68 protein-coding genes, 1 tRNA gene and 6 pseudogenes are annotated in these 85,246 nt (G+C 48.2%); 46 read left to right on the top strand and 29 right to left on the bottom strand.

The features are described from left to right. The 6 genes and pseudogenes from ACTHTJ_RS08570 to ACTHTJ_RS08545 form a co-directional block, all read left to right on the top strand. Positions 1-107: pseudogene (locus tag ACTHTJ_RS08570) on the top strand (IS5 family transposase); the annotation flags it as partial. 286 nt (positions 108-393) lie between these two features. After that, positions 394-2,490: a TonB-dependent receptor plug domain-containing protein gene (locus ACTHTJ_RS08565; RefSeq protein WP_070585617.1), complete on the top strand. Its 2,097-nt coding sequence runs from the start codon at positions 394-396 to the stop codon at positions 2,488-2,490. Between the two features lie 464 nt (positions 2,491-2,954). Beyond that, on the top strand, positions 2,955-3,149 hold the full coding sequence (locus ACTHTJ_RS08560; protein ID WP_003685761.1) for a YgaP family membrane protein: 195 nt from the start codon (positions 2,955-2,957) through the stop codon (positions 3,147-3,149). A 12-nt stretch (positions 3,150-3,161) separates the two neighbouring features. Then, positions 3,162-3,682: pseudogene (locus tag ACTHTJ_RS08555) on the top strand (rhodanese family protein). Between the two features lie 79 nt (positions 3,683-3,761). Further along, on the top strand, positions 3,762-4,064 hold the full coding sequence (locus tag ACTHTJ_RS08550; protein WP_070585615.1) for an ArsR/SmtB family transcription factor: 303 nt from the start codon (positions 3,762-3,764) through the stop codon (positions 4,062-4,064). 200 nt (positions 4,065-4,264) lie between these two features. Further along, positions 4,265-4,897 (top strand): hypothetical protein, encoded by a 633-nt coding sequence (locus tag ACTHTJ_RS08545; protein WP_070585613.1) that lies wholly within the window; start codon positions 4,265-4,267, stop codon positions 4,895-4,897. A gap of 273 nt (positions 4,898-5,170) precedes the next feature. On the opposite strand, the gene mfd is transcribed toward ACTHTJ_RS08545, so the two are convergent. Together mfd and ACTHTJ_RS08535 are read right to left on the bottom strand one after the other, a co-directional pair. Then, positions 5,171-8,575: a transcription-repair coupling factor gene (mfd, locus tag ACTHTJ_RS08540; protein WP_440360920.1), complete on the bottom strand. Its 3,405-nt coding sequence runs from the start codon at positions 8,573-8,575 to the stop codon at positions 5,171-5,173. Positions 8,576-8,705: 130 nt separating this feature from the next. Then, positions 8,706-9,398, bottom strand: coding sequence for a VIT1/CCC1 transporter family protein (locus tag ACTHTJ_RS08535; protein WP_070585609.1), 693 nt, complete (start codon positions 9,396-9,398; stop codon positions 8,706-8,708). A gap of 298 nt (positions 9,399-9,696) precedes the next feature. Between ACTHTJ_RS08535 and ACTHTJ_RS08530 the strand changes: the two genes are divergently transcribed. From ACTHTJ_RS08530 to ACTHTJ_RS08515, 4 genes are all read left to right on the top strand, one after another. Continuing rightward, entirely contained in the window at positions 9,697-9,843 is a 147-nt protein-coding gene (locus ACTHTJ_RS08530) for a hypothetical protein (protein ID WP_049336812.1), read from the top strand. Positions 9,844-10,034: 191 nt separating this feature from the next. Beyond that, a complete protein-coding gene (locus ACTHTJ_RS08525; protein WP_003746297.1) occupies positions 10,035-10,235 on the top strand; it encodes a hypothetical protein in 201 nt (66 codons plus the stop codon). Between the two features lie 90 nt (positions 10,236-10,325). After that, on the top strand, positions 10,326-11,723 hold the full coding sequence (aspA, locus tag ACTHTJ_RS08520) for an aspartate ammonia-lyase (RefSeq protein WP_070585608.1): 1,398 nt from the start codon (positions 10,326-10,328) through the stop codon (positions 11,721-11,723). A gap of 257 nt (positions 11,724-11,980) precedes the next feature. Beyond that, positions 11,981-12,643 (top strand): NAD(P)H-dependent oxidoreductase, encoded by a 663-nt coding sequence (locus ACTHTJ_RS08515; protein ID WP_070585606.1) that lies wholly within the window; start codon positions 11,981-11,983, stop codon positions 12,641-12,643. Positions 12,644-12,825: 182 nt separating this feature from the next. Here ACTHTJ_RS08515 and ACTHTJ_RS08510 read toward each other — a convergent pair whose 3' ends face one another. After that, positions 12,826-15,027 carry a FepA family TonB-dependent siderophore receptor gene (locus ACTHTJ_RS08510; protein WP_070585604.1) on the bottom strand — a complete coding sequence of 734 codons (2,202 nt, stop codon included), beginning with the start codon at positions 15,025-15,027 and terminating at the stop codon, positions 12,826-12,828. A 224-nt stretch (positions 15,028-15,251) separates the two neighbouring features. Beyond that, a complete protein-coding gene (locus ACTHTJ_RS08505) occupies positions 15,252-15,470 on the bottom strand; it encodes a YdcH family protein (RefSeq protein ID WP_003685475.1) in 219 nt (72 codons plus the stop codon). Between the two features lie 221 nt (positions 15,471-15,691). Between ACTHTJ_RS08505 and ACTHTJ_RS08500 the strand changes: the two genes are divergently transcribed. Together ACTHTJ_RS08500 and glyA are read left to right on the top strand one after the other, a co-directional pair. Further along, positions 15,692-16,066, top strand: a complete 375-nt coding sequence (locus ACTHTJ_RS08500; protein ID WP_070585602.1) for a hypothetical protein — start codon at positions 15,692-15,694, stop codon at positions 16,064-16,066. 133 nt (positions 16,067-16,199) lie between these two features. After that, positions 16,200-17,450, top strand: a complete 1,251-nt coding sequence (gene glyA, locus ACTHTJ_RS08495; RefSeq protein WP_070585599.1) for a serine hydroxymethyltransferase — start codon at positions 16,200-16,202, stop codon at positions 17,448-17,450. Between the two features lie 72 nt (positions 17,451-17,522). Here the strand turns inward: glyA and ACTHTJ_RS08490 are convergent, their stop codons facing one another. Further along, positions 17,523-18,833, bottom strand: a complete 1,311-nt coding sequence (locus ACTHTJ_RS08490; protein ID WP_070585597.1) for a sulfate adenylyltransferase subunit 1 — start codon at positions 18,831-18,833, stop codon at positions 17,523-17,525. A gap of 129 nt (positions 18,834-18,962) precedes the next feature. Continuing rightward, positions 18,963-19,877 carry an aromatic amino acid DMT transporter YddG gene (gene yddG / locus ACTHTJ_RS08485; protein ID WP_070585596.1) on the bottom strand — a complete coding sequence of 305 codons (915 nt, stop codon included), beginning with the start codon at positions 19,875-19,877 and terminating at the stop codon, positions 18,963-18,965. A gap of 182 nt (positions 19,878-20,059) precedes the next feature. Between yddG and ACTHTJ_RS08480 the strand changes: the two genes are divergently transcribed. The 6 genes from ACTHTJ_RS08480 to ACTHTJ_RS08455 all read left to right on the top strand — a co-directional run bounded on the left by ACTHTJ_RS08480 (position 20,060) and on the right by ACTHTJ_RS08455 (position 25,330). Then, on the top strand, positions 20,060-20,485 hold the full coding sequence (locus ACTHTJ_RS08480; RefSeq protein ID WP_070585594.1) for a MarR family winged helix-turn-helix transcriptional regulator: 426 nt from the start codon (positions 20,060-20,062) through the stop codon (positions 20,483-20,485). Positions 20,486-20,496: 11 nt separating this feature from the next. Further along, on the top strand, positions 20,497-21,366 hold the full coding sequence (locus tag ACTHTJ_RS08475; protein ID WP_070585592.1) for an ABC transporter six-transmembrane domain-containing protein: 870 nt from the start codon (positions 20,497-20,499) through the stop codon (positions 21,364-21,366). Positions 21,367-21,393: 27 nt separating this feature from the next. Beyond that, a complete protein-coding gene (locus tag ACTHTJ_RS08470; RefSeq protein WP_440360919.1) occupies positions 21,394-21,657 on the top strand; it encodes a DMT family transporter in 264 nt (87 codons plus the stop codon). Positions 21,658-21,907: 250 nt separating this feature from the next. Then, the gene (locus tag ACTHTJ_RS08465; protein ID WP_440360918.1) at positions 21,908-23,698 is read left to right on the top strand and encodes an assimilatory sulfite reductase (NADPH) flavoprotein subunit; all 1,791 of its coding nucleotides are present in this window, start codon (positions 21,908-21,910) and stop codon (positions 23,696-23,698) included. A gap of 448 nt (positions 23,699-24,146) precedes the next feature. Beyond that, a complete protein-coding gene (locus ACTHTJ_RS08460) occupies positions 24,147-24,653 on the top strand; it encodes a hypothetical protein (RefSeq protein ID WP_070585586.1) in 507 nt (168 codons plus the stop codon). Positions 24,654-24,742: 89 nt separating this feature from the next. After that, positions 24,743-25,330: a hypothetical protein gene (locus tag ACTHTJ_RS08455; RefSeq protein WP_070585585.1), complete on the top strand. Its 588-nt coding sequence runs from the start codon at positions 24,743-24,745 to the stop codon at positions 25,328-25,330. A 128-nt stretch (positions 25,331-25,458) separates the two neighbouring features. On the opposite strand, the gene cysI is transcribed toward ACTHTJ_RS08455, so the two are convergent. The 4 genes from cysI to ACTHTJ_RS08435 all read right to left on the bottom strand — a co-directional run bounded on the left by cysI (position 25,459) and on the right by ACTHTJ_RS08435 (position 29,261). Continuing rightward, positions 25,459-27,216: an assimilatory sulfite reductase (NADPH) hemoprotein subunit gene (gene cysI / locus ACTHTJ_RS08450; RefSeq protein ID WP_440360917.1), complete on the bottom strand. Its 1,758-nt coding sequence runs from the start codon at positions 27,214-27,216 to the stop codon at positions 25,459-25,461. Between the two features lie 171 nt (positions 27,217-27,387). Beyond that, the gene (locus ACTHTJ_RS08445) at positions 27,388-27,921 is read right to left on the bottom strand and encodes an inorganic diphosphatase (RefSeq protein WP_003678634.1); all 534 of its coding nucleotides are present in this window, start codon (positions 27,919-27,921) and stop codon (positions 27,388-27,390) included. Between the two features lie 84 nt (positions 27,922-28,005). Next, on the bottom strand, positions 28,006-28,470 hold the full coding sequence (gene nudB, locus ACTHTJ_RS08440) for a dihydroneopterin triphosphate diphosphatase (RefSeq protein WP_070461666.1): 465 nt from the start codon (positions 28,468-28,470) through the stop codon (positions 28,006-28,008). Positions 28,471-28,607: 137 nt separating this feature from the next. Next, positions 28,608-29,261, bottom strand: a complete 654-nt coding sequence (locus ACTHTJ_RS08435) for a metallophosphoesterase (RefSeq protein WP_070461665.1) — start codon at positions 29,259-29,261, stop codon at positions 28,608-28,610. 89 nt (positions 29,262-29,350) lie between these two features. Here ACTHTJ_RS08435 and ACTHTJ_RS08430 point away from each other — a divergent pair, with 89 nt between their 5' ends. Continuing rightward, a complete protein-coding gene (locus tag ACTHTJ_RS08430; RefSeq protein ID WP_070585581.1) occupies positions 29,351-29,794 on the top strand; it encodes an RpiB/LacA/LacB family sugar-phosphate isomerase in 444 nt (147 codons plus the stop codon). A gap of 32 nt (positions 29,795-29,826) precedes the next feature. On the opposite strand, the pseudogene ACTHTJ_RS08425 reads toward ACTHTJ_RS08430, so the two are convergent. Both ACTHTJ_RS08425 and ACTHTJ_RS08420 read right to left on the bottom strand, forming a co-directional pair. Next, a pseudogene (locus ACTHTJ_RS08425) lies at positions 29,827-31,305 on the bottom strand (RNA ligase). An 87-nt stretch (positions 31,306-31,392) separates the two neighbouring features. Beyond that, positions 31,393-32,967 (bottom strand): vWA domain-containing protein, encoded by a 1,575-nt coding sequence (locus tag ACTHTJ_RS08420; RefSeq protein ID WP_070585577.1) that lies wholly within the window; start codon positions 32,965-32,967, stop codon positions 31,393-31,395. Positions 32,968-33,998: 1,031 nt separating this feature from the next. Between ACTHTJ_RS08420 and ACTHTJ_RS08415 the strand changes: the two genes are divergently transcribed. From ACTHTJ_RS08415 to rtcR, 3 genes are all read left to right on the top strand, one after another. Next, the gene (locus ACTHTJ_RS08415; RefSeq protein ID WP_070585574.1) at positions 33,999-34,754 is read left to right on the top strand and encodes a tRNA(His) guanylyltransferase Thg1 family protein; all 756 of its coding nucleotides are present in this window, start codon (positions 33,999-34,001) and stop codon (positions 34,752-34,754) included. A gap of 22 nt (positions 34,755-34,776) precedes the next feature. Continuing rightward, positions 34,777-40,104: a RecQ family ATP-dependent DNA helicase gene (locus ACTHTJ_RS08410; RefSeq protein ID WP_070585572.1), complete on the top strand. Its 5,328-nt coding sequence runs from the start codon at positions 34,777-34,779 to the stop codon at positions 40,102-40,104. Between the two features lie 88 nt (positions 40,105-40,192). Continuing rightward, positions 40,193-41,815 (top strand): RNA repair transcriptional activator RtcR, encoded by a 1,623-nt coding sequence (rtcR, locus tag ACTHTJ_RS08405; protein WP_440360916.1) that lies wholly within the window; start codon positions 40,193-40,195, stop codon positions 41,813-41,815. A 188-nt stretch (positions 41,816-42,003) separates the two neighbouring features. On the opposite strand, the gene fghA is transcribed toward rtcR, so the two are convergent. The 3 genes and pseudogenes from fghA to ACTHTJ_RS08390 all read right to left on the bottom strand — a co-directional run. After that, the gene (gene fghA / locus ACTHTJ_RS08400; protein WP_070585570.1) at positions 42,004-42,831 is read right to left on the bottom strand and encodes an S-formylglutathione hydrolase; all 828 of its coding nucleotides are present in this window, start codon (positions 42,829-42,831) and stop codon (positions 42,004-42,006) included. Positions 42,832-42,839: 8 nt separating this feature from the next. Further along, positions 42,840-43,976, bottom strand: coding sequence for an S-(hydroxymethyl)glutathione dehydrogenase/class III alcohol dehydrogenase (locus ACTHTJ_RS08395; protein WP_070585568.1), 1,137 nt, complete (start codon positions 43,974-43,976; stop codon positions 42,840-42,842). Between the two features lie 93 nt (positions 43,977-44,069). After that, positions 44,070-44,330: pseudogene (locus ACTHTJ_RS08390) on the bottom strand (HD domain-containing protein); the annotation flags it as partial. Between the two features lie 404 nt (positions 44,331-44,734). On the opposite strand from ACTHTJ_RS08390, the gene ACTHTJ_RS08385 reads away from it, so the two are divergent. Next, on the top strand, positions 44,735-44,947 hold the full coding sequence (locus ACTHTJ_RS08385) for a hypothetical protein (protein ID WP_168162040.1): 213 nt from the start codon (positions 44,735-44,737) through the stop codon (positions 44,945-44,947). Between the two features lie 255 nt (positions 44,948-45,202). On the opposite strand, the gene cas2 is transcribed toward ACTHTJ_RS08385, so the two are convergent. The 10 genes from cas2 to pip form a co-directional block, all read right to left on the bottom strand. Then, complete coding sequence (gene cas2 / locus ACTHTJ_RS08380; RefSeq protein ID WP_070585563.1) at positions 45,203-45,496, bottom strand: CRISPR-associated endonuclease Cas2; 294 nt, start codon at positions 45,494-45,496, stop codon at positions 45,203-45,205. 74 nt (positions 45,497-45,570) lie between these two features. Further along, entirely contained in the window at positions 45,571-46,584 is a 1,014-nt protein-coding gene (gene cas1c, locus ACTHTJ_RS08375) for a type I-C CRISPR-associated endonuclease Cas1c (protein ID WP_070585561.1), read from the bottom strand. A gap of 162 nt (positions 46,585-46,746) precedes the next feature. After that, on the bottom strand, positions 46,747-47,952 hold the full coding sequence (locus ACTHTJ_RS08370; RefSeq protein ID WP_070585559.1) for a hypothetical protein: 1,206 nt from the start codon (positions 47,950-47,952) through the stop codon (positions 46,747-46,749). A 67-nt stretch (positions 47,953-48,019) separates the two neighbouring features. Beyond that, on the bottom strand, positions 48,020-48,670 hold the full coding sequence (gene cas4, locus ACTHTJ_RS08365) for a CRISPR-associated protein Cas4 (protein WP_070585556.1): 651 nt from the start codon (positions 48,668-48,670) through the stop codon (positions 48,020-48,022). A 14-nt stretch (positions 48,671-48,684) separates the two neighbouring features. After that, positions 48,685-49,551 carry a type I-C CRISPR-associated protein Cas7/Csd2 gene (cas7c, locus tag ACTHTJ_RS08360; protein ID WP_440360915.1) on the bottom strand — a complete coding sequence of 289 codons (867 nt, stop codon included), beginning with the start codon at positions 49,549-49,551 and terminating at the stop codon, positions 48,685-48,687. 11 nt (positions 49,552-49,562) lie between these two features. Further along, complete coding sequence (gene cas8c, locus ACTHTJ_RS08355; protein WP_070585552.1) at positions 49,563-51,341, bottom strand: type I-C CRISPR-associated protein Cas8c/Csd1; 1,779 nt, start codon at positions 51,339-51,341, stop codon at positions 49,563-49,565. Further along, a complete protein-coding gene (cas5c, locus tag ACTHTJ_RS08350; protein WP_070585550.1) occupies positions 51,338-52,012 on the bottom strand; it encodes a type I-C CRISPR-associated protein Cas5c in 675 nt (224 codons plus the stop codon). Before cas5c ends, cas8c begins: the two co-directional genes overlap by 4 nt. Positions 52,013-52,098: 86 nt before the next feature. Beyond that, positions 52,099-55,659, bottom strand: coding sequence for an SIR2 family NAD-dependent protein deacylase (locus tag ACTHTJ_RS08345; RefSeq protein ID WP_070585548.1), 3,561 nt, complete (start codon positions 55,657-55,659; stop codon positions 52,099-52,101). A gap of 48 nt (positions 55,660-55,707) precedes the next feature. Continuing rightward, entirely contained in the window at positions 55,708-57,996 is a 2,289-nt protein-coding gene (gene cas3 / locus ACTHTJ_RS08340; RefSeq protein ID WP_440360914.1) for a CRISPR-associated helicase Cas3', read from the bottom strand. 122 nt (positions 57,997-58,118) lie between these two features. Beyond that, positions 58,119-59,048: a prolyl aminopeptidase gene (pip, locus tag ACTHTJ_RS08335; RefSeq protein WP_049323425.1), complete on the bottom strand. Its 930-nt coding sequence runs from the start codon at positions 59,046-59,048 to the stop codon at positions 58,119-58,121. A 124-nt stretch (positions 59,049-59,172) separates the two neighbouring features. On the opposite strand from pip, the gene yciA reads away from it, so the two are divergent. Together yciA and ACTHTJ_RS08325 are read left to right on the top strand one after the other, a co-directional pair. Continuing rightward, positions 59,173-59,607 (top strand): acyl-CoA thioester hydrolase YciA, encoded by a 435-nt coding sequence (gene yciA, locus ACTHTJ_RS08330; protein ID WP_070585543.1) that lies wholly within the window; start codon positions 59,173-59,175, stop codon positions 59,605-59,607. A gap of 246 nt (positions 59,608-59,853) precedes the next feature. Continuing rightward, entirely contained in the window at positions 59,854-60,645 is a 792-nt protein-coding gene (locus ACTHTJ_RS08325) for a formate/nitrite transporter family protein (protein WP_070585541.1), read from the top strand. 153 nt (positions 60,646-60,798) lie between these two features. On the opposite strand, the gene ACTHTJ_RS08320 is transcribed toward ACTHTJ_RS08325, so the two are convergent. Then, a tRNA-Pro gene (locus ACTHTJ_RS08320) sits at positions 60,799-60,875 on the bottom strand. 153 nt (positions 60,876-61,028) lie between these two features. After that, positions 61,029-62,552, bottom strand: coding sequence for a fumarate hydratase (locus tag ACTHTJ_RS08315; RefSeq protein ID WP_070585540.1), 1,524 nt, complete (start codon positions 62,550-62,552; stop codon positions 61,029-61,031). 851 nt (positions 62,553-63,403) lie between these two features. On the opposite strand from ACTHTJ_RS08315, the gene ACTHTJ_RS08310 reads away from it, so the two are divergent. The 5 genes from ACTHTJ_RS08310 (at position 63,404) to trkA (ending at position 70,091) form a co-directional block, all read left to right on the top strand. Continuing rightward, a complete protein-coding gene (locus tag ACTHTJ_RS08310; protein WP_070460283.1) occupies positions 63,404-64,042 on the top strand; it encodes a 2Fe-2S iron-sulfur cluster-binding protein in 639 nt (212 codons plus the stop codon). Continuing rightward, positions 64,042-65,670, top strand: a complete 1,629-nt coding sequence (locus tag ACTHTJ_RS08305) for an FAD-binding protein (protein WP_070585538.1) — start codon at positions 64,042-64,044, stop codon at positions 65,668-65,670. The genes ACTHTJ_RS08310 and ACTHTJ_RS08305 overlap by 1 nt, the downstream gene beginning before the upstream one ends. After that, positions 65,667-66,920, top strand: coding sequence for a complex I 51 kDa subunit family protein (locus tag ACTHTJ_RS08300; protein ID WP_070585536.1), 1,254 nt, complete (start codon positions 65,667-65,669; stop codon positions 66,918-66,920). The genes ACTHTJ_RS08305 and ACTHTJ_RS08300 overlap by 4 nt, the downstream gene beginning before the upstream one ends. Before the next feature lie 212 nt (positions 66,921-67,132). Beyond that, positions 67,133-68,584: a DASS family sodium-coupled anion symporter gene (locus tag ACTHTJ_RS08295; protein ID WP_070585535.1), complete on the top strand. Its 1,452-nt coding sequence runs from the start codon at positions 67,133-67,135 to the stop codon at positions 68,582-68,584. A 94-nt stretch (positions 68,585-68,678) separates the two neighbouring features. Continuing rightward, on the top strand, positions 68,679-70,091 hold the full coding sequence (gene trkA / locus ACTHTJ_RS08290; RefSeq protein WP_070460290.1) for a Trk system potassium transporter TrkA: 1,413 nt from the start codon (positions 68,679-68,681) through the stop codon (positions 70,089-70,091). 77 nt (positions 70,092-70,168) lie between these two features. Here the strand turns inward: trkA and lgt are convergent, their stop codons facing one another. Next, positions 70,169-71,029 carry a prolipoprotein diacylglyceryl transferase gene (gene lgt, locus ACTHTJ_RS08285; RefSeq protein ID WP_003746206.1) on the bottom strand — a complete coding sequence of 287 codons (861 nt, stop codon included), beginning with the start codon at positions 71,027-71,029 and terminating at the stop codon, positions 70,169-70,171. Positions 71,030-71,103: 74 nt separating this feature from the next. Then, positions 71,104-72,234, bottom strand: a complete 1,131-nt coding sequence (locus ACTHTJ_RS08280; RefSeq protein WP_070585533.1) for a M14 family metallopeptidase — start codon at positions 72,232-72,234, stop codon at positions 71,104-71,106. 174 nt (positions 72,235-72,408) lie between these two features. Between ACTHTJ_RS08280 and argB the strand changes: the two genes are divergently transcribed. From argB to ACTHTJ_RS08200, 16 genes and pseudogenes are all read left to right on the top strand, one after another. Next, complete coding sequence (gene argB / locus ACTHTJ_RS08275; RefSeq protein ID WP_070585531.1) at positions 72,409-73,296, top strand: acetylglutamate kinase; 888 nt, start codon at positions 72,409-72,411, stop codon at positions 73,294-73,296. A gap of 261 nt (positions 73,297-73,557) precedes the next feature. Next, positions 73,558-74,844, top strand: a complete 1,287-nt coding sequence (eno, locus tag ACTHTJ_RS08270) for a phosphopyruvate hydratase (protein ID WP_070585529.1) — start codon at positions 73,558-73,560, stop codon at positions 74,842-74,844. 23 nt (positions 74,845-74,867) lie between these two features. Next, the gene (ftsB, locus tag ACTHTJ_RS08265; RefSeq protein WP_003679613.1) at positions 74,868-75,143 is read left to right on the top strand and encodes a cell division protein FtsB; all 276 of its coding nucleotides are present in this window, start codon (positions 74,868-74,870) and stop codon (positions 75,141-75,143) included. 101 nt (positions 75,144-75,244) lie between these two features. Then, complete coding sequence (locus ACTHTJ_RS08260; RefSeq protein ID WP_070585527.1) at positions 75,245-75,736, top strand: DUF1841 family protein; 492 nt, start codon at positions 75,245-75,247, stop codon at positions 75,734-75,736. A gap of 112 nt (positions 75,737-75,848) precedes the next feature. After that, complete coding sequence (locus ACTHTJ_RS08255; RefSeq protein WP_070585520.1) at positions 75,849-76,556, top strand: SIMPL domain-containing protein; 708 nt, start codon at positions 75,849-75,851, stop codon at positions 76,554-76,556. 9 nt (positions 76,557-76,565) lie between these two features. Continuing rightward, the gene (locus ACTHTJ_RS08250; RefSeq protein ID WP_141745181.1) at positions 76,566-77,105 is read left to right on the top strand and encodes a hypothetical protein; all 540 of its coding nucleotides are present in this window, start codon (positions 76,566-76,568) and stop codon (positions 77,103-77,105) included. 78 nt (positions 77,106-77,183) lie between these two features. After that, positions 77,184-77,438, top strand: a complete 255-nt coding sequence (locus tag ACTHTJ_RS08245; RefSeq protein WP_070585516.1) for a hypothetical protein — start codon at positions 77,184-77,186, stop codon at positions 77,436-77,438. Then, complete coding sequence (locus tag ACTHTJ_RS08240; protein WP_002231633.1) at positions 77,435-77,860, top strand: hypothetical protein; 426 nt, start codon at positions 77,435-77,437, stop codon at positions 77,858-77,860. Before ACTHTJ_RS08245 ends, ACTHTJ_RS08240 begins: the two co-directional genes overlap by 4 nt. 46 nt (positions 77,861-77,906) lie before the next feature. Then, positions 77,907-78,362, top strand: a pseudogene (locus ACTHTJ_RS08235) (IS1595 family transposase); the annotation flags it as partial. An 80-nt stretch (positions 78,363-78,442) separates the two neighbouring features. After that, on the top strand, positions 78,443-80,854 hold the full coding sequence (locus ACTHTJ_RS08230) for a hypothetical protein (protein ID WP_440361038.1): 2,412 nt from the start codon (positions 78,443-78,445) through the stop codon (positions 80,852-80,854). Further along, on the top strand, positions 80,854-81,348 hold the full coding sequence (locus tag ACTHTJ_RS08225; protein ID WP_019271746.1) for a contact-dependent growth inhibition system immunity protein: 495 nt from the start codon (positions 80,854-80,856) through the stop codon (positions 81,346-81,348). Before ACTHTJ_RS08230 ends, ACTHTJ_RS08225 begins: the two co-directional genes overlap by 1 nt. 91 nt (positions 81,349-81,439) lie before the next feature. Next, a complete protein-coding gene (locus ACTHTJ_RS08220; RefSeq protein ID WP_440360946.1) occupies positions 81,440-82,180 on the top strand; it encodes a hemagglutinin repeat-containing protein in 741 nt (246 codons plus the stop codon). Between the two features lie 173 nt (positions 82,181-82,353). Next, a complete protein-coding gene (locus ACTHTJ_RS08215) occupies positions 82,354-83,025 on the top strand; it encodes a hypothetical protein (protein WP_070583536.1) in 672 nt (223 codons plus the stop codon). 805 nt (positions 83,026-83,830) lie between these two features. Then, positions 83,831-84,082 (top strand): annotated as a pseudogene (locus ACTHTJ_RS08210) (hypothetical protein); the annotation flags it as partial. 501 nt (positions 84,083-84,583) lie between these two features. Next, positions 84,584-84,802, top strand: coding sequence for a hypothetical protein (locus ACTHTJ_RS08205; protein WP_070583538.1), 219 nt, complete (start codon positions 84,584-84,586; stop codon positions 84,800-84,802). 137 nt (positions 84,803-84,939) lie between these two features. Beyond that, entirely contained in the window at positions 84,940-85,080 is a 141-nt protein-coding gene (locus tag ACTHTJ_RS08200; RefSeq protein WP_159069511.1) for an ESPR domain-containing protein, read from the top strand. Positions 85,081-85,246 lie beyond the last annotated feature (166 nt).

Genomic DNA, 85,246 nt, shown 5'->3' with positions numbered 1-85,246 from the left:
CAGCCTATTTTGGACTGATTAAAGTGAGTGCACAAAGCCATCTGAAGGCGATGTGTTTGAACCTATTGAAAGCCGCTAACAGGCTAAGTGCGCCTGCTGCCGCCTAAAAGGCGGCCGGATGCCTGATAATCAGGTATCCAAGAGGGATTAAGAGAGTATTTGAGTGGAATCAGGAGTGATTTGGGATGGAAACAGCCGAAAATCTTTGTTTAGGTTTCGGCTGTCGGGGGAAAAGGAATTTTGCAAAGGTCTCAAACTAATTGATTTTTATAAAAATCCTATTAATTTGAGACTGGAATAAAACAGAATATATTTATTAATATCCATTAAGAATTTGATAATCATTATTATAACAATTAGAATAAGCAGTCAATTTTTTACTTAGGAAAAATCATGAATAAGGTCTACTCTCCTGTATTCCGCCTTAGTATCATTACACTCGCATTATCAACAAGCTTCGCTCATGCCGAAAATTTGCAACCCGCAGAAACTGCCGAGCTGAATGAAATTAAGGTCACCGGTACTGCCGTACCGACTCGTGTAACCCGCAACCAGCTCGACCGCGAAACTTCGACCGATTTGAAACAAGTCATGAAAGATCAAATCGGTATGGATGTCGGCGGCGGCAACGGCGTAGCGCAGTTTTACAGCATCCGCGGCGTTGGTGAAGACAAAATTAACCTAGAAGTCGACAACACCAGCCAATCCACAAAAATCTTCCACCACCAAAGCCGCTTCCAGCTTGATCCTGCTTTGGTGAAAAGCATCAACGTCGAAAAAGGCACAGGCGCGGCAAGCGCGGGTTTGGGTGCGGTCGGCGGTACCATCCGCGTAACAACGGTTGACGCAAAAGACCTCCTGACCGACGGCAAACCTTTCGGTTTCAAACTGGGCGCAGGCTTGAGCAGCAATAAAGGCTCAACCGGCAGCGCAGCGGTTTACGGCTATCAAAACGGCTTCGATGCCCTGTTTGCAGGCAACTTCCTCAACAACCGCGACTACAAAGACGGCAACGGCAATGTCAACCTCGGCAGTCGTCTGAAACAGCACAGCTACCTCGCCAAACTCGGCTACGATTTCAACGACGACCACGGCATCCGCCTGACCTACCGTCAGGAATACCAAAAAGGCAACCGCACCGACAAAGCCGAGTTCCAAAACGTTGACAGCTACATCGGCGTGGACGGCACTTATCAAAAAGAACAAACCTACAATCTGGAATACCGCGGCCGCAACGTCGGCTTCATCGACAAAATCGATGCCAACGTCTTCCAAATCAATACCGACGACACCAAACCGCCCAAAGGCGCCCCTTCTCCAAAAGCCCAAGCTTCCGGCACTGCGCAAGGTGGCGTTCCTATCGGCAAACTTGAGTTAAGCAAAATCAAAGCGACCGGCGCGAATCTGAACCTCGCCAGCTCCTTCGGCGACGGACACATGGTGAAATACGGCGTCAACTACCGCCACGAAACCTCCGAGCCTTCCGACAAAGGCGCATGGCTGAAGATTCTCGGCCTATATGACCGCGACAAAGAGAAAAAAGCCGAATACGGCGTGTACGCGGAAGGCATTTGGAACCTGCACCCCGTTACCCTGACCACCGGCCTGCGTTACGACCATTTCAAATACAACGCCGCCAGCAAACAAAGCGCGTCGCACGGTCAGCTCAACCCCAGCATCAGCGCGATTTGGGACATCAACGACAACTTCTCCCTCTTGGCAAACCTCAATCAGGCAAGCCGCGCGCCCCGCCTGAACGAAGCCCTACTGGCTAACGAACGCGCAGGCGCTGCCGCCGATTTGGACAGCAACCTCAAAGCTGAAACTGCCCGCCGTGCTGAAATTGGCTTCAAATGGCGCAACGACAACTTCAACGTCAGCGGCAGCGTGTTCCACCAACGCATCAAAGACCTCATCGTCTATCGTTGGGCAAAAATCAACAACAACACCGCCTCCATCACCGAACGCGGCAAGATTTACAACGGCGGCACGCTCAAAACCTACGGCTATGAACTTGACGCATCCTATCGCTGGGGCGGCCTGACCGCGCGCGCCGGCGTGTCCTACGTCAAACCCCGTCTGAACGGCGACATGTACTACGGCGAAAGCCCGATTCAAGCGGAAGACCACGAAAGCTCGTTCACCTTTTGGAACACCGGCCGCCAATGGCTGACCGGACTGTCTTACCAGTTTGAAAATCCCAAACTCGAAATCGGCTGGCGCGGCCGCTACGCCCAAAGCGTGAAATACACCGACGTCGCCCGAGGACAAGGTACGATACACGGCAAGAAAGCCGGTTACGGCGTACACGACATCTACGCCAACTGGCAGCCGCTGAAAAAAGACAACCTGAACGTCAACTTCGCCGTCAACAACATCGGCAACAAGCAATACCGTTCGCACAGCCAACGCTTCCCCGACGGCAACGGACGCGTGCCCTTCTACGAACGCGGCCGCGAGTTTGCCTTGGGTGTGAACTATCGTTTCTGATGATACGAACGACCTTATAAAGAAACCAAAGGCCGTCTGAAATTCAATTTTCAGACGGCCTTTTATAATTCGTAGACAATTTGATTTTAAATTGTTTCCTCTCCCTTGCTAGTTACACAACGGATTATCCAGTCTTCAAATCGTCTCCATTGGGCTTCTTTTCCGAATCGGTCATGATTTGATTCCTTCTGAAAACTGACTACTCATTCTTCCAATATAAATAAAATATTATATAGATCATCTCCAGTGCCGTCTGAAAATATCAGGCTGTATTTTTACATTTAACCATGCCGTTGGAGATTGATTCTATTTGTGCGTTTAAAAAATACAATGCAAATATTCATTACACTTTTACTGTAAACCATTTGACAAAGTCATCTTTAAAGCTATAATATTTCTCATATATGATTTTTGTTATATATGTTTATTTATAGACAATCCATTCTTAAACAAGGAGCAATAAAATGAAACGAAACTTGGGTACTTTAGATCGCGTAATCCGTATTGTTATCGGCGTAGCGCTGATTGCTGCAGCCGCTACCGGACAAATTGGCTGGTGGGGTTGGCTGGGCATCATCCCCCTGGGTACAGCACTGATTGGCAACTGCGCACTGTACAGTTTATTGGGTATCAACACCTGCCGCATCAACAAAAAATAACGAAGGCAAAACATGAGTACGGTCGGACAACTCCCGCGAATCACGCCTTCCGAAGCAATGGCAAAAATCCGTGAGGGCGCGTTGGCAGTGGACATCCGAAGCCAAGCCGAATATCGGGGCGAGCATATTGGCGGTGCATTATCCCTTCCGCCTGAACAACAGCGAGACAGACTGCCCGATAATTCAGCCTCGTGCCTGATTTTTTATTGTCTGAGCGGCAAACGTACAACTCAGGCAGAAACTATATTGTCAGCGCTTGGCCAAGGTCGAGAATGCTATATTCTAGAAGGCGGCTTACAGGCATGGAAGGCTGCAGGGCTTCCTATTGTTGCCGACCGTGCCACACCGGATATCATGCGGCAGGTGCAAACCATAGCGGCAGTTTGATTCTGTTGGGCGTGCTGGCAGGTTGGCTGGTATCGCCTTGGTTTTATCTGATAGACGTGATGGTCGGCGCAGGCCTATTAACGGCCGGACTAACCGGATTCTGCGGCATGGCTCGCCTGCTGGCCAAAATGCCATGGAACCATTAAACAAAGGCCGTCTGAAAGTTGCTGCTGAGGCCATTATGACTGATAATTCGACCTCCTCATTTGCCGACAAGCGTGAAAAATGACCATTGCCGATAATCAACCGCCCTACGAAGAAGCCACCGCTTTTCTCAAACTTCTGGCCAATCCCAACCGTCTCGCCGTATTGTGCAAACTACATGAAAGGCCGCACAATGTAACCGAGTTGGCTGAATCATCCGGACTGCCGCAAGCGGCAATGTCCAGCCAATTAGCCCTATTACGTGAAGCCGGTTTGGTATCGTTTGAAGTGAACCATCGGGAAAGGCAATATTATATTGCCGACCCCCGAGTTAACGAGATGATACAGCTGCTATATTTTTTTTTCTGTGCAGGAAAAGATTGAAATATGGTTGTACTGCCTTAGAAAGGCTATTCGGAAAATTAACCTAAAAGGTCGTCTGAAAATTTTTCAGACGACCTTTTTATACTGCTTCTGTATTTACATTTAAAGCACGCGTACGTGCGTACCGCGCACACCCTACCTGCAGCTTTCATGCGGACTAATGCTTGCTGGTGATAAAGTTATTAAGGAATTTGTCAAATATGGAAAAGATTGAGAAATTTAAATCTGAATTATTGGATAACATCTTTGAGTACATTCAGTGTATATCCATTTTTGTCCATAAGAAAAAGATATATTATTTGATTGATTATAAGTCTAATTTCATATTAAACATAAAATTAGACTTAGATTTGGATTTTAAAAACGGTAATATTACGTTAGAACAATATCAGGATGAAATGAATAGTTATTATTACCGAAACGGCATCTGGCAGTTAACTAAGGACAATTTTGAAAACTATCTTCAATCAGATTCGGTCGTCGTACTGGAAAAAGACGAATTGAAGGCGCTGATGTTACAGGGCTTTAATTTAGATGAGGCAGCAAGATTATATTCCGTTGTCGAGAACAAGTTGTCGTATGATGATCCTATTTCGGATTCTGGCCAACAAAGTGATTTCTTAAAAATCAATCAGATTTCTTCAAGATTACCGTTGTTCTATATTAATTTTGATACAGAAGTTTACCTTCATATGGATTGGGACAGATGTCATGAAGATTATGTCTATGATGGCTGGTTTTCTAAGGCAATGGACTTTGGGTATTTGATACCGGACGAATTTTGTTATTGGAAAATTGAAGGACGGGATTATTGGAAATTTCAGCAATTATAAAAATAAACAAACGATACAAGTCGTAGTCTGCCCAAAACTTGAAGGTGGGGCTGAGGTGCGTACGAAGTTAGAAGGTTAGACAAGTGATATTTCGCATCATTTGATAAAAGGTCATCTGAAAGCCTGAAAATCGTTTCAGCAGGCGTAGGTCGGATTCTCGAATCCGACAGCTTCATGGGGGAGATTTTGTCGGATACAAGTATCCGACCTACAAATTTTGGATAATAAAAGGTCGTCTGAAAATTTTTCAGACGACCTTTTATTCATCAATCTCTACTTTGCTACCACTCTTTCTTTCAAAGTCTTCAACACACTTTTCACTGTCTTAATCCTCATCTCTACATCCTCCATCTGAGCCGTAAACTTCAACTTGTCTGCCCCTGCCAGCCGGTATTTTTTATCCATCTGAATCAGCAGGATAATTTCTGTCGGGTCGATTTGGTGGTGTTTACCGAAGGTAACGGTGACGGCTTCGCTTGTCGCGTCGATGGCGTCTATACCCAATTCTTTTGCGGCGAGCCGTAAGTGGTGGCTTTCAATGAGGGTTTTGACGGGTTGTTCGGGCAGGCTGAAGCGGTCGACCAGTTCTTCATGTATGGCGTTGATTTGCTGTACGGTTTCGCAGACTGCGAGGCGTTTGTAGAGGACGAGGCGCTCGTGAATGTCGGGGCAGTAGTCTTCAGGCAATAATGCCGGGCTGTGCAGTTTGATTTCTGTGGTAATGCCCAGCGGTGCGTCGAGGTCGGGCTGGCGGCCTTTTTTGAGGTCGCGCACGGCTTGTTTGAGCATTTCGGTGTAGAGCGTGAAGCCGACCTGTATCATTTCGCCAGACTGCCCTTCGCCAAGGATTTCGCCTGCGCCGCGGATTTCCAAATCCTGCATGGCGAGGGTGAAACCTGCGCCGAGTTCGTCTGCCGCCGCGATGGCATCAAGGCGTTTTTCTGCGTCTTTGGTGATGTATTCGGGCGTGAGCAGGTAGGCGTAGGCTTGGTGGTGGCTGCGGCCGACGCGCCCACGAAGCTGGTGCAGTTGCGCCAGCCCGAATTTGTCGGCGCGGTTGATGATGATGGTGTTGGCGTTGGGGATGTCGATGCCGGTTTCGATGATGGTGGAACAGAGCAACACGTTAAATCGTTGCTGCAAAAAGTCGCGCATGACTTGTTCCAGCTCGCGCTCGCGCAGTTGTCCGTGCGCCACGCCGATGCGGGCTTCGGGCAGCAGGGTTTCCAGCCGCTCACGCATATTCTCAATCGTATCTACTTCATTGTGCAGGAAAAACACTTGTCCGCCGCGTTTGAGTTCGCGCAACACGGCTTCGCGCACGCTGCCTTCGCTGAAGGGTTTGACAAAGGTTTTGACGGCGAGGCGGCGGCTGGGCGCGGTAGTAATCAGCGAGAAGTCGCGCAGACCTTCGAGCGCCATGCTGAGGGTGCGTGGAATCGGTGTGGCGGTCATGGTAAGTATGTCTACGTTGGCGCGCAGACGTTTGAGCTGCTCTTTTTGGCGCACGCCGAAACGATGTTCTTCATCGATAATCACTAAACCTAAGTTTTTAAATTTGATGTCGTCTTGAACCAATTTGTGCGTGCCGATAACAATATCGACCGTACCGTCCGCCATGCCTTCCAGCGCGGCTTTGGTGGCTTTGCTGTTGTTGAAACGTGAAAGGCTGGCGACTTTCACGGGGAAATCGGCGAAGCGGTCGGCGAAGTTTTGCGCGTGCTGCTCGACCAAAAGCGTGGTTGGGGCGAGTACGGCGACCTGTTTGCCGCCCATCACCGCCACAAACGCGGCGCGCAGGGCGACTTCGGTTTTGCCAAAACCGACATCGCCGCACACTAGGCGGTCCATCGGCTTCGCCTGCGTCAAATCCTTAATCACAGCGGCGATGGCAGCGGCTTGGTCTTCGGTTTCTTCATAGCCAAAGCCGTCGGCAAATGCCTGATAATCCAACTCGTTGATTTCAAACTTGTGTCCCGATTGGGCGGCGCGTTGGGCGTAGAGATTGAGCAACTCGGCGGCGGTGTCGCGCGCTTTTTCGGCGGCTTTGCGTTTTGCCTTATTCCATGCGCCGCTGCCGAGCTTGTGCAGGGCGACGTTTTCATGCGCCTGACCAGAGTAGCGGCTGATTAAATGCAGTTGCGAAACAGGCACATAAAGCTGCGCTTCGCCCGCGTATTCGAGCAACATCATTTCGTTGGTTTCGTCGCCCAAGTCCATTGTGACCAAGCCCATATATCGGCCGATACCGTGTTCTTCGTGTACAACAGGATCGCCGATATTGATTTCGGCAAGGTCGCGTAACAGGCCGTCTGAAACGGCGGCGTGTTTCTTACGATGATGTTTGCTCGAGCGGGCGACATATTGATAAAGATCGGATTCGGTAATGACCGCGATGTTTTGATCTTCTAATTTAAACCCGTAAGCCAACGGCGCCACTGTAATCATCAGCGGCTCATGCGCCGACAAAAAGCCCTGCCAGTCGGACACGCTTTTGGCTTTCAAACCGTTTTGCTGCAAGAAACCGAGCATGGTTTCGCGCCGTCCCAAACTTTCGGCGCAAAGCAAAATTCGTCCGTCAAAGGCCGTCTGAAAATCTTTCAATGCCTGCAACGGTTCATCTGCTTGACGGTTGACGGCCACGTTTGGCAACGTATGTTCATCACCAAAAATATCCGGCAATACCTGACCATAGTTTTTCAGACGGCCTGCGAATACATCGGCAGAGAGATACAAATGCTGTGGAAGCAAAGGCGGATAAGTTTCGTCGCCCTGCGCCATGGCATAACGCGATTTGACGTCGCTCCAAAAACGGTTTGCCTCGGCATGAACGTCGCCCAAAGAGACAAACAGCGCATCTTCGCCGATGTAATCAAACAGCGTTTCCAACTCGTTTTCAAAAAACAGCGGCAGGTAATATTCCACGCCCGCACCGAAATGGCCGTCACTGACGGCTTTGTACACAGCGGCATCGTTCGGATTGCCATCGACTTCCTCGCGGAAGCGGCTGCGGAAGATTTTTTGCGCCTCGCTGTCGGTGGGGAACTCGTGCGCCGGCAGCAGGCGGATTTCGGAAACGGGAGAAATGGTGCGTTGCGTTTCGGTATCGAAGGTTTTGATGCTGTCGATTTCATCGTCGAACAAATCGATGCGGTACGGCATTTCGCTGCCCATCGGGAACAAATCGACTATACCGCCGCGCACGGCAAACTCGCCTGCCGCAACAACGTGGGAAACATGGTTATAACCTGCATCCACCAAATCACTTTTCAGACGGCCTATATCCAAAGTCTGCCCTGTTTTCAGCCAAAACGTGCGCCCAGCCAGAAACGGCACAGGCGGCAGCTTCTGCATCGCCGTGGCAACCGGTACGAACAACACGTCCGCCGCGCCGCTCTTAATCTGCCACAACGCCGACAAGCGCTCCGACACCAAATCCTGATGCGGCGAAAAACGCTCGTAAGGCAGCGTTTCCCAGTCCGGCAGGAACACCGCCGTATCGTGCGGACGGAAAAACAGCCAGGCCGTCTGAAGGCGTAGCGCCTGTTCCGCATCTTGGGTCAAGACAACCTTGAGCTGCTTATGCGGCAGATAACGCGCCAAAGCCAAGGGCAGCGAGCCTTGAGACAGATTGAGCCAACGGGATTTTTCACGGGGTTTAGGAATCGGATAGGTCATGACAAAACAGTTTGTAATAAGTAAATACAAGCACCATAGGCCGTCTGAAAAATTTTCAGACGGCCTTTAGAGATCAAATCAATTTTCAATTTTACTGGATACAGGTTTAAAAGAATATAAGGCCTTACATTCAGACGGCCACGCCGGCCAGTTTTCCAATAAATCCGGTTATCACCAATGCCGCAACGCCCCATAGGCACACACGCAAAACGGCGGGAACGACAGGCGCTCCGCCGAGTTTGGCAGAGACATAGCCCAGTCCGGCCAGTCCGCACAAAGTGGAAACTGCCAAGGCCGGAACAATGGCGGTAGAAGCTGTCAACGCGACCAGTAAAGGCAAAATCGCGCCGGCACAAAATGAAGCGGCAGAAGCCAGCGCGGCCTGCATGGGTTGGGCGGCAGAGGTTTCGGTAATGCCGATTTCGTCGCGCGCGTGGGCGGCGAGTGCATCGTGCTCCATCAAGGCTTTGGCCACCTCTGCGGCGAGCGGGTCGGACAAACCGCGGCGGCGGTAAATTTCAGTCAGCTCTTCAAGTTCGGCATCAGGATTATTTGCCAACTCAAAACACTCTTTGTGCAAATCGGCTTTTTCCGTATCCGATTGGCTGGACACGGAAACATACTCCCCTGCCGCCATTGACACCGCGCCCCCGATAAGCGCTGAAACGCCCGTCAACAGCAGGGTTTGGAAATCAGGCGCGGCAGCGGCTACGCCCGTCAACAGCGAGGCAGTGGAAATCAGGCCGTCATTGGCACCCAATACGCTTGCCCGAAGCCAGTTGTTGCGGTCGCTGAAATGGCGTTCGCTATGGTATGAATACATATATGCTCCGATAAATTCGCTGTTTCCAGATGATGATAACATTGTATTGTTTTTTGAAATTAATGTCAGTTTATCCCTTCAAATCAAGCATTCTTAAATCTTTCTACTGCCATTTCAACCTATAAAAACCAACACTCCTCTTTGGATTTTTTCAGACGGCCTGAACGCTTTTACAAGCAAATTTATTGTTCCAAGTCATGGCATTATCACAAGGCAGTTTTGTACTGCTTGGTTTATCCGTTTAAAGATGCTATCTTTATGAATCTTTCCACTCCTCAATCCATTGAAAGGATGTATCATGGCCGAAGAAAACAAAATCAAAGTAAACGATTTGCCTGAAGATAAAAAAGAGCAAACCGAAGAAACCGAGCTGCCCGTTATCAACAACGAAGAAAAACGCGGCGGTCATGGCGAAGGCGGTTGCTGCGGCGCATGCGGCGGCTAAATCTTCCCGATAAAGCCCCGAGGCCGTCTGAAAAGTCTTACTTTTCAGACGGCCTTTTCCTTTCTAAACACTTACAGGTAAATCAATGAAAGAATGCGGGAGAAGAATTTAAACCCAACCGCGTTTGTGCTACATTCACATCTTTACAAACCACAACAATCTGCACCCGCAGACACACAAGGAAGAAAAAAATGTTTTGGTATATCGTTGGTTTTTTCGCCTTCATCGTTTCCCTGCTTTCCCTTTGGGTCAATGCCAGCGCATTCGGCATGGAAGAGGATGGCACGCCGCAATCCGAATATGAAAAAATGTTGGGCTTGGGTGCGAAATTGAAAGATAAAGAGACAGCCGCAAAAGAGCGTGAAGCGGCACGTTTTCACCCTGACGATTAAGCCTTACCCGACTGGACAATCTTGCCGAACTGGGCTAATGTTCCAAACGCATAATGCACACCAACACAACTATACGAGAAGGTAAGAGAAATGACTGTACGAATCGAACACGATTTATTGGGCGACCGCGAGATCCCTGCTGAAGTTTATTGGGGTATCCACACGCTGCGTGCCATTGAAAACTTTAAAATTTCCACACAAAAAATTTCCGACGTACCGCAATTTGTCCGCAGCATGGTCATGGTTAAAAAAGCCACTGCGCAAGCCAACGGCGCATTGGGTGCCATCAAGCCGGAAATCGCGGCCGCCATCGAAAAAGCCTGCGATGAAGTATTGGTCAAAGGCCGCTGCCTCGACCAATTCCCGTCTGACGTTTATCAAGGCGGCGCCGGTACTTCGGTCAACATGAATACCAACGAAGTCATTGCCAACCTCGCATTGGAAGTCTTGGGTCACGAAAAAGGCCACTACGACATCGTCAATCCGATGGACCATGTCAACGCCAGCCAATCCACCAACGACGCCTACCCTACCGGCTTCCGCCTTGCCGTGTATTACAGCATCGGTGAATTGCTCGACAAACTGGCCGTCCTGAAAAACGCCTTCGCCGCCAAAGCCGAAGAGTTTAAAGATGTTTTGAAAATGGGCCGCACCCAGCTTCAAGATGCCGTGCCGATGACTGCCGGACAAGAGTTTCAATCTTTCCAAGTGTTGTTGGAAGAAGAAATCCTCAACCTCGACCGTACCCGCTCCCTGCTGCTTGAAGTCAACCTCGGCGCCACCGCCATCGGTACCGGCGTGAATACGCCTAAAGGCTATGCGGCTTTGGTCGTTGAGAAACTCTCCGAAGTCAGCGGCCTGCCTTGCAAACTGACTGAAAACCTGATCGAAGCGACCTCCGACTGCGGCGCATATGTGATGGTACACGGCGCATTGAAACGCACAGCCGTCAAACTGTCCAAAATCTGTAACGACTTGCGCCTGCTCTCTTCCGGTCCGCGCGCCGGTTTGAAAGAAATCAACCTGCCTGAATTGCAGGCCGGTTCTTCCATCATGCCCGCCAAAGTCAATCCCGTGATTCCCGAAGTCGTCAACCAAGTCTGCTTCAAAGTCATCGGCAACGACACCACCATCACTTTCGCAGCCGAAGCAGGTCAGTTGCAGCTGAACGTTATGGAGCCGGTAATCGCCCAATGTATGTTTGAAACCATTTCCCTCTTGGGCAATGCCGCGGTCAACCTGTCAGACAAATGCGTCAAAGGCATTACGGTCAACCGCGAAATCTGCGAACACTACGTCTTCAACTCCATTGGTTTGGTCACTTATCTGAACCCATACATCGGCCACCGCAATGGCGACTTGGTCGGCAAAATCTGCGCCCAAACCGGCAAAGGCGTGCGCGAAGTCGTATTGGAGCGCGGTTTATTGAGCGAAGAAGAACTCAACCGCATCCTCTCCCCTGAAAACCTGATGAATCCTCATCTGTAATTAGGATTTGAAATCAAAGGCCGTCTGAAACTTTAAACGTTTAAAGTTTCAGACGGCCTTTTCATATTGATATTGATATTTATCGAATTTTTTGGCGAAATTCAGAATTAAAAGATAGCCTGACCGTCAGGTTTGATTTAACATGGTGTTGCCCCAGCCTGTTTCCTCCTTAAGGTTATGCCGGTAATGATGCCTCAAAAGGAACCGAATATTGGCAAAACTGTCAAAATAACATCTTCATTTATTAGGAAAACCAGATGAATCAAATTACACGCGAACAAATGCTGCAAGTATTCGAAAATCGCTGCTCCACCCGTTATTACGATCCCAACAAAAAAATCAGCCAAGAAGATTTTGCAGCAATTTTAGAATTTGCCCGCCTCTCGCCCAGCTCTGTCGGATCCGAGCCATGGAAATTCTTGGTGATTCAAAACAAAGCCCTGCGTGAGAAAATCAAGCCTTTCAGCTGGGGTATGCAATCGCAACTGGACGACTGCAGCCATCTGGTGATTATCCTTGCCAAGAAAAATGCGCGTTACGATACCCCGTTCTTCCACAGTGTTGCCGAACGCAGGGGCCTGCAAGGAGAGCAACTGGAAAAAGCGTTGGCAAGATACAAAAGCTTCCAAGAAACCGACATTAAAATTGCCAACGACCAACGCGCACTCTTCGACTGGAGCGGCAAGCAGACCTATATTGCTTTGGCGAATATGCTTACAGGCGCAGCCGCCATCGGCATCGATTCCTGTCCAATCGAAGGCTTCAACTACGATAAAATGAACGAAGTATTGGCAGCAGAAGGCCTGTTTGATGCCAACGAATGGGGCGTATCCGTAGCGGCAACATTCGGCTATCGCGCCAAAGAAATCACTAAAAAATCACGCAAACCGATTGAAGAAATGGTGACTTGGGTCGAATAAATCTTTTAGATTCATAGGGCGGCGAGTGTCGCCCTTTTTACTTTCCTAAAAAAAGTGAAGCAAATTCCGTAACAACAAATACTTCTAAATTTAAAATCAAAAAGGCCGTCTGAAACCATGTGTCAGAAATCTTAGATTTCATTTCACACCGTTTCAGACGGCCTGATTTAATACGCTTCTACTTAAAACGATACTTTCAAACTGCCGTAGAAGGCACGACCATGCTCGTTGTAAGTTTGTGCGCCGGCAGTTGTGCGATACAGTTTTTTGTCAAACAGATTGCTGATACCGCCACGGACGGCCACGCGTTTGTTCCAGTTGTAGCCTGCATTGATGCCCCAAATGCCGTAAGAACCGACTTGGGTTTGGCTGTGTTCGGAAGACAACGCTGCCACGCCTGCACGAGGATTGCCGTTTTGTTCCAAACGGTTGACTGCCACGCTGCGCGGCTTGGTGCGGCCGTAGTGGGTAAAGGTCAGATTGGCATCGAAGCGTTCGTTCGGCGTCCAAGACAGTGTGCTGTTGATGGTGTGTTTCGGCACCAAAGACAATGGATTGCCTTGATAATCTTCGGATTTGTGCATGTAAGTGAAATTGTTGCTCCACTTGAGTGTGTCATGCAACGGAATCACCAAGTTGCCTTCGATACCCGAAATCGTCGCTTTCGGCGTATTTTCCCATTGCAGGAGCCAGTTGCCGATATTGCTGGTGGCAATAAGCTGGTCGCCGATCACGATTTTATTGCGGTACGCATTATGGAAATAAGTCGCGGAAGCCTGCCAGCCGTTTTTGTTGAACTCAAGACCAATCTCTTTATTGATGCTGGTTTCAGGTTTCAAATTGCTGTTGCCCATGTAGTAGCAGCGGACACTGTTCGGCGCATTAAGCGGACAACCCTGACCGCGTGTGTACAGGATAAAGTCAGGATTGGTTTGATACAAATTTGGCGCTTTGTACGCACGGGCAACACCGCCTTTGACCAACCAATTTTCGCCGATTTGATGCGAGAAGTTCAAAGCCGGACTCCAGTTGCTACCGCTGTCGCTGTTGTGGTCAAAACGGATAGCCGGAATCAGATGGGTTTTGTCGGTCAATGAAATATTGTCTTCAACGTATGCCGCCCAGTTGCGTTGAGATGCCTTACCACCGCGCGTTGCGGAGATGCCGTTAAACGCATCGGTTTTGCCTTGGTCTTTAAATCCCTGAGTATTGGAGGCAGGATCGTCCAATTTGCTGTCAGTAAATTCTGCACCAACCGTCAACACGTTATCGACACCAAGTTTGAACGGAATATTCGCTTCGCTGCTGAAGCGCAGGTTTTTCAGACGGCTTTGAACAAAATCCAAGCCTGTATAGCTGCCTTCCGGACCACCGGCCAAACCTTCAGGCAAGTGGCTGTTGATTGTGCGCTCATAACTGATCACGTTTTTAGTATCGCCCCATTCCCATGCGCCGTCATGCGTTAAAGAATAAGCGGAACGGTATAAGCGGGCAGTTTCGGCTTTGCTGTCGGCCAAAGAATTAACCAAAGCAGAACGCGGATTGCTGTTTTGCGTATCGCCGTTGTAGATATTGCCCTGACGGCTGTAACTGCTGTCCAAAATCAGCGTTTGCGCTGGGCTGATTTTCCATTGCAGACGGCCTGCAATGTCTTTATTGCGTACGCCTTCGACACCGGCCGCACTGTCATTACCGTGTCCGGCATTAATATCGGCAGCATCGGGTTCGGTTTTATTGAGATTGCCATAAATGCGGAAGCCCAAAGTATCTTGGATAATCGGGCCGCTCAAATTAAAGCCGATACGGCGGGTTGCGCCCTCTTTGCTGTCTTGCGGCTGATTGGCATACAGATTGACTTGGCCTTTAAATTCTTTAGACACTTTTTTGGTAACAATATTGACCACGCCACCCATCGCGCCAGAGCCGTAACGGGTCGCCGCCGGACCGCGCAAAACAGTAATCGATTCGATTTCTTCAACCGGCACCCAGTTACTGTCGCCACGCGTATTGCGTTCACCACGCATACTTATACGCTCGGATTGGCGCGAATTAACCGGCTTGCCGTCAATCAAAATCAAAGTGTTTTCAGGGCCCATACCACGCAAGTCGATTTGGCGTTTGTTGCCACGCTGACCTGTGGCCGTATTACCGGTCAGGTTGACACCCGGCATGGTGCGGACAAATTCGGAAATATCATTGGCTGCAGGGCGTTTGTCGATGTCGTCTTTAGAAATACGAGATACGCCGAGCGACTGTTGCAGTTGTTTCTCGGCAGTAACGTAAACGGTATCGACTTCAGCCTGCTCAACTGCTTTCTCTTCAGCTGCGTGTGAGAATGCACTAATCAACGCCAAAGGCAAAATGGCGAGTGTGAATGTTTTCATTACATTGTTTCTCTTGGTTTTGTTTGTTTAAAATTAAAATCATTTTGGATTTTAAATAAACTTAACAGAGTTTTCAATGCAATTAAGAGTGATTTACAATTAAAAGTTAAATTGTGCTAATAAAAATAACAAATACCAAACAACTAAAAAGGCCGTCTGAACCGGCATGAAACGAAATCCAAGATTTCTATCATACCGTTCAGACGGCCTTATTCAATTTTTAATTATTTGCCTGCTGCTTTTTGCAGAAGAGCATACAATTCGTCTTTGAGTTTGAGTTTGGCTTTTTTCAGCTCTTCAATCTCTTCGGCACCGCTGGTAACAGGGTTGTTAACCAAACCGGTGATTTTATCGTCCAGCTCATTGTGCTCGTCAAACAAACGGGCAAAGTGTGCATCTTCTTGTTTCAGTTTAGAAATCAAATCGCGATATTCTGGAAACATTTTGTTTTCCTCTCTTGTTAATTAAATAAAAAAGTACTGCGGTCAAAAACTAGGACGAATCAATCTTTAGCTTCATTATAACAAACACGGGCGTTTTATCCAGTCTTTTTTAAGTCGAAACTGTTTTACATCAAAATTAATAATATCAACATAAGTTAGCGCCAAAATAGAAAGAAACGGCTTTATAGACGGCTTACCGACTTGGGCATACAATCGGGCTTATGCGTTTACACAATGGCCGAACCACCCTATTCCGTCATATCAACGGCATGGACGGACAATTTATCCTGCTTGAAAACCATCCTTCATGGATGCCGGTCAATGATGCCGATTTCAACCATGCTGCCCCCTTGCCCGACGGTTTGGCCGTGCACGAAGAATCATTTTATCCATTTGAAAAAATAGATACCGCCGAATCGGCAGACAATATCAAAATCTTCAGCGAAGAAGCTCTACGGCTGGAGAAAGAACGATTAAATGCAGTAGCCTTAGTAGAACTGGCAAAAAATCTTAAGGCTGCCCAAGCAGAAGCCGACTTAGCCGCGCTTCTGGAAAAAATGGATTTTCATTTAAAACAAGATGATATTTTCAAATAAACCCTTTAATCTCAGGCCGTCTGAAACCAAACACCCGACACAATTGTTGACAATGCAAGAAAAATAGTTCATCTTGAACCAATTCGCAGCACTCCATCCTATATTTTCAGCCCATCACAAAGGAATCGAGAACATGTTTTCAAAAAGCGTTACCCTCGCACAATATGACCCCGATTTGGCAGCAGCCATCGCCCAAGAAGACAAGCGCCAGCAAGACCACGTCGAGCTGATCGCCTCTGAAAACTACGTCAGCTGTGCCGTTATGGAAGCCCAAGGTTCGCAATTGACCAACAAATACGCTGAAGGCTATCCTGGCAAACGCTACTACGGCGGCTGTGAATATGTTGATATTGTCGAACAATTGGCGATTGACCGCGTAAAAGAACTGTTTGGCGCCGCTTATGCCAACGTTCAACCGCACTCCGGCTCTCAAGCCAACCAAGCCGTGTACGCTTCTGTTTTGAAACCGGGCGACACCATTTTGGGCATGTCTCTGGCACACGGCGGCCACTTGACCCACGGTGCCAGCGTCAATATTTCGGGCAAACTCTACAACGCCATTACTTATGGTTTGGATGAAAACGAAGTTCTCGATTATGCCGAAGTAGAACGCTTGGCTCTCGAACACAAACCTAAAATGATTGTGGCCGGTGCATCTGCCTACGCGCTGCAAATCGACTGGGCAAAATTCCGCGAAATCGCCGATAAAGTCGGCGCATACCTTTTTGTCGACATGGCGCACTATGCCGGTCTGATTGCCGGCGGCGAATATCCTAACCCGGTGCCATTCTGCGACTTCGTAACCACCACCACCCACAAAACCCTGCGCGGTCCTCGCGGCGGTGTGATTTTGTGCCGTGACAATACCCATGAAAAAGCGCTGAACTCTTCCATCTTCCCAAGCCTGCAAGGCGGCCCGTTGATGCACGTTATCGCTGCCAAAGCCGTAGCGTTTAAAGAAGCATTGCAACCTGAGTTCAAACAATACGCGAAACAAGTGAAAATCAATGCTGCCGCCATGGCGGAAGAGTTGGTCAAACGCGGTTTGCGCATCGTTTCCGGCCGTACTGAAAGCCACGTTTTCCTCGTTGACCTGCAACCGATGAAAATCACCGGCAAAGCCGCCGAAGCCGCTTTGGGCAAAGCTCATATCACCGTCAACAAAAATGCCATCCCGAATGATCCGGAAAAACCATTCGTTACCTCCGGCATCCGCATCGGCTCCGCCGCCATGACTACGCGCGGCTTTAACGAAGCCGACGCACGCGTATTGGCGAACTTGGTTGCCGACGTATTGGCCAATCCTGAAGATGAAGCCAATCTCGCCAAAGTCCGCGAACAAGTGACTGCTTTGTGCAATAAATATCCGGTTTACGGTGCATAAGCATTTCCGACTTGGATAAAATATTAGGCCGTCTGAATGTTCAGACGGCCTTCTTTTATTTCAACTTTTCTTTTAAATTTCAAAACTGTTTGTTTCGCTGACTTTGCGTATCATGCCTGCCGCGACAGTATGGTTGGTGGCTTCGTCAATCAAAATAAACGCGCCTTGTGCATGGTTGTCTTCGTATGCGGCAGCGGCGAGCGGCTGCTGGGTTTTAAAGCTGACGCTGCCGATGTCGTTGAGCTTGAGCGTTTCGGCGGATTCGACGCGGCTGAGGGTGTTCACGTCCCAAACATAGGCAATTTCGCTGATTTTTACGGGCGTGGTTTGGGTCGTGTGTTTCAACAAATATTTACGGCGCAGATTGAGCGGAATATCGTCAAACCAGCAAAGCGCGGCTTGAAATTGTTGTTTGGGAACAATGGTGCTGTCGGCTGAAACAATACTGTTGCCGCGTGAAATATCGATATCGGTATCCAAAACGACAGTCAACACTTCCCCTGCCTCGGCAGATTCGGTTTTACCGTTTGCATTATAGATTTCGGCAACCTTGGCAACATGGCCACTGGGCAGGACTTTAACTTCATCGCCCACTTTCAGACGGCCCGCTTCCAATCTGCCTTGATAACCGCGGAAGTCGTCACTGCTACTGCCGTCTTGGCGCGCCACACGTTGTACGGGAAAATGCGCGGCTTGGTCGGCGGCATTTTGACGGTTGACGGGCAGGCTTTCAAGCAAAGGCAAAAGCGGTAAACCTTGATACCACGGGGTTTGACTGCTTGCATTGACGATATTGTCGCCTTTCAAGGCGCTGATGGGCAGGAAGTGGATTTGTGCTTGGAGGCCGATTTGTTCCGCCAGTTTGCGGTAGGCTTCGGTAATGGCTTGATATTTGGCTTCGTCAAAGTCGAGCAGGTCGAGTTTGTTGACGGCGACGATGATATTGGGGCAGCCCAAGAGCTTCAAAATCGCGCTGTGGCGTTTGGTCTGCGGCAGGAGGACGGGCTCGCTGCCGGAAAAATCGACGCGCGTGGCATCGACCAAAATAATGGCGGCATCGGCAGTTGATGCGCCGGTAACCATATTGCGCGTGTATTGCTCGTGTCCCGGCGTGTCGGCAATAATGAATTTGCGTTTGGGTGTGGCGAAATAACGGTAGGCCACGTCAATGGTAATGCCTTGTTCGCGCTCGGCGGCAAGGCCGTCAGTCAGACTGGCGAAGTCGGGCATTTCGCCGTTTTCGGTGGCGCGGTTGAGCTTGTCGACCTGGTCGGTCAGCAAGGTTTTGCTGTCGTATAGCAGGCGGCCGATGAGCGTGGATTTGCCGTCATCAACACTGCCGGCGGTGATGAAGCGTAAAAGCGGAGCGGAAGCTGCGGTCATGATTCTTTCCCATTTTTCGTGATTTCTCAAACTGACCGCTACTTTAAACAGGCCGTCTGAAAATGGGAAAGAATGTTTGGTTGTTAAAAAAGCTGTTTTCGTTATATCGCAAAGCTATAGGATGTTGCCTCACGCCATCCGTTTTCTCCGGGTCGCCAACCAACACACAATCGATCCTAAGCACACCACTCCCGCCCCCTGCCAAAACGTCATGGACAAAGGCGCGCTAATCACAAACGATGACACCACCGCAGACAATACCGGAATGAAATAAGATGCGCCAGCCAATACGGTCAGGTTGCCGCGCGAAATACCGATATTCCACACCGCATAGCCCAAACCCATGCAGGCTGCGGCGGCAACGGCATAGCCGAGCGATACGGCATCAAAATTCAACGTATTCGCGCCGCTGAGAAAGTATTCGATCCACAACAGTATCGACACCAGCGCAAAGAAGAAGCCGACGCTGCTGCCTTCCGCTTTCACACGCGCCGTCAGCGTGCAATATGCCGCCCAAAACACTGCGTCCGCAAATGCCATGATATAGCCGCCGGGATTGGTGCGGACATTGTGGTAAATACCGGAAACCGACAAGCCGACATCGCCGCCCAATACAGTGGCAATCCCTAAAAACGACAGCACAAAGCCGATAACTATCCACCATTTTGACGGCTGTTTGTTGAAATATACCGCTCCAACGATGGTAAACGTCGGCCACAAATAATTGACCATGCCGATTTCCACCGCCTGTCTCGCGTTTTGCGCAAAACCGACCGATAGCGACAAACACAGTTCGCAGCCGACAAAAAACACGCTCGCCCAAAACAAATAGCTGCGGTTGTAATTGCGCAAATGCGGCCGGCCGAAAATCAGCCAAATCAATACGGTGGACAAGGTGTACATCATTGCCGCGCCACCCACTGCCCCCATATGCAGGCTCAAAGAGCGTATCAGAGAAATGACGAAGCTCCACAAGGCAACGGCAAGCAGCCCGATAGCAGTGGCTTGTTTGGATGAAATATTTTGAGATAAGAAATGAATCATGGCGTATGTGTTGAAGATGGTTTTATTAGATTTATCGTAATTTGAATATATCGTTTCTACATTAACTATTTTAACGTTTTCAAGGACGTCTGAAAATGATTGTTTCAGACGGCCTTCTATTTGCAATTAGTCCTAAACATGACTATAATCCGCATCCAATTAGTCAATATCGAGACCAATTTATGAATCAACTTGACCAACTCGGTATGCGCATTAGCCGCATAGACAGCGCATTCGACCAATGGATTAAACAGCAAAACACCAACTACAATACCTTAGCCGTTCTCTACACCTTAGCCACCGAAGGCAGCCGCACTCAAAAATACATAGGCGAAGAGTGGAGCCTGCCCAAACAAACCGTTTCCGGCACATGCAAAACGCTGGCAGAACAAGGCTTGCTGACATTTCACGAAAGCGAACAAGACAAACGCGAACGCTTATTGTCGCTGACCGAGCAAGGCAAGGAATACGCCGCACCATTGGTGCAAAACATGCAGGAATTCAGCAAACGAATTTTTACCGCCTTCGGTGAAAAACGTGCAGCCCGACTGTTTGCCGATTTGGACACATTAGCCGAATTAATGGCGCAAACCCTCAATACTAAATAAGGAGGGCAACCATGTGGAAAATGTTGAAACACATCGGCAAAACACACCGCCGCAAACTCATCACAACCTTCTCTCTCGTCGGCTTGGATAATCTGCTCTTGCTGGTATATCCCGTATTTGGCGGCTGGGCGATTAATGCCGTTATGGAAGGCAAAGTCTGGCAGGCAATGTTGTATGGTGTGGTGGTTTTATTGATGTGGATAATCGGTGCCGCCCGCAGGATAGCCGATACGCGCACATTTACCCAGATCTATACTGAGATAGCCGTCCCTGTCGTTTTGGAACAGCGCAAGCGAGAAGTACCGCATTCCGCCATTACCGCACGCGTCGCCCTATCGCGTGAGTTTGTCAGTTTTTTTGAAGAACACCTGCCCATCGCTGCTACTTCGCTGGTCTCCATCTTCGGTGCATGTATGATGTTGCTGATATTGGAATTTTGGGTAGGCGTATTGGCTGTCGCGATACTTGCCCTGTTTTTATGGTTGCTGCCGCGTTTTGCCGCCATCAGCGAAAACCTATATTTCCGTTTAAACAACCGGCTTGAACGCGACAACCACCTTATCCGCGACGGCAACGAACATCAGCTCTACCGCCACTACGGATGGGTTGCCAAACTACGCGTGCTGATTTCCAACCGCGAAGCCTTAGGCTATCTCAGTATCGGTATGGCAATGAGCGTATTGTTCGGCTTCGCCTTTATACACATGACGCTTAAAGGCTATGGCAGCGCCGGCCATATCTATTCCGTCAGCACTTATTTATGGATGTTTGCAATGAGCTTGGACGATGTACCGCGCTTGGTCGAACAATACTCCAATCTAAAAGATATCGGACAACGCGTTGAACTCTCAGAAGAAAACAATCTTTCCAAGGCCGTCTGAAACCTTAACACACTATCAGGATATATTATGAGTTGGTTTTATTTAATCTTAGCCGGTATGCTGGAAATCGGCTGGCCATTGGGCTTAAAGCTGGCACAACAAGAAGGCTACCGCTGGCATGGCTTTGCCGCCGCGCTTACCTGCATCGCCGGTAGCGGATACTTCCTTTACCTTGCCCAAAAAAGTATTCCGATGGGTACAGCCTACGCCGTCTGGACAGGCATAGGCGCGGCAGGAGCTTTTTTGGTAGGCGTTGTATTTTTCAACGATGCAGCCAACTTCGGCCGCTGACTCGGCGCATTTCTCATCATCTCCGGCGTCGTAGTGATGAAACTCTCCAGCGGAAACTGAAAATCTCGTTTCTATCCAATCCAAGGCCGTCTGAATGAGCATGTTCAGACGGCCTAATACCTTCCCGAATATAACGAAATCATCTTAAATTAAAACCAAGCATTCTTTCCTTTTTTCAGACGGCCTGTTTAAAGTGGCGATTGTCCATTATTCAAACAATCGGTTATAGCCGTCCAACAAAGGAATCCAAATGAGCCAAGCCAATCCGCTTCCACCCGAACTCTCCGTCCAACTCTCAACTCTATCCCCCACCCAACTTGCCTGGCTCTCCGGCTATTGCTGGGCGCAAAGCCAAGGCGTATCCGGTGTAGCAGCCGAACCATCTGCCCTGCAAACGGCCGCCTCGACCATCAGCCGCCGCATATTAGTTCTCTCCGCCTCCCAAACCGGCAATGCCCGCAGCATTGCCGAATCCCTACACGCCAAACTTCAAGCCGCCGGCGTAGAAGCCCGCCTCAGCAGCGCAGGCGATTTCAAAAGCAAAACCCTGCCCGACGAAGACATCGTGCTTTTAGTTACCTCCACCCAAGGCGAAGGCGAACCGCCCGAAGAAGCCCTGCCCCTATACAAATTCATCTACGGCAAAAAGAAACCTGATCTCAGCAAACTGACCTTTGCCGTCTTGGGTCTTGGCGATTCCTCCTATCCCAACTTCTGCCAAGCAGGCAAAGACTTTGATGCCAAATTTGCCGAACTGGGTGCAAGCCGTCTGAACGACTTGGGCATTTGCAACTTAGAATTCCAAGCAAATGCCGACGCATGGATTACCGCCGTCGTACCCAAAGTAGCCGAATTAGCCGCCCAAGCAACAAGCCCAAGTACAACCGCTGCACCAAACGGCTCGGCCACACCAAGCAACGATGCCATCTACACCAAAGAAAACCCCTACACAGCCACCCTCTCCGTGCGCCAAAAAATCACCTCACGCACCGCAGAAAAAGACGTCGAACACATCGAAATCGACCTCAGCGGCTCAGGTCTGCATTATCAGGCAGGCGACGCGCTCGGCGTATGGCCGCTGAATGCCGCCGACCTCGTTCAAGAAATCCTCGACCTCGACCAACTGAACGGCAACGAAACCGTCCAACTTTCAGACGGCCGCGAAACCGACATCCGCACCGCCCTGACCGAATCCGCAGACATCACCCAAAACACACCGGCATTCGTCCAACAATACGCCGAATTAACAAACAACGAGGAACTCAAAACCATAGTTGCAGATAAAGCCCAACTGGATGCCTACCTCGCCGCCACACCGCCCGTAGGCGTATTTGCCGCCTATCCGCACCCACTGGACGCACAAACCCTATACAGCCTCTTCCGCCCACAAACCCCGCGCCTTTACTCCATCGCCTCCGCACAAGATGAAGTCGGCGAAGAAGTCCACCTCACCATCGGCGTCGTCCGTTTCGACCACCATGACCACACCTACACCGGCGCAGCATCCGGCTACTTGGGCGAACGCCTCGAAGAAGGCAGCGAAGTCCGCGTCTTTGTCGAACCCAACCCCAACTTCCGCCTGCCGCAAAACGGCGATACACCCATCATCATGATAGGCGCAGGCACAGGCGTCGCCCCCTTCCGCTCCTTTATGCAACAACGCGCAGCCAATGGTGACAGCGGCAAAAACTGGCTCTTCTTCGGCAACCGACGCCTGGCCGACGACTTCCTCTACCAACTCGAATGGAGCGATTGGCGCAAAGACGGCCTCCTCACCCGCGCCGACCTCGCATGGAGCCGTCAAGGCGAACACAAAGTCTACGTCCAACACAAAATAACCGAACGCGCCGCCGAAGTTTGGAACTGGCTGCAACAAGGCGCACACATCTACGTCTGCGGCGACGCCGCACGCATGGCACGCGATGTCGAAAACGCCCTGATCGAAGTCATCGAAACCCAAGGCAAACTCAGCCGTGACGAAGCCGAAGACTACCTCAACGATCTGCGCGAAGACAAACGCTACCAACGCGACGTTTATTGATTGGATAAACAAAAATAAAGGCCGTCTGAAAGCTAAATTTCAGACGGCCTTTTTAAAGAGCCTGCTCGGATTGTTATCAATTCACCCGGTTTTGCATTATAATTGTGCAAATTGACTCACTCGAAAGAAAATAAATTGGAAGGATTACAACAACTTGTAGATTTATTGGTGGGTTTTGTCGATTGGATATTGAAATTACTGGCATTCTTGTTTTAAACTACGTTTCATTCTTTTATACATTAAAGACGTATTTTCATCATGCAAACCGCGCAATGCTCCGCTACTTTCTTCTATTGGTACCACACAAACGTGCGGTACTTTTTTGCGCTTGTCTGAAACAGACCAAATTGAAAATACGCAAATCAGAGCCGCCTCATTTGAGCGGCTTTTTTTATACCCACCATGGCCGCTTAAATCCACCCATTTTTAAGAAATAAGGAATACAGCCATGACTGCCTCAACTAAAATCCACAGCCAAACCCAAATGTTACACACCTGCCGCATGGTCGTTGACAGCAACAGCCACCACAGCATGCTCAACATGCACACTTTGCCTGATTCGCCTGACAGCCTCATCAGCGAAGCCCTGATTCCGCAAGTGCGCACCATCGCGACTTTGATTGCCGCAGAGCGCCACGACTTCAATCAAAGCAGCCCCAGCCTTTTTACTGATGAAGCGGATTTCTTCGCAGCGCGTATTTTGGTTTTGGGCGTACGCCGTTTCCATTTGGATATTACCCTGCTGCCCATGCTCAAGACCGCCAACAAACGCGCCGAAGCTTTCGCCAAACGCCATCACGTGCCCTTCTCTCCCGCTGAAATGCAAATGTCCCTGCATACCCGCCGCCCTGCCAACCTGCTGATTATCGAAACCGAACACGAAATGCCTGCACTGGGCAATCTGGCAGCCAACAGCCGCGCATTTGCAGCGCAACTTTCCAATATTATTTTGTAAAACCACTTGAAAAACAGGGAAATGGTTTAATATTAGGCAAACACACTCCGCCGAAATCTCGGCAAAGACAAACTCTCTCAGGAAAAACAATGAAAAAACTGATTGCCTTAGCCGCCCTTTCCACTTTCGCCCTCGCTGCCTGCAAAGACAATACCCAGGCGCAGCTTGAACAGCAACAAAAACAAATCGAAGCATTGCAACAACAGTTGGCACAACAAAACGGCCAACAAGAAGACAATACGGTTTACCAGCTCACGCCTGAAGCCGTGAAAGACACCATTCCTGCCGAAGCACAAGCCAACGGCAACAACGGCCAACCGGTAACCGGTACAGACGGCCAACAATACATCTACGACCAATCCACCGGCAGCTGGCTGCTGCAAAGCTTGGTGGGCGCGGCAGCCGGTGCATTTATCGGCAACGCATTGGCCAACAAATTCACACAGGCAAGCAATCAAAATAGCCCGATTGCCCGTCAAGCCCGTGCCAACTATTATCAAAGCGCACGTCCAAACAGACGCACCAGCCAACAGCTGAATACGCGTACCCTGCGTGCCCAACAGCAAAATGCGCAACAACAAAACGCTCAACAGCAACAGCGTTACCGCGAAACCGCGCGTCAGCCTTCCAACTACCGCCGCCCTAGCATGGGTCGGGGCTTTGGTCGCCGTCGCTGATTCGGTTTATACCCCATCTTTGATATAAACTCGCACAATATAAAAGGCCGTCTGAAAATCAGATTTTCAGACGGCCTTTGGTTTTCTCTATTTTCTTATTGCAGACTTGTCGTGTCTGTCTGTATGCGTTATGCCCAGAAGTCTCGCGGAGCGTCCAATACGGGTTTGACGATGCCAGTACGGACGGCAAAATCGCCGAAGCCTTCATCATCGAGTCGGTTTCGAGACCAATCTGCTACCCAGCCTTCGACAATTTCAAGGATTTCAGGTTCGGTAATGTTTTCTTTAAACAGACGAGGAATGCGTGTGCCTTCACGGTTGCCGCCTGCGTAGAGGTTGTAGCGGCCGACTGCTTTACCGACCAAACCGATTTCCGCCAGCATAGCGCGGCCGCAACCGTTGGGACAACCGGTTACGCGCAAAACGATGTATTCGTCTTCCAAGCCATATTTGGCGAACATTTCGTCGATTCTATCGGAGAATGTCGGCAGGAAACGCTCGGCCTCTGCCATTGCCAGCGGGCAAGTCGGCAAGGCAACGCAGGCCATCGAGTTCTCACGCTGGATGGTAATCGATTTGCTGATAAGGCCATGATCTTTGGCGATTTTATCAACTGTGTCTTTCAATTCGGGCGGTACATTGGCAACCACCAGATTTTGGTTTGCTGTCAGACGGAAGTCGCCGGGATGGATTTTAGCAATTTCGCGTATACCTGTTTTCAACGGTCTGCCGGGATAATCGAGCAGACGGCCGTTTTCAATAAACAAAGTCAAATGCCAGTTGCCTTCATGCCCTTGTACCCAGCCGATATGGTCGCCGCGATGCGTGAATTCGTAAGGGCGGATGGGCTCAAACTTAATGCCCATGCGCCTTTCGACTTCTTCTTTGAACACATCCACGCCCACGCGTTGCAGCGTATAGCGTGTACGGGCGGCTTTGCGGTCGCTGCGGTTGCCCCAGTCGCGCTGGGTGCTGACGACGGCTTCGGCGGCGTTGAGGGTGTATTCGAGCGGTACGAAACCAAATTCGTAAGAAGTGTTCGGATAGGTTTTGGTATTACCGTGTTCGCTGGATAAACCGCCGCCGACCAATACATTGAAGCCCACCAACTTGCCATTTTCTGCAATCGCCACGAAACCCAAGTCGTTGGAATGAATGTCCACATCGTTGTCGGGCGGAATTACGACGGCAGTTTTGAATTTGCGCGGCAAATAGGTTTTACCCAAAATCGGCTCTACGTCGTCGGCAATTTCTTTATTTCGCGGCTCGGTCGGCTCGGTTGTAAACACTTTTTCACCGTCCAGCCAGACATCGGCATATGCCATGGTACGCGGCAGAAGGTGCATACTGATGCGCGCCGCCCATTCATAGGCTTCTTGATGCAACGTGCTTTGCACCGGATTGCTGGTACACAACACATTGCGGTTGACATCGCTGGCTGTGGCAATGGAATCCAAACCAAGTTTGTGCAATGCCTGATGTGCCTGTTTTAGATCGGTTTTCAAAATGCCGTGATATTGGAAAGTTTGACGGTTAGTCAGGCGGATAGAGCCGTAAATCGTATTTTCACCGGCAAATTTGTCGATACCCAGCCACTGCTTCGGCGTAATGATGCCGCCGGGCAGACGGCAACGCAACATCATGTTTTTTAAGGGTTCAAGTTTTTGTTCGGTACGCTCGGCACGGATATCGCGGTTGTCCTGTTCGTACATGCCGTGGAAGCGGATAAGCTGAAAGTTGTCGGCAGTAAAGCCGCCGGTAAAGTCGTCTTTCAACTCTTCCTTAATCGTACCGTGCAGATAATCGCTGCGCTCTTTCAAGGCTTCGTTGCCGGACAAAGGCGTCTCAGGCAGCTTGGCTCGTGGGTCGGTTGTGGTAGCAGTCATTGAAGCACTCCTTATTTTTGGTATAGGCGTTACTTTAATGAGGCCGTCTGAAAATGAGAAAGAATGGTTTGTTTGTTTTAAAGACGATTTTGTTATATTGGTTTGAAACATAAAAAGGCCGTCTGAAAATCTGATTTTCAGACGGCCTTGATATTGGATGGGACAAACTGATTAGGCTTGTTTGTTCCAACGTTCGATAGATTCTTTGATGACTTGTTTCGCTTCTTCTACATCGCCCCAAGATTCAACTTTAGTGGTACCTGCTTTTTTCAGGTCTTTATAGTGGTTGAAGTGGAACTCGATTTGTTTGATCAGTTGTTGCGGCAAATCGGCCAAAGTTTTGTAGGCGTTGCCGTTGTTGCGGTCGTCGGCTGGAACGCAGACGATTTTATCGTCTACTTCGCCGTCGTCAACGAATTTCATTACGCCGATAACGCGTGCTTCCAGGAAAATACCGGTTGCCAAAGGCTGCTCGGTCACCAGCAATACATCCAATTCGTCACCGTCTTCGTCCAAAGTTTGCGGAATGAAGCCGTAGTTGGTCGGCTTGGCGAAAATTGCCGGTTCAACGCGGTCGAGTTGAAACGCGGCCAGTTTGCGGTTCCACTCGATTTTGTGGTTGCTGCCCGCAGGGATTTCGTTGACAACGTTGATGATGCCGCCATCCACATCGCCTGGGGTCAGGATTTTGTTGAAGTCTGCCATGATGGTTTCCTTTGATTTTAAAGAGAGTCAAACGGCGAAAGTATAACAAACCCAAGGCCGTCTGAAAATGTGAAACTGTCGTATTCAGACGGCCTTTTTGGCATTCAGCCTTTTAATCAATTCTAAAATTGCGCGTTTATTGGAAGGCGAAAACACTTTTTCCGCCGCTTCTTCCGCACCAAACCAACCGTAGGCAACGTGTTCGTCCGGTTGCAGGACAATGGGCGTATCACGCGGAATTTGGGCGGAGAAGATGTGTTCGCGGTTTTCAAACACACCTTTGGGATAGCGATGGCGCCAGTGATGATAGATTTCATAAACGGTGCTGTCGTGCCAGTTTTCCAGCAGACCGTCTGCAAGGCGGATACCGGTTTCTTCCCACACTTCGCGCCATGCGGTTTCTTCGATACGCTCGCCTTCTTCCAAGCTGCCGGTAACCGACTGCCAAAAACCTTGCGGCGCCGTGCGTTCAATCAGCAGGATATTGCCGTCTTCATCATGCAAGACAACCAAAGCGGAAACGGGATACTTCAAAGGCTTACCGCTCATGACTTGTCCTTGCCGGTTTGGTTGGGGAGGCTGATTTTTTGTAGTAAGTAAACCAAAAGGTTTTCCATGTATCACTCAAAAATGGGAAATTGATATTCAGACGGCCTTTGCCGTAAATCCGCAAAGGCCGTCTGAAATTATACCTGATTTAATTGCGCCAGTTTCCGAGACACCAGCTCTGCTGCTTCTTCCGGCGACTTGGCCTTCAACCCTGCTTCGCCAAAATACGAAATTTTAGGCAAATCACACAAAAACTTATCGACATCTTCTGCCGTCAAAAAGCGGCCGTGCAAATCGAATCCGACATTTAAAGCACGCCCTTTGATTTCCGCCACCCTGTCATGCAAATGGCCATACAAGTGATACCAACCCTGATAGCAGCCGTCCCATTCCTGTATCGGATAGTGAAAGAGAACCAGCGTATTCTTAATTTCCGGCAATTTGAGTTTCAAATACGGCCGTATGGACGACAGCAGCGGATGGCCGTCATGCTTGGTTTGGCTGCGGAAAAAATCGGCATGCTGCCGAATCACATGATCATGATTGCCGTAAATCAAGTGATGCTGCCCGTTCAAACGCGACAAAACGCGCTCTATCTGCTTATGGTCTTGGGCAAAGGAAAAATCGCCCAAGTTGTACACCGTATCTTCAGGCGTAACGGTTTCATTCCACGTTTGGATTAAAAATTCATCCATCTGCTCCACGTTATCAAACGGTCGAAATTGCGGGCAGAATTTGGCAATGTTTTTATGTGAGAAATGTAGGTCTGATGTGAAGTAGGTTTTGCTCATGCCGTGCTCTCTGCGTTGCAAGCTTGAATCGTATCACGCGCGGGCGTATGCTGAGGAATGTTTATTATTATATGCTTCAAGGAGTTTTTATGCGTTTGGTTATTGCCGCGCCGGCCAACGGCGCAATATTGAAAGACGCGCTCAAAGCGCATCTGCAAAACGACCCGCGCGTCAGCAGCTTGGTCGATTTATCCTCACCCGAAGGAAGCTATCCGCAACTCTCGTTTGCCGCGGCCGAAGAAGTCGCGGCAGGACGCGCCGACCGTGCGCTGTTGATTTGCGGCACCGGCGTGGGCACGGCAATCGCCGCCAATAAGGTGCGCGGCATACGGGCGGCGACAGCGCATGATTTACTTACGCTCCGCGGCTCGGTGGAAAATTATGATGCGCAGGTTTTATGTATGGGGCAAAACGTCATTGCCGCTCCGGCCGCTTGGGCATTGGTCGATATCTGGTTTGACTTGCGCCACGACACAAGCAGCGGCTATGCACCTAAGGTTGGCGAAATCGAAGCGTATGAGCGCGGAAAATAAATACGCATTGCTCCATATATTTTCAGACAGCCTTACAACTGCTTCAAAAACGCCTGAATAAACGCGATTTTATCCAATTCCGGCATAGCGTTGAACGCTTCCTGATGGTCGTGGATATGGTCGATTAAGGGGTAAAACTCTTCATCGACATGGCGTTTGTCGAGTTTGCGGCCGATATTGCCCTCGTTGCTTCGTCCTAAAAACTTGGAAATCAGGTAATACGGCGATTTGAGTTTGAACAGCATTTCGCCGTTTTGTGCATCAAATACCATAAAGCCTTCGTGTTCCACATTTTTCAGACGGCCTTTCAGCTCCCCGAACGTGATGTTTTTCAGCGTTTTGGGACGGCGCACTCCGTATTGTTTGCCGATTTCGTCCAATTCCGCTTCAGTAAACTGACGGCCGGTCGCCACGTCAATGCAGCCGATTAAAGTTTCGCCAAATTCTTCGCGGATGATGTGCACGTCTTTCGCATCTGTGATTTCAAACAAAAAAGTATGGTTCGGATACGTGCGGAACAGGGTTTCGTATTGAGCGCAATGTGCGGCGGTCATGTCCGCAAACGCGCTATCAAGAGAACCGGTGGTCGAATACAGCACTTTGCCGTCAAACGCTGCGCCGTGAGACGGATGGTCGTCTGAAAGCGAGACGAAAGTGCAGCAACCCAGGAAGCCGTTCACTTTTACAACCGCATCCACCAATCTCTCGTCACTGATTCGGATCGGATAGCGGCTGCCTTTGGCAATACGTTCCGAATAATTGAACACTTTTTTAAACGGACGCACAATGATTCGATTATGCGCGTCGATAATCAAACCGCGCATTTCCAGCAGCGCATCATCAAAGCGATTGTTGTAGAACACGCTGCGTGCGTATTTCAACACGCGCAATTCGGGATAGCGCTTGGATGCTTTGGCAGTAAAGTTACGGCTGCTGTGTTGCAGATAGTGATCGGTCACAAAGGTTTGCTGCGCCTCATCAAACACCAGCGGCTTATGCTCGATAGCCTGCATCTGTTCGATTTTTTCTAACTGCTCCGCATTTGCCGGCTGCACGGCCTCGATGTGGATTTCGTTTGCCACACGGTTTTGGTTCAACTTGATATACGCCGCCAACACATCATGCTCTTTCACACCGTGCAGGTTGGGATAGAAATTGTGCAGTCAATAGACCTCTGTTTCAAAACCGCTTTTCTCCGCCTGATCCAATAAATGACGGCAACGCGAAGCTTTTTGGTTGGTATTGGAATTAATGATCAGAATATTTCGATTCGGATTTTGGCGTCCAAGTCTCAAAGTTTCAGTCATCAAGGCATTGCCGCGTTTCTGCGCCTTATCCACTGCTTCGCCCGACCAACGATATTCACCGTATTCATCGGTAATGAACAAATCGTTTTCAATACGGACGATTTCCGCATCCTGATACTGCGCTTTAAATTCCGCGGCTTTTTGTTCGGCAAACGTCGATTTTCCAGAACCTTGATGACCGCGGATTAAGATAAATTTTTGCATTTTGTTTCCTTATTCTTTTCTCAGCTGATACTAAATAAATAGGCCGTCTGAAAAATATTTCTACCCTTTTTTCAGACGGCCTTAGCTTCAGTTCACAGCTGCCAACGGCGTTTTCTCAATCTCTTCTACCCAGAAATCTGTACCCATACCTCGTTCGGCAAAGGAACCAATCAGGGAGAATACTTGGTCGGAGAAGCCGCCGATGTTCAAGATATCGTGACGGTTTCGTGCTTGAGCCTTGGTGTAGGGCTGGATATCCAGACAAACAAGTTTGGCTTCTGGGCAACGGCGTTTCAGAATATCCCACTCTTTCATCAGGCTGGTTGTGGCGCCCCATCCTTGGCTGTCATCCGCCCAACTTTCGTTGTCTGATACGATGACGACCAAATCCACGTCGGCTTTTTCGCGGTTCAGCATGGCAAGCGGTGCGCTGCATGCCGTTCCGCCGCCACCGACATTGGCGAGTTTTTCGGCGTTTGTCATGATGCTGTCGCGTGGGTTGAGCTTGACGTTTACCGTGATTTGTTCAAACGGTATCACGCGGGCTTGCGGATTGGTACGCAACATGGCGGCAGATACGAGCGCGGCAATGTCGATGCAGCGGGTTTTGCTGGTCGCGCTGCCGCGATAGCCGGTAGCCGGGCTGTGCATGGAGCCGGAGACGTCCGGACAAACCACGACTTTGCCTTGGATTGCCGGTACGTTTTGTACGGCGGTTTCCATCGCATCTTGCAGGGCTTCGCGGATTTCAGACGGCATTTGGTCAGATGTCGCCTGATACGCAGTCAGCAACTGGTAAGGCAGAACACGGGCGCGGGCAATGGCGGTTTCGTCACGCAGTTTTTCTGCCACCATTTTGATGTTTTTGCTTTTCGCAAATACTTCGTGGCGCAGGAAAGTGTTCAGATTTTGACGAACCTGCTGCCATGAGCCGTTGCGGGCGATTTGCGCCCAGTCGCCGCTGTTCAATTCTAAAGCTGTAAGCATTTGGAAAGGAACGTTGGGCAATTCGCCTTCTCGGCTTTGTTTGTAGTCTTCAAAAGCGCGGGTAATGGGTGGCAATGCTTCGCGGTCGTACGGTTTGCCGATCAGCCATGCAAACCATGCGGCACGCCATGCTTCACTCGGTTTGGGGTGCACCATTTTGACCACGTCCGCCAGCGACGACGAATTGCCGATGGCGGCGTTCAACAGTTGTTTTTCGGTGGCGGTCAAAAGCCAGGTCTGCATCAGTTTTTTCGGACGATTGCCGAAGGATTTTCTGCCGACTGCACCGCTGCGGATAATTTGTGCGAAGTTACGCAACATTTTACCGTTGTCCACTACTTGGTCGAATACGCGGGCGAGCATGTTCACGTCTTTTTGCGCCAACACGGCAAGCAACAGCGCAGGCATATCTTTCATAAAACCTTTTTGACGGGCATATACGGCAGTTTTGGCGATAAACTCGGCATCCAGGCTTTCTGCCAACTTCAATACTTGGTCAAGCTGACTTTGAGCATCGGCATAGTAGGTATTGTTCAGACAACCGGTAGCGGCAAGCTGGGCCAGCTGTTGTTTAGGTGTCAGCGTGTAGGCAATGCCGCCGGCTTCATTATAGGTATCGGTTTTAATCAAACGGTTTTTAATAGATTGAAACAAGGTAGTATTAGCCATTTTCATTTTCTTTCATATTGTTGGTTTGAGGCCGTCTGAACTTGTTTTAGCTTTGTTTTTCAGACGGCCTTGAATGGGTGGCAGTATGGCGGCTAAAGATGAAGAGAAGCGGTTTTAACTGAAAGCTAATGTATTCTCTTCCGGGCATCCGCCTACTGCCGTAGGGCGACCAGTTTAATTAGGATCATTCAGGTTTGTAGCAAGAAAGGAATGTAATCCTAATGGCATTCGCCCATAAGGGGTGGCACATTGGGCAACAAAGAGTGGAGAAATTTTTACGCGCTCTATCCTCTGAGCTACTCTGCCATAGTTGGCGGCAGAGACGGGACTCGAACCCGCGACCTCGCGCTTAGCAGGCTGTAATTCCTCCGGCATTTGCCGTTTGCACCAAAAACAGTTTTTATATCAGCCCGCCTGAATATTTCAGACGGCCTCGAATGGGTGGCAGCGTAGCGGCTAAAAGTGAAGAGAAACGGTTTTAACGTGATAAGTTAATGTACTCTCTTCAAGCATCCGCCTGCTGCCGTAAAAATAATATGGCACGCAACAAGTTTTTAAGGGAAACATGCCTTGGCTCTACCAACTGAGCTACTCTGTTATTTTGGATAACAGAGACAGGACTCGAACCTGCGACATAAGGGTATCCATGTTGTAGTTTCCCTAGGCATTTGCCTGCCATATTGGAAAAGGGTGGGCGACTAAATAAACAAGACGTTCAACGTCTATCAGACGAGACAGGATTCGAACCTGTTAATCCAAATGTAGTCTTGTTGGCATTCGCCCTGTAACCACACAGCAACTAAATTTACGGAAAATTTTTCTCCGGTAACTGTATTTCCCGAAGCATCTGCTGTATCGTTACATTCACAACATAGCCAACAGCGTGCCAAGAACAAAATTTTTATAAAAATAATTTTTAATTTATTGAATATAAAGAAAATATATTTTAAAGTGGCTTTTATTAGCAAGAAGCGTAGAATACTAAAAAATATATTTATAGATAGTTATATAGAAAATAAAATATAAAAGGATATATGATGCGATTCGATGATTTGGACAAACGATTGCGACAATACGAAACCGCTTATGATTTTTGCGTACCACAGGAAAATTTTATTGTTGTTCGCTTAGACGGGCGCGGTTTTACACGACTAACCAAGGAAATTTGGCAGTTTGAAGCCCCGTTCGACATTCGTTTCCGCGACCTGATGGCGCACACCGTCCGTCATTTGATGAAATGCGGCTTCAATGTGGCGTACGGCTATTCGGAAAGCGATGAAATTTCACTATTGCTGCGTCGAGACGACGATACGTTCAAACGCAAAACGCGCAAAATCATTTCGGTATTGGCTGGTGAGGCCAGCGCCGCCTTTTCTGTGGCGCACGGGCAGACCGCCGCTTTTGATGCCAGAGTTTGCGTTTTGCCGAACGAAAAACTGGTGGTCGATTATTTCCGTTGGCGGCACGAAGACTCATACCGCAACGCGCTCAACACCCACTGCTATTGGATGCTGCGCAAGAAAGGAGAAAGCGCGTCCCGCGCTACAGATGCCGTCAGCGGCCTGACACGCGTGCAAAAGCACGATTTGTTATTTGAAAACAATATCAATTTCAACGAACTGCCTGCGTGGCAGAAACGCGGCTTCGGTGTGTATTTTCAGACGGCCTTAAAAGAAGGTTTTAATCCGAAAACTGACGAAACCGTACAAGTAAAACGCCAAATCCTGCATACAGATTTCGAGCTGCCTTTAGGCGATGATTACGGCGCGTTTGTCTTGGAAAGAATTGTTTAATTTGTTTAGAGGTCGTCTAAAAATGAATACCGCTACAAAAGGACAAATCCCCGCTGTTCTTATCATTGATTTGGAAGTCGATCCAAAAACCGACAAGCCGTTCAAAATCGGTGCATTCCGCCCCGACTCAGGTTTGTTTTTTGAAAAAGTTTTTCGTGGAGAAAAGGGGTTTCATACCGCCTTGTGTGAAATGGCTCATCTGACCAGTGGATTAAAGTGGCTGATGGGGCACAACATCCTCGGGCACGATTTGAAATATTTGAAGGCCGTAGTGCCCGAAGCCGCATGGCTTAAAGTGCCTGTTATCGATACGCTGTGGCTCTCGCCTTTGGCATTTCCGCAAAATCCGTATCACCGACTAATCAAAAACCATAAAATCATCTCTTCTGAAATTAATTCCCCACTCTCCGACTGTCACGCTTGCTGGCAGCTTTTTCAAGACCAATGCACTGCGTTCGGAAAAATCAAAGCCGAAAAGCCCGAGGAGTTTGCGCTGTGGACAGCCCTGTCTGATATACCCCTGCCGTATCGGCTTTCAGAAGACATTATGATTCCCGAGCGTGATACATCGCCAGATGTCAAGAAACTGATCGACACTATTTGGTTGATGATGCAGGACAACAATGATCAAGGTCGTCTGAAAGTCTGCCGCACACGTTTTTTGGAGTTAATGAAAACAGACATCCGTAATCCTGCCATATATCCTTCCCTCGGCTATGCCTTATCTTGGTTAAATGTCTCTGGTGGTAATTCTGTGTTAGCTCCGTGGGTGAGGCACCAGTTTCCCGATACGGCTCGGCTGATTGCCGAATTGCGCGACCATGATTGCGGTAGTACGGAATGCCGTTATTGTCAGGATACGCTCAATCCTGAGGCGCAGTTACAGCGTTATTTCAAACTACCGACTTTTCGCGATGTAAAAGGATTTGATGGTGGACAACGTGCTGTGGTGCAATCAGGTATGAAGGGGTTGCATACGCTGGCGGTGCTGCCCACGGGCGGCGGCAAATCCTTGTGTTATCAGTTGCCAGCACTCAACCGCTACTACCGCAACGGAGGCTTGACAATAGTTGTTTCACCTTTGCAATCGCTGATGAAAGATCAGTTGGACGGTTTGGAAATAAAAGGAGCTACCTGCGCTGCTATGCTTAACGGCTTGGTTGAGGTGGTTGAACGCGCCCAAATTTTAGACAAAATAGCTTTGGGCGATATCGGCATTTTGTTTGTCGCGCCTGAACAGTTCCGCAACACCAGTTTTATTAACGCTATTTCGCAACGCCAAATCAACGGCTGGGTATTCGATGAGGCACATTGCCTGTCGAAATGGGGACACGACTTCCGTCCAGACTATCTATACGCAGTCAAATTTATCGCTGAACACAGCAAAAATAACGGTACGGTGGCTCCGGTAAGTTGTTTTACTGCTACTGCCAAACCCGATGTCCTCGCCGACATCACTAACCATTTCCGTGTGGAGGCTGGTATTGAGTTCCGCCAATTTATTGGTGACAACGAGCGCGACAATCTGTTTTACGATGTGCTGGAGATTTCAGATGGCCTTAAAAAGCAAAAAATCAACGAGCTGTTGCATCGTGAACTTGATCATCAAAGCGGTGGAGCCGTGGTATTTGTCGGACGGCGGAAAAGTGCGGAAACCTATTCGGCTTACCTGAAAGAACAAGGCTGGGCATGTGAGCATTTCCATGCAGGCTTGGGGAACAACGAAAAAGCCGATATTCAAAACCAGTTTATTGGCGGTAGTTTGCGCGTTATTGTCGCCACCAACGCCTTTGGTATGGGGGTGGACAAATCTGATGTGCGCCTAGTAATTCATGCCGAGATTACCGGTTCGCTGGAGAATTATTTGCAGGAAGCGGGTAGAGCAGGGAGGGATCAGGCAGATGCAAAATGCGTGTTGCTTTATGACGGAAGAGACGTGGATACGCAGTTTTCCATCAGCAAAATGTCGCAAATCGAATTGCGCGATTTGAAATCCGTGTGGAAGAAAGTCGGTTGGCTGAATCAAGCGGCATACGGCAAAGACCATTGCGGTGAAATCGTGGCTACAGGTGGAGAAATCTTGCGCGACACCGAGGAGTACATGAGTTTTGACAGCGATGATAGACAGGCAGATACCAAAGTCAAAACCGTATTGGCATGGTTGGAACGTGCAGATTTATTAGAGCGTAAGGAAAATCAAACCCGTATTTTCCCCGCACGTTCAGGTCGTCTGAATCTAGATGAGGCGCTGGCGATTATTGAAAAAAACAAGTTCAGCAAGCGTATCTCGGAAATTTACCAAACCATTGCCGAAATTGTGTTTCAAGCGCCAGAAGACGCGCCTTTGAGTACCGATGATTTGGTGCAGGCAACAGCATGCAGTTTCACTGAATTGCGCGGTCATCTAAAAAAACTGGAAGAATTGGACATTCTTACCAACGATACACACATGACCGTTATTTTGCGTACTGATAACAAAAAGCCTGCTGATAAACGTCTGGCGCAAGTTATCGCTTGGGAAGAGAAACTTTGGCAGATTTTAAAAAACGAAATTCCAGAAGCAGATCAAGGCATTTGGCAAAATCTCTCGTTGAATGCTGTTTGCTACCAAATGAATGAAGCGGATTTGGAAACCAATCCGGCTGAAATCAAACTTTTGATGCAGTCGCTCGCCGATGATAAGGCGGCACAGCGGACAAACAGCAGCGGCAGTTTTCAAATCCGCGATGTTGGCAACAACCTTTTGAAAGTGCGTTTCAAGAATCCTAAGAGCGACAGTTGGGAAAACTTGCAAAACAACGCCGAGCTTCGCCGAAATATCAGCCTGTGCCTCTTACCATTCTTGATGGCAAAAACCAACGGAGTGCGCCAAAAAGACGTAATGGTGGAAACCCGCATGGGTGAATTGGTGCAGCAGATTGCCGACGATTTGGTATTGTCGGTGCAAATCCCCGCCGACCGTCGTGAGCTTCTGCTCAAGCAGACTTTGCTGTTTATGCACAAACAAGGTGTGATCAAACTCAACCACGGCATGACTATTCTGAGACATGCCATGACTATTATCCCTAATCCTGAAGCACTCTCAGCCAAACGCCAGTATCTTGCGGAGGACTATAAACCGCTTTCCATTTTTTACGGCGAAAAACGCTTTCAAATCCATGTGATGCAGGAATATGCCCTTCGCGCACTGAAAAATCTTACTGAAGGGTTGAATTTGGTGCGTGATTACTTTGGCTTGGAAGAAAAGAATTTTAAGAATAAATGGTTTAAAGGTCGTCTGAAAGAATTGGACGAGCCTGCATCGCCACAAACTCTGCGCGAAATTACAGATGGGCTGAATGAGATGCAGAAAGCCGTTGTTACCGACCAAAGCGGCAGTAACCGTCTTATTCTTGCCGGACCGGGTTCAGGCAAAACGCGAGTTATTGTGCACCGTGTTGCTTACCTTTTACGGGTGCAACATGTTCCCGCATCCGCCATCATTGTATTGACTTTCAACCGGTTGGCGGCGCAGGAGGTCAAGCGCCGCCTGTTCGGACTGGTCGGTCCTCTTGCTGCTGCCGTTACGGTCATGACTTATGACGGTATGGCAATGCGGCTTTTGGGGGTTCGTTTTGACGGCAACAACCGAGAATATGGCAAAAGTCAGTTTAAAGAATGGTGCAGGCAGGCTGCCGCTATGCTTTCAGACGACCTTGAAAACGATGATGGTAGCGACGAGACACGCGAACGTATCATGGCAGGTTTCCGCTATATTCTGGTAGATGAATACCAAGACATCAGCGAAGAACACTACCGGCTCGTTTCTGCGCTTGCGGGTAGGAAGCGGGCTGAAGAAGACAAGCTGACGATTCTGGCGGTCGGTGACGATGACCAAAACATCTACGCCTTCAATGGCACGAGCAACGAGTACATACACCGTTTCCAAAAAGACTACGACGTTGCCCAACCCGACTATTTGACCTACAACTACCGCAGTACGCAATACATCATCAGCGCTGCCAACAGCGTGATAAACGGCATGACAGGTCGTCTGAAAACGCTGCATCCGATTGTTATCAACCCTGAGCGTCAAACACAGCCCAACGGTGGCGTATGGGCTGCAACAGACAGCGAAAGGCAGGGGCGTGTGCGCCACATCAGCCTGCCGTTCGGTAGCAGCAGCAACATACAGGCACAAGCTGTTATCACCGAAATAGGTCGTCTGAAAACCTTGAGCGAAGTCGCATGGAATGAGATTGCAGTTTTATCCCGTCATAATGCCAGTCTCAAACCTCTGCAGGCATGGTGTGAACAAAACGGCATACCTTATTTTTTGAGTGCCGACAAAAGCAGCAAAATCAAATTGCGTCACACCCGTGAGTTTGTCCGCCTGATTGATGGCGTGGAAAAACAAACCGAAGGCTTTACATCACAAGCTTTTGCAGAACTTATTAGTGAACAAGTGAAAAAAAGCGGTGGCAGTTGGTGTGTTTGGTTTAGGCAATTACAAACTGATTTCTTAAACGAATATCCACTGCAAGATGAGAAGCTACCTGAAAAGTCGGATAACCTTGCAGAGAGTCGTGAGGCAGAAATCCAAGCGTCGCCCATAGAAGACAACGGGTCGTCTGAAAACGGTAGTGGCACTGTTAACCGATATTCGTCTGCCTTTCTGAAAAGCTGGCTCTACGAATATGTAGGTGATGAACATGAAACCCGTTCGGAAGGTATATTTCTAGGCACGGCGCACGCAGTCAAAGGGTTGGAGTTTAAGCACGTCTTCATTTTAGACGGCGGTTGGCAGGGAGTTGACGAAGCCGAACAGAGGCTTTATTACGTCGCTATGACTCGTGCCATAGAAACACTGACCCTACTGCAAACTACTCCAGAGCATCCTTGGATGACAAAGCTACCTGATGATATTGAAAACGTGGCTCAAATCTTTACCGAATTACCTGAGTTGAATACCGAATACAGACGTTTGGCAGCTTATCGAAACACGGCAGTCGAGGGAGAAACCGATAGCAAAAGTGATTTGGATATCGACTTCATTGTCTGTCACAACAATGTCGAAACTGTGAAACAACGTCTGTTTGCTGCTGCGAAGCTGAAAAAAGACGACCCACTGGAAATGAAGCGGACGGAGGATGGCAGATATATTTTCCTTTCTGATGATATTGAAGTTGCCCGTACCGTCAAATTACCACCGTTGCCGACAAAAACTACCGCCTATGCCAACACTTTCAGAGTACGTTATTTAGACGAAGTCGGAGAATCATTTCGCCAACGTATCCCAGAAAAAATCGGCACTCAAAAGCTGGAAAAATGGACGCTTGTTATTCCTATGTTAGTGATACCGCCTGAGTAAAAAGAGTTTTTCAGGCTATCTCAAACATGAAGAAGGCAGCTTGAATACAAGGCTGTCTGAGACTCAAACGGAATAAACGGAATAAAAGATGAGTAACAAAAAACAAGTCGCCGTCAGCTTTCTCGGTACGGTATTGGACAGCGGTTTCGGTCAAGGGCGTTGGCAGAAGTGGCGGCCGAATGTCGCCATGAATCAGCGTCAGGATTTTCATCTTGACCGCATGGAGCTGTTTTATGCGGAAAAATACCGCGAACTGGCGGATCATGTAAAAGCCGATATTCAGCAGGTGTCGCCGCACACCGCCGTCAATCTCGTGCCTATGGAGCTGGAAAACCCGTGGGATTTTTCTGAGGTTTACACCAAACTGCACGATTGGGCGGCGGGCTATACATTTGATACTGAAGAAGAAACTTATCTCACCCACATCACCACGGGTACGCACGTCGCGCAAATCTGCCTGTTTTTATTGGTGGAATCGCGCCAAATCCCCGGCGTGCTGTTGCAGACTGCGCCGCCGAAAAATCAAAGACGCAGTATGGAGGACGGCAATGTCGGCAGTTATGAAATCATCGATTTAGACTTGGCTCGTTACGACGTACTGGCAGAACGCCTTGCCGCCGTACGCGATGACGCAGTGCGCTACCTGAAAAGCGGTATTTCCACCCAAAACGCCGCTTTCAACCGCATGATTGCCGAAATCGAACAAGTCGCGCTCAACTCCCCTTCCCCCATTCTGCTTTCCGGCCCGACAGGCGCAGGCAAATCCATGCTGGCACGCAGGATTTTTGAATTGAAAAAAGCGCGCCATTTGATTAAAGGCACATTTGTCGATGTAAACTGCGCCACCCTTCGCGGCGACGGCGCAGCATCTGCCCTGTTCGGCCACAAAAAAGGCGCCTTTACAGGCGCCGCAGAAAAACGTGAAGGCTATTTGAAAACTGCCGACGGCGGCGTATTGTTTTTAGATGAAATCGGAGAATTGGGCTTAGACGAGCAAGCCATGTTGCTCAAAGCCATTGAAGAAAAACACTTTTATCCCGTCGGCAGCGACAGCGAAGTCAAAAGCGACTTCCAACTCATCGCCGGCACCAACCGCGACCTGCGCCACGAAATCCGCGCCGGACGCTTCCGCGAAGACCTGTTCGCCCGCATCAACATCTGGAATTACCCACTACCCGCACTCGCCAACCGCCGCGAAGACATCGAGCCCAACGTCGAACACCAGCTCTCCCTAGCCTCGCAAGAACTCGGCCGAACCACCCGCTTCAACAAAGAAGCCCTGGCCGCCTACCTCGACTTCGCCCACTCCAACCAAGCACCATGGCGCGGCAATTTCCGCGACCTCGCCGCCAGCATCATGCGCCTGGCCACACTCGCGCCGCAAGGCAGGATACAGGTAGAACAAGTCCAAGCCGAAATCGAACGCCTCAAATGGTTATGGTCGGAAGAACCCTTTTCAGACGGCCTCTTACATAAAAGGCCGTCTGAAAAAACACAAGACTACCCCGATAAAGTCAATTGGGACACATTGGATTTGTTCGATAAACTACAACTGCAACACGTCATCGACGAATGCCGCAAACATCCCAACATGGCCGCCGCCGGCCGTGCATTGTTCAATGTCTCCCGAACAGAAAGGGCAAAAGTCAATGACAGCGACCGATTGAGGAAATATTTACAGCGATTCGGATTGGAATGGGGAGATATTTAAGTAGAGTGAGCAAGAAGATTTTGCAAAATCCTCCTTATGCTGATTCTAGTAAATATATAATTTTAATAGTACTTTTATTACTATTTATAAAAATAAAAGGCATCAATCTGATGCCTTTTTATTTTCCTTAACATGAAAAATTAACGTTCATACCAACGTTTGGTCGATTCACGAATCACTTCTTCGACTTACTTCAAAAATGCCGCATGATAGGCAATATGCTCGCCAATAAAACTGGCGATGAAGTAATAGCTATGATCATAGCCTTTGTGGAAGCGCACATCGGCCGGTTGATTTGCCGCACGACAGGTTTCGATAAAATCTTCGGTACGCAATTGTGTTGGTAAAAACTCATCTTCCAAGCCTTGATCAATGCGCATACCTTGCACTTTATAGCCTTGTTGAATGAGCGAGCTGGCATCATATTGCTGCCATTTTTCACGATCTTCCCCTAAATAAGCAGTAAAAGCTTTTTCTCCCCAAGGCACGAGGCTTGGCGACAAAATGGGCGAAAAGGCAGAAACACTTTGATAACGTTCTCGGTTTCGCAATGCCAATACCAATGCGCCATGTCCGCCCATTGAATGTCCCATAATCGAACGTTTGCCGTTGGTAGGAAAATTTTCCTCAATCAGACTAGGCAACTCATTCAAAATATAATCATACATTTGATAATTCGTCGCCCAAGGCTGCTCGGTCGCATTAAGATAAAAACCCGCACCCTGCCCTAAATCGTAAGCATCATCGTTCGGCACTTGCTCTCCGCGAGGGCTGGTATCGGGGGCAACCACAATCACTTGATGTTCTGCCGCATAACGCTGAAAGCCTGATTTGGTAATGAAATTTTGTTCCGTACACGTTAATCCGGAAAGCCAATAAATCACACCAAGCGGTCGATTCTCTGGATTATCCGGCAAATAGACGGCAAATTTCATTTCGCATTGAAGCGTTTGGGCATGATGCGCCCAAACTTGTTGCGAACCACCAAAAATTTGATGTTGTTCAATCAGTTTCATCGCGTACCTTAGTAATGAATAACAGCGCGGATCGATTTACCTTCATGCATTAACTCAAAGGCTTCATTAATTTGATCGAGCGTCATTGTGTGGGTCACAAATGGTTCCAACTGGATGTCGCCTTTCATTGAATCTTCGACCATTTTCGGCAGTTCAGAACGGCCTTTCACGCCACCAAACGCCGTGCCTTTCCAAACACGACCTGTTACCAACTGGAACGGACGAGTTGAAATTTCTTGTCCTGCACCTGCTACGCCGATGATAATGGATTGTCCCCAACCTCGGTGTGCACTTTCTAATGCTTGACGCATTACATTTACGTTGCCGATACATTCAAAGGTATGGTCAATGCCCCATTTATTGATGTCTAACAACACATCTTTGATCGGTTTATCGTAATCGTTCGGGTTCAAACAATCCGTTGCACCGAACTGTTTTGCCAACTCGAATTTTGCAGGATTAGTATCAATGGCAATAATACGACCGGCTTTGGCTTGACGCGCACCTTGCACCACAGCCAAACCAATCGCCCCCAAGCCAAACACGGCCACAGAGTCGCCTTCTTGCACTTTTGCCGTGTTATGTACCGCACCAATACCCGTAGTAACGCCGCAGCCGAGCAAACATACATGTTCATGGTTGGCTTCCGGGTTGATTTTTGCCAGTGAAACTTCGGCAACAACTGAGTATTCACTGAAAGTCGAACAGCCCATATAGTGATAAATCGGCTGACCTTGATAAGAAAAACGCGTCGTGCCGTCCGGCATTAAACCTTTACCTTGTGTATCACGCACTGAGACGCACAAGTTAGTTTTACCTGAACGGCAAAACTCACATTCGCCACATTCAGCGGTGTAAAGAGGAATGACATGATCACCCGGTTTTACGCTTGACACACCTTCGCCCACAGCAACGACCACACCCGCACCTTCATGCCCAAGCACCACAGGGAATACGCCTTCTGGATCGCTTCCTGATAACGTAAACGCATCAGTATGGCACACGCCAGTATGGGTATTACGGATTAACACCTCGCCTTTACGCGGCATTTCTACGTCGATTTCTACAATTTGTAAGGGTTGATTTGGAGCGAATGCTACCGCAGCACGAGATTTGATGGTTGAATTGGTTTGTTTATTTTCCATTATTTTTGCCTTTTAATTCATTAATAAAGTTATCTAGCCTAAGTGAGATAACAACAGGTTATACTTTGACCTCCACTCTAAAGCAAGCATTTTTGCAATTTTGACTACAACGGTAGCATGATCGACTGATGGGCCGCCATGCAATCGTTGATTAAAGGCTTCCGAATATTTCCCTAAGTCATGCAACTTTCCCATCTGGCAGGCCTGTTCCTGTGCCCCAAATACTCGCGCAAACTCTGCCGCCATTTCCCCAACATTTACCGAATGACTTTGCAAGGTTTGCCAATGTTCGTAAGGCAAGAGATTGCCGAGTTCATCTTGGGCAAAATGAGCATAGTAAATTAGGGGTTTCATATTGAAATTCTAAAAAAATTCAAACTGATATCATGCAATGATAATATGATATTAAATTTAATATATAAATAGAAAAAATGCCGTCTGAAACTTTTTCAGACAGCATTTGTTATTGATTAACCTTTATAACTTGCTTCTAATATCCTCTACTGCTTTCACTAAAGCTTCGGAAAGCGAAGGATCAAAAGAAGAGCGGCCTGCTTGGACGATATTTGAACACACAGCCTCCCGAAGGCTGCTGACGGGATAGGTCGGCATAAAGTTTGTAGCTGCTAGAGTTTTAACACACAGCGACCCGAAGGTGGCTGTCAAGCTTTTCCAAGGTTGCTTTAGCATCATGGGCGGTTTCAACACACAGCCACCTGAAGGTGGCTGGACGGTTGGAAATCACGATCATATCGCCCTTGCGGTTTCAACACACAGCCGCCGAATTTGGCAACATCGCGCTGGTTGTTTTAACACACAGCCGCCCGAAGGTGGCTGGGTTCACGCGCATCGGCACGCGCCTGATGCGCGAAGTTTCAACACACAGCCGCCTGAAGGCGGCTGAGTCATCTTCTGATAGATGTGGCTTCGGCGGTTCAGGTTTCAACACACAGCCGCCTGAAGGCGGCTGAGTTGTACGGTGTGCTGTTCATCCTTATAGGGATTGTTTCAACACACAGCCGCCTAAAGGCGGCTGGAGCCCCTCTCAAAAGCCTTGCTCTGTCAGGTTTCACAGCCCCGATTTCGCTAAGCTCCCGAGAAAAGCGTGAACGCGAGTATAACACAGCCTTTTCTGTTACACCTGCATTCGCAATATCCTGATTGTTAAAGAACAATCCAAGTTCGCCAACCCTGCCGCATTTTCATGAGAACCTCAGGTTGGCGATTCACACAATCAAGGTATCCTTAAACACATCCACCGACGGTTTTGCGCCGTGGTGTTCCACTTTCCGCCGCCATTTGCTGCCCAGATGGTAAAAGCGCAGGCTGTCGGTTTCGGAGTTGTAGGTTTTCAAGAGTTTGTCTTTTAAAACAACCCACTGGTCGGGTACGATGTCGCATTCGAATACCGAGTACTGCACGCGCACGCCGTAGTCCAGACACAATTTCGCCACGCGCCGCAGTCTTGCCTGTCCTTCCGCGTCTTCCAGCGAAATATCGTAAGTAATCAGCATTAGCATTTTGCATTCCCATATGCAGGCTGCTTTAGAGGCCGTCTGAAAATGTCCAACCCGTTTTCAGACGGCCTGCAAACCTATCTCATCAAAAACGGCGGATATTCTGCCAAATCTCCGCGTAAGTGCCGCACCAACAGCATGGCCTGAATATACGGCAGCAGCCCGATTTCCACTTCCTCGCCCAAAAACGGATGAACGATTTTCTCCTGCTTTTTCGCCTGCAAAGCTTGGAACAACAGCTTACGCGCCTCTGCTTTTAAGCTTACCGCGCCGCTTGCCTCGGCAACAAAATCCTGTGGTTTTATTTGCCCGCGATTAATCAGTGACAACACCAACCTGTCCGCCCACCACGCGCGGAATTCTTCCAAAATATCCTGCGCCAAACTGTCGCGCCCCGGTCGGTCGGCGTGTAGAAAGCCCACCTGCGGGTCTAGCCCCACGCCTTGCAGCGCGCCGCTAATGTCCTTGCCCAACAGACTGTACACAAACGACAACAGCGCATTCACCCCGTCTCTGGGCGGACGGCGGTTGCGCCCGTCAAAAGTAAAGCCGCTTTTTTCGCTCAAAAGCTGCCCGAATACGCCGAAATAACGCGCCGCCGCATCGCCCTCAATGCCGCGCACCACGTCCAGCCCGTCCGCGCCCTTCAACTGCCGCAGCGAAATGTTCAAAGCATCGACCGCACTTTGAATCGCCGCATTCTCGCCGTAATTGCGAATCTGCCGCTGAAGCACCCGTTTACTCGCCTGAATCTTTGCCGCAATGATATTACGCGCAATCGGCACGGGATTTTGCTCCGACACCCGATACTGCGCTCGACGCAACAGCACATTGCCGCTCTGCCGCCCCTGAAGCCGCCCCAAATAACGTCCGTTTTCGGTAAAAAACGCCAAATTTACATTATTTTCGCCGCAAAACCCCAGCAAAAACGGCGACACCAGCACATTCCCAAAACAGAAAATATGCCCGATAGAATGCACCGGCAATTGTGCCACCTTCTTGCGCTCCTGCTCCACCACCAGCGTCTCCCGCTCCTTATGCAGGTAGCTGCCTTGGGTGGTGATGTAGAGCGTATTTTGCAGTTTGCGCATGAGTAGATTCCTTGGATTTTGACCGTACTTTTGGGGGCGATAGTTGGGCTGCCTGAAAATTATCGGTAGGTTGGGGTAGATAGAGCTCCGTAACCCAACGAAATAGCTTGGCTTCCCAAATATTGTTTTTCAGACGACCTCAGTTTGGATTTTTCGGTATTTTTATTCTTTAATTACATAAGGTTTATTTATAACCTCTGCTAATTCATCTCCTTTGATATATGGTTTAATCCAAATTAACTTAGTTTCTGTCAAACCCGAACCATAACGTTGATTTCTCCAATGCCCTCTAACCATAAATCTACGTAAAATTTTTCGGTCTAATCTTGAATAATCAACAGATTCAGAATTTTCATTATCATGCTGATTTTTTAAAATTATTTGTTGCTCACTTAATCCAACCTCAAAATAATCAAGACTAGATATTGCTTTTGTCTCTTGATTTAATCTCTCTTTTTTAAGAAATGATTTTGCATTTGCTATCTTTTTTTCTATTTTTCTAATTTGACTTTCTTTTTTAGGGAAATCAGCCTTACTTGAAATTACATATAAAATAGCATTCAATATAATCCGATAAAAAAGTAATCCATCTGTATAAAAAAGATCATCTTCTAATTTACTGATATTTCCATCATTGTAAAATGAGCCATATCCCAAATTATTGGGGGTAAGATTCTCCCAATCTGTTCTTAAGCTTTGCTCTAAGTTCCAATCATTACCAAGAAACAATTCCCTTTTCTGCATTAGAAAAATTGTATCTGGATATTTACTATGGTATGAGTTAAAAATAATTCTTCTGCCATCCAATTCATCACAATCATCAAATAAGGTAACAAAAACACTTATAGGGCAAGAATAATCAACAGTTAAGTCAGGATTATCCTTAAGAGCTTTTGTATAGAATGCATCTATAATTTCTCTTTCCGTGAATACTAATTGGCAACTAAAAAAAGGTAGCTGTATCTCTTTAGCTGGCACATTAATTTCTGTATGTAAGAGCTTTTGACTGATAGCATCAGAAAAGAAAAATGTTTTTCTACCAGCTAATAGAAAATTAACTATGAAATGATATTCATAATTAATAGTACTACCTAGAGCAAATAGATGATTTTTAAAGAACTCTGGTAAATCATCTATATTATTTTTAATAAAATTTAGAGAAACCCCAATATTATCTGCGGCAACTTGTAGAGTATCATTGATTACTTTTTCCAAATATGAATTTAATCTATTTTCATACTCATCAATACTTAATATAGGGGACTTCCTATCTATATTTAATAATTCTTTGACATCTTTCTTTGCTTCAATTAATAACTCTGGCCTAAGATATTGGATACAATCAAAATGTGTTTTAGGCATTTCCATGAAAAAATTTCCTTATTTAAATTTAGATAGATTCACAACATAACATATTATACGTTCATCAATTTTCTCAATCCCCAAACAACCTCATCACATACCCCACACTCCTATCCTGTTTCCCCAGCAACTCTGGCTGGCAAATCTCCACCAGCGAGCAGGCTTTGCAGCGTTTGCCGTAGTCGGGCGGCGGGGTTTGGCCGCTGTTTAGGAGTTCGCGCACGGCGGCGATGGTGGCGAGAGTTTGGGCGCGCAGGTCGTCTGAAAACACGATGGGGACGCGGTGGCGAGTTTGCATATACCACAGCGCGCCCTCAGAGACGGTTTGCCCCGTCATTTCTTCCAAGCACAAGCCTTGGGCGCAAAGCTGAATTTCATCCATCGGGTCGGGTTTTGGCTTGCCGCGTTTGTATTCCACAGGTTTCAGACGGCCTGTTTTCGTATCCACCTCCACCAGATCCAACACTCCGCTGATACCCAGCTTCTCCGCTGACACATGCACTGTCCGCTCAAAACGCACGCCCTTGCGCGTTTCCGGCTCGCCCGAATCCACCCGCTCATGCAGCGCCTTGCCCTGCGCGGTCAAATAATTCTCCGCCCACGCCTGCTCGTTATGAATCAACGCACATTGACGCGGGCAAAAGGCGTAGTGTTGTAGGGCGGAAAGGGGAATCAGGCGCAGGTCCTGATTTTCCCCTTGGGTTTTGGTTGAAAGTGCGGTCATCTTTTTAAGTATTTTTAAAGTAACTCTTCCACGCTCACGCCATTGAGGCCGTCTGAAACCACGCTGATGTTGTAATCGCCAAAACTGCTTGCCGGCGTACCTGATTCACCGTTTATGCGTTCGACTTTCACGGCGTCAAATAATTTATGTGCAGGCTGGCTGCCGAGTGCGCTGTCGTGTTTGAAAACAATCAATTTACGCGCTGCCATTTCGCCACGGGCGGCGGAGCGGTCGTGTTCAAACATCAGCGTCAGGGCTTGCCAGAGTTTGGCTAAGTCGTCGTCTGAAAAACCGGTTTTGGCGGCAAGGTTGGCGGAGATAAAGCCATGCACGCGGTAGAGTGCGTAAGGGACGATGTATTTGCGCCCCATAGTGCGTTCTTTTTCCAAGTCTTTTTCGTTGGTGACTGCCATGCGGGTGATGGAAACTTCCAGCGGCACGATGGGGTCGATGGATTGGGCGAACGCCAGTTGCACCGGACCGCGCACTTGTCCGCTGTTGACTTCGGTGGTCATCACGGCGCCGAAGGTGCGGATATCGAAGAAGTTTTTGCACATCCATGCGGTAATATCGCGGGCTTTGGCTTCGTCTTTTGGCAGTTTTTTTGCTTCCGATTCAATGCCAAGTGCTTCATAAGCGCGTTTGTTTTGCAGGTTTAACACGCTTTTTTCTTTGACGTAGATTTCGTAACCGGCTTCGTTTTCGCTGCTGATTTCGACAAAATTACGGATTTTGCGTTTCAGGCAGACATCGGTTACCAAGCCTTTGCTGGATTCGGGGTCAAGGCGCGGCATATTGCCCGCATCGGGATCGCCGTTGGGGTTGCCGTTGGTTACGTCAAAAAAGTAAACAAATTCATAGCGGTTTTGAATGGCAGACATTTTCTGGCTCCTTAGTTTTCAATGGTTTCAGCGGTTTCTTTTTTAGCAAAATAGCTTTGTTTTTGATGGTAATAGCCGATAGCGAAGCGACCTTGCTCGTCAATGCTCAAATGGCGCGGAAAGGTTTCGGGCAGTTTGGCAATGATTTCGCCCAAATCTTTATCCAAATTCACCGCCATGCCGGCTTTGTCTTTACGCAAGCGCGATAAATGGTGTTTTGCACCCGACAAAAGGCGCGGAAAAACCGAAAACGGCACGGCGGATGCGGAGCCGTAATAGCGGTCGGCAATGCCGGCATTTAATTCGCCCAACGCCTGATATTGAATGCGCTCCAACACGGCAAAGAGCCACCCTAAAAGATAGGCGCGATTCGGGCTTTCATTGTTCAAACTCATAGGAACTCCTTCTTCGATAAAACCTTTTCTAAAACGCCGCTCTAATACGGCTTTCATCATTGCCACGCGCAGACCGTTCACGTCGCCGTCGGCGCAAATTCGGGTAATCAGTTGCGACAGCAAACTCAAGGGATACGGTGTACCGCAAATCACGGCGCGGGTCATTTCACCTGCCAATATGGGCGAGATGTTTTCGCTTTTGCCTAAAACCGCCGTCTGCAACAGCAAGCGCCAAATAGAAGGCGGCGTTTTCCACGGGCGCGGTTCAATTTTTAAATCCCGCCAGTGCCATGCCAAATTTTCCGCCAGCTGCCCAAACGTGGTATTCAGCCAAAACCGAACAGAAATCCGCGCGGCATTAGGGGCAAGCCCTAAGATATAAAAACGGGTATTGGCAGAAAGTTCGGGCGCAATTTCTTGCAACGGGCGACCTTTGCCGATTTGTTCCAACACATTGAAAACTTTAGCGCTTTCTTGTTCGTCATCCGGCGGCGTGAACACATGCGCGAAGAAGCCTTCGGCAGCCTGCGCAGTCGCGTTATCGTCCGCTTCCGCCCAAAAGACCGTACTGGCATCGCCGATGATCAAGCAGTGATCGTTTTCGCGGCGCAACAGATAGTTCAGCGCGGTGGTGTAGGCAAAGGCGGATTGTTCGGAAACAGGGGCATTTGCGCCTTGCTCCTTGCCAAACGAAGCAAAGGCTTCTTTGTTGAATGAAATAATCGAACCGCCGGAGCTTTGCCCGCCAAATACGCCTTTAATCGCAGGATGCAGCCGTGCGATCGGGGCAGTATCGCCGCTAATCAGGCACAAACCCTCGAGCGCTTCATCGCTTTTCAGGCAGCCTGCCCACAAGCTTTGCGCGGCTTCGCGTTTATGGATAAGTGCAGTCGGTTTTTCAAAAGAAAATGCGATGTTGGCATCAAGCATTTCGGCTGGCAGATTTTCGGCAGCGAAATGTGCAGGCTGCCAGTTTTGCAGAAAACGGCATAAGGCTTGCAAGCCTTCATCTTCGCTGTTTTGCAGTAAATCGAGGTGGTATTGCTTGAAGGCTTCAAAAGTTTTTTCAGACGGCGTAAACGGTTTTTCTTTGGCTTCGGCTTTGTTTTTATTGGCTTCCACGCCGAGCGCGTATGCGGTTTTATCCCACAAAAAATTCGGTTTGATGCCTGATGTGCGTTTTTCAGGGCGCGGCACACTCATCAGCTTCGGCTGCGGCTTTTTATCGACAGTCAGATTCGGCACAATGGTTTTCAGACGACCTTCTTTATCCAACATCAAAATCCAGCCGATTTTCTCCTCGCTAAAGCCATAAGGCGGCACTTTTGGGCTGCCCATTTCATCGTTTTCCGCTGCCAAACGGCGGTAATAGCAGGCAAGGGACGCAAGAATCATGCTTTTACCTCCTCGGCGTAAAACGGCGGCACATCAATCACGCCGTCTTTCATTTGTGCGCGGAAAAAATGCGGCGTGTTGCCATGGTCAAAATCAATATCGTGCAGCATCCAGCCCAAATCGCGGTTTGCCTCGCTTTCCGATAACGCCGATGGCGGCAGCGGATCGCCTTCGTCAATCAACGCAAAATCGGCAGAAAATTCACGCACGCCCAAACAAGGCTGCTGAAAGCATTGTCCCTTTTTCGCACGGCGTTTGAACATCTCGATATGCTTAGTAACGGTCTCATCCGCCCCCGCTTTTGGCGTCAGCACCGCATGGGCTTCAATCACATAAGCCACGTCTTTAAGCACCGTCGCCGCGCGCTGCTGGCGGTCGTCTTCAATCAGCGTATATAAATCGGCAATGCTCTTGCGTTTCATCGCGCCGCTGACCTTACCCGCCGAAATCTTGCCGCCCAACTCATTGCGCCGCACCGACTCAAACCGAATCGGCTTCAACACATAAATCCGGTCAATCACCCACCGAATCGCCGGCTTCCAATGCACCGCCGCCAAAATCCCGCGCGCCGCCGACGGCGTGATGACATCATAAGACACCCGCTCCACCTTCATCTCCGGACGGGTAAAACAGGCATAATCGCCCCAAATGTGTAGGCGGATTTGGTTCATTTGGTTCTCCTTTTGGTTGGAAAGTGCGGTTTCAGACGACGTTTTGAAAACGTTGGGAGAATTGACCGCACTTTTGAATGATATTTTTATATATCTGTAATTTCTGCAAATCTTACTTCTGGAAGAGGATCATTCTTTGCCATTTCCAATATTCTTTTTAGCTCCATATCATTATTTTGTTCTTTATTTAAAAGATCTCTTGCTAACCTAACGCAAGCAGCACGAACAAGTGAAATACTTACAGATTCTTGATTATATGGTGGAATTCTCTCGTAACTTGTACTATCAAAAATAACAGGAAGAATTTCACTTAGCGATTCAATATCTTCGTTTGAAAGATATTCTTTTTTATACATTTGATTAGCCGTCCAAAGAAGTGCTGCTAATCCTTGTTTTTGATTTGAACCAATTATATAAATCAATCGCTTAATTAATTTGTTTATAACTGGTGAATCTTGGAGCTCCCTCCAAGTAAGAAGAGCATAAGAGGTATATGCTAATTTATTAGATTCTATAGATTGAAAACCTTTCTTTATAGAACCTTCAACTCTGCCAACAAACATTTCATCTGATGCAGCAAAATATGGATACGCCATCAGAATTTCCGGTTTATCAAGTGCTATATGCATATCACTCAACTTCTGGAAGTTTTCTTCAGTTAATGCTTCTTTTGATAATGCAGGAACAATAGAACGCGCTAATACTTCACTAATTAATTCAGCCGTTTTAGAATTTATATTTTTAGAAAACCCTATTTCACTATCATCTTTTTCGGGTAATCTCCAAGAGGTTAGTTTTTCGAAATAATTCACAGCCTGTTCTTGACTTGGCAATTCCTTAACATTTTTTCCAAGTGCCGAATTAGCAACATCCATTAAAAAATCCAATTTAAACAAGTTTTCTTCTTTCTGTTCAAATAAGTATTCCCTAACTAATGCTTTTACAGACAAAGAATCCATGTTTGGCAATTCAAGTAGAACGTAATTAAGCAATCCTGTTTTAGGTATATTTTTATAATCAGGATTATCTCCCCATATATTTAATGCAATTTGTCTGCATTCTTTTTCGGTAAGGAACTTACTCTTTATTAAAGGTAATAGTCTTAACAATGCTGGAGCATTTTTAGAAGAGTTTTTTTCTATACTGTCTATAATTTCACCAATGCGTTTATCAATATCAATATTTTGCTTACGCTCACCCGGATTATCTATGACAGGATTAGCCCACTTACCATATTCATTTTTTTGAATTTCTGTTTCAAGTGGATAAGATAATGCATCAAGTAACACCTCATGTTGCTCAGCGTCAGGAATACTTTTAAGAGAAAATTTAATTAAGTCCTTAATTGAATCAAATAGCCCTAAGTGTTGTAGTTTATTATTCCGCCCTAAAGAAACTGCTAAGCGAAAAATTTGCTTAGCTTGTTCAGATGTTGCTCTTACAGAAATTCTAGCTAATACTTCAATAAAAACACGTAAGCGGTCAATTGCATGGCGTATAATACCGCTTATGCTCGATTGAGCCTCTCGCTTTTCAGACCAATATTCAATTGAGGATATAGTTTTTTCTATTAAAAAATTAGCCTCGTCCTGAGATAAACACGCAATTTTAATTCTAGAAAATACTCTTTTTAAGACATTAGATGTCTCACTACTGGCGGCTCTAATAGCAAGAGAGAAACGTTGGGTATTATCAATTTCAGTTAATTCGGCAATTTTTGCAGCTGAATCGACAAGAAAATTTGTATGCTGCCAACGTAATGGTAGTCCAACAGTATTAGATATACTTTCTAGTAGAAGTAGCGGGTGTAATTCATTACTCAAAGTTACAGTATTGGAGTTATCTTTGTAATGCCCTGGTTCAAATAAAGGCTCAATCTCTTGTTCTTGTTGCTTTGCTAATTTTTTGGTAATTTTTTCCTGCATGTGTTCTATGTAATCCCAAGGATCACATTTAGATTCTTTATAATCAAAAGAGAAAATTCTAATTTTCTCTTCCAGTTCACTCAAGTTAACACCTCTAGCTAACCAGTATGCCCAAGCTAGACGAGAGAGCAAATAAATAGAACCATGATTGTTTCTATACTGCTTAAGTAAATCACTATATGCTTCACTTATTAAATGTTTACCTTCTTCAAAATTTCCAAGCTCTGCAAATAAAGAAGCTTTTTTCAACTTCCAAATTGGATCATTGGTAGTAATTTCTTCTGCATATTTCTCTAAAGCTGGATAATCAAATGAATCCCGCGCTAAAATAGCGGAATAATAGGACAATTCGTTATCAATCTCTGTCCAATATTCTTTTCCTTTTTCCAATATACGTCTTGTTATTAGAATAATATCTTTACTTTCTGACTGTTCCATCCAACGTGTATTTTTCAATAAAAGAAGCGCAATATCTAATTGTTGTTTCTTTGTTAAACAACAAGGTTTATCAAGATTACATACTGTTAGCAGTTCATTTACCAACCAATTTGGAAGAATTTCAAAAGTTACTTTATAATGCCAAGCTATTTCATACAGCAGCTTAGCTCTTGAATCTTTATTCATTCTTGACAAATTATCAGGATTAGGCCAAGGATATGTTAATTGCATATGTAAGGTGAATCTCAATCGATTTGGACATACCAACCACTCTGGGTAAGACAATCTATCTTTTTCTAAAGAAACTAATTGTCCTTCAAGAAGATGAGCTGCATACTCATGATCTTGATAACTCCTATTTAGCTCTTCTTCTGTCATTTCTGTTCGATGTAGCTGACTTGGCTCCCATTCCCATTTATTCTTAGGTTTTAGTTTTTGCAAGGTCTGAAAAAATATTTCTGTGGCCTTAAAATGACGCATATCTGCATCATCATAATCTTTAACCAAGCTATATAAATCTATAGGTGCGATATTGAGTGACTCTAAATATTTCCGTTTTGAAGAATTTAATCCTAAAGCTCCAACGAGGTAAATCCGTCTAGAATGGCTAGTTAAATGATCTCTAACCCAACCAGCCCACTGTAAGAAATTTGGATCATCTCCAGAGAACCCCATTAGACATAGTTCATTTTCAATAAATACTTGCCGAGCAAAGTTCACAAATGCTGCATATTGTTGCGGATATTTACGATAATCTTCCTGAGTAAAAATCAAATCTTTACTTACATCAATAGTGCCATGCAATTTCACGATACGAGGTGATCTTGCACTTGAAAGATCTTCCTGTTTTGAAACAATACTATATACAGGCTGATGAATTTCTTCTGAAGCACGTTCGAGCAAAGTATCCCAGTTTGTAGTCAAAATCTCTGACCATGGTAATTCTAATAAGGATTTATGTAGTTCCCCCGGCATCCAGGCTGAATCATTAATTTCCTTTTTGATTAAATCATGTAATGCTTGTTTACCGAAATATGCATTGTATTCTTCAGCTAGTCGTAATGGATCTGAGCTATTTGAACTCAATTCTTTAGTTAATAGTTCAGAAAAGTTAAACCAAAGTGGAAGCTTTTTATTGGTATCTCCTGTTGTCGCAGCGCTTCTACTAAAACCAGCACCTATCATAATAGCTGCACCATGATAAGAGTTATTTTGTTGCCAAAGGGCAGAAGCAAGTTTTTTTAATTTTGTATAGTCATCAAGTTGTGTAATATCTTTAGCCATTCTGAATTCCTATGTAATTATCTTCTCAATTAATCAAAATAATTTTCTTTAAAACACCAAATTCTCCCCTTTCAAAAACTCCGTATCTTCCCAAGAAAGACCCGCCACGTCATCATACAAATCCAGTCCAATCAGCGTATAAAACTGTTTGCCGAAGTTTTTCTCGTTAATCGGTTCGATACGTCCTGCTTTATATAAAGCGGCGAGAGCTTTTTCGGGGATTTGGACGGTGTAGGGTTGCAGTTTGCGTAAGAGTCCGCCGATGTGGTCGGCATGGTGCAGGCTGCTAATGAGGTTTTCGGCCTCGTTATCGAACGGAATAATCAGCGGCTGCATATGGCTTTCGATCATGCGGAACTTGTCGGCGATGGTTTGGAATGGGAAATCGAGGCTTTGCCCTGTATCGTTGTGCATTTTCAGGATTTTTTTATTGTCCAGTTCGCTGCCTTTTAATTGATAAAGCTCGGCGAAGTAGGCTGCGACGGCTTGGGTGGATAAGAGGTCGTCTGAAAAGCTGTCGGCGGTCAGGCGCATAACGGCGGCTTGGGTGGCAAGTTCAGGCGGGGCTTTCCATTGTTCTTCTGGCGTAAATATCCAGACAAAGCTGTTTTCAGACGGCCTTTTGCCTTCGCGGTTGCAGCGTCCTGCGGCTTGGGCAACGCTGTCTAAGCCTGCTTCGGCACGCATCACCAGCGAAAAATCCACATCAACGCCGGCTTCAATTAAGGAGGTGGCGATAACGCGGCAGGATTCGCCGTTTTTCAGACGGCCTCGGATTTCATCGAGCTTTTGGCTGCGGTGTTTGGCGCACATTAAGGTGATCAGGTGGAACGTGCCGTCAAGGTGTTTGGCTTGGTCGTACAGGGTGCGGGCGTGGCGGCGGTTGTTGACGATAACGAGCATTTGCGAGTGTTCGCCAAGTTTGGCGAGCAGGTCAGCGTCGGTTTGTGTGCCGATGTGTTGCACGCTGGTGCGGCGCAGTTTGTCAAAAAGTGCGGTCGGTTTTGGGGCTATTTCACGCACATTTTCAAAGCCGCGATAGAAGCCGTTTTCGGCTTGCACGGCTGGCTGGGTGGCGGTGCACATGACGACGCTGCTGCGGTAGTTTTGCGCCAATTCTTTGATGGCTTGAATGATGGGCAGTAAAAGATTGAGCGGCAGCATTTGCGCTTCGTCGAGGATGATGACGGAGCCTGCGATGTTATGCAGCTTGCGGCAGCGCGAGGAGCGGTCGGCGAAGAGGGATTCGAAGAATTGCACGGCGGTGGTCACGACAATCGGCGCGTCCCAGTTTTCCGAGGCAAGGCGCAATTTGTCTTTGGTGGCCTCATTTTGCAGTTTGCCGTCGTCGAAGGTGCTGTGGTGTTCCAACACAGCTTGTTCGCCCAATTCGCCAAAGGCTTTGCGAAATTCGGCGGCATTTTGCTCGATGATGCTGGTGAACGGAATGACATAAATGACGCGCCGCATGTCGTGCTGTTTGGCGTGTTCCAGCGCGAATGCCATGGAAGTGAAAGTTTTGCCGCCGCCGGTCGGTACAGTGAGCGTAAACAGCCCTTGCGCTTGTGTCGCTTGTTCTACGGCATGATCGAGAATCTCGCTGCGCAGGCGGTTTAAGGCGGCATTAAGTTTTTCGGCTTCAGTTTGCTCTGGAGCTTGGGCGATACGTTGTCTGAAAGCGTTGATAAATTGATTGAAATTGTGTTGTAAGGCGTTTAAATCAGGATAACCGCCGCGCTCGATGACTTTGTTTTCTAGCTTTGAATAAAAGGCTTCTGTGTCGAGATAATCGGCATCCACCAAGCAGGAATAGAGCATTCGAGTGAAGAAGGCGTAGGAGAAAAAAGGATGATGCGCATCGGCTTTGAGTGGTGGGGCGGATAGGTTTTGAGGGAGCTTGATTTCTTGTTGCCACAGATTATCGAGAGTGGGAATATCTGCACCAAATTGCAATGCCAAACGCTGCTTTAACGTGCGGCGGTTATCGCCTTCACCGTTTCCATTTGCCAGCCCTGCATGATGCCCCGCAATGCAAAACGCCATCAGCTTACCAATAACTTTTCCCCAACGCTCGATAGCAATTTTGGCTCCGGCGGTAGCATGATCGACTGTTGGGCCGCCATGCAATCGGCGGTTAAAGGCTTCCGAATATTTCCCTAAATCATGAAGCTGTCCCGTCTGGTAGGCAATTTCCTGCGCACCAAATACGCGGGCAAACTCCGCCGCCATTTCGCCAACATTGACCGAATGGTTTTGCAAGGTTTGCCAATGTTCGTAAGGCAAGAGATTGCCGAGTTCATCTTGGGCAAAATGAGCATAGTAAATTAGGGGTTTCATATTGAAATTCTAAAAAAATTCAAACTGATATCATGCAATGATAATATGATATTAAATTTAATATATAAATAGAAAAAATGCCGTCTGAAACTTTTTCAGACGGCATTGTTATTTATTAACCTTTATAACTTACTTCTAATATCCTCCACTGCTTTCACTAAAGCCTCGGAAAGCGAAGGATCAAAAGAAGAGTGGCCTGCTTGGACGATTCTCAATTCTGCCTCAGGGAAGGCTTGCGAGAGTTCCCACGCGCTTTGCATCGGGGTACATAGGTCGTAGCGGCCTTGGACGATGATGGTTAGGATATGGCGGATTTTGTCGATGTTTGCCAAGATAGCTTTATCGCCCTGCAGCCAGCCTTCGTTCACGAAGTAATGGTTTTCCATTCTTGCGATGGCAAGGGAAGCTTGCGGGTCTTCATCTACGTCTTTAGGTTCAAACTGAATAAGGTAGCTTTCCCAGTCTGCCCATGATTTAGCCGCTTTGAGGCGCGTGGCCTCATCTTCGCTGAACAGCATTTCATGGTAGGCTTTGATTAGGGCTTGGCGTTTGTTTTCGGCTACGGGGGCAATGAATTTTTGCCATTGAGCCGGATAAATTTGGCTGACGCCGCCTGCTTCGTTTAGCCATGCCATTTCAGACGGCCTGCACAGGAAAATACCGCGCAAAACTAAGCCGCTGACGCGCTCGGGATGGGTTTCGGCATAAGTCAGCGACAAGGTGCTGCCCCATGAGCCGCCGAAAACCAGCCATTTTTGAATACCGAGCATTTCGCGCACTTTTTCAATATCTGCAACCAAATCCCATGTGGTGTTGTCTTCGATACAGGCATAGGGTTTGGAACGTCCGCAACCGCGTTGGTCGATAATAACGATGCGGAAATGCTCTGGATTGAAAAAGCCACGACAGGCCGGTGATGCCCCTGCTCCGGGGCCGCCATGCAGGAAAATCACGGGGTGGCCATCCGGATTGCCTGATTCCTCCCAGTAGATTTCGTGAATGTCGGATACGCGCAAAAGGCCGCTATTTCGTGGTTCTTGAATCGGATGCATAATCTTTCTCCTTTGTCTGATGAATATGTTGATTGTAACACTTTGCCTTCTGATTTTTCAGACGGCCTACATAGGTTTATCGCCACAAATGGCGTAAAATAACACTTTTTTGACAGGATTATTTATGGCTGACAACAAACAAACCCATCCGGCACCAGAAGGACAACTTTTATTGCGTACGGTAGCCATGCCGCGCGATACCAATCCTAATCAGGATATCTTCGGCGGCTGGATTATGTCGCAAATGGATCTGGGCGGCGGTATTTTGGCGGCAGAAATCGCACAGGGACGAATTGTAACCGTGGCTGTTCAAGAAATGAATTTCATCAGACCGGTAAAGGTCGGCAACGTCGTGTGCTGCTACGGTCATTGCGTCCGAGTAGGCAATACTTCTTTGCAACTGAAAATCGAAGTATGGGTGAAGACTTTGATGAACGATATGGTAACGGAAGACCGCCAACTGGTCACCGAAGCCGTGTTCACTTACGTCGCCATCGATTCACAAGGCAATCCGCGCCCTATCCCTCGCGAAGGCAATGCAAAGCTGGCTCATTTGTAAGTTTAAAAATTCAAAACAAGGCCGTCTGAAACCTCAACGTTCAGACGGCCTTTTTTCATACAGAAGCAAAATGTAATAATATTTCTTTTGAGCTAAAGCAAGGCGAAGTATCTGTTTTTTAGGTTTAATTCAGGCTGATTGATAAAACAAAGACCGTACACCGGCTCCCTATAACACTGCTCTACCGCGACAGTTTGCGCCACTTTTGAAACGGCGTTTCCTCCTCAATCCACTTTAAGGAACATCATGGCTTCGCGCGATTTATACCCACAGGAAATTTTACAGGTTGTTCTCGACAAAAGCTGCGCCAAAGCACAATCCAGCATTCCCACACTGGCAATCTTGAGTGTTTTGGCCGGCGGATACATCGGCTTCGGTTATCTTGCCTATTTAAAAGTAGTCAGCGGCATTCCGCACGAATGGGGCGGAGTTGCGACTTTACTCGGTGCCGCTGTGTTCCCAATTGCCTTGATTTGTATTCTGCTTGGCGGCGGCGAGCTGGTAACCAGCAACATGATGATCATGTCTTTAGGCAGATTGGCCGGACGGATTTCCTCCAAAATGCTGCTGCGCAACTGGGTTATTGTCTGTATAGGCAATTTGGTGGGCACGCTGGCGATGGCTTTTTTCCTCGGATACTATGTCGGTATGATTGAAGGCAGCATGGCAGAAAAAACCATTGCCGTAGCGGAAGCAAAAGTCCATATGGATTTCGGCCGCGCTTTTGTATCGGCGGTCGCATGTAACTGGATGGTATGCATGGGTGCATGGCTGCACTTTGCTGCTAAAAACACAACCGGACGAATGCTGGCCATTTGGTTCCCTGTCATGATTTTCGTATTAAACGGCTTCCAACACCTTGTCGCCAATATGTTCGTTATCCCAGCAGGTATTTTGGCAGGTGCAAACATCACGTGGGGGCAATTTTTCTTCAACATGATTCCCGTATTCCTGGGCAATGTCATCGGTGGTGCATCCTTTGTCGGCGCTTCTTATCTTTATACTTATAAAGACGCGCTGAAAGATAGTACCGAATAGCCTGCTTTATAAACAACAAAACCTGCTTTGAGAAAGCAGGTTTTGTTTCAGACGGCATTGGTATTAAGTTTTAAAATCTATTTGGACACATTATTCAGATAAATCATCCAAACGAAAAAAGAGCCGTTTTTAAAACGGCTCTTTCCAATTCTTTGGTCGGAGTGAAAGGATTCGAACCTTCGACCCCTTGCACCCCATGCAAGTGCGCTACCAGACTGCGCCACACTCCGACTCGATAAGCTGTAAATTTTAGTTTCAAACGCTGATTTTGACAAGTGCTTTTTAGAAAAGGAAATTTACTCGTTTGAAAACATTTGAATTATTTGTAAGCAAAAAAGGCCGTCTGAAATCGTTCAGACGGCCTTTGATTATTCAGTCAAATATCAAGCTTCAACCGGAATAATACCGATTTTTGCCTGCCATTGTTTTGGCGCAATGGCGTGAACCGATTCGCCGTTGCTATCCACCGCAACGGTAACAGGCATGTCTTTGACTTCAAATTCGTAAATCGCTTCCATACCCAATTCTGGGAACGCTAAGACTTTAGACGCTTTAATGGCTTTGGCAACCAGATATGCCGCGCCGCCGACAGCCATCAGGTAAACGGCTTTATTATCGGCTATGGCTTGACAAGTTGCTGCGCCGCGTTCGGATTTACCGATCATACCCAAGAGGCCGGTTTGTTCCAGCATTTGGCGGGTAAATTTATCCATACGGGTGGAAGTAGTCGGACCGGCCGGACCAACAACTTCGTCACGGACTGGATCAACCGGGCCGACATAGTAAATCAGTTTGTTGGTGAAATCTACCGGCAATTCTTCGCCTTTGTTGAGCATATCAACCAAACGTTTGTGCGCGGCATCGCGGCCGGTCAGGATTTTACCGTTCAGCAACAATACGTCGCCGGTTTTCCATGTAGCCACTTCTTCTTTGGTCAGATTGTTGACATCGACACGTTTGCCGTTGTCAGGGCTGTAAGTCAAATCCGGCCAGTCTTCCAAAGACGGGGCTTCCAGTTTGGCCGGGCCTGAGCCGTCCAATTCAAATTCGATGTGGCGGGTAGCTGCGCAGTTTGGAATCATAGCAATCGGTTTGGAAGCCGCGTGGGTTGGGTAGTCAAGGATTTTGACATCCAGCACGGTGCTCAAACCGCCCAAACCTTGTGCGCCAATACCCAAGGCATTTACTTTTTTGTAGAGTTCCAAGCGCAGGGCTTCGGTAGTAGACAATTCTGCACCGGAATCGGCTTTTTCTTTGAGCTCCTGAATATCGATATGGCTCATCAGGCTTTCTTTGGCCATCAATACTGCTTTTTCAGGCGTACCGCCGATGCCGATACCCAAGATACCCGGAGGACACCAGCCGGCACCCATTTGAGGAACGGTTTTCAATACCCAATCAACGATATTGTCTGAAGGGTTGAGCATGGCAACTTTGGTTTTGTTTTCAGAACCGCCGCCTTTGGCTGCGCAAGTGACTTCGACTTTGTCGCCTTTTACGATTTCCATGTGTACAACGGCAGGGGTGTTGTCTTTGGTATTTTGACGCCTGCCAGCCGGGTCGGCCAATACTGAGGCGCGCAATTTGTTATCAGGATAGGTGTATGCACGGCGTACGCCTTCGTTAACCATTTCCTGTACGCTCATCTCAGCATCCCAATGTACATCCATGCCCACTTTCAAGAATACGGTCGCAATACCGGTATCCTGACAAATCGGGCGATGGCCTTCAGCACACATACGGCTATTGACCAAAATCTGCGCCATCGCATCTTTGGCGGCAGGGTTTTCTTCTTTTTGATAAGCCTTATACAAAGCCTGAATGTAGTCTTTAGGATGGTAGTAGCTGATGAATTGGAAGGCATCGAAAATACTTTGGATAAAGTCTTCTTGCTTGATGACGGTCATGATTGTGTTCCTTTTCGGGAGTCATGGTAGGAAGGGTTTGTTTATTTTTTAAGAGACCGATTTTTCAGACGGCCTTCAATAGTGTAATAGTGCTTTTAAATGAATAATCCAGACAATATCATTTTCATACCTTATTGATTTAAATAGAATTTAATAACATATTAAATCACTTGGTTATTGATAACCCATATCTACTGGCTATTCGCTTATATAGAAATAAAACTACATTATTTTTAAATGATAATCTTATTATAAGCCGTCTGAAAATATTTGCCTTAAGCATTTAGATAGTAAATTTAATAGCCTGTATTTAAAAGAGAACTATCTAAATTTTGGATAGCCTTTCTTACTTTCCAATACAATACACAATTGTAAAATCCGTGTCATTTCCTCCCTCAATCTTCTTGACTGATATCAAACTTGTTTGATTTTCTGAAATTTTATAACAATTTTTCACTTGCTTGCCTGTCAGAACATTATTCAATATATACAACAATCTATGCAAAATTAACTGATATATAATAATGATTTTTACTAGTAAATATACGAATATTTTAAAATTTACACTAAAAAAGTAATTTTATTTTACTTTTAAAATCAAGTATTTGTAATAAATTTGTCTAAATAATAGGCATATTTTGTTTACAATCTTTTCCTTAAGCAAGGCTAATCCCTCCCTATCATCAAATCCAACAAATTCTGATACACTTCGCCTTATATATATAAACATTGATTTTAAAAGAATTTCTGAGTAAATCACTTGAATATTTTCCTCATACGCACAAATGTAATAAAAATACAATTAATCAAATTACCCACTATTCCACCTTCCAATTTCACAGGAACAAACCATGAGTGAAAATTTGTTAACCCTGACCATAGACGGCCATGAAATCAAAGCTTCCGCCGACTCGTCAATCATCCAAGCCTATGCCCGTTCAGGCAATGCGATTACTGCCAATGTCGGCTGTATGGGTCAAGGCGTATGCGGTTCCTGCCGCTGCATGATTCGTAAAGAAGGCGAGCGCGAAGTCACCACCGCACTGGCATGCGAGACCAAAGTTGAAGAAGGTATGCAGGTCAGCTTCTTGGATTACTTTATTCCGGAGCACATCCAATATTACGACGTCGGCGAGATTGGTGATGGCTGGAACTGGTTGGACGATACCGCCAAAGCCTTCCCAGAAGCGCAAAACTGCCGTCATTGCGGCGGCTGTAATCGCGCCTGTCCTAAAGGTTTACAAGTAGAAAACGGCGTAGCGCAGGTAGTTTCCGGTGATTTCGGCGCGGCTGCGCTGACCTTTGACCAATGCGTGATGTGCAACCTCTGCACCCTCTCCTGCCCCGAACACATCCGTCCGAACCACTTGGGCCTGTTCGCTCGCCGTATGAAAGCAGCGCGCACATTGCGTCCTGTGGATTTGATGCGCCGCCTACGCGAAATCGACAGCGGCAAAATGAAAGTCGAATTTGAAGAGGAGTCAGTGTAATGGTTAACAAAATCCAAGGCATAGACTACGAAACCGCCCTTGCCAACCTGCGTGCGTCCTCATTGGAGCTGCGCGGCGATTTACCTGAAAAAAACGAATTACTGAGCCAATTTCACCCTGACTATCAGGCAAATGCCCGTGTGAAACTGCCTATCGGTCCAAACCAAGGCGATTACTGCCATCCTGATTTAGCCAAACTCTTAATCAGTCAGCCTCTGATTGACGACTATAATTTGTCAGGCGCTGAACATTTAAACACTGACGTATTGGTAATTGGCGGCGGCGGTGCGGGCGCAGCGGCGGCATTGTCTGCGACTGAAGCCGGCGCACGCGTCATCATGGCGAACAAACTGCGTATCGGCGACAGCAATACCGTGATGGCCGAAGGCGGCATTCAAGCAGCGGTCGGCGCAGAAGACAGCCTGCAACAACACTTTGACGACACCATCAAAGGCGGCCACAACGTCGGCAAAAAAGAATTGGTGGCACAAATGGTTACCGATGCACCATCTGCCATCCGCTGGCTGATTGGCTTGGGCATGACTTTTGACTTGACTAAAGGCGCAGACAGCAACGGCATGTTGAGCCGCAAGCGTGCAGGCGGTACGACCGTGCCGCGCATTCTGAGCTACCGCGACTTTACCGGCCTTGAAATGATGCGCGTACTGCGCGAGGCAGTCGAACTCGACGAAAACATTACCCAGCTCAACCGCCACCCCGCCATCGAATTATTATCAGACGAACACGGCCGCTGCGTCGGCGCGATTTTGTACGATTTGGAAAAACGCTCTTTGGTGTTGGTTCACGCCAAAGCCGTGGTATTGGCAACCGGCGGCAGCGGACGCCTGCATTTGCAGGGTTTTGCCACTTCCAACCATTATGGCGCGACTGCAGACGGCCTGGTGATGGCCTACCGTATCGGCGCCAAACTGCGCGATGTCGATTCTTTCCAATACCACCCGACCGGCGTTGCCCACCCTCCACACTTGGCAGGCGCGCTGATTTCCGAAGCCGTGCGCTCCGCAGGCACCAAACTGGTCAACGGTTTGGGCGAACGTTTCGTTGACGAATTACAACCGCGCGACGTTGTTGCCGCTGCGATTCTGCGTGAATGCCGCGAAGGCCGCGGCGTGGTACGCGACGGACAAGTCGGCGTATTCCTCGACACCCCGCGCCTGATTGCCAACGATCCTGACGTATTAAACCGTTTGGTAACACTCGGCCACGTTGCCCACAAATGCGGCATCGACCCTGCCGTTGAGCCGGTCATGATTCATCCGACCCTGCACTATCAAAACGGCGGTATCGAAATCAACGGCGACGGCGCAACCTGCGTTGAAGGCCTCTATTGCGCCGGCGAAGTAACCGGCGGTATTCACGGCCGCAACCGCCTGATGGGCAATGCGCTTTTGGACATCATCAGCTTCGGCCGCCGTGCCGGTAAAGCCGCCGCAGGTTGCGGCCTGCCGCTGAAAAAAGTACGCGGCGGTGTCGGACACGTCCATGACCTGCAACGCGAAATGACCCGCGCCGGTCTGACCAGCGACATCAAAGCCCCCGTTTTATATCCCGACTACGGCAAATTCGATTTGCGCGAACACGCCGGTTTGCAGGAGCAACAATCATGAACCAAGCCAATCAAAACTTACTGCATCCTTCCCGCCAAGTCGGCGCAGATTTAGCCGCCTGGCGCAAAGTCGGTGGCGGCGAAGGCTTGCTGGCTGCGCTTGCCGATCCTCAAAGCATTGTTTCCAAACTGCAAGATGCCAATCTTTGCGGTATGGGCGGTGCAGGTTTCCCGACTTGGCGCAAATGGGAGGCCGCCGTTGCCGCCCAAAGCAAAAATGGCGATAAATACGTTGTCTGCAATGCCAACGAAGACGAACCGGGTACATTTAAAGACCGCGTACTATTGGCAAATACCCCGCACCAAGTCATCGAAGGCGTCCTAATTGCCGCCGTTGCCTGCCGTGCCAACAAAGCGATTCTGTACGTCAACCCTCATCAAACCGAATCCATCGCTTCCATCACACCGGCCATCGAGCAATGGAAAAACAGCGATTTGTTTATCCGCATCGAAAACTACTTGGGTAAACCTTTGGACTTGCAACTGGTTGAAACTTCAGGCCGTTATATCGGCGGCGAAGAAACTGCCGTGATTTCATGGCTGGAAGGCGGTTTCCCCTTCCCCCGCCGCAAGCCGCCTTTCCCAGCCGAAAGCGGTGTCAACGGTGAGCCGACCCTTATCAACAATACCGAAACCTTCGCCAATATTCCGCAAATCCTTGCCAAAGGTGCGGAATGGTACAAATCTTTGGGTTTTGGCGATGCCGCAGGCACGAAACTCTACTCGCTCTCCGGCGACGTATTGAATCCGGGCCTGTACGAACTGCCGATGGGTACGACCCTTCAATCGCTGATTTACGATCACGGCGGCGGTATGCTCGAAGGCCGTACGTTTAAAGCCGTATTTACCGGCGGCCCGTCAAACACGCTTTTGACCGTAAAAGATTTGGATGTGCCTTTGGACTTCGTTTCCGTACGCGAACGCAAATCCAGCCTCGGTACCGGCGCGATGATTGTGATTTCCGAAGGCACCAGCGTGGTGCGCAAAGTAGCCGAATATGTGGAATTTTTTGCTTCCAACTCATGCGGTCAATGCCCGCCTTGCAAAGGCGGCACATTCCAGCTTTCCCGCCTGCTCAACCGTGTGGACACCGGCATCGGCACTCCCGACGACCTGCGCGCCTTGCAAAGCCTGTGCCAACTGCTGCCACGAAGCGGCCGTTGCGGTTTGATTGACGGCGCGGTTACCGTGTTGCAAAGCTCGCTGCGTACCTTCCCCGAAGAATACGGCCTGTCGCAAGAACAGGAGTAAAACGGCGTTGTTTTCAGACGGCCTATCACTGTAAATGCCGTCTGAAAAACGATACCCGCCTCCCATTCTCTTCTTTCCAAGATGGAAGAGAAACCCCAATAAGAAAATACCTTCCGAATCTACCAAAATACGTTCAGACAGGCTTCAGCAACACTCAGGCCGTCTGAAAACCGATTTCCCAATACTTCAATCCTCAAATTAGGAGATTCAACATGGGCTTCAAGCCAATTCCTGCTGCGGTCGCACTTGTGCTGACGCTGCTTATCTGGTTCGTTATCCCCGTTCCTCAAGGCGTATCGCCTGACGCATGGCATCTTTTGGCATTGTTCGTCGGCATTATTGCCGGCATCATCGGCAAAGCCATGCCTATCGGCGCAATGGCGATTTTGGGCATTACCTTGGTTGCACTGACCGGTGTGACCAACGAAAAAGCTGCAGACGCAACCAAAGACGCTTTGAGCAGCCTCAACAACTCACTCATCTGGATGATCGGTATCGCCATCATCATCTCGCGCGGTTTGTTGAAAACCGGCTTAGGGATGCGTATCGGCTACCTGCTGATCTCCCTTTTCGGCAAACGCACGCTGGGCGTAGGTTACAGTTTGGCTTTGGCGGACTTGGTCATCGGTCCGGTAACGCCGAGCAACACCGCGCGCGGCGGTGCCATCGTACATCCGATTATGAAATCCATTGCCCTGAGCTTCGACTCTGACCCTGAAAAAGGTACGGAAGGTAAAATCGGTAAATACCTTTCACTGGTCAACTTCCACTCCAACGTAATTACCTGTCTGATTTTTATCACTGCCACCGCACCCAATCCGCTGGTAGTCGAATTGGTTGCCAAAGCCACCAATTCGCAAATCCAACTCTCTTGGGGTACTTGGTTCTTGGCAATGATCGTACCCGGCCTGCTTGCTATACTACTGATGCCGCTGGTGCTGTACTTCCTGTATCCGCCTGAAATCAAACAAACCCCTAACGCCACTGCATTGGCAAAAGAGCATTTGGCTGCCATGGGGCCGATGAAGCGTGAAGAAAAAATCATGCTGGGCATTTTCCTGGTTCTGCTGCTGTTGTGGGCGGGTATTCCTGAGATGCTGTTCGGCGTGAAAGTTGATGCTACCGCCACCACCTTCCTCGGCTTGAGCCTGTGCCTTTTGACCGGCGTACTGACTTGGGAAGATGCGCTGAAAGAAAAAAGCGCGTGGGACACCATTGTTTGGTTTGCTGCCTTGGTTATGATGGCAAACTTCCTCAACAAACTGGGCCTCATCAGCTGGTTGTCCGACTCCATGCAAAGCGGTATCGCCCACATGGGCTTGGGTTGGGAAGCCGGTTGCGCCCTGTTGATGCTGGCCTACCTCTACGCCCACTACGTTTTCGCCAGCGGTACGGCACATGTTACCGCCATGTTCGGCGCATTCTACGGCGCAGGCTTGGCCTTGGGCGCACCACCGATGCTGTTTGCCCTGATTATGGCAGCCGCTACCGGCATCATGATGTCGCTGACCCACTACGCCACAGGTTCTGCACCTGTCATTTACGGCTCCAACTATGTGACCATGACCGAATGGTGGAAAGCCGGCTTCATCATGAGCGTGGTCGAAATTCTGATTTTCAGCACTGTCGGCATCTTGTGGTGGAAAGCCTTGGGCTATTGGTAATCCTTTAGCCGATTGAAAAATCAGGCCGTCTGAAACTCCAATTTCAGACGGCCTTTTGTTACAATTTCATTTTTACCGAACACACTCGATTACCGTGAAAATACTCATCCTCGGCAGCGGCCAAGTCGGCTCGACCGTCGCCCAAAACCTCGCCTCTGTTCCCAGCAACGACGTTACCATCATCGACATCGACGAAAAAGCGCTCAACCGCATCAGCAGCCGCCTCGATGTCCAAACCATCGTCGGCAACGGCGCATCGCCCTTTACCCTCGAACAGGCAGGCGCGGCGGACTCCGACCTTCTGCTTGCCCTGACCCGCAGCGACGAAACCAACATTGTCGCCTCCAAAATCGCCGCCGACCTATTCAACATCCCCAGCCGCATCGCACGCGTGCGCTCAAGCGAATACCTCGAATATCCGGTTGACGGCAGCGATAACCCCGAAGAAGGCAGCCTCAACATCTTCGGCATTACCGAAACCATCAGCCCCGAACAGCTAGTTACCGAACAACTCGTCGGCCTGCTCAACTACACCAGCTCATTGCAGGTACTCAGTTTCGCCAACGACCAAGTCCGCATGGTGATTGTTCAAGCACGCAAAGGCGGTTTGCTGATCGGCCGTGAAATTGCCGATATCAACCAACACCTGCTCGAAGGTGCGGACTGCCAAATCTGCGCCATCTACCGCAACAACCGCCTGATCGTCCCAACGCCGCAAACCGTCATCATTGAAGGCGATGAAGTCCTGTTTGCTGCCGACATCAACAGCGTTGAAGCCATCATGCGTGAATTGCGTCCGAAAGAAGCGCGTACCCGCCGCATCATGATTGCCGGCGGCGGCAACATCGGCTACCGCCTCGCCAAGCAGCTTGAATCCAAATACGACATCAAAATCATCGAATACAAACCCCAGCGCGCCGAATGGCTGGCCGAGAATCTGGACAACACCCTCGTCCTGCAAGGTTCCGCCACCGACGAAACCCTGCTGGACGAAGAATACATCGACGAAATCGACGTCTTCTGCGCGCTGACCAATGATGACGAAAACAACATCATGTCCAGCCTGTTGGCGAAAAACCTTGGTGCCAAACGCGTGATTACCATCGTCAACCGCTCAAGCTACGTCGATTTGCTCGAAGGCAACAAAATCGATATCGTTGTTTCCCCCCATCTGATTACCATCGGCTCCATCCTCGCCCACATCCGCCGCGGCGACATCGTTGCCGTCCATCCTTTGCGCCGTGGTACAGCCGAAGCCATTGAAGTGGTGGTACACGGCGATAAAAACACTTCCGCCATCGTCGGCCGCCGCATCAGCGGCATCAAATGGCCGAGCGACTGCTACATCGCCGCCATCGTCCGCGGCGCAACCGGCGAGGTCATCATGGGACACCACACCGAAACCATCCTCCAAGACGGCGACCACATTATCTTCTTCGTCTCACGCCGCCGCGTCCTACCGGAGTTGGAAAAACTCATTCAAGTCAAAATGGGCTTTTTCGGTTAAACCCAAAATCCGTTTTCTTAAAGCCATAAAAAGGCCGTCTGAAAACCTTTTCAGACGGCCTTTATTTCTTGTTTTATTTATGCTTTGGCAACGCTGTTTTTACGGCCAAACCAAACAAAACCAATCACACCCAATACAATCATCGGCACGCTCAACCATTGCCCCATGGACAAACCCAAAGTCAGCAGGCCGAGATAGTCATCAGGCTGACGGGCAAATTCTGCAATAAAGCGGAACAAACCGTAACCGCCCAAGAACAATGCTGCCGTTTGTCCGGCCGGACGTGGTTTTTTCGAGAAAATCCAAACGATGACAAACAGGCAAATGCCTTCAAGGGCAAACTGGTAAAGCTGAGACGGGTGGCGCGGCAGCATGCCGTATTGTTGCAACCATTCGGCCCATAAAGGATTGTGCGCCGCAGCTTCCGCATCTTCGTAACGCGCTTGCGGGAAACCCATCGCCCAGAAAGCATTGAGTTCGGTCACGCGTCCCCAAAGTTCGCCGTTGATAAAGTTGCCGATACGGCCGGAAGCCAAGCCTAGCGGTACGAGCGGCGCAACGGTATCCATCAATTTCAAGATACTGATGTTGTGCTTGCGGCCAAACAACCACATGGCAACGACCACGCCCAAGAAGCCGCCGTGAAACGACATACCGCCTTCCCAAACTTTGAAAATATCCAACGGGTTGGCAAGATAGTCGGAAAATTTATAAAACAAAACGTAGCCGATACGGCCGCCCAAGATGACGCCCAAGATACCCCAAGTCAGGAAATCGTCGAGTGTTTCTTTGGTAAACACAGAATTGCCCTGCGCGATACGGCGACGGCCCAAAATCGTAAACAGGATAAAGCCGACGATATAGCTCAAGGCATACCAGCGGATGGCAAGCGGGCCGATGCTGATCAGCACCGGATCAAACTGGGGATGTATCATCATAATGTGTGTTCCTTATCTCAAAGGCCGTCTGAAAGCCTGAACTTTCAGACGGCCTGTATGCGGTGTCGGATGGTTTAACGCAAATCGTCAACCACATTTAAAATAGCAGACAACATAGCCTCGCCCAAGCGCAGCGAGCGTTGGCCGTTCCAGCCGAAATCGTCGTCCGGCAGATTGGCATTGTCTTTAAACGGCATTTCCAAAGTATAGGCAAGGCAGTTGAAATGATTGCCGACCCAGTTGGTCGCCAAAGTCATGTTTGCCTGACCCGGCGCATCTTTATCATAGCCGTAATCGTCTTGGAAATCTGGGCTGGCATTGAGCAGCGCGAGTTTGAATTGGTCTTCCAAGGCTTCGATGCGCTCGTTGTAGTTAGGCACGCCTTCGGTACCGGCCACAAAGACAAACGGCAGGCCTTCATCGCCGTGAATATCCAAGAACAAATCCACGCCGGTTTCCATCATTTTTTCGCGGACGGTAAAGACTTCGGGACTTCGCTCCAAAGTCGGGTTTTCCCATTCGCGGTTGAGGTTGGCGCCGGCGGCATTGGTGCGCAGATTACCCAAAACCGAACCGTCCGGATTCATATTCGGCACAATATAGAAAGTCGCACGGTCAAGCAGCATGCGCGCGGTCGGATCTTGCGGATCAAGCAGACGACCCAGCAAACCTTCGACAAACCATTCCGCCATGGTTTCGCCCGGATGTTGACGAGCGATAATCCAGACTTTCATGTCGCTTTCGACTTGGTTGCCGATGGTCAAAAGATTGATGTCACGGCCTTGAACGGTACTGCCCAAGTCGTCGATACGGCACAAGCCGCTGCCCTGCGCATCGCCCAAAAGATTCAAATGCTGCTCGTTGGAATAAGGCTCGAAATAGGCGTAGTAAACGCTGTTGGACAAAGGCGTATGGTTGATGGTCAACACGCCGTTTTCATAGCTGGTCGGCACGCGAAACCAATTTTGGCGGTCGTAAGAGGCGCAAGCCTGATAGTCCTCCCAGCCCAAAGGATACGCAGCGTCCGCCGCATTTTCAAAATGCATCACGCAGTTTTGATAGGCCGCACCCTGCAAACGGAAGTAAAACCATTGGGCAAACTCCGAAGCATTGTCGGGACGCAGGGCGAGACGGATATCGGCAGGGTTGCTCAAGTCTTTGACAACGACCGAACCGGCATCGAATTGGGTGCTGATTTTCATCATGGGTATCCTTAGTAATCGGCGAAGAGGCCGAAGCAAACCGTCATTTTACCGTTTGCATGAGGCTGGTTTCAACCATTTAACTGATTTAACAGGATTTCAAGCGCTTGGAAATATTGTTTCAGACGGCCTTTGGGATTAAGATAAAGGCCGAAATTATGAAACAAGGTTGAAACCATGACTCAGCAACAATCTGTCTCCCCTGCCATCAAAGCGCGCGTCCTTGCCGAATCTTTACCTTATATCCGTCGTTTTTCCGGCTCCATCATCGTCATCAAATACGGCGGCAATGCCATGACCGAGTCGGCCTTAAAAGAGGGCTTCGCACGCGATGTCGTCCTGCTCAAACTGATCGGCCTGCATCCCGTCATCGTTCACGGCGGCGGCCCGCAAATCAATGAAATGTTGGAAAAAGTTGGCAAAAAAGGAGAGTTTGTTCAAGGCATGCGCGTGACCGACAGCGAAACCATGGACATCGTAGAAATGGTTTTGGGTGGACACGTCAATAAAGAAATCGTTTCCATGATTACCACCTTCGGTGGCCGCGCCGTCGGCATTACCGGCCGGGACAACCACTTCATCAAAGCGGAAAAACTCCTGATTGACACGCCCGAACAAAAAGGCGTGGACATTGGGCAAGTCGGCACCGTGGCGGACATCGATACCCGTTTGGTGGAAGGCTTGGTCGAACGCGGCTGCATTCCGGTCATCGCACCCATCGGCGTAGGTCAAAACGGCGAAGCGTTCAACATCAATGCTGACTTGGTTGCCGGCAAACTGGCGGAAAAACTTCAAGCCGAAAAACTGCTGATGATGACCAATATCCCCGGCGTACTGGATAAAGAAGGCAAATTATTGACCACCCTGACGCCAAGCCGCATTGACGAACTGATTGAAGATGGTACGCTGTACGGCGGTATGCTGCCTAAAATTGCCTCTGCCGTCGAAGCCGCCAAAAGCGGTGTCAAAGCCACGCATATCATAGATGGCCGTGTTCCCAACGCCCTGCTCTTGGAAGTACTGACCGATGACGGCGTAGGCTCGATGATTTTGGGCGAAGACTAATCCGTTTTTCAGACGGCCTTATGCCTTATTTAATCAGCTTTTCACCCTAAAAAGGGTAAAAAATGTTACACTATACGGCTTATGTTTGTTCGAGCGATATTGACGTGAAACAAACTTACAGTCGGTTTCATACCGACTCCGATGCCATACCTGGCAAAGACGGTATAATGTCTGCATTCATCAGACTTTGGCAATCATCCTTAAGGCCGTCTGAAACGTAACAAAGCTACTTTTCTTTTACCATCCTATTTGGAGATATTCATGAGCGCAATCGTTGATATTTTTGCACGCGAAATTTTGGACTCCCGCGGCAACCCTACCGTAGAGTGTGACGTATTGTTGGAATCCGGCGTTATGGGACGCGCGGCCGTACCAAGCGGCGCATCAACCGGCCAAAAAGAAGCTTTGGAACTGCGTGACGGCGACAAATCCCGTTACTTGGGCAAAGGCGTATTGAAAGCCGTTGACCACGTCAACAACCAAATCGCGCAAGCCCTCATCGGTATCGATGCCAACGAACAATCTTATATCGACCAAATCATGATCGAATTGGACGGTACTGAAAACAAAGGCAACTTGGGTGCCAACGCCACTTTGGCTGTTTCTATGGCCGTAGCACGCGCGGCCGCTGAAGATGCAGGCCTCCCTCTGTATCGTTACTTGGGCGGTGCAGGCCCAATGGCTCTGCCTGTTCCGATGATGAACGTTATCAACGGCGGCGAACATGCCAACAACAGCCTGAACATCCAAGAATTCATGATCATGCCTGTCGGCGCAAAATCTTTCCGCGAAGCTCTGCGTTGCGGCGCCGAAATCTTCCACGCACTGAAAAAACTGTGTGACAGCAAAGGCTTCCCAACTACCGTTGGCGACGAAGGCGGTTTCGCACCTAACCTGAACAGCCACAAAGAAGCCCTGCAGCTGATCGTCGAAGCAACCGAAGCCGCAGGCTACAAAGCAGGCGAAGACGTATTGTTCGCCCTGGACTGCGCATCCAGCGAGTTCTACAAAGACGGCAAATACCACTTGGAAGCCGAAGGCCGCTCTTACACCAGCGCAGAATTTGCCGAATACTTGGAAGGCCTGGTTAACGAATTCCCAATCATTTCCATCGAAGACGGCATGGACGAAAACGACTGGGAAGGCTGGAAACTGCTGACCGAAAAATTGGGCGGCCGAGTTCAATTGGTCGGCGACGACTTGTTCGTAACCAATCCAAAAATCTTGGCTGAAGGCATCGAAAAAGGCGTGGCAAACGCATTGCTGGTTAAAGTAAACCAAATCGGTACTTTGAGCGAAACCCTGAAAGCCGTTGACTTGGCCAAACGCAACCGCTACACCAGCGTAATGAGCCACCGTTCCGGCGAAACCGAAGACAGCACCATTGCCGACTTGGCAGTTGCCACCAACTGTATGCAAATCAAAACCGGCTCCCTGTCCCGTTCTGACCGCATGGCGAAATACAACCAATTGTTGCGCATCGAAGAAGAATTGGCCGAAGCCGCTTACTACCCTGGCAAAGCCGCATTCTACCAATTGGGCAAATAAGCAGAATATAGGGTATTGATTGTATGAAGTGGGTGACTTTTGTTTTAACCTTCGCACTTTTGTGCTGTCAGTACAGCCTTTGGTTTGGTAAAGGCAGCGTCGGGCATACGGAAGAATTGCAGGAGCAGCTCGTCCGTCAGGAGGAAAAAAACCAAACGCTCACTTTACGCAACAATTTCCTCAATGCGGAAGTTGAAGACTTGGCACACGGACAAGAGGCCATTGCCGAAATTGCCCGCGTCGAATTGGGCTATGTCCAAGACGGCGAAGTGTATTACCGAATCATCGACCGCCGCTAAACCCTGCAAAATAAAGGCCGTCTGAAAACATATTTTTCAGACGGCCTTTTTTATCGCAATCGCTATATAATCACATATCCCAAAATCAAATCACACCCATCATGTATGACGTAAACACCCACGATGTCCGCCGTTTCTTCGCCCACGTTTGGCAACACAGGCTCGCACCGCTCCAATTGGACGGCCTGCAACAAAAAGCTTTGCGCATCATCGAAGCCCATCCCGAATACGGACACTATCTCGAAGACATCGAACAATATTTAGATAAAGAATGGCTGCCCGAAGACGGCGAAAGCAACCCATTCCTGCACATGTCTCTACACCTTTCCCTGCAAGAGCAAAGCGCCATCAACCAGCCCCCGGGCATCCGTGCCATCCACCACCAACTTTGCGCCCGTTACAACGGCGACTGGGTCAAAGCCGAACACGATATGATGGAAGCCTTGGCAGAAACCATCTGGGAAGCACAACGCTACGGACGGGGCCTTGACGTCAATGCCTACATGACCCGCTTGCGGAAATTGGTCGGCTTAGGCCAAGAAGAAAAAGCCCGCCTCAATCCCCATGAAGTCGGCTTGATGGATACAAAGTAACTTCTTTTCAGACGGCCTCAACCCATACAAATCCTTAAGCTTGTCAAAGCCAACATTTCCATCTTGCATGCTAAATTACTTTTTTAAAATCCGCATCACAAGGAAAACCAAAATGCTCCGCCCAGCCCTTACCGCCCTACTGCTAGCTGCCTCCCTGCCTGTAGCAGCAGAAAGCCTCAACTACAACATCGTTGAATTTTCCGAATCCGCCAACATGGAAGTGCCGCGGGATACCATGACCACGCATTTCAGCGTCAACGCAGAAGGCAAAGACCGTCAAGCCGTCAACCAAGCCTTCATAAAAAAATTCAACCAGTTCAACAAAATCTCCCAAAACAGCAAATTTAAAGCTGAGCTGATGGAGCGCAACGCGTCCCCTCGCTATCAATATACCAACGGCAAACGCACCCAAAACGGCTGGGAAGAACACGCCTACTTCAAAGTAGAAAGCAAAGACTTTGAAGCACTCAACCGCCTGATTGCCGACAGCATCAATATCGCCGTTTTAGAAAGCTCCTCATTTTCCGTATCCAAAGAAAAACGTGAAGAAACCGTCGATCAACTGAGCAAAGCCGTTATCCTGCGCTTCAAAGACCGCGCCCAAAATCTCGCCCAAACGCTCGGCTTCTCCAGCTACAAAATTGTTAAACTCAACCTGGGCCATATCGGCAACCGCCAAGTCGGCGGCGACTTTGCACGCGCCAAAATGTTGCGGGCAGCCCCCGTCGCAGAAATGGCTGCAGGAATAGAAGATGGCGTACCAGCCTCCCCAGGTTCGGAAGAGATCAGCCTGACCGTCAGCGGCTCGGTGCAAATGTAGGATTTTCTTTTGAATCATTTGAAAGGCCGTCTGAAAGTATATTTTTCAGACGGCCTTTTATATTACTCAATGATTAAAATGGCATTTAATCCCGAAAGAAGGCAGGCTCATAGCGAAGAGTTCGGCAAAACCGATACTGTTGTGTTAATGTCTTACGGCAAATCACCGGAAGAAATTGCCGCCAATGCAAAAATGATGCGGATTGGCAGCGAACTGCTTACCGATATGACGGTTGTCGGAACGATTAAAGATTTCAAACAGGCCGACACGTTTAGAGATTATGCTGTTGCAACTATTTTTGCCATTCCAGGAGTGAAAGTAGCTAAAAAACTAGAAACCGTCCGCGATTTCAGAAAGGCCTACGAAGCTGCCAAAGAAGCGGGGGATTTGCGCACAGCCAAGAAATTGTTTGAATTAGCCAAAGATGCGAAAGGCTCGCCTAGAAGATTTGAACAACTTGAGGTTAAAGTAAGCAAGATACAAGAAGAGTTGGCAAGATTAGAAATTGATTTTGCTAAAATTCCTAAGGAATTTCAAAAAGCATCTTAGAACCCGCAAAGATTTTCTTTAGCCGATAACCAATTTGGTCGCAAAGTAGGAAAACATGCTACTGAACATGGATTTGATATGAAAACTTCTAGCAGAAGAGAAAGTTTTAAAAAATTTATTTATGAAATTGCTAAACGGCCAGATGAGTTAAGGGTAGGAACTTTTAACGGACAGGGAATCAGGCAAGGTGCAAATCATGCACGTGGATCAGTTTTATTTAGAATTAAAGGAAATAATGTAGTAGTAACATCTCCTGAAGGAGAGTTTATAACAATTTTGAAAAATGGCTTAACTAATCCATCAGTAAAAGAAGGGATAAGGGTAAATAAATGAATGAGTTAAATGGAAGGATTTTATCAGTAAAGGGGCTTTTCTTCATATATGACGAAACGGATCTTGATATTGATGTCCAACGTCCCGATGAAATACAGTTTGATTTGGAAGGGATCCCTGTTTTATTTAAGTGTAATGGCAGCGAACCGAATCTGTCTTATGAAATCAACAAGGAAGCTGAAAACGTATCTTTAGGTAGTTATGGAGAGCTTAAAATATTCGATTTAACCGATTTTGATTTTTTTGGTTTCCTTAAAGATGAAGACCTATTGGAAATGAGAAAACTATATCTTGATGATGATGAAATCGGGTTCCGGCTAATTTTTTCCCAATCAGTGTTGAATATGATTAATTGGGGAGATGAATTTTTTTTGTTTAAAAACTTACCCGAATTTTTAATAAATGAAAATCTCCATGAATAAAAATTTAGGGGCTATACTAGATAAGCAGTCATGTTAGACTGCAAAAATGAAGATAACCCATTGTAAACTAAAAAAGAGTATTCAAAAGAAACTGCTCCAGTTTTTTGTACTCGAAGTTACCGCCCGTTCAGCAGCTGATTTATCGGGCATCCACCCCAATTCGGCAGTGCTGTTTTACCGCAAGATTCGCGAAGTCATCAGCCATCATCTTTCACTGGAAGCCGATACGGTTTTTGACGGCTCAGTTGAGTTGGACGAGAGCTATTTTGGCGGACACCGCAAAGGCAAACGTGGATGCGGTGCGGCAGACAAGGTGGCAGTTTTTGGTATTCTCAAACGCGGCGGCAAGGTTTATACCGTGGTTATTGAGAACGCTAAAAGAGAGACGTTATTTCCTGTTATCACAAAGAAAATTATGCCTGACAGTATTGTCTATACGGATTGTTTGAGTAGCTATGATGTGTTGGATGTAAGCGGATTTACCCACCACCTCATTAATCACAAGACAACCGCTACCAGGATTGGGAAAACCACGAGCGCAAAAAGTCCGGCCTCACCGGCAGCCTGAAAAACGGCGTGGCGATGGCCGGTTACGGCAAAACCCAAACCAAGCTGCAGCAAAACAGCGTATCGTCTGCCGTAGTCTCCTCGCAGATAGGCAGCCTGAAAGGCGATACCACCATCGCGGCGGGCAGCAAACTGACTACCGAAGCCGCACAACTGTATGCCGGCGGCGATCTGCATCTGCAGGGGCGCGAAGTTTCCCTCGGCGAAGCCTACAAACGGAACGAGCGGCACAGCGAAGGCAACATCACCATCGGCGGCAAAAAAACCAGTGCCCGCGCTCTCGGCATCCATACCGATTCGGCCACTGCCCATCACGGTGCCGACAGCGTTCCCGATCTGCAAAACCTACTCGACAAACAGCAAACCGTCGCCCAATCGACTGCCGCCATCCACAGCGCCGTTGCCACCTATAGTGGCAACCGTGCCAAAGCGGCAGCCGAAGAGCTGGAAAAACAACAGGCCGCTTACGAAGGCCGTCTGAAAGAGCAAAACGACGGCAGTTATGAGCAATATGCCGGTAAAAGCGACAGCGAACGGCTGTCCATGAGGCTGGGGAACGCGAAGTATGCCCAAGCTTACCAAGAAGCCCGAAGCTGGGGCGTAGGCGGCAGCAAAAGCCGTGCGCTTAGCGCCGCCGAAACCCTGATTACCGGCGCCCTGGGCGGACAGGGTGATTTACAGCTGGCGGCCAATACGTTGGCGCCGTATGCTGCAGCCGCCATCGGCAAGCGCTTCGGCCACGGTGAACACAAAAACGAAGCCGCGCAAGCAATCGGCCACTTTATGCTCGGTGCCGCCTTAGCCTACGCCAACGGCGCCGACCCGCTTGCCGGCGGCAGCGCTGCCGTTGCCGCCGAACGCGCAGCCGAGTATCTGGCCAAACAATACGACGACGGCAAGACCGCCATCGACCCGACAACGGGGAAATTCAATCCCAACCTTCTGCCCGAGCACATTAAGGAAGAGATCAAAGCGCAGACCGGGGCGATTGCTTCGGTGGTGGGTGCGGCGGGCGGCAGTCTGAACGGCAGCGGCAGCACCAACGGCAACAGCAATGCCCTGTTCAATGCACAGGTAGGGGGTGTGCTTGGACAGAATGCGGTGGAGAATAATCTGCTTAACAACGAAGACAGAAAAAAATACGATCTTTTAACAGAGAAAATTCTCAACCATACAGCAAGTAATAAGGAAAAGGCCGAATTTGAGCGGCTGGCTGCTAAAGACCAAGTAAGCAATGAGTTATATAGAAAATATTATTCAGACCTTCATCGAAAAGATGGAAAAAAAGACCTGACAACCCAAGAAGCAGCTAGTTTGCGATCCTATCTAGACATCATCTATGATGATCAGAAAATTCTTGATAGAAAAATTAAGAATGATCTCTATCAAGGTAAAGAAATCTTGAGAAATGGAGAACCTTATTATCCGTTTTGGCTAGCCAAAAGAGATAGAAAAGTCAGAGAACATTGGAATAACTCTTGGAAAGAAATCCAGGATGCCCGAGGAAAGTATAAAACCGGTTTGGCTGCTGTTAAGCATTTCTTTTTATCGGAAGGTCGTCCGATAGGGAAATACGAGAAAGCTTGGAATATCCTTGAAAGGGATAAAGCTTATGCCGATAGTTTTGAAGGCAGAGCAGCAGCCTCCACCGCACAAGGCATTGCTTTAGGTTTGGAATTTACCACTCGAGGACGTTATCTGATGATGGCTATTGGTGGAGCACAAGCCAGTTACGGAACTTATCAAATCACACAGGGAAACCTTGAGCACGGGAAAGCCAATTTCTTTTTAGGTGCCGGAACAATGTTGGGTAGTGTCAGTCTTGGTGGGGCTTCGGTTAAGAAATCTCCGTTGGCAATCCGCGGACCGATTCCGGCCGGATATAACCGACCGCTGACCAGCTTGGATGTTAATGCTGGGCGTATGGCTAATCAATTTTCAACTGCACATCAGAAAGTTACGGATTTAAATATCTTATTTGCCAAACCAAGTAAAACCGTTTCTAATTCAAAAGTAGGTATCCAATGGAATAATGGTATTGGAAAGCAAGGTATGCCATGGGAGAATTATGTTGGTAAAAACCTTCCCTCGGATGCTCGACTACCAAAGAATTTTAAAACTTTTGATTATTATGACTCCCGTGATGGCTTAGCCATTAGTGCTAAGACATTGGATACACAAACAGCATCAAGGATGCTCAAACCAAGACAAATTTATAGTACTTTAAAAAATTATATTGACAAAGCTGCCAATTTTAAAACTTACTCTCTTTCTAGTGTTAAGTTAAATGCTGATACAATTACTCGGAGAGAGATACATTTAGCTATTCCAGCCCAAACCACTAAAGAACAATGGCAGCAAATCAACAAAGCGATAGAATATGGAAAGACTCATGGTATTAATGTTAAAGTAACGGAGATTAAATAATGGAAGATAAGTGCGAAAATAAATATTTTGCAAGTTTGTATGCAAATGAAAAAGCGTTCATTGTGCAAACAGAATCCGGATTTAGGTTGTTAATGTTAGACACCTTATTCCCACCTCATATTTTGTTTCCGGATGTCGATAACAATCTGCTTGGTCAAGCTGTTTTCCAGGCATTAAAAAATAGTCGAACTTTTGAATATGGGAGTAAAGAATATAAAAATTTTTTCGATCCGGTACAAAGAGTTCAACGCTATAACCAATGGGTTGATCATATACGAGAAACACTGGGGTATAAAACCAAATTAGCTTTTTTTAGAAAGATGATGATGTGCAGCATTAAAATGGATAGCAAGGAAATCGTAATTTCCCCCAATAAACATATCAGATCGGATGCGTGGGAAGGCATTGATGGAAAAGATATAATCATACCCGTTGACAGAAACTACTCGGAAATTGGACAAGGAGCAAAACAAGCTCTAAGTTATTGTAAGTAAGTATATACGTAGTGCATAGGCCTGTTCCCACAACATACTTTTAGTGGCCGACGCCGTCAAAAACCAAACCGGACAGCAAGGCGCTGTCCTCTTGTCCGTTGAAGCCGGCTTCGGCTTTAAATCCGCCGGCAAAGAACAAAACCAACACTACCGCCAAAGCCGGCAAAGCAGCCTGAAAGCCGGTGGCGACATCAATATCCGCAGCCGCGAGGGCGACATTACCGTCCAAGGCAGCAACATTACTGCGGGCGACACCATCCGCCTCGATTCCGCGCGCGACATCCTGCTGCAGTCGGCCCAAGACAGCCAACATCAGGACGGCAAAAACCGCAATGCCGGCGTACAAGTCGGCGTCGGGGTTTCCGTTGGTGCCCAAACCGGCGTCTATATCTACGCCGAAGCGGCCTACGGCAAAGGCAAAAACCGTTCGGACAGCCAAACCCATCAAAACACCCTGCTGCAATCGGACAAACTGCAGCTCAGCAGCAAGGGCAATACCGTGCTGAATGGTGCCCAAGCCCATGCCCGACGCATCGACGCCGATGTCGGCAGCACCCTTTATATCGAAAGCCCGCAGGACACTGTCGAACAGGAGAGCAAACAAAGCGGCGGCGGCATCCGCGCCCAAGTCGCGCTCGGTACCGCATGGAGCGTATCCGGCAACTACAACCAAAGCAAAGCCAGCGGCCACAGCCGCAGCGTCGGCAGCCAAAGCGGCCTCTTTGCCGGCGAAGGCGGCTACCACATCACAGCCGACAGCGTCCGGCTTAAAGGCGGTGCCATCGCTTCTGCCGCAGACAAAGACCACAACGAACTGACCGCCCGCAGTTAATGTGCCGGGTAGGGATCTGCCGCCCGGATGTCCAAGCCACCTTGCGTGATTCTAATAAACGAATTTATATCGAATACGATCGCGCCAGTTCGAACCGTGGAGCCGGACATGCATCAAGAGCATTGAGTAATGATCCGGATGCTATTGTAATTTTAAGAACCGTGGATTAAATTATGAATGTAAACAAAGATTTTTTTCTTGCAAGAGACGGCCATCCGAGCCTGAAACAGTTTTATTTTATTGGCGCGCCATTTGAAAAAGCACTGGATCTTTATCTAAAAAGACGTATGGATTTAAGTGATTTTTATCAAAATCTAAAACCGAAACTATCGTATTTGGATGAGGAGTATACCCTCAGTCAGAAATTGGATTTCTTGAATCCGCTTGAGATTACCGGATCATCCAAATATTTATTGTTGGAAACGCAGTCTGATTGGTCATTGCTAATAGACAATAATCGGAACGGCACAGACTTTTCAAGTGTGCCGTATGAAGCCTTGCTGTGGAAAATCAGATTATTGACTATGTATTTACGTCCATATTTTGGCAAAGACGAATTCGGTGCGGTCTCATTTACCCTGTATGAGGGCAGCAAACAGGTTTCCCGTCATGACTGCGAAACCAGAAATGTTATGCTGCATAAAGAAACCAGTCGTGTCGAGTTTATGGAATATGGCACGCCGCTGCCGTTTGAACAGACAGAAAAATATACCGAAAGACTCAAAAAAAACAGGCTGACTGTGGAGATGATCGAAGAATATTGCAAACATTTAGGCATTTCATTATTTGATTTGGACTTCTACCAGTCCAAAGCCGCCCTTATTGAGATATTGAGAAACAAATAACTTCCATCTCTTCAAAAAGACAGTCTGAAAAATATTCAGGCTGTCTTTTAACGTCGGCAGCCAAAGCGGTCTCTTTGCCGGCGAAGGCGGCTACCACATCACCGCCGACAGCGTCCGGCTTAAAGGCGGTGCCATCGCTTCTGCCGCAGATAAAGATCACAACGAACTGACCGCCCGCAGTTTCAGCTTTGAAGACATCCGCAACGAAAGCAGCTACAGCGCCAGCAGCATGGGCATCGGCGCCGGCTACGGCGGCAGCCTGAAAGGCAGCGACGGCGCAAACACCAATGCCCTGTTCAACGCACAGGTAGGGGGCGTGTTGGGGCAGAATGCGGTGGAGAATAATGCCCTAGACCGTTTGGACGGATTCACACCCGGCGAACGAAGCCTGAGAGACAGGGCAGATAAGATCTACCAAAACAACCAGAAGGACAAAGACCTTTACATCCGCGCTTACGAAGCCTATGAATTAAAAGCATCCTATCTGGCAGCCAAAGAGATTGTTGTAGGCACATGGGAGGGCATACGCCACCCGTGGGACAATACCATCGTTCCATTGGTCGAAGCCGTTTCCAGTCCCGTGCAAACAACCAACAAAATCGTCATGTCCTACGAAAACTGGAAAGCGGTTCGCGACGAAGCATACATCAGCGATCCGCAGCTGGCGGGCAGAATGGACGCAATGTTTGATGCCCGAGTGGGAGCCAATGCAGCATTTATGGTTGTCAGCGGCGGGACGGCATCTGCCATTGTCCGCTCGCCTGCCGCCGCAAAGGTAGTGAAGAGTGCCGGGAATTTAAGCAAAATTGTCCGCAAGGCCGAGGCTCCGCCCGGGAAAGCTGTGCCTGTCGGCGAAGCCCGCATTCCCCAAAGCCCCCAAGCGGTAAAAGGAACAACCGTTACCTTGGCACAGGAACAACGCCTGGCCAACGGAGAGCTGATACCGAAAGGCTCTGTGGTAACGTGGTCGGACAATGCGGTGAAGGTTGTGCGGCCTGATGGGAAAAAGCGGAGATTTAATAGTCGGGATTGGGAACAGAAGGCATTGCCTGCTCCAACAGCAATGTTATTTGAACCTATAATTCAAACTAGAATTTCCCAGCAGGTTATGCTTACAACTAAGCAAAAGCTACCACCTGCAATTGTCGATACCTTTAAAAATGGAATGTATCAAACCGTAACCACCAAAGAGCCTATTACTGTATATAGAAAATTTGGTGGTACGGATAAACAGGCCAAATTATTAGGAGGATATGCAACAACAATTTCTAATGCGGGAAGAAGCGAGACTGCTGTTTATCCTAGATGGAGTTCAATGCAGTTTGAAGCAGTCATAGAAATACCTAAAAACCAATCAATAAATATTGGTAAAGTAGCGCCACAACCTTTAAATAAAAAAATTCCTAAATATAGGGGGGGGTGAAGATCAAATTCTGCTACCTGTAAATTATCCTATATCATGGGTCAAATTCGTTCGCGATGGAAAAACAGGAAAAGTTTACACTCCAAGTGAGTTTATAAAACAATTTCCAGAACAGATTAATAGAAAGTAATAAACATGGAAGATATTATTAATAATATTAAAATCAGATTAAAAGATCTTGGATTTAACCCGGAAGACTTTCTGGAAATAAAAAAAATATCTAATATTATCAATAATAAGCAAAATAATTTTAATAGATGGATTTATAGTTTGCATAGAGTACTCTATGAAATTGGATTAAATGATAAAGAATTGGATGACTTATTAAATAAATTACTAGATTATGGAGAATAAGATAAGAGGTGTTTTTGTGAAATGAATAGATATTAAAATAACGCTTGTTTCTCTTACCCAAAGGCTGTTTGAACCCCTATTATCCGTTTTCAGGCTGCCTTTCCCCCACACCCGCACACACTACGGATCCCCCCGCCATGAACAAACACCGCCATAAAACCGTCTTCAACCGCACCCGCGGCATCCTGATGGCCGTAGCCGAGACTGCCATCGGGCAGGGCAAAAGTCCCGGCGAGCGCTCAGGCGGAGAAACCGGTGGCAAGGAAAACCACATGTGAATAAAGGAAAAGGGGTAGTCAATACAGGGCTGGGGAAATCTGGCGGTAAAGAAACTTTTGAGAAACAGATTATTCATTTTGAAAAAATTGGAGATATAAAATGAGCTATTTAAATTTAGATGATGATATGTATTTGGTTTATGATTTTAAAAAAGATATGAAAAAT

Origin of the sequence: Neisseria sp. P0018.S001 (assembly GCF_051957355.1) — a bacterium.
Classification (GTDB): domain Bacteria; phylum Pseudomonadota; class Gammaproteobacteria; order Burkholderiales; family Neisseriaceae; genus Neisseria; species Neisseria subflava_A.
Note: the sequence above shows the minus strand (reverse complement) of the source record. Positions and strands in the feature narration are given on the sequence as shown.

Bases quoted from the DNA above. Each gene is read 5' to 3' on its own strand.
- ACTHTJ_RS08565 (WP_070585617.1), top strand. From the start codon at position 394: ATGAATAAGGTCTACTCTCCTGTATTCCGCCTTAGTATCATTACACTC.
- ACTHTJ_RS08560 (WP_003685761.1), top strand. From the start codon at position 2,955: ATGAAACGAAACTTGGGTACTTTAGATCGCGTAATCCGTATTGTTATC.
- ACTHTJ_RS08550 (WP_070585615.1), top strand. From the start codon at position 3,762: ATGACCATTGCCGATAATCAACCGCCCTACGAAGAAGCCACCGCTTTT.
- ACTHTJ_RS08545 (WP_070585613.1), top strand. From the start codon at position 4,265: ATGGAAAAGATTGAGAAATTTAAATCTGAATTATTGGATAACATCTTT.
- mfd (WP_440360920.1), bottom strand. From the start codon at position 8,575: ATGACCTATCCGATTCCTAAACCCCGTGAAAAATCCCGTTGGCTCAAT.
- ACTHTJ_RS08535 (WP_070585609.1), bottom strand. From the start codon at position 9,398: ATGTATTCATACCATAGCGAACGCCATTTCAGCGACCGCAACAACTGG.
- ACTHTJ_RS08530 (WP_049336812.1), top strand. From the start codon at position 9,697: ATGGCCGAAGAAAACAAAATCAAAGTAAACGATTTGCCTGAAGATAAA.
- ACTHTJ_RS08525 (WP_003746297.1), top strand. From the start codon at position 10,035: ATGTTTTGGTATATCGTTGGTTTTTTCGCCTTCATCGTTTCCCTGCTT.
- aspA (WP_070585608.1), top strand. From the start codon at position 10,326: ATGACTGTACGAATCGAACACGATTTATTGGGCGACCGCGAGATCCCT.
- ACTHTJ_RS08515 (WP_070585606.1), top strand. From the start codon at position 11,981: ATGAATCAAATTACACGCGAACAAATGCTGCAAGTATTCGAAAATCGC.
- ACTHTJ_RS08510 (WP_070585604.1), bottom strand. From the start codon at position 15,027: ATGAAAACATTCACACTCGCCATTTTGCCTTTGGCGTTGATTAGTGCA.
- ACTHTJ_RS08505 (WP_003685475.1), bottom strand. From the start codon at position 15,470: ATGTTTCCAGAATATCGCGATTTGATTTCTAAACTGAAACAAGAAGAT.
- ACTHTJ_RS08500 (WP_070585602.1), top strand. From the start codon at position 15,692: ATGCGTTTACACAATGGCCGAACCACCCTATTCCGTCATATCAACGGC.
- glyA (WP_070585599.1), top strand. From the start codon at position 16,200: ATGTTTTCAAAAAGCGTTACCCTCGCACAATATGACCCCGATTTGGCA.
- ACTHTJ_RS08490 (WP_070585597.1), bottom strand. From the start codon at position 18,833: ATGACCGCAGCTTCCGCTCCGCTTTTACGCTTCATCACCGCCGGCAGT.
- yddG (WP_070585596.1), bottom strand. From the start codon at position 19,877: ATGATTCATTTCTTATCTCAAAATATTTCATCCAAACAAGCCACTGCT.
- ACTHTJ_RS08480 (WP_070585594.1), top strand. From the start codon at position 20,060: ATGAATCAACTTGACCAACTCGGTATGCGCATTAGCCGCATAGACAGC.
- ACTHTJ_RS08475 (WP_070585592.1), top strand. From the start codon at position 20,497: ATGTGGAAAATGTTGAAACACATCGGCAAAACACACCGCCGCAAACTC.
- ACTHTJ_RS08470 (WP_440360919.1), top strand. From the start codon at position 21,394: ATGAGTTGGTTTTATTTAATCTTAGCCGGTATGCTGGAAATCGGCTGG.
- ACTHTJ_RS08465 (WP_440360918.1), top strand. From the start codon at position 21,908: ATGAGCCAAGCCAATCCGCTTCCACCCGAACTCTCCGTCCAACTCTCA.
- ACTHTJ_RS08460 (WP_070585586.1), top strand. From the start codon at position 24,147: ATGACTGCCTCAACTAAAATCCACAGCCAAACCCAAATGTTACACACC.
- ACTHTJ_RS08455 (WP_070585585.1), top strand. From the start codon at position 24,743: ATGAAAAAACTGATTGCCTTAGCCGCCCTTTCCACTTTCGCCCTCGCT.
- cysI (WP_440360917.1), bottom strand. From the start codon at position 27,216: ATGACTGCTACCACAACCGACCCACGAGCCAAGCTGCCTGAGACGCCT.
- ACTHTJ_RS08445 (WP_003678634.1), bottom strand. From the start codon at position 27,921: ATGGCAGACTTCAACAAAATCCTGACCCCAGGCGATGTGGATGGCGGC.
- nudB (WP_070461666.1), bottom strand. From the start codon at position 28,470: ATGAGCGGTAAGCCTTTGAAGTATCCCGTTTCCGCTTTGGTTGTCTTG.
- ACTHTJ_RS08435 (WP_070461665.1), bottom strand. From the start codon at position 29,261: ATGAGCAAAACCTACTTCACATCAGACCTACATTTCTCACATAAAAAC.
- ACTHTJ_RS08430 (WP_070585581.1), top strand. From the start codon at position 29,351: ATGCGTTTGGTTATTGCCGCGCCGGCCAACGGCGCAATATTGAAAGAC.
- ACTHTJ_RS08420 (WP_070585577.1), bottom strand. From the start codon at position 32,967: ATGAAAATGGCTAATACTACCTTGTTTCAATCTATTAAAAACCGTTTG.
- ACTHTJ_RS08415 (WP_070585574.1), top strand. From the start codon at position 33,999: ATGCGATTCGATGATTTGGACAAACGATTGCGACAATACGAAACCGCT.
- ACTHTJ_RS08410 (WP_070585572.1), top strand. From the start codon at position 34,777: ATGAATACCGCTACAAAAGGACAAATCCCCGCTGTTCTTATCATTGAT.
- rtcR (WP_440360916.1), top strand. From the start codon at position 40,193: ATGAGTAACAAAAAACAAGTCGCCGTCAGCTTTCTCGGTACGGTATTG.
- fghA (WP_070585570.1), bottom strand. From the start codon at position 42,831: ATGAAACTGATTGAACAACATCAAATTTTTGGTGGTTCGCAACAAGTT.
- ACTHTJ_RS08395 (WP_070585568.1), bottom strand. From the start codon at position 43,976: ATGGAAAATAAACAAACCAATTCAACCATCAAATCTCGTGCTGCGGTA.
- cas2 (WP_070585563.1), bottom strand. From the start codon at position 45,496: ATGCTAATGCTGATTACTTACGATATTTCGCTGGAAGACGCGGAAGGA.
- cas1c (WP_070585561.1), bottom strand. From the start codon at position 46,584: ATGCGCAAACTGCAAAATACGCTCTACATCACCACCCAAGGCAGCTAC.
- ACTHTJ_RS08370 (WP_070585559.1), bottom strand. From the start codon at position 47,952: ATGGAAATGCCTAAAACACATTTTGATTGTATCCAATATCTTAGGCCA.
- cas4 (WP_070585556.1), bottom strand. From the start codon at position 48,670: ATGACCGCACTTTCAACCAAAACCCAAGGGGAAAATCAGGACCTGCGC.
- cas7c (WP_440360915.1), bottom strand. From the start codon at position 49,551: ATGTCTGCCATTCAAAACCGCTATGAATTTGTTTACTTTTTTGACGTA.
- cas8c (WP_070585552.1), bottom strand. From the start codon at position 51,341: ATGATTCTTGCGTCCCTTGCCTGCTATTACCGCCGTTTGGCAGCGGAA.
- cas5c (WP_070585550.1), bottom strand. From the start codon at position 52,012: ATGAACCAAATCCGCCTACACATTTGGGGCGATTATGCCTGTTTTACC.
- ACTHTJ_RS08345 (WP_070585548.1), bottom strand. From the start codon at position 55,659: ATGGCTAAAGATATTACACAACTTGATGACTATACAAAATTAAAAAAA.
- cas3 (WP_440360914.1), bottom strand. From the start codon at position 57,996: ATGAAACCCCTAATTTACTATGCTCATTTTGCCCAAGATGAACTCGGC.
- pip (WP_049323425.1), bottom strand. From the start codon at position 59,048: ATGCATCCGATTCAAGAACCACGAAATAGCGGCCTTTTGCGCGTATCC.
- yciA (WP_070585543.1), top strand. From the start codon at position 59,173: ATGGCTGACAACAAACAAACCCATCCGGCACCAGAAGGACAACTTTTA.
- ACTHTJ_RS08325 (WP_070585541.1), top strand. From the start codon at position 59,854: ATGGCTTCGCGCGATTTATACCCACAGGAAATTTTACAGGTTGTTCTC.
- ACTHTJ_RS08315 (WP_070585540.1), bottom strand. From the start codon at position 62,552: ATGACCGTCATCAAGCAAGAAGACTTTATCCAAAGTATTTTCGATGCC.
- ACTHTJ_RS08310 (WP_070460283.1), top strand. From the start codon at position 63,404: ATGAGTGAAAATTTGTTAACCCTGACCATAGACGGCCATGAAATCAAA.
- ACTHTJ_RS08305 (WP_070585538.1), top strand. From the start codon at position 64,042: ATGGTTAACAAAATCCAAGGCATAGACTACGAAACCGCCCTTGCCAAC.
- ACTHTJ_RS08300 (WP_070585536.1), top strand. From the start codon at position 65,667: ATGAACCAAGCCAATCAAAACTTACTGCATCCTTCCCGCCAAGTCGGC.
- ACTHTJ_RS08295 (WP_070585535.1), top strand. From the start codon at position 67,133: ATGGGCTTCAAGCCAATTCCTGCTGCGGTCGCACTTGTGCTGACGCTG.
- lgt (WP_003746206.1), bottom strand. From the start codon at position 71,029: ATGATGATACATCCCCAGTTTGATCCGGTGCTGATCAGCATCGGCCCG.
- ACTHTJ_RS08280 (WP_070585533.1), bottom strand. From the start codon at position 72,234: ATGATGAAAATCAGCACCCAATTCGATGCCGGTTCGGTCGTTGTCAAA.
- argB (WP_070585531.1), top strand. From the start codon at position 72,409: ATGACTCAGCAACAATCTGTCTCCCCTGCCATCAAAGCGCGCGTCCTT.
- eno (WP_070585529.1), top strand. From the start codon at position 73,558: ATGAGCGCAATCGTTGATATTTTTGCACGCGAAATTTTGGACTCCCGC.
- ftsB (WP_003679613.1), top strand. From the start codon at position 74,868: ATGAAGTGGGTGACTTTTGTTTTAACCTTCGCACTTTTGTGCTGTCAG.
- ACTHTJ_RS08260 (WP_070585527.1), top strand. From the start codon at position 75,245: ATGTATGACGTAAACACCCACGATGTCCGCCGTTTCTTCGCCCACGTT.
- ACTHTJ_RS08255 (WP_070585520.1), top strand. From the start codon at position 75,849: ATGCTCCGCCCAGCCCTTACCGCCCTACTGCTAGCTGCCTCCCTGCCT.
- ACTHTJ_RS08245 (WP_070585516.1), top strand. From the start codon at position 77,184: ATGAAAACTTCTAGCAGAAGAGAAAGTTTTAAAAAATTTATTTATGAA.
- ACTHTJ_RS08240 (WP_002231633.1), top strand. From the start codon at position 77,435: ATGAATGAGTTAAATGGAAGGATTTTATCAGTAAAGGGGCTTTTCTTC.
- ACTHTJ_RS08230 (WP_440361038.1), top strand. From the start codon at position 78,443: ATGGCCGGTTACGGCAAAACCCAAACCAAGCTGCAGCAAAACAGCGTA.
- ACTHTJ_RS08225 (WP_019271746.1), top strand. From the start codon at position 80,854: ATGGAAGATAAGTGCGAAAATAAATATTTTGCAAGTTTGTATGCAAAT.
- ACTHTJ_RS08215 (WP_070583536.1), top strand. From the start codon at position 82,354: ATGAATGTAAACAAAGATTTTTTTCTTGCAAGAGACGGCCATCCGAGC.
- ACTHTJ_RS08205 (WP_070583538.1), top strand. From the start codon at position 84,584: ATGGAAGATATTATTAATAATATTAAAATCAGATTAAAAGATCTTGGA.
- ACTHTJ_RS08200 (WP_159069511.1), top strand. From the start codon at position 84,940: ATGAACAAACACCGCCATAAAACCGTCTTCAACCGCACCCGCGGCATC.